Source organism: Bacteroides sp. ET225 (assembly GCF_024733745.1).
Taxonomy (GTDB): domain Bacteria; phylum Bacteroidota; class Bacteroidia; order Bacteroidales; family Bacteroidaceae; genus Phocaeicola; species Phocaeicola excrementipullorum.
On sequence record NZ_JANRHN010000007.1, the window covers coordinates 1 to 115,343 of the forward strand.

Sequence of the window (115,343 nt, forward strand, 5' to 3'; positions counted from 1 at the left end):
GACCGACGGCTGATTGGCATCTGAACAGCATCTAGCGCAGTTCTTTTACCGTTAAAAATTCGTGGAGCGTGCTGACATGTATTCCATAGACTTTGGCAACCTGTACTTTGCTCAGGCCGGCATCGAGCATTGCCTTGATATGTTTCTCTTTCCCGTCCAGAAGCCGCTTGCCCGGACCTTTGGGTCGGCCAAGCTTCACGCCTTCGGATTTCTTCCGGGCGAGGGCTTCTTTGGTGCGCTGGCTGATGAGCTTGCGTTCTATCTCGGCGCTGATGCCGAAGGCGAAAGCCAGGACTTTGCTGGTAATGTCGTCGCCCAGGCGGTAGTTATCTTTGATGGTCCAGACTTTGGCGCCGATTTCCATGCAATGATTCAGTACAGACATGATCATGAAAAGGGAACGGCCCAGGCGGCTGATTTCAGAACAGATGATGATGTCGTCTTTCTTCACTCCTTTCAAAAGTTTGCCCAGCCGGCGTTTGTCTACCTCCTTGGTGCCGCTGATGGTTTCGCTGATCCATTTGTCTACCTGAAGATTCTTTTCCGTACAGAATTTTGTAATTTCGAATCTTTGATTTTCTATTGTCTGTTTGTCTGTACTTATCCTTATATATCCGTATATCATAATATGTGCATTTATTATACAATAATATTCTTTTATTTTAGTAGTCTGAAATGTGGTTATGCTAGTGCCATTTGATTTTCCGGAAAAAATATCTGCTTGTATTATAATCAGATAGAGCCATATTCCTTTTTGAAATCATGCTGAATTATAGAATGGGAAGATATTTCATTTATATTTGTCTTGTTATGCCCTCGGATGGTACATGTTGTGTGCTGTTCGGGGGCTTTTGTTTGTATAATCATTTAAGCGTGTTGTTATGAAACGGTTTGTAAAAGCGGTTTTCGGATGGATGAAGGAAAGTAACCGTCCGAAACACATTGGCGCAGGTGCAGTTATTCTTTTTGCCTGGTTTGTGTTCTGTATCTTTTTGTTGAAGATGAGTGTACGGGACAGTTCTGTTACTGGCTTGCTTTCCGTAATAATCTGCATGTGTTCCTGCGAGTTCAAGGACAGGGAATACGGGGGCAGGTGGGACTGGCTTGACATCGCCGCAGGCTGCATCGTTCCTTTTGTTGTGGTTCTGATTGTTTTGCTGACCTGAAAGCATTCGTGGATTTATGAAAGATGTGGTATATACTTTTATTCAGGAACATATGATGATGCACATTGTCCTGATTGCGTTGTCCTCGGCCGCTACGCTGGGTGCTATGGCGATTGATTTTGTATTCGGTTTGATGAAGGCCAAACAGCGTGGTGAGGCTCGCACGTCCACCGGGTACAAGAAGACGGCCAGCAAAGCGCAGAAGTACTTTTCTCCGTTCATGGTGCTTGTTTTCATAGACCTTATCTGCTGCGTGGTGATTCCGTTCCCCGTGTTTAGTATGTTGTGGGCCGCATATTGTGTGTTCTGCGAGTTCAAGTCGGTGCGTGAGAAGAGCTGGCAGAAGGCCGAGCTGCGCAAGGCTGAAAAGACGATGTCTGTGATTATTGAGAACAAGGACGAGATAGCCAAGTTAGCGGCGGAAATATTGTTCAGTACGAAACAGAAGGAAGAAAATGAGAAGAGTTGAATATATCGCTGTGCATTGTACGGCAGGCCGTCAGACGCAGACCGTATCGGATTTGCAGGCGGAGTTCCGCCGCAAGGGTTGGAAGAGTCCGGGCTACCATTACGTCGTGGCTCCGGACGGAAAGATAACGCAGCTGCTCGACGAGGGCAGGGTGAGCAACGGGGTGAAGGGTTTCAACTCCGTAAGTGTGAACGTCGCCTACATCGGGGGCATCGACGCAGACGGGAAAGGCGTGGACAACCGGACGGACGAACAGAAGAAGTCGTTGCGCCAGCTTCTGGGAATGCTGAAAAGGAAATATCCGGGTGCGGTGATTCAGGGGCACCGTGACTTCTCGCCCGACACGAACGGCAACGGTGTCGTCGACCCGTGGGAGAGGATAAAGGAGTGCCCGTGCTTCGACGCGAAGGAGGAATACGGGAATTTGTAGACATTGCGGCCGGAAAACCGGAAAGCGTTCTTTGACTTGGTGGATGCACCGCTTATTTGTATTATATAACATAAAACGGCAAAAAATGTCGGGATTTTAGAAAAAATGTGATGAAATATCGCCATATTTGTACCGGATAATTTGAAGGATTGTTTTCTCATGGATAAACATTATAGCGGAAGCAGGTGTTTTTTATTCATGGGATTTTTGTATTATTGTATTATGCGTTGCAACGTAGACATACCAAATGTAGATAGAGATGACAGGATTGGAAGTGCATTTAATCATCTATTTCGTGTGGTTATACAAACAGAAAGCCATACAGGTGGTGAGTTGATATGGAATTTGGAAAATGCAACTTTTTTCCATCCGTTTTATCTTGCTCCGTTGTCCATCTACAAGCAAAGCACTGAGAATTGTGTGACATGCACTAATATACCTTCGCGAATTTCTAAATATTTGGAATTAGTCCATTTTGAAACTCCGCTTCTTATAACAGAAGAAATGAAGCTGGAAAACATATTGAACCCGTACATTGAAAAAAGTTATATCCCGATTTGTAGGTTTGAACTTTGCAAAAGTAATATAGATGGGCTGCAAAGTATATTACAAAAAGTGATATTGAAACAAAGTCATTCAGACAGCCGAATAATTTCTCCATTTTCTTATCTTTTAGGAGAAATCGTAGACAATATGAACGAGCATTCAAAAGGTAAATATGGATATATATTTTCTCAATATTTAAAAAAAGAAAAGTGTATTGACTTAGTACTTGCAGATGATGGAATAACCATATTTAGCAGTTATGTACGTTCGGGTAAATATATGGATGAAATCAACGGTGATGAAGCTATGGCTCTGAAATTAGCAACCGAAGGGAAGTCCACTAAAAACAGACCTGATGCAGAAAATAGAGGATATGGTATATCTTCTTCAAAAGAAATGTTGGTAAAGGGACTTTCTGGTTCATTTTTTATGCTTTCCGGAGGTGCTTTTCATAGACATGACTCAAATGGGAATATGTCTGTTAAGCTACCCGATACAATTAATTGGAATGGCACTATTGTACTGATGAGAATACCGGTCCAGGTGCCAAAGGAATTTGATTATTATAATTATGTTCGATAAAATAAACAGCAGTGTTATGGGTAAGATTTTTAATATTTCCGAATTAATAAGCACGGATATTCGTTCTCGTGCAAACGCGAACATAATCCGGTCTTTGGTAGATGGAATTGACGAAAAAGTAATTCTTGATTTTGATGGGGTTGATTTTATCTCCCGTTCATTTACGGACGAATTATATAATGTATTGGAAGAACATGGGAACATATCATTTGTAAACGCCTCAGAAACAGTAACGGCCATGCTTGACGCAGTTGGAAAAGGGCGAAAAAGTACAAGAAACTTCAGTAACGATTCCGAGATAAAGGAATTTGACGACTTTGCAAGTTTGTCATCGTTCCTTGCTACTATTTGAATTATTCAGTAGAATTTATTTCCAAAGGCGGTGCATCCCACGGGTCACCGCTTTTCTTTTTCCCGGCTGCGCAAAAGAATTGCAGCTTATGAAGATATTGCCATACATACTTATAGGAGCCGTCTGCTTCGCTCTGGGCTGGTTCGTCCGTCCGGCGGGCAGGCAACCGGCGGTGAAGACGGATACGGTTCAGTCGCCGCCTGTCGTGGTCACACGGATTAAGGTCGACACGCTGCTGATGCTTTCGCCCATGCCTTACATCGCATGGCTTCCGGGCGACACGATAGAGATAGACGGGTGCAGGCACGCGAAGGAGGCGAAGATGTACACCGACGATTCCACCTATACGGCATGGGTGAGCGGCGTGCGCCCTTCGCTCGACAGCATCCGGACGTACCGGAATACGCAGTATGTTGACAGGTATATCTACCGTGATGTCATCCGGCAGGAGAAGCCCAAGCGTTTCGGTGTCGGTTTGAGTGCCGGATATGGTGTGGGCAGGAATGGCTTGTCGCCAGTACTGGCGGTTACTGTGAACTGGAATTTGTGGAACTTCTGAGAAAAACGTTATCTTTGCTTTGTAGAAATTTCGCTTTATGAGTCAGAAGCCCTTGCCGGAGCATTCCGGCGGGGCTTCTGCGCTATATGCAGGACAGGCTCCCGACAATACGGAAGCCTGCGGGAGTCCGGCTTCATCCTCACCAATAATCAACTTCACCCTGCCGGCCTCATTCTTTATTACCGGAACGGGGCGGGATAGTTCGGTTTGGGCATAAAAAAAGTGAGGGGCATCCCCCTCACCGCTAAAAGTCAAACCGATAAATCGGGTTTCCCCTCATTATGGTTCTGCAAATATAAGCACAATATTCTGTAAATGCAAGAAAAAGGAGAATCCCCACACGGCCCATGCGGGGATTCAGTGTCAAAAACAACAGCCTATTAGCAACTAATAGACAGTGAGCCGATTCTGTTCCCGATTTCTTTCAGCGCCTTGTTGAATATTTCTATTTCCTCTTTGTTCAGGGTATATACCTTGCCCCTTACCTTGTTCCCGTTGATGCGCTGGTAAAGCCATGATGCGCTTTTCCCGAAATAATGTTTGGCTATGTATGAAAGCGGGAGGATGTCAAGCGAATCCCTGATCTGGTCGCGTATCCGGATTTCCTTTTCAATGGCGTCCATTGACGTGCTGATTTCTGCAAGCCCCTGTCTGAGAAGTTCCTCCAGTTCCTTCCGCTCCGTTTCGTTCAGTTCCGTATTCTGAAGTTCCGCAATTATGGCGTCAAATTTGTTCCTGCTTTCAGAATCTTCCTTTCCGATCGCAAGTTTCAGTTCGTTCAGCTTTTTATTGAAATTGTCCATATATGTATTTTTTAGTGCCCCTCATGAGAGGGGCATTGTTTCACTTTTTCATTTTCAGAAGATTGTTCAGCCGGTCAAGCAGGATGTTGATCTGTCTTTCGTAATCCTCTTTGGAAGGTCTTATCAGATTCTTGATCCTCTGGTAGTCCGCAATCATCTGTTTCACTTTCCTGATTTCCTTTTCAAGTTCTTCATCTGTCATCTTTTCTTTTTTAAGTTGTTAATATTCTGTTTGTTTTTGACATTGCAAATATACATAATAAATATGTTATGTGCAAGTGCCGGGCGATTTTTTTTACAGCAGGTTGTCAAGAATTTCCCGTATGGCCTTGTCCGCGTGCCTTTTCATGATTGACACGTAGTTGAATATGGGGCGGCTGTCCTTCATGGACTGCCCGATGCAGTATTCCAGCGTGGAGAGCGGGATTCCCAAGTCGAATCCGTGCTGTACGAAGGATTTGCGGGCGGAGTACAGGGTGAATCGGTGCTTTATTCCGCCGGCTTCGGCCAGACTTTTGATTTTCCTGGCGAGCACGTTGTAGCAGCTCGTGTAGTTCTTGTAGCGTCCGAACACAAGCTTTCCGGTCCTTTTGTCCATATACCGTGCGATGATGGGCTTCGCTTCGTCCGGGATGGTGAAGTTCACCGCATTGTCCCCTTCCTTCGTGTGCCTGGTCTTTTTCCGGACGTAATATATTTCGTCGGTGTTCCTGAAGTCGTATTCCAGCATGTCCACGAGGTTCATGCCCGCAAGGTAGTATGTCAGCATGAAGATGTCCCTCACTACGGAAAGGCTGTGCGTTCCGATTTCTGCATCACGGATTCTTTTCAGTTGCTCCACGGTGATGTACGTGTCGCGCTTCTTTGCAGAGGGTATCTTTGCGGTGACGAACGGATCGACTTCAAAGGATACATACTTCATCTTGACCGCGTAGTTGATGATTACCTTCAGCAGCGTCACGTAGATGTTGATGCTGGTTGGGGATAGACCCGACTTGTGCAGGTTCATGATGTATCCGTTTATCCGGAGGGGGTTCACGTGCTCCATGAGCGTGTCCTTTCCGGCGAAGTCGGTGTATCTGTTTGCTGCCAGCCTGTAGAGCCTGTATGTCTTTTCCCTGTCGTCCTTGTCTATTGTGGAGAGGTATTCGTCCGCGATGTCGGAGAACGTCCGCCGCTTTTCTCCCATCGTGGGGGCTTTCAGCAGCCTGACGAGCTGCGAGCAGGTGAGGGTTTCGGCATACTGTATGTGTTCCGCCTTTTCTTCGTATCTGTTGAGTATGCTTCTCAGCCTGACGTTGAGGGCGTCCTTGTCCGGCCGCTTTACGACCTTCCCGTTTTTGAACTCCTTTTCGGAAGAGATTGTTACGTCTGTCGGGATGTATCTTGTCTGTCCGGAGTGCGTGACGGCTATGCGTACCGTATGATTACCGTTTTTTAACCTTAGATTCGGGACTATTGTGATGAAAAAGTAAGCCATAATGTTCTTTATTGGTTTGACTGGAATAAAAGTGGAATGAAATAACGTCAAAAGTGACGTTTTTTCTGTCCGGTATAGGTTACTGACTTACTTCAAAAAGATTCGGTTCGTATCTTGAATACGCTGATAATCAGCGATAAAAAAGACACTCCCGACAATCTCTATTGCCGGGAGTATCACAACACAAAAACTAAACTAGACTTAACTAAACTATTCTAATCGGAAGTTTCACAACTTCCTTTTTATTATGTACGTCACAAATATAAATGTTAATTTCTACTTACCAAAACAATTTCGTGAAAAAAAGACGGATAATCGTTTTTTTTGTCGAATATACAAATTGTGAATCAAATAATATGTTCGTTAACATAATTTTGGAGCTCTTGCTTGTAGCTGTCAGAGATGGGAATGTAGTCTTTTCCGAAAATGATGCGTCCCTTTTCGATGATCTTGATTTTCGGCTTCTGTACGATGAACGACCGGTGGACCCGGATGAACCGGTCGGCCGGAAGTTTCTCCTCCATCGCCTTCAGGCTGGTGAGTGAAAGTATGGGCCGCGGCATATCTTCCAGATGTATTTTGATGTAGTCTTTAAGTCCTTCGATGTAGAGAATCTTTTCCAGTTCAATCTGCACCAGCTTATAGTCGCTTTTCACGTAAATGTATTTCATCTCTTTCCCCGGTGCGGTTTCGGCCGGTCCTGTTTCTGCCTTTTGCTTGAGCTCGAACCATTGGATAGCCTTGTTCACGGCTCCAGTAAAGTCGGTGTAGCTGATCGGCTTGAGCAGATAGTCAAGCGCATTGACCTTATACCCGTCGAGGGCGTATTGTCCGAAAGCGGTGGTAAGGATGATGCGGGTGCTTTCAGGAACCATTCTCGAAAATTCAAGGCCGTTCAGTTCAGGCATCTGTATGTCCAGAAACAAAAGGTCCGCAGGTTTGTCCGGCAGGCTTTTCATCGCTTCGATGGCGCTTGAATACAGTCCGCACAGTTCGAGTGAGGGCGTTTTCTTTACATAGCTTTCCAGCAGGCCTAGCGCCAGGGGCTCGTCGTCGATAATTGCACATGTAAGTGTCATGTTTTCAAGTTTTTAAGGGTGTGGTATATTGATGGTAAGCGAAGACGTATATACTTTTCCGTCGTCAGAAATCTGTTTTTTCCATGCGTAATGGTTGGGATAGAGCAGTTTCAGTCTTTTCTGCACCTGTTCCAGTCCGATTCCAGAACCGCTTTTGTCGGCGGAGCTTTTCGGGAAGTTGCTGTTCCGTATGACGCAGCTGATGGTATTTTCCTTTTCGGTAATTCGTATGTCAATGAAGCTTTGCTCCGTTGGCGATATTCCGTGCTTGAAAGCGTTTTCTATGAGAGAAATGAAGAGTAGGGGAGCTATAGAGCTTTGGCTGTTCGGCTTGATGTCGAAATGCGTTTCAATCTTTGTCTGCGCAGAGATCCGGATGCGCATCAGTTCGATGTAGTTGATGATAAAGTCGACTTCCTTTTCAAGAGGCACAAAAGTCTGCTGGTCTTCATACAGCACATAGCGGAGCAGTTTGCTCAGTTCCTGTATGGCCTGCTGCGCCTTTTCGGTGTCGAAAGCCGTAAGGGCATAGATATTGTTCAGCGTGTTGAGCAGAAAATGCGGGTTCAGCTGGTTGCGCAGGTTCTTCAGTTCGGCCTCTGTGCGGCTTTTCACGGCCTTTTGCCGTTCCAGTTCGGTTTCGCTCCATCGCAGGCTCATCCGGATGGCTACGCTCAGTCCGCAGACGAATATAAAGCTGACAATGTCGCGCAGGAAGAATATGTATTGAGGCGGCATGAACATGTGCGGACGCGGTTCGGGGGGCGGCAGGCTGATGTTATGCCAATAGCGCAGGAAGATGGTGACGATGCCTATTGCCGCCATGTTCAGCAGCAGAAACTTTCCGGTCTGTCCCTTGAATAATACGCGGGGAATCAGCAGCAGGTAGTTGATGTAAAAAATGACGAACATTGATGCCGGAACATCGGTGTGGCGAAGGAATGCCTTCCAGTCGATTGTTCCGTTGTCATGTTGGGTGAAGAAAAGCGGGAATCCGAAGAAAAGTCCCCAACAGATGATATGTATTACCAGCTCCAGCGGTCGGTGGCGGGTGTCTTTGATATTCATGGCAGCAATTGATTTGGATAACAAATATACGAATTATTTTCTGAAAAAAAAGTCCGGCAGCGAGGGGCATCGGTGCTGGAGAGTACACTGATACCCGCTTTTTTTTCGCGCCGGACAAGAAAACCAAAGTTATGAAGAACAAAGTAGTTCCGTTATTCGTACCGAAGTGCCTCTATCGGGTCAAGGTCTGCGGCTTTTTTTGCCGGATACCACCCGAAGAATACTCCGGTGAAAGTGCATACCGCAAATGAAAGCAGTACGCTCCAGGGTTGTATATACACGGGCCAGTGGGCAACCGTTTTGATGACGATGCTTGCACCGCATCCCAGAATCACCCCGATCAGTCCTCCCGTTATGCTTATGAGAATTGACTCGATGAGGAATTGCGAAAGGATGTCAATTCCGCGGGCCCCCACAGACATTCTCAGACCGATTTCACGCGTGCGTTCGGTTACGCTCACATACATGATGTTCATGATCCCGATTCCCCCTACCACAAGCGAGATTCCCGCGATGCAGGCCAGAAGCGTTGTCATCAGGTCGGTGGTGGTGTTCAGCATCGAGCTGAGTTCCTGCTGGGTGCGTATGGTAAAATCGTCGTCATCCGTATCTTTCAGTTTGTGTTCACGTCTTAGTATCGTCGTGATTTCATCCACGGCCTGGTCTGTCATGTCTTCGGTAAGCGCCGAAGCGAAAATGCCTCCCAGGTATGTCTGTGCAAGCAGACGCTTCATGACGGTTGTGTAGGGTGCCAGAACCACGTCGTCCTGGTCCATTCCCATCGAATTGTATCCTTTGGACTTCAGTACGCCCACCACGCGCAAAGGCACCTGGTTGCATCTGATAACCTTCCCCACCGGGTCTTGTCCGTTAGGGAAAAGGTTGTCGGCGATTGTCTTTCCGATCACACACACTTTTGCCGCTGTCCGGATATCTTCTTCGCTGAACATTTCTCCTTGCTCTACCACTAGCTGGCGGATGGTCAGATAACCGATGCTTACGCCGCTTACAGATGACGGATAGTTGTTTGCTCCCGAGATGAGCTGTCCTGAAGCCGAAACATTGGGACTGATAGCCGAGAGGTACATGCATTCGTCGCGCAAGGTTTCGTAGTTTTCCAGTTTTAGCGTCTGCATTTCGTCCGGATCTTGCCGCACGCCTCCACGCATTTCAGCTCCCGGGTGAATCATGATCATGTTCGATCCCATTTCAGAAATCTGCTTTTGGATGCTCCGTTTTGAGCCTTGTCCGATGGCCAGCATCGCAATGACCGAAGCCACACCGATGATGATGCCCAGCATGGTCAGGAATGCTCTCAGCTTATTGTTCGCCAATGCCCGCAAGGCTATTTTTAAAAGGTTCGTTCCGTTCATTTCTTTTCTGTTTAATCGTCGGTATTTTTCGGAAGTGCAGCAAGTGCTTCGGCTGCCGATAATATCTTGTCGTTCTTTTTGTCTTCTATTACATGTCCGTCGCGCAGGCGGATGTTCCGGCTGCTGTATTGGGCTATGTCAGGATTGTGGGTGACAAAAATGATTGTTCTTCCCTCGTTGTGCAGCTCCTGGAACAAAACCAGAATCTCGAAAGAGGTGCGTGTGTCAAGGTTTCCAGTCGCTTCGTCGGCAAGGATTACGGCAGGGTTGTTCACCAGTGCCCTGGCTATCGCCACCCGTTGCATCTGGCCTCCCGACATCTGGTTGGATTTATGCTCCAGGCGGTCACCCAAACCAACGGCAATCAGTGCGTCTATAGCGCGTCTTCTGCGTTCGGCTGCACTTACTGACGGGTTATACATCAGCGGAAGTTCTACATTTTCGATGGCTGTAGTTTTCGGCAGCAGGTTATAGTTTTGGAATACAAACCCGATTTTCCTGTTGCGAAGAATGGCTCTCTGAGGCTTTGTCATGGTCCTAACACTGACTCCGTCAAGAAAATACTCGCCGCTTGTAGGTGTATCGAGGCAGCCCAGCGTGTTCAGCAGAGTTGATTTGCCCGATCCGGATGTTCCCATGATGGTGACAAATTCGCCTTCTTCTATTTTAAAAGAGATGCCTCTCAGTGCGTGCACCGTTTCGTCACCTACCTGGAAGTTGCGTTTGATATTCTGTAGTTCGATGACTGTTTTGCCCATGGTTTTATTCCTCCGTCTTGTTCTTGTTTTTCTTGTTTCTGTCAGGAGGACCCGGCATGAACGGACTCCGTTCGCTTTCTCTCTGCGAAACTTCTGCTGACGGAAGGCTTCCTTTCAATACGGTCTCAGTGACCACTTGTGTTCCTTCTTCAAGTCCTGAGATGATTTCTGTATTTGTTCCGTCGTTTATTCCTGTTTCAACCGGATGTGCGGTAAATCCTGTTGCATCCATGGTCCATACTTTGTGCGGCGAGTCGCAGTCGGTTACCGTTTGTTTGCCTATGAGTGATTTTTCCGGCGTAAACCGCAGGGCTTTGCTTGGCACGGTGAGAACATTTTCGCGGACATTCGTGTAGATGGTCACATTGGCGGTAAGCCGCGGTTTCAGTTTGAGGTCCGGATTGTCTGCTGTTATGACCACTTCATAAGTGACAACCGATTCGCTTGTCGTTGAAGTGGAACTGCTGCTTGAACTGCTGTTGGTGCTTCCCAGACGGATCTGGTAAACCTTTCCTGTAAAGATATCGTCCGGATATGCGTCCACTGTAAACGTCACTTTTGCGCTGTCTTTCACTCCTGCTATATCGGCTTCGTCCACATCGGCCACAACTTGCATTTTTGTAAGGTCGGCAGCAATGTTGAACAAGGTCGGGGTTTCAAATCCTGAGGCCACGGTCTGTCCTTCCTCCACGTCCTTGCTTGTCACGATTCCGTCAATCGGTGAGGTGATGGTTGCGTATGAAAGGTTCCTTTCAGCCTTTGACAGCTCGGCTTTGCTCTGTTCATAGGTACTTTCAGCCCGACGGTAATTATAGAGGTTCTCTTCGTAGTCTGTATCGCTGATAAGCTGCTTTTCATGAAGTTTCCGGTTGCGCTCGTAAAGTTTCTTCTGGTAGTCGTATTCGGCTTTTGCACCGTCGTATGTAGCTTGCGCTGATTGCAGGTCGCTGAGCAGCGTTACCTTGTCCATTTCTGCAATCACTTCTCCTTTTTTTACAACCGAATTGTAGTCTACGTATATTTTGTCGATAATGCCTGATACCTGAGTACCTACCTGTACTTCTGTTACCGGCTCAATCGTACCTGTGGCAGTGATAGAATTGCTCACCGTAGCTGTTTTTGCCGGTTCTGTAACAAATTCCACTTTGTTCTGGGCTTTCGAGGTGCCGAAAATCCAGATGCCTCCTGCAATCACGACAACGGTGACGGCTGCAGTAATGATAATCGTTTTTCTGTTCATATCTGTTGTTCTTCTATATTTTTACAGTTTGATTTCCTGGTCTGCATAAAAGTTAAGCAGTGTCCGGTTCAGTATGGCCATGTATTTGGCCTGCAAGAGTTCTTGCTTTGCGCTGAGCAGGTTGTTTTTTTCTGTCAGAAGCTCAACCGTGTTCTTCATTCCCAGATTGAACTGTTCGCTCACCATGTCAAAGCTTGTCTGGCTGCTTTTCACTTTAGTTTCTGCCGCAGCGTATTGCTGCTGGGCATTCAGTGCGTCCAGGTAGAATCCTTCGATGGTTGAATACAGTTCTTTTTCCTGGTTCATCAGGTCGAGCTGCGAGGTGCTGTATTGAAGCTTGGCCTTGCGTACAGCACTTTTGTTCTGGCGTTGGTCGTAAAGCGGGATGCTAAGGCTGATCCCGATCATGTTGTTCCAGCCGTATTTCATCTGCTGTGCCCAGTTGTTCTGGCTGGAATTGTTGGTTGTACTTGATGTTGAGGCCGAAAGGCTGATTGTGGGCATGTAACCGCCTTTGGCATATGATATATTTAGTTTTGCGTTGTCTATGTTAAGTTTGCCGCTTTGGATTTCCGGTCTTGTTGCCAATGCTGTCTGGTAGACATCGATTTGTGAGGGCAGCATTTCCATTACGTGTTCGTTGCTCAGTTCGGGCAGTTCCAATTCCATTTCAGCCGTTCCGTCAAGTTCGAGCAGCTGTTTCAGCTGGAGTTTGTAGTTGCGGAGGGTGCTTTCGGATGTTACCAGTTGGTACTGGTCGCTGCTGACCTGCGACTCCAGCTGCGCCAGATCCGCTTTTGAGATGCTTCCTTCGTTGAACAGCTCTTTGCCTCGTTCGTATGTTGCCTTGCTGACCTCAAGCGTTCCCTTATTGATGGCTATCGACTCATCGGCATAAAGTATTTGGATGAAGAGCTGCGTAATTTGTTCCTTCAGCATATTCTCTGTTTCCTCTACGGTCAGTTGGGCTATTTCCCGGTTCTTTTTTTGCTGCTTCAGACTGTTCAGCCGTCTGTTTCCGTTCCATAGTGTCCATTGGGCGCTCAAGCTGTAGCTGCCGTTGTAGGTGGTCTTGCTGTCGCTGCTGATAATTTCAGTGCCGTTGACGGTTGCGCTGTTTGAGCGGTACGGGCGGTTCACGATGTTGTGGCCGGTGCTGAATGAAAGAGAAGGAAAGAGTGCGGCTTTCGCATCTTTTACATCTTCTTCAGACTCCAGCAGAGAAATCTTGTTTTGCTGCAGCTGGATATTTTTGTCCAACGCATAGTTTATGCAGTCGTTTAGTGTCCATTTCTTTCCGTTCTGTGCCGGAAGGGAAGCCGATGCCATAAGCAAGGCGATGAAAAATACGTTTTTTCTATTCATGGATCAATATGTCTTGGTTTCTTTTTTGGGGTTGCAGGCGTATTTCTGTATTCTCCTTTTCCCTTTCGGGATGTGGCTGTAAAGGTTGCGCCGGCATCCGTATTCTTGTTTTTATCTGTTGCAAAACTACTTCTCTGAACGAAAAATTGCAAAAGAGATAGATTCATGTGCAGATTCTCTAGATAAAATCTTGTTTTTTGCCGATAAAGCATTTACTTTGTAATCATTATAAAACTAGATTATGATTAAAAGGTGTATCGTTTCTGTTTTCGAATTCTATCGCGACGGTTTTAAGAGCATGACCTGGGGCCGTACGCTGTGGATTATTATCCTGGTAAAACTTTTTGTCATGTTTGTCATACTGCGGATCTTCTTTTTCACTCCTTATCTGAAAGGCAAGTCAGAAACAGAAAAGCAGCATTATGTAGGCTCCGAGCTGATTGAACGTGGAATCAAATAATTGTTTAATAACCGATAAATAGAAAAATTATGTTAGAAAGTATCGACACTTCAATGATCGACTGGTCGAGAGCTCAGTTTGCTCTGACCGCTATCTACCATTGGCTGTTTGTGCCGCTTACATTGGGTCTTGCCGTAGTTATGGGCCTTATGGAAACGCTTTATGTAGCTACAGGCAATGAGTTCTGGAAACGGACTGCGAAATTTTGGATGAAACTGTTTGGAATCAATTTTGCCATCGGTGTGGCCACCGGTCTGATTCTCGAATTCCAGTTCGGAACGAACTGGAGCAATTATTCATGGTTTGTGGGTGACATCTTTGGCGCTCCGCTGGCCATTGAAGGTATTCTTGCCTTTTTTATGGAAGCCACTTTTGTTGCTGTCATGTTCTTCGGGTGGAATAAGGTCGGGAAACGTTTTCATCTGGCGTCTACTTGGCTTACAGGCTTGGGAGCAACGATATCGGCCTGGTGGATTCTGGTTGCCAATTCATGGATGCAGTATCCGGTAGGGATGGAGTTTAATCCTGAAACGATGCGCAACGAAATGGTTGATTTCATGGCCGTTGCATTTTCTCCGGTAGCTGTAATGAAGTTCTTCCATACGGTGTTGAGCAGTTGGATCATAGGAGCGGCTTTCGTTGTAGGCGTAAGTGCTTGGTACCTGATCCGCAAGCGCGAAAAACAGTTCGCTATGGCCAGCATGAAGGTTGCTGCGGGGGTCGGTCTGTTTGCCGCATTGGTTACGGCCGGAACAGGCGACCAGTCAGCTTATCAGGTTGCTCAGGTGCAGCCCATGAAGCTTGCTGCCATGGAAGCGCTGTATGACGGTGGCACGCACGAACCGCTTACGGTGGTGGGTCCTGTCAAGATTCCTGAGATGCTTTCGTTTCTGGCTACCCGTGAGTTTTCGGGATATGTTCCCGGGATCAATGATCTCTTGAATGGCGGATTCAAGCAGGCTGACGGCTCTCTTGCGCTTTCAGCTGAGCAGAAAATGGAAAATGGGAAAAAGGCAATAGCTGCACTGGCTGATTTCCGGAAGGCAAAGGAGGAAAATGATGCGAGTGCCATGCAGATAGCCCGCAGCAACCTGGAGAAGAATATGCCTTATTTCGGTTACGGATACATTAATGAGCCTTCGGAACTTGTTCCCCATGTGGGGGTAATGTTCTGGGCATTCCGGGTAATGGTTGGACTGGGTATGTATTTTATCTTGTTCTTCATGTTGGTACTGTTCTTTGCATGGAAGCATAAGCTGGCTCAAATCAACTGGTTGCACTGGGTAGCTTTGTGGACAGTTCCGCTGGCTTATATCGCCAGTCATGCCGGATGGATCGTTGCTGAAGTGGGACGTCAGCCGTGGACGATTCAAGACATGCTTCCTGTGGGTGCTGCCGTGTCAAAGCTTGAAACAGGAGCGGTTCAGACCACATTCTTTATATTCCTCGTGATGTTTACAGTGCTTTTGGTTGCTGAAATCGGAATCATGGTGAAAGCCATCAGAAAGGGTCCCGAAGCTGATGTGGCCCCGACGGAGAAACGCAATGGTTGAGCAGAGAAAGCGTGGCAAATGATTTAATCACTTTTCAATTCAAATAAATTATGGATTCAACTTATATATTCTTGCAGCATTATTGGTGGTTCCTGGTATCATTGTTGGGAGCTTTGCTGGTTTTCTTGTTGTTTGTGCAGGGCGGCAATTCCTTGTTGTTCTGTCTGGGCCGTACCGAAGAGGAGCGGACGATGCTGGTAAATTCTACCGGGCGCAAATGGGAATTTACGTTCACAACACTTGTGACTTTCGGCGGTGCGTTTTTCGCTTCGTTCCCTTTGTTCTACAGTACAAGCTTTGGCGGTGCCTACTGGCTTTGGATGATTATTCTGTTCAGTTTCGTGCTTCAGGCTGTTTCTTATGAGTTTCAGTCAAAGCTGGGCAATTGGCTGGGCAAGCGTACTTACCAGTATTTTCTGATATTGAACGGAGTGGTAGGGCCGTTGCTTCTCGGAGCAGCGGTGGCTACGTTCTTTACAGGTTCAAACTTTGTGGTAAGCAAGGCAAACCTGACTGACGAGATGATGCCGGTTATCAGCCATTGGGCCAACGGATGGCATGGACTCGACGCATTTGCTAACCCTTGGAATCTGGTGCTGGGACTTGCCGTATTTTTCCTGGCACGCTTGCTGGGCAATCTTTATTTCATCAATAACATCCGTCACGATGAACTGGTTTCCCGCTGCCGCCGCCAGTTGATTACAGATGCTGTTCCTTTTCTGATTTTCTTCTTGGCCTTTGTGGTGTATGTGCTGGTGAAAGACGGATTTGCCGTAGATGCAGAAACAGGACAGATTGTTATGGAGCCTTATAAGTATCTTAATAACCTGCTGGCCATGCCATATTTGCTTGTATTGTTTCTGGTTGGTGTGCTTGGAGTGCTGTTTGGCTTGATAAAGAGCATTTTCTGCAAGACTTATACCGCAGGAATCTGGTTCGCTGGAATCGGAACTGTACTGACCGTACTGGCTTTGCTTCTGACTGTAGGATACAATAATACTGCTTACTATCCTTCGGCGGCTGATTTGCAGAGTTCGCTGACTATTTCCAACAGCTGTTCCAGTCTGTTCACGCTGAAGACAATGGCTTATGTTTCTATTCTGGTGCCTTTTGTTTTGGCCTATATCATATACGCATGGCGTGCGATTGACCGCAAGCCGATCAGTATGGAGGAGCTGAAGGAAGAAGAGCATCTTTATTGATAAACGCTATGTCAAACAGAGTGTGACCGGTCGTGGGCGATTGGGTCATAAAATATAAGCTGGACACAAGAACGCATGTGCATAAAGAAAATCAAGAAGTCTTTAGCCTGTGTGTGCTTGTGTCCAGCTCCTTTTTGAATTTTTTGTTGCAAAAAATAGCGAAAAGACTCATTTTTTTCAGGTAATTTTTTTTCTCCGTTCGTATTCTCAATAAAAAAGCCGTGAAACTGTCGTGCAGTTCCGGCAGAAAGGGTAAGAAAAACATTAAACGTAAATTATGCTATTGAGTTATGATTCGGAAAATTCTGTATGTTATGGCCATGCTTGTATGTGCAGGCGTGGTTTGGGGAAAAGCTGAAACAGGCAGGCTTCATGTTTGGAAGGCTCCGGAAGGAGTTGCCATGAATGATAATTTTACAGTGAAAGTTCGTCAGGAAGGGACGAAGTGGCTGAACGTTCCTTCTTATCTGATAAAAGTAGATTGTGTGGAAGGCATCAGGCACCAGCCTTTACCATCGTCCATGGCCACATTTGGCTTCGACGGTAAGGTGGAGGTGTGTGTGACTTACAATAAAGGAGAGATTCATGAAGCGCGTGTAAGGCCTTTGTCAAGGGGAGTGGTTCCTGAAATTGACGGGAATACCTTGACCTTTACACTCGACAAGCCGGGAAACTTTTCAGTAGAAGTCAACGGAGATCTGTTTGACAACTTGCATTTGTTTGCCAATCCGATTGAAACCGAGGTGCCCGACAGAAATTCGGATGATGTGATTTGGTTCGGTCCGGGAGTCCATACATTTGACACCGGATCATTCCGCATACCTTCGGGGAAGACTGTTTATGTGGCAGGAGGAGCTGTCATGATGGGTCAGCTCGTTATCGATCATGCTGAAAATGTCCGTCTGATGGGGCGCGGAATCGTTGATCATACGGTCAAGGCAGGCATACAGATATCCAATTCGAAGAATGTATATGTAGAGGGATTGTTTGCAACTCAGTGCATTACGGGAGGGTCTGAAAATGTGACGATCCGCAATGTCAAGTCTGTCAGTTATTATGGATGGGGCGACGGCATGAATATATTTGCCAGCCGCCATGTCTTGTTCGACGGTGTGTTCTGTCGCAATTCGGATGATTGTACCACAGTCTACGGTACCCGGAAAGGCTTTAACGGAGCGAGCCACGACATAACCATGCAGCATTCGGTGCTTTGGGCTGATGTGGCGCATCCCATCTTTATTGGGATTCATGGCAATACAGAGAAGCCGGAGGTGCTTGAGAATCTGAACTATGTGGATATAGATATCCTTGACCATAAAGAGATGCAGTTGAACTATCAGGGATGTATGGCGATTAATGCAGGCGACAACAACCTGGTCCGCAATGTCCGTTTTGAAAATATCCGCATCGAGAATTTCCGTCAGGGACAGTTGCTGAATCTCAGGATATTTTATAATGAGAAGTATTGTACGGCTCCGGGAAGGGGCATTGAAAACGTGTTGTTTAAGGACATCGACTATACAGGCGACCGCGCTGAGATTTCTGTCATAGAAGGGTATAACGAAGAAAGGAGAATCAGGAATATCCGGTTCAAGAACCTGAGGGTAAACGGTGTGGTGATATCCGATGATATGCAGGGCAAGCCGGCATGGTATCATACGGGAGATATGGCACGCATTTATGTCGGTCCGCATGTTGAGGGCGTTACGTTTGAGAAATGATGGATCTGTATTTTCTGCCTGTCCGGTGGTGTCTGTCTTGAAGACCGTTTGAAAAAGTTTTCGTATTTTTGTGTTTGATGGCAACCTTCATGAAAAGCGACGATGAAAAGATTTTTTTTATTGTGTTATTGTATCCTTGCGGCTGTAGCTGTTTCTGCGGAACATACAGTCCCTGTCAAGTTCCGTCATATCGGTATTTCTGAAGGGCTTCCGGACAATTATGTGAAAAACGTGTTCGGATTGCCCGACGGACGTCTGGGAGTCCGAACGACCGAACTCTTGAGTCTTTATGACGGGAAAAATTTTGTATCCTTCCCGCTTTGGAAGTCAGAGCCGTATCCGGTTGCTCAGCGGGCCTCCATTCCTGTGCAGTATATTGATGCAAAGAAACGGCTGTGGTTGAAGGAAAGAGGAGGACTCCGGATTTTCAATCTGGATACGGAATGTTTCATGAGGGCCGACACCATTTTCAGACGTTGGGGGCTGGACGATGTTTCAAACCTGTTTGTTGATTCCGAGAAGCTGGTTTGGGTGACAGATGCAGCCGGTCGCATCTATTTGCTGGATTCGGCAGATGAACGTGTGCGGGTTGTTTGCGACGTTTCTGATTTTCTGAAAAAGAACGGTCCTTTGCTGACCGTGGCGTCAAAAGGCGCATACAGTTGGATGGTTCATGAAAGTGGCGTGATGCGCTGTTATGACCATCGGACGGGGAAGTTTGTGCGTCAGGAAAATTTTTTGCAGGGGCGTCTGGCAAAAGGTGCTCAAGTGCTTGTCTGTATGCTTGACAACGGCGATTTCTGGCTGGTATGGAATTACGGCGGAGGCTTTTATTCGAATGCCGTCAATACATGGACGGAATTGCCTTTGTCTGCTGAGCATTTTGAAGAAATCGCGGCTCTGGATGTGGACCGTTCGGGAAGTGCGTGGATAGGTACGTCAGGACAGGGAATCTATATCGTTGACCGGCATACGCTTATGATTTGCCGGGTGAATTCTTTCAATGCGGATTTGCGTGAATTGAATGTGCGCGGAGGCGTGCACAGCATTTATTGTGACAATTACAGTGGCACGGTGTGGATAGGCATGTTCAACCAGGGACTGGCCTTTCACCATCCCAGCATGGATAATTTTACCTTGTATAATAACTGGAACCTTTCGGGAAACTTTGCCGACGAAAGCATTCATTGCATGGTGGAGGAGCGTGAGGGAGCTATCCTGATGGGTACGTCGAGAGGGCTTTACCGGTATTCGTGTTCCGACCGTACGATTGACATGCCTTATCCGGAACTGTCGGGCCAACTGTTTCGTGTGGCATATAAGGACAACAGAGATCGTATCTGGCTGGGAACATTCCGCAACGGACTCTATTGCATCGAGAACGGCAGGGTGAAGCATTATCTTGGAAAAAGCAATATAAGGGCAATGGTGGCTGACTTTCGCGGGCGGTTATGGGTGAGCCGGCTGGGAACTGTCGGTATGTTTGTTCCCGAGTCAGACAGCATTGTTCCTCTTGCGGTGAAGTTTCCTAAAATATCCAAGTACAGGGTGGCCAATTCTTTGGCTATTGACAGCAAGGAACGTATTGTGGTTGGTGCCGACAATGGCTTCTACATTTATGATACGGAAAAGGATTCGGTATTTGCTCCCGAGACGGATGCTCCCGGTTCGCCTTTACAGACGTTGGGAAGCAATAAGTTCAACTGTATTTTTCTTGACAGCCGGGGATTGCTCTGGATGGGGACCCAATATGGGATAAAGATCGTGTCGGATGATTTTCACGTGGATTATCTGGGTGAGGAGGCTGGCTTCACGAATCTTACGGTGCAGAGTATCCAGGAAGATAACAACGGTGATGTCTGGGTGTCTACGATAAACGGGCTTTATAAAATAACCGTGGAGAATGAGGGACAAGGATATACGTATTGCGTCGTTTGTCTTGACCGCAACCGGAGCCATAGCTGGAACGACTTGTTTGAATTCTGCTCATTGAAGACAGCCGACGGGCAGCTTTGTTTTGGACGCATGGACGGGTTTTATCTGTTTTCGCCGGAAAATGTGGTTCTGGCTCCAAGCTCTGTGCCTCCCATGTTTACGGGATTTCGTCTGTTTAACGAGCCGGTCGTATGCGGAGAGCAGTATAATGGGCGCGTGTTGTTTGAAAAGACTGTAGACAGGGTGCGGTATGCGGAACTGAGGCATGATGAGAATTTCATCACGTTCGAGTTTTCCAGCTTGAATTTTGTAAATCCGTCGCAGACTTATTTCCGTTACAAGATGGAGGGCGTGGATAAGGAGTGGATTGAACTGCTTCCTGAAAAAGGGCAGGCGAGTGTGGCGTACAATCATTTGCCTCCGGGAAAGTATATATTTCATGTGATGTCGGCAGGCAACGACCATCATTGGAGTGACCGTTCTTCGTTTGTTGTTGTTATCCGCCCTCCTTTCTGGGCTACGGTATGGGCCGGGGTGTTTTATCTCGTGTGTCTGCTCGCATTGGGCTATTTTATTGTGCGCTATCTGCATATTCGGAGTCTGAGGAAGCTGAAGCGGATGCAGGAGGTGGAGGCAGAGCGTCAGCGGGAAGAACTGAATCAGATGAAGTTCCGTTTTTTTATTAATGTCAGCCATGAACTGCGCACGCCGCTTACACTGATCCTTACTCCGCTTGAAGTGATTCTGAAGAAGGTGACTGATGAACGTTTGAAGGACCAGCTCCGGGTGGTTTATAAGAATACGCAGGAACTTTACAGACTGATCAATCAGCTGCTTGATTTCAGGAAAGTGGAGATGAAACGTGAAAAGCTGAATCTCTTGCCCGGTGATCTGGAAGAATTTCTGCGCACGGTTTATGAGGGATTCAGGCCGTTTGCCGTTGATAAGGGCATAGACTTTGATCTGAATGTCGCTCCTGCGCACTGGTACATGAATTTTGATCATGACAAGCTGCATAAGATAGTGAACAACCTGCTTTCAAATGCATTCAAGTTTACGCCGGAAAGCGGACGTGTGACTTTGTCGCTCGCAGAAAATGAATATGGCGGACGAAAGTATGCCTGCATTTCTGTTTCTGATACAGGGATCGGCATTGCTTCAGATCAGGTGAAGCATATTTTTGAACGTTTTTATCAGGTGCAGCATAATGAGCAGAACAAGGTGGGAAGCGGCATCGGACTGCATTTGGTGAAAGAATATGTTGACATGCACCAGGGAAGTGTACACGTTTCGAGCGAACTGGGAAAAGGTAGCTGCTTCACCGTATTTATTCCGACGGATCTGGCGGTAGCGGAAGAAACTGGCATGCAGGATGTGTCGGCCGATGCGAAGAAAAGCGGCGGAGAGCGTTCCGTTCAGGAGGCTGGAAAAAAGAAATTGCTTGTGGCAGACGACAATAATGATTTCAGAAACTTCCTGAAAGAGCAGCTTTCCGAAGAGTATCAGGTGTTTGACGCTCCCGATGGAGAGGCGGCGGAAAAGCTGGCGGCCGAGCAGAATCCCGACTTGATTATCAGTGATGTCATGATGCCTAACGTAGACGGTATAGAGCTTTGCAGGCGCATCAAGACAAATATGGAAACGTCGCATATTCCGATTATTCTGTTGACGGCGCGCACTTCGGACGACTTGAAGATCAACGGTTATTCGGTCGGGGCGGATTCATATATGGCAAAGCCTTTCAATATGGATATGCTGCGGGTGCGCATCCGGAAACTGATCGAAAAGCAGGAAATGCGGAAGAAAGATTTTCAGAGGAGCGTGGAGGTAAACCCTGCGAGCATTACGATCACATCCCTCGATGAGCAGATAATCAAGCGGGCATTGGGATGCATTGAAAACAATATGGACAACACTTCATATAATGTGGAGGCATTGAGCAGCGATATGGGAATGAGCCGCATGAATCTTTACCGGAAGCTTCAGTCGATAACCGGACAGACCCCGACGGAATTCATTCGTGCCATCCGCCTGAAAAGGGCTGCCCAGTTGCTCGAAAGCAGCCAGCTTACCATATCGGAGGTGGCAGACCGCGTCGGATTCAGCTCGTCGAGCTATTTCAGCAAGTGTTTCAAGGAACAGTTCGGAATGCTGCCCACCCAATATCAGGAGGAAAAGAACAAATGACGTGCGGGGAGCGCGAAAGGTATCTGTATCTGTGCCTGCAGATTCTATGTTCCAGCCCTTGGACTGTAGAATTTGTCGGGATAGGCGGACAAAGTATCCGTTGAGTATTGTCCTTTGCGGAATGATATTTTTAACTTTAACATTTCTATCGATGAAATCGTGTTTTAAGAAGAAAGCGTCAATTGCTTTATGTGCTTTGGGCTTCGTTGCTGGGCTTCAGGCCCAGTCGTATGTATGGGTGAGCAGTACGGAAGGAAACTGCTGGAAAGAAAACAGGGTGAAACTCCAGACTGACGCTCTTTCGGAGCCTTTGCTGGAGATGGACGGAACAGAAAGAGGGGTTCCGTTCAGAGCCTGGGGAACAACATTCAATGAACTTGACTGGGATGCGCTGCTGATGCTGGCCCGTGACGAGCAGGACGAAATCATGTATAACCTTTTTTCTCCCGAAGGAGAACTGAAGTTTACGCGCGGGCGCATTTCCATGAATGCGAACGACTATGCGCGTTCGTGGTATAGCTGTGATGAGGTGCCGGGAGATTTTGAACTGCGGTATTTCAATATCGGGCGCGACAGGCAGGGAATTATTCCCTTGATACGGGCAGCGCAAAAGTTTAATCCAAAGCTGACCTTCTGGACTTCCCCCTGGAGCCCTCCGAGTTGGATGAAGATAAACGGGGATTATCCGGTTTTGAGCAGCCGTTTCAACAAGATGGACAGCCGTCTGGACTATCTTCTTTATGGTTCTTCAGATGAAGTGGACGAGGATGAAATGAAGTTTCTGGGCGAGCGGAAAGGGCAGTTTCCCCGCAGGCTTGCCACGCAGGATTATTTCATTCAGGATCCCCGTTACCTTCAGTCGTACGCCAATTTTTTCTGCAAGTTCATCGAGGCTTACAAGAGTGAAGGAATAAACATTGACATGGTGATTTATCAGAATGAGGCATACAGCTATACGCCTTATCCGGGCTGTGCATGGACGGCGGAAGGGACGGTGCGCTTCAATCGCGATTATCTTGCTCCGGCATTGAAGAAGCATCATCCGGACGTGAAGCTTTATTTGGGAACCTTCAATACCAACCGCCAGGATCATGTGGAGCGAATCCTGAGTGACGAGAAACTGCGCGGGTGCATCAGCGGACTGGCTTTTCAATGGGAGGGACGTGAAATCCTGCCGGCTATCCGCAAGCAATATCCGGAATATCATTACATCTGTTCGGAAAGCGAGTGCGGAAACGGATCGATGGACTGGAAGGCGGGAGAGCATACGTTTTTCCTGATTTGCGACAATGTGGGGAACGGTTGCGACGAGTGGTTCAACTGGAATTTCCTGCTTCCCAAGCGGGGAACAAGCCCGTGGGGATGGAATCAGAACGCGCTGATTGAAGTGGATCCCGAAACGCGCAAGTTCCGGTATACGGCCGAATACTATGCAGTGAAACATTTTTCGCATTATGTGGTTCCCGGAAGCGAAATGGTGGGATACAGTCCGAAGAACAAGGACGGCGTGCTGGCGGTCGCTTATCTGACACCGGAAAAGAAATATGTCGTTGTGGCGGGAAACTTTGGCGGCAAGCCAGGCTGCGCGACATTCCGCTTAGGGAAGAAGTTTCTGAACGTTACGTTAGCTTCCCATTCCCTGAACACGTTTGTGATGAGGTGATGCCGGAGTGTATTATGCAGGCGAGGGCGGCTTTCCTCACGGAAAACCACCCTCTGTTTTTTTTATCAAACAACCAATAAGAAATAAGGGATAATGTAATTGAATTATCTGATAAACAGCAGTTCCCTGTATTTAGGCAGCGTCCACATCTGGTCGTCTACTATCAGTTCAAGCTTGTCGATGTGGTAGCGGATTTGTTCGAGCATCGGAGCGATGTTGTCGTGATAGGCTATGGCTTTTTCGCGTTCGTCTGTAATCTTGTTGGCGACTTTGCGCGCTTCCACCATCGAGTCGACATGTTCCTTGATATAGGTGGCGTGTTCTGAGATTTTGCGTATAATGGCAAGGTTCTCAGATGAGAGCCGGGATGCTTCTTCGGCCGGGAACAGGTCTTTCATTTTATACACGTTGTCTATCAGCTTGCTCTGGTATTCGGTTGCTACCGGTACGATGTGGTTCATGACAAGATCGCCCAATACTCTTGCCTCAATCTGGATTTTCTTGGTGTAAGTTTCCCATTTAACTTCGTTCCGTGCTTCCAGTTCTTTTTTGGTCATGACTCCCTCCGATTCAAACATGCGGATGCTTTCCGGTTTCAGGTATTGGTCGAAGATGATCGGACAGCTCGTTTCGCAGTCAAGTCCCCGGCGTGCAGCCTCTTCTTTCCATTCTTCGCTATATCCGTTGCCGTCGAAGCGGATAGGCTTGCTGAGTTTGATGTATTCGCGGATCACCTGAATCAAAGCCGAAACTTTCGGTTCCCCCTGTTCGATGAGGGCATCTACTTTCTGCTTGAACTCGGTGAGCTGTTCGGCCACGGCTGTGTTCAGTGCAATCATGGCGCTTGCGCAGTTCGCTTCTGAACCTACGGCACGGAATTCAAAGCGGTTTCCTGTGAATGCGAAAGGCGAAGTGCGGTTGCGGTCGGTGTTGTCTATCAACAGTTCCGGTATCTGCGGGATGTCAAGTTTCATGCCGTGCTTTCCTCCAAGGGCAATCAGTTCATCGGTTGTGCTGACTTCCATGTGGTCGAGCACCTTGCTCAGTTGTGTGCCCAAAAACGAGGATATGATTGCGGGAGGAGCTTCGTTGGCTCCCAGGCGGTGTGCGTTTGTTGCGCTCATGATGGAAGCTTTCAGCAGTCCGTTGTGCCGGTACACGGCCATAAGCGTATTCACGATAAACGTGATGAAGCGCAGGTTTTCTTCCGGCGTTTTTCCTGGAGCCATCAGCAGGACGCCTGTGTCTGTTCCAAGCGACCAGTTGTTGTGTTTTCCCGAACCGTTTACGCCCTTGAACGGCTTTTCATGGAGCAGTACGCGGAATCCGTGGTTGCGTGCTACTTTCCGCATGAGCGACATGATAAGCATGTTGTGGTCGACGGCCAGGTTGCATTCCTCGAAAATCGGTGCAAGCTCGAACTGGTTCGGTGCCACTTCGTTGTGTCTTGTCTTTACCGGAATGCCCAGTTCGAGTGCCTGGATTTCCAGATCTTTCATGAAGGAGGCCACACGTGTAGGAATTGCTCCGAAATAATGGTCTTCCAACTGCTGGTTTTTCGATGCTTCGTGTCCCATCAGGGTGCGTCCCGTGAGCAGCAGGTCGGGGCGGGCTGCATACAAGCCTTCGTCAACCAGAAAGTATTCTTGTTCCCAGCCGAGATAGGACACCACTTTCTTTACTTTCGGGTCGAAATAGTGACATACATCCACGGCTGCCTTGTTTACGGCTCTCAGTGCTTTCAGGAGGGGAGCCTTGTAGTCCAGCGACTCTCCTGTATAGGCGATGAAAACCGTTGGAATGCAAAGTGTATCGTCAACAACGAATACGGGAGATGAAGGATCCCATGCGCTGTACCCTCTGGCTTCGAATGTATTGCGTATTCCTCCATTGGGGAATGAAGAAGCGTCAGGTTCCTGCTGGACAAGCAGTTTGCCTGAAAATTCCTCCATCATGCCGCCTTTTCCGTCGTGTTCCACAAACGCGTCATGTTTTTCGGCTGTTCCTTCTGTCAGCGGCTGGAACCAGTGGGTGTAGTGTGTCGCGCCCAGTTCGCTTGCCCAGCGTTTCATCCCTGCGGCCACCTCATCTGCTATGCTGCGGTCGAGTGTGGCTCCGTTGTCCATTGCGTCCACAAGCTTGGCGTAAACATTTGACGGTAAATACTTGAACATCTTTTCCCGGTTGAATACGTACTTTCCGAAGTATTCGCTCGGACGTTCTTTGGGGACGTTTACTTCTACAGGTTTTGTCTGAAAAGCTTTTTCTACGACTCTGAATCTTAATGTTGACATAAACTTATGGTTTTAGTTGGTTGTATTGTGTATTTGTTATTTATTCTTCTGTTTCTCTTTGTTTCTTGTCTTTTTGTTGCTATTAAACTTTTAATAGTTTCTTATTGTTTTATAACAGTACAAAGTTACGTCTTTTTGATTTTATTTCTTTTTTAAAGAGTGCTTTTATTTCGTGTTTTTCTGCTCTTGTTTTATTCTGATTTATTTTTATCTTGTTTGGTTTCTGTTTTACACTTATATTCTCGTATTTTGTTTATATTGTAAGTTTATGCTCGCCTGTTTCTGAATTTTTATTTGTTTGGCTTCCTTGCCGGAGAGGATGCTGCATTGGCTTTTTTAAAAAAACAGCCGATTTGTTGCAGCGGTTCAATGTTTTTGGTTTGTCGGATATGTAGATCTGCATATTTTCTTTATATTTACGGCATTGAGTGAATGACGGACATTATGGAGAAAAAGATTTACTGTTTTAATCCTGCGCATGATATGGCATTGGCTAACAATACGCCTTTCTATAAGGCTCCTGCGGAGATTCAGAAAATGGCGTATGATTTGGCTGTACTGCCTGCATGGTATGCTGAAGGCGGGGAGTCGGTGAGGATTGATGACATGAAGCAGGCAGAACTGCTGCATTCGCAATTGGGGAGTGATTTTCTTTTTCCGCGCGTTCAGTGGATTCTGGAGTGGGAACAGGGAAGTTATGTTCCATGGGGGTGGGATCCGGCGTTCCTGCATCAGCTCCGGTCTGCCGGTATCGGGGAAGAGTTTCTGCTGACGGATTCTCAAGTGCAGCGTATCCGTTTTTTGTCCAGCCGGCAGCGCAGTTCAGAGATGCTTGTCGGAATGCGTAAAATTGAAGGTACCTGCGGTGAATCTGTCGTATGTCATTCCGTGGATGATGTAAACTTCTATATGTCTGAAGTGGGGGAGATTGTGCTGAAAGCTCCCTGGTCCGGAAGCGGGCGAGGACTGGTAAAAGTATCTTCCGAAACTTGGAGCTCTTCTGTCCGGGGATGGGTGGAGCGTGTGCTTCGTACGCAGGGAAGTGTTATGGCTGAACCTTTGTATGAGAAAGTGGCAGATTTTGCGATGGAGTTTTATGCAGACGGGAGCGGCGGCATTTATTTCATCGGATATTCTCTTTTTGAAACAGACTTGCACGGGAATTATAAGGAAAACAGACTGTGTACGGACGAGCAGATTGAAGCCTTTTTGTCTTCGTTTATTCCGGTGGACACACTGCGGCAGATAAAGTCGTCTTTGACTGTTCGGCTCTCCGCTTTGCTGCAGAATGACTATAGCGGGTGTTTGGGTGTAGATATGATGATTTGTCGGATGAACGATGCCTTTCATGTGCATCCTTGCGTTGAAATTAATTTGCGCATGAATATGGGCATTGTTTCTCATCAGGTGCGTGCAAGGCTTTTGCATCCCCGGTCGGAAGGATGGTTCAGAATCGAATACTTTTCGGCAGACGGAGAAGCCGTAAACGCGCATCGGGACCATAAGGACAGGTATCCGCTTGTGGTGGCGGACGGAAAAATACTAAGCGGTTATTTGTCGTTGACCGGAGTGGATGAAACGACGCATTATCAGGCTTACATTTTTGCAGGGCATTGACCTGATATATGAAAATAAAAAACGGGAACTTCATTTGCGAGGTTCCCGTTTTTTATATCGGCTGTCAGTTTAGAAGAACAGATACCGTTGGTCTGTTACATTAGCTTTCTGATACAAATCGCCGAATATCTGATTTGCAACAGGGCGAGATAACATGCTGGCCAAAGAAGATTCTTCTTGCTTGGCATCGAATTTTTCTGTGCCCTTGTCTTTCGCATAAACTTGAATCATGTAAACTCCGGCATTTCCCTTTATCGGTGTGCTTACCTTTCCTACTTCTGTTTTTGAAGCGGCTGCGCCGATAACCGGTTCACTGGCGTGTGCTACAGAGATGTAGGCCGATGCGGAGAATGTGACATGTTTTATAGAGTCGCTGACAGCACCTTCCATGGCTTTCACCTTATCCAGTGAATTGACTCCCTGCATGTTTGCGAGAATCTTTTCAGCTTTCTTGTCACGAATGATCTCATTCTTCAGCGTAGCGGCAACTGAATTGATGTCGCGGTATCCTGTCTTATGTACTTTGTCGAGAGCTACCACCATCATGTGGTCGTTTTCGCCACATTCATACAGCGGAGAAACTTCATTCGGTTTTGCCGAGAAAATCCATCTCATTACATCGCCTGTCGATTTTACGCCGCCCACGTAATGCTCTGCGCTCGACAGATCTTTGCGCGGAAGAAGCGTGTATCCGTTTTCTTCTGCATTTTTCTGCAAGTCTTCAAGCGTTGTGTTTTGAGCTACAAACTGGCTGAATTTGTTGTATGCAGAATTGTAGGTTTCTTTGCTGAACTCAACCGGGCATTTGATGACAGCCACTTTATATTTGGTCTGCATGCTTTTCTTGTCCATAACCTGAAGTATCAGATGAGTTTGTCCGACGGTCAGATTAGCCAGTTCGTTTTTCGGTTGGTTGATCAGCGTGTTGATAAATTTGGTATTGTCAGCATCCATTTCCGCGCCTTCCCAGCTTCTTGCATTTACCCAGGTTGCTTCGCCGGTCTGTCCGTAGATTTTGGCTACTTTTTCGAAGTCAGCTCCGCCTTTGAGTGCATTGTAGATACTGTCGGCAAGCGTTTTTGTCTTGTCTTCGGTGTCGGCGTACACTTGAATCTGACGGAATTGGATTGAGTCGGGTACTGATACTTTTGCCAGAACCTTGAATGCGTTGTATGAGTCGTCCGACTGATAGTAGTAGGGGCCGTATACCTCATTCAATCCTGTCGAATCCAGGCGTGCGGCAATGTCAGAAGGAAGTACAGACTTGTTGACAGGCACATCTGAATAAGCTACAGAAGAACCTGTAGAGCGGATGAATGTAGCATAATCCGAGTTGGTCTTGTCGAGCTGGTTGCTGTATTCTGTCACTTCTTGTTTAACAGCCGCACGGTCAGCGTCAGAAGGCACAACTTTCACGTCTATATAATGTATGTCGCGTGTTTCAGCCAGCTGTTTGAACTGTTCCTTCTTTTCATTGTACAGCTTTTTGATTTCATCGTCGCTGACTTCAACCGTTGAATCGTTGATTGAAGAATAAGGTATGCCGGCAAGCAGCAGGTCGCTTTGTTCGGTGCGTGCTTTAAACGCATCTTCGGCTGCTACAGGATTTGAAATCAGCGATTTGGTGATCAGGTTCTGGTATTTTTCTGCCAGCGTGCTCTGTCTGAGTGTTTTTTCTATGAACATCCAGAAAGCACCCATTTTCTGATAGTATTCAGTATATTGAGCAGGCATTTGACTGGTTCCCAAATTCGCATAGTCTACCAGAAATTTCTGAAGCATGTCCTTGTCGAACATTCCTGTCTGCGGATTGCGGAACGGAGTCTGCATCAGCAGAGGGTGAGTGCCTTGGTCGATGATGGCCTGGATTTCAGCGTCGGTGACTGTCAGTCCCAACTTTTCTGCCTGTTCTGCAATCAGCTGATTGTTGACGTAATTCTGCCATACCTGGTCTTTTACGTTGTTCAGCTGCTCTTCGGACAGTGAATTCAGTCCATTGGTCAGTTTGATGACTTCACTGAGTTCGTCCACCATTTTCTGGTAGTCCAGAGTGCTCAGTTTTTCTCCGTTTACTTCACCTACATCTTGTTTGCCTTGATGCGGCTGCAGGACTTTCCATGCGTCACCAGCGATGAACGCAAACAGGGCAAGTCCGATTACAATGACCACCAAAGGTCCCTTGCTTCTGATAGTTTGTAAAGTTGCCATTTAAGTTTGTTATTTTTTTGTTTATTGTTATTTCAGCAATTTGCGCACGAAGATACAAAAAATGCTGTTCAGTAGCTATTTTCTTTAAAAAAAAATGCTTATTTCTCCACTTTCAGCTTCACCAGTTCGATTTTTGTGGAAGTAACTTTTATGATTTTGAACTGAAATTTGTCAATCCGGATAATTTCGTTGACTTTGGGAATGCTCTGGTATTCGTGCAGAATCAGTCCTCCGATTGTCTGGTATTCGTCGTTTTCAGGCAAGTCCAGTCCGAACTCTTTGTTGGCTTTTTCAATGTCCAGTCTTCCGGAAAATATGTATTCGTTTTCTCCTATGTTTTTTGCTACCGTTGAATTTGTGTCATGTTCGTCTTCTATGTCGCCCAGTATCTCTTCCACCAGATCTTCCATTGCCACGATGCCCGAAGTTCCTCCGAACTCGTCGACTACTATAGCCAGCGAACGTTTCTGCTGCTTGAAAAGGATCATCAGCTTGTTGGCTCCCATTGTTTCCGGTACGATGGGAATGGAGCGGATGTTCTTCTGCCAGTCTTCCGTGTTGCGGAACATTTCAGAAGAGTGGATGTATCCTACGATGTTGTCGATATTGTCTTTGTAAACGATGATTTTGCTTATTCCGTTTTCGATAAATGTATTTTTCAGTTCTTCAAGTTGGGTATTGAACTCAGCCGCGATGATTTCGGTTCGCGGAATCATGCAGTCGCGGATTTTGATGTTTGAAAAATCGAGCGCGTTGCGGAAAATTTTTATTTCGTCGTCAATGTTTTCTTCATTTCCTCCTGCCTCTTCGATGCTGGTTTGTATGAAGTAGTTCAGGTCGCCTTTCGTGAATGCGCGTTCCTGATCTTTCCTGTTGATTTTGGTTCCTGAGAGTCTTAGCAGGCTTACGGAAAGAAAAGTGACCATTTTGCTGAAAGGATAGAGTATGATATAGCAGATGTACGCCGGGATACAGAAAGCTTTGAGCATGAAGCGTGAATTGGCTTTGGCCAGTGTCTTGGGCATAAATTCTCCAAGTGCCAGAAGCACTGCGGATGCTGCGATAATTTCCAGTATCAGTGTAAAGGCCGGAGATACGTTGACTTTTGTGTCCAGCAGACCGTGCATGAAGTTTGCGGTCAGTATGCTGAAGACTGCCAGCGAAGCGATGTATCCGGTCATCATCGTTGATATGAAATCTTTGGGATGGTTGTAAAAGACGGTCAGTATGCGTGTGGTGAGGTTGTCTTTTTTACCCATTTCAAAGCGCAGCTTGTCGGTCGAGGCGAAAGCTATTTCCATGCTGGAAAAGAATGCCGCGAGCATCACGGAAATGATCAGTTGAGCGATTGTTGCCATGTCGTTTTTTTATTGTTGTTTTCCTCCAGAGCGGGCCGTTGAGTCTGCCGAAGCCGTATCTTCCACTGTAAAGATACCTGTATTGTTATATATCTGATATTCTGTCATCTGCTGGTTCGATTCAAATCCGTATCCGGTAAGCACCTTGTCCACTTGCTCGATGCGGATGAATCTGTCGGAATAGATTTTTTCCTTGTTCTGATCCCAGAACATCAGTTCCGTGTCGAATTTGTCCCCCCGCTGGCTCTGTATGTGTACATTGCTTCTGAGTTCCCACAGTTTTTTCTGTTCATAATAATAGGCGGTGTCGGCTTTGATGCTTGCGTCGACATGGAAGAGCGTGTCGAATTTTTCCAGATACACTCCTTTTTCAAAGGCCCAGAAAGGCGGATTCCTGTGGCTGTATACCAGCCATTCGTCGGTGATGATTTTATAGCGTATCATTCCGGAGTCTGATACCAGCGTCGTTACCCCGAGCGTGCGCATGTCGGGAAGCGAATCGCTTTCTTTTACGGCGGCAGCAGTTGCCTGTTCCTTTTTTCCGCACGACGGGAGAAAAACAAACATAACAGTTGTCCACACGGCAACTGTTATGAATATCCTGGATATGTATTTTTTGTCGGTCTGTTTGGTATCGGCCATACACGATCTATTTAATGGTTGTTTTTTCTTTGATCCATCCGCCTATGGTGACAGCGTTTCCTTTTTTCAGTCCCAGAAAGAACAGATCTTCTTCTTTCGGAACCTTTGTGGCATAAGTGACAATCAGCCTCTGCACTTCGTCCGTCAGCCTGGGGTCGGCGGCCTTTGCCTGCTGCAGCTTGTCGATGGCCGCGTAGTAGGTGCATTTGTTCAGCGTGGCTTCATCGCTCCAGTTTGGGCTTGAAGCATACATCTGCGCTATCAGCATATATGCTTTTCCGCATTTGGGGTCGAATGAAAGTGCTTTTTGTGCATATTCCCTTGCTTTGCTGAAGTGTTTCTTGCTGTAGAGCATGACTGCGGCTTCATAACTGTTTTTTGCCTTTGTCAGCGTGTCTTTTTCGAGTTCGATAGCCTGGTCGAAGAAATGCTGGCTTTTTCCGATACTGTCCTGTTTGTAGAACATGTAGGCGCATCCCAGTGCCGTTTCGGCGGTAGGCTCAATTGAGTATGCAGCTTCCGAAGCAGCGAAGTAAGCTTCGTCATCCGTACATTTGAGCCTTTCCATTATCGAAATGATTTGTTTGAGGTATACCAGATTGTGTCTGTTTGCTTCAATTTCCGGCTTGAATGCTTTCTGCATATTTTCGCATCCGGCCATGCCGCTGTTGATGAAGCATGAATTCACGTCATTCTCTACGATTTTTAAAAATTGTCTGCCTTTCTCGTCCTGAGTCTTGTCCTTTATTTGTGCCAGCCGTCCGGAAACCGTCAGAAAGTCCAGTACGAATTGTTTTTTATGCGTATTGTCCGCTTGCAGTTTCTTTAGAGATATGTTTATCAGATCTTGCAGCATGTAGCATTCCGATGCTTCATCTGTTACGGGAACGGCATCTTGCAGCATTTGATATACAGTGTCAGTGTCCATCTGGTCGCCGGCAAACACAACATATTCATGTGCTTTTCTTCCTCTGATTTCCTGTAAGGTCACTGGCTTTTTGCTGATAACGTTCAATGAATCGAGCAGTTCTGCCTGCCGGTCGTAGATGGCTGTCAGTTGTTCGAACAGCTTTTGGTGTTCGGCCGAGTCTTGTTCCGCAGCTATCAGGGCATGCAGGATTTTTGTGCCGTCTGTGCATACGTCCGGTGTGGCCAATGGACTGTGAGTGAATACATAAAGCCATGGTTCGTATGCGTTTTCAAACTCACCGGCCTTAATCAGCCTGGAGTAAAGTTCGATGTTGTGTTTGATTTCCGGACCGTCTTGTTCTTGTAGCTCCGCAATTTTCCCTTTAGCCGGAGATACGGTGAAAAGCAGGATGGAACAGATAAAAATGTGCCAATAATTCATTCTCATGTCAATTAACCTTCCATTTCATGAACCACCGTTCGTTGAAAGTCAGTCCGATTTTCAGTTCGAACCGGTTCTCCGAAAGCAATCCGCTGACTGAAGGAGCTACGCGGACATATTGTCCGGTGATGCTCAATACGTTGTTGGCCATGTTCAGGTTTAGAGGGAAACCAAATCCAGCGCTGATCCCGTATTCCTTCGGTCCGTTCACCCATGCGGCGTTCGGATTGTATGACGGGGTTTTCAGATAAGGAGTTGAGTAGTATGCCCCGATCCGGTATCTGATTCTTGAGAAGTAGTTCCTTCCGTACTCTTTGGGCAGCAGTTCGGCTCCTACAGCGATTTTCGAACGGTTCTGATACATGTCCGTGCGGTTGTTGTATTTCACGTCTTCCCATTTCTGCAGCGTATAGTCTGCTTCCACGGTCAGGTTCTTCCGGTACTTCCATGCAAGGCCCACTCCGAAGGAATGCGGTATGCCGTAAGAATCTTCGGTGCTCTGGGTTTGCAGAGCTGAATAGCTTGAACCGTCGGTTACTTGTTCGCCGTGCGTGTAGTGCATATTCAACACGTGTCCCAATGTATACGCAAGTCCCAGTGTAAGCGAATTGTTTTTGTTGAGCGGCTGTGTGTATTGCAGTCCGAAGCTGGCGTTGTAGCTGCTCACCGACATTTGGTTATAGATAATTGTCTGGTCTCCTCCATTGTTCGGTGTGAATGTTGTCTGGTAGTTCAGTTTTCCGTAGAGGTAGGCAATGTTAGCTCCTACTGAAAGATTGTCCAGAATTTTGAATCCCAATCCTGCGAAGATTTGCTGCATTCCTCCGTCACCGTAAAAGTTATTGGTGTAGGTGACTTCGCTGTTTTCTATGTTTTTGCTTCTGTCGAAGTTGTATCCGACAGTAGAAAAGGGAGTGTAGCCGATGGCCATGCCCAGACGCGGGTGCAGGCGGAACTGCATGGCAATATAGTCAAAACTTGCGTTCTTTGCGTTCGATTTGTAGTTTCCTTCTTGAAAGTTTGAACTTTTTAAAGTCATGCCTGTGTCGAACATGAATGAAAGAGAATCCACGGCCGTATAGGAAGCCGGATTCATTGGATTGATGTGCAGGTCGGAACGCAAGGCATAGCCTACACCTCCCATTGCAGCATTGTTGGCAAAAACTTGGTCGAATGTTTCTCCGAGCCCGTAGCGGGTATAAGGGGAATTGACGCTCGACTGTGCCGAAACAGCTGCTGAAACGGCAATGAACAGTGCGCCAATGAGTGCTTTCTTACTTGACATTATAATTCAAAATTCTGTTTAAACCTTTCAATACTAAAAATCTGTCTGCAAAGATGATACTTTTTAAGTTTGTATCAAAAGAAAATTTATCTCCGCCAGTTAAAAAAACCAAAAGGTCGGGATATTTCTCTTGCATCAGGCGGATATATCCGGCTATCTCAAATTCCATGCCTTTGATGACTCCTGCCCGGATTGCCGTTTCTGTGTTGTATCCGAATTCCGGCAAATCTCCCCTGCGGTCGATGAGGGGCAGTTTGTCGCAACAGGCGTTTAATGTTTTGAACCGGACATATATGCCCGGAGATATGTTTCCTCCCCAATATCTTCCTTCGGCATCAATAAACTCGTAGGTGATTGCTGTGCCGGCATCGATGACCAGCAGGTTCTTCCCGGGAAGCAGATAGTTGGCTCCCACCACCGCAGCCAGCCGGTCCATCCCCAATGTTTGCGGGCTTTTATAATGGTTTGCAATCGGAACAGGAGTCTTGTAGTTTAATTCGAGTATTTCGAAGTCTACTTCTGCCAGCTGCCGGCGGATTGTGTTGCTCAACGTGATGACAGAAGCGATGATTCCCCGTTTTATTGGATATTTGTGGCGCAGGATGGTGAGGCAGTCAAGCGAATGGTTCGAACCGCGCAGCACTTCTACCATCTTGTCACCATCGAATACTGCCAGTTTCGCAACAGTATTGCCGATGTCAATAATTAAGTTCACTTTTATGTTGTTTAAATTTGGTGCAAAGTAACTGAAAAAATAAATACATCGTAAAGAAATCGTGATTTATTAGGTATTTTTATTCTTGCGAAATGCTTTCTTCCGGTGCTTTCATTGCATATATAAAAAAGAGGTCGGACTGACTTTCTGACTTTTTTTGAGGTTATTCCAGAGATTCTCCGTAATTTTGTGGCGGAATAGTTGCCGTATTCAGGAAATGCTCTGTCATTTTGTCCTGGACGGGGAATTCCTTGCGGACAAGCCTGGGGAGTTGTCCGGGTTGGTTTTTTTAATAGTGCTTATATAATTAATGTATATGAATTGTAAATTGCGGTTGTTTGCGCTTCTATTTCTTGTGTGTTCGGTCGTTCCTTTTCATGCCCGGCAGTCACGCGACAGTATTCAGCTCAGTCTGGTTACATGCGCGCCGGGCAATGAGATCTATGCTCTGTTCGGGCATACGGCTATCCGTTACCAGAATTTCACGCAAGGTGTCGATCTGGTGTTCAATTACGGCATGTTCAGTTTCAGCGCGCCCCATTTTGTCTACCGTTTTGTGAAAGGTGAAACCGATTATCAGTTGGGGATTTCTCCTTACAGCTATTTTGAAGCGGAATATGCAATGCGCGGATCATCCGTATGGCAGCAGACGTTGAACCTTACTTATGATGAGAAGGTGCGCTTGCTTGGCCTGCTTGAAGAGAACTACCGCCCTGAGAACCGCACATACCGCTATAATTATTTTTACGACAACTGTACCACAAGAGCGCGTGACCAGATAGAAAAGTGCATTCGGGGGAAAGTTGTTTATTCCGCCGGTTCTCCCCGCAAAACATTCCGCAGCATCGTGCATGAATTCACTGCCGGTTCTCCCTGGGATGAGATGGGGATTGACTTTTGCCTGGGGGCAGAGGCTGACCGTCCGATAGACAACCGCTGTCAGATGTTTGCGCCCTTTTATATGAAGGCTTTTGCCTCCAGCGCATATATCCTTGGAGAGGATGGTACGCAGCGTCCGCTGGTGCTTCGTGAAGAGAAGATTGTGGATGTGGAGCCCGAGACCGAACTGCCTTTCCCTCTTTCTCCTATGATGGCAGCCTCTTTGTTCCTTGCGCTGAACGTGCTGGTAGGGTGGTGGCAGTGGAAACGCCGCCGCATTTTCTGGGGATGGGATATTCTGCTTTATTTGTCGCAAGGGGTGGCAGGCTGCGTCGTTGCTTTCCTTTTTTTTGTATCAGTCCATCCTACGGTGGGGTCAAACTGGCTGCTTTGGCTGTTCAATCCGCTTCCCTTGCTTTATCTTCCGGTGATGGTGTATAGGGACATGAAACGTAAAAAAGACCTGTATCATTGGATTAATGCAGTGTATTTAACAATTTTTATAGCGTTATTCCTGCTTTTACCGCAAAAATTCAATTTAACAGTATTACCTTTGGCACTCGGTTTGCTGGTTAATGCTGTAAGCCATGTTTTAGTTTATAAAAATAGATAATGAAAGAACGCATACTGACATCTTTATTGACGGTATTTGTCATTACCGGTCTGCAGGCTCAGACAGGTCCTGCCGTGCCGCGGCTGGTGGTCGGGCTTACCATTGATCAGTTACGCGCCGATTATATCGAAGCTTTTTCTGCTTTATATGGCGAGCGAGGCTTCAAGCGTCTGCTGAAAGAAGGGCGCATTTATACGGATGCGGAATATGACTTTATCAATGTGGACCGTTCGTCGGCTACAGCCGCTGTCTACACGGGGACTTCTCCTTATTATAACGGCATTCCGGGAAACCGATGGATGGACCGTAGCACTTTGCGTCTGGTGAAGTCGGTCGACGACCAGGCTTTCATCGGAGTGTATACTTCTGAAAATTCTTCTCCGAAATACTTGCAGGTTTCTACGTTGTCGGACGAACTGATGGTTGCGACTCAGGGAATGGCGGAGGTTTATTCCATCGCACCTACACGTGAGATGGCCATTCTGGCCGCCGGACATGCGGCCAAAGGGGCTTTTTGGCTGAACGACGCAAACGGAAAATGGAGCGGAACCACTTATTACGGCGTTTTCCCCGAATGGGTGAGCACTTATAACGATCGTGAAGGGCTGGACTTCCGGATTGGAGAACTGGTGTGGCAGCCTTATCATCCGGTTACGGCTTACAAGTATATCACTTCTTCCAACAAGCAGCTTACCTTCAAGCATGACTTTGATGATGAGCGGTATGAAAAGTATAAAAGATTCAAGACTTCGCCTTATGTGAATGATGAGGTGAACCGTTTGGCTGCGGCTTGCTTCAATGCGACCAGAATGGGGCAGGATGACATTCCTGATTTGCTCACGCTGTCGTATTATGCCGGGAATTATGCGCACAGGCCGAATGCGGAATATTCGATGGAAATACAGGACGTTTATGTGCGTCTGGATAATTCCATTGGCGATCTTCTGGACCTGATTGACCGCAAGGTAGGTTTGAAGAACACGCTCTTCTTTATCACATCGACGGGCTACAGTGATCCTGATCCGGTTGATCCGGTCCAATACCGGATTCCTGGAGGCGAGTTCCATATCAAGCGTTGTGCGGCTTTGCTCAATATGTATCTGATGGCCATTTATGGTCCGGGACAGTACGTTGAAACTTATTACGACCGTCAGATTTATCTTAATCATAAGCTGATTGAAGAAAAAAAACTGAACCTGGTGGAGATGATGAGCCGCTCGGCTGAATTTGTGGTGCAGATGAGCGGGGTGCAGAACGCTTATTCGGCGCAGCGTCTGCTTTTGGGTTCATGGACTCCGAAAATCGAAAAGATACGCAACACGTACAATCCCTACCGCTCGGGTGACATTTATATTGAAGTGATGCCGGGATGGTCTGTGGTGAATGAATATTCACATCAGGTGAATGTCGTGCGTGAGGCATACAGCTCTTCTCCGCTGGTATTTGTCGGCTTCGGCGTAAAGCCTAAGAAACTTTATAATCCGGTAAAAATTGCTGCCATCGTTCCTACTTTGGCCCACTTCATGCGCATCAGGGCACCTAATGCCTGCACAGTTCCTCCTATGACCGACATTCGTGAATAAACCGAGCGGAAGTCGGGAGCTGGCTGTTTTTATGAAAAACGCCTATCGGTTTCAATTTAATTTTTGATAATAATAAAAACTATAACATAAGATGGGATTCAATGAATTTATAAGCAAGCTGTTCGGTAACAAGGCTACGCGCGACATGAAAGAGATTCAGCCGTGGGTTGAAAAAGTGAAAGCCGTATATCCTGAGATATCGAAGCTGTCCAACGACGAACTACGTGCCAAAACGGTAGAACTGAAGAAATACATCAAGGATTCTGCTGCCGAATTGAACAAGAAGATTGATGATCTGAAGGCTTCTATTGAGAATACTGAAATAGAAAAGCGTGAAGTTATCTTTAACCAGATAGACAAGCTGGAAAAGGAAGTGCTTGACAAATATGAGGAGGCTCTTAATGAAGTGCTCCCCACTGCTTTTGCTATTGTCAAGGATACCGCCCGCCGCTTCACTGAAAACGAAGAGCTGGTTGTGACCGCTACGGATTTCGACCGTGAACTGGCGGCAAAGGGACATGACTTTGTCCGTTTGGAGGACGACAAGGCCATTTGGAAGAATCATTGGCAGGCAGGAGGAAATGAAACTGTCTGGAACATGATTCACTACGATGTGCAGTTGTTTGGCGGTGTGGTTCTGCATCAAGGCAAGATCGCTGAGATGGCTACAGGTGAAGGTAAGACGCTTGTGGCCACACTTCCGGTATTCTTGAATGCACTGACAGGAAACGGCGTGCATGTAGTGACTGTCAACGATTACCTGGCAAAACGTGACTCGGAGTGGATGGGACCGCTCTATATGTTCCATGGCTTGAGTGTAGACTGTATTGACAAGCACCAGCCGAACTCTGAGGCTCGCCGCCGTGCATATATGGCCGACATTACTTTCGGTACGAACAATGAATTTGGCTTCGACTATCTGCGTGACAACATGGCCATTTCTCCGAAAGATCTGGTGCAGCGCAAGCATAACTATGCAATTGTCGACGAGGTGGACTCGGTGCTGATTGATGACGCGCGTACTCCGCTGATCATTTCCGGTCCGGTGCCGAAAGGCGACCAGCAGTTGTTTGAAACCCTCCGTCCGTTGGTTGAACGTCTGGTTGAGGCGCAGCGCAAGCTCGCCACTCAGTTCCTTGCCGATGCGAAACGCCTGATTGCTTCTGACAAGAAAGAAGATCAGGAGGCCGGATTCCTGGCACTGTTCCGCAGCCACAAGGCTCTTCCTAAAAACAAGCCGCTCATCAAGTTCCTCAGCGAACCGGGTATCAAGGCCGGCATGCTGAAGACTGAAGAGATTTATATGGAGCAGAACAACAAGCGTATGCCGGAGGCCGTTGAACCGTTGTATTTCGTAATCGATGAGAAGCTGAAGAGTGCAGACCTTACGGATAAGGGTATTGACCTGATTACAGGCAACTCGCAGGATCCTACATTGTTTGTGCTTCCCGATATCGCCGCGCAGCTTTCTGAACTTGAAAACCGGAAAGAACTGACCGATGAAGAGAAACTGGCGCAGAAAGACGAGCTGCTCACCAACTATGCCATCAAGTCGGAGCGCGTGCATACCATCAACCAGTTGCTGAAGGCTTACACGATGTTTGAACGCGACACGGACTATGTAGTGATGGACGGACAGGTGAAAATCGTTGACGAGCAGACCGGACGTATCATGGAAGGACGTCGCTGGAGCGACGGGCTGCATCAGGCTGTTGAAGCGAAAGAGGGTGTGAAGGTAGAAGCTGCCACGCAGACTTTCGCAACGATTACCTTGCAGAACTATTTCCGTATGTACCATAAGCTGGCCGGTATGACCGGTACTGCCGAAACGGAAGCGGGAGAGTTCTGGGACATTTACAAGCTCGATGTTGTGGTCATTCCTACCAACCGTCCGATTGCACGTGTCGACATGAACGACCGTGTCTATAAGACGAAGCGTGAAAAATACAAGGCTGTGATTGAGGAAATCGAGAAGATGGTGGCTGCAGGACGTCCGGTGCTGGTGGGCACTACTTCTGTCGAAATCTCTGAAATGTTGAGCAAGATGCTTGACATGCGGAAGATTCCGCACAACGTGCTGAATGCGAAACTGCATCAGAAGGAAGCCGAAATCGTTGCCAAGGCCGGCCAGAGTTCGACGGTGACTATCGCTACCAACATGGCGGGCCGTGGTACGGACATCAAGCTGAGTCCGGAAGTGAAGGCTGCCGGAGGTTTGGCGATTATCGGTACGGAACGCCACGAGTCGCGCCGTGTAGACCGTCAGTTGCGCGGTCGTGCCGGACGTCAGGGTGACCCGGGTTCTTCCGTATTCTTTGTTTCATTGGAAGATGACCTGATGCGTCTTTTCTCTTCCGACCGCATTGCCCATGTGATGGACAAGCTCGGCTTCAAGGAAGGGGAGATGATTGAACATAAGATGATTTCGAATTCGATCGAGCGTGCGCAGAAGAAGGTGGAAGAAAACAACTTCGGTATCCGCAAGCGCTTGCTTGAATATGATGATGTGATGAACAAGCAGCGTACTGTGGTTTACACCAAGCGCCGCCACGCGTTGATGGGCGAACGTATCGGCATGGATATCGCCAATATGATTTGGGACCGCTGCTGCTATGCCGTTGAACAGCCTGCGTTTGATGATGCGCGCATGGAAATGTTCCAGACACTTGCCATGGAAACTCCGTTCACGGAAGAAGACTTCCGCAACAAGAAGAAAGAGGAACTGGCAAACAAAACATTTGATTCCGCAATGGAGATCTTCAAGCGTAAGATGGACCGTATGGCGCAGATTGCCAACCCGGTCATCAAGCAGGTTTATGAAAACCAGGGACAGATTTATGAGAACATCATGATTCCCATTACCGACGGAAAGCGTATGTATAACATTTCCGTAAATCTGAAGGAGGCATACGAAACGGAATCGAAGGCTATTGTAAAGGCGTTTGAAAAGGCCATCCTGCTTCATACGATTGATGATGCCTGGAAAGAAAACCTGCGCGAACTGGACGACTTGAAGCATTCGGTTCAGAACGCAAGCTACGAACAGAAAGATCCGCTGCTGATATTTAAGCTTGAATCGGTCAACCTGTTCGACAATATGGTGAACAAGATCAACAACAATACGGTTTCTGTCCTGATGCGTGCCCAGATTCCGGTGCAGGAACCTCAGCAGGTTCGTGAAGCGGCTCCGGAACCCCAGCGTCCGCAGCAACAGTACAGGGAAGAGAAACAGGATCTTGCCGATCCGAACCAGCAGGCGGCTGCTTCACGCGACACACGCGAACAGCCAAAGCAGCAGCCGTATCATGCGGAAAAGAAGATCGGACGCAATGATCCGTGTCCGTGCGGAAGCGGTTTGAAATACAAGAACTGCCACGGAAAGAATATGTAATCTTATCGGATGAAACGATGTGAACGCCGTTCCGGAATTTTCCGGGCGGCGTTTTTTGTGGCTTGCAAGCGCTTCCCCAGCAGCAGCTTGTAGGAAAATTTAAACACACGCTTATTTGCCGTCTGCATTATTTTTGTACATTTGTGGATGTAAACCAATCTTGTATGTGTATGATGAACGTACGTGTCTTATGTTTCCTGATATGTGTCTGCGGGCTGTTCTCGTGCAGCTCCATACAGACGTTCTCTTTCGAGCAGCTGTGTCCGGCGAAAGTCACCCTGCCTGTACAGGTGCAGACGGTTGCCGTGGTAAACAATATGCCTGTAATTCCCAAAGCGAAAAACAATCTGGCAACTTTGGGCACATTTGACGGCAGCGGAAAACTTTCTACCGAAGCCCTGGCCGATGTGCTTGCCGATGCCAAATATTTTGACCAGGTGATTATATGCGATTCGGCCTTGAATGACTTGCGGGCGGAGGGAAACGGCTACCGTCCCCTTACGCACGACGAAGTGAAGAAGCTGGCCGCTGATTTGGGCGTTGACGTAATCTTTTCGCTCGACAGGGTCTTTATTTCCAATGAAAAGAAGCTGGTTGAATATCCCGGGATGTTTGAATCCTGGCCCGTTGTCCGTACAAGGGTGACTTCTGTGTTGCATGTCTATTCTCCTGTCAGGGAGAAGCCTTTGTATGCGGTGGTTTCGGCAGACAGTGTCGAATGGAATCTGAATGATGTTCCGTCGGACATAAGGATGATCACTGAGATGGCCCGTTTTTCGGCTGCAGCGATGGGGCGGGAACTGGTGCCGTACTGGACTCCGGCCGAACGCATCTATTATGCGGGGGGATGCGTAGAGATGCGGGACGCTGCCATATCTGTGAACGAAGGCGACTGGCGGGGAGCGTACAGCTTGTGGAAGCAGCTGTACGACGGACGCAAGTCGGGAAATATGAAGGCACATGCTGCATTGAACCTGTCTTTGGCTGCAGAAATGGAGGGGAGGCTGGATGAGGCGAAAGATTGGCTTGACAAGGCAAAACCTTATATCAAAGACGGTTCGGAAGAAGATATGGTATGGAAGTTCAATTCCTTGCAATTGTCGAAGCGGGCAACGGATTTTCTGCATCTGCACTCCCAGATGAGCCGTTTTGAAAACAATTAATGCGAATAATTCTTGTGTAAGTCATTTTTTTTGTACATTTGAGGTATGAAAAAATTAAGGACTTATGGAACTGAGCGAACAATCATATTCTGCATTGGCTGCAGCTTTTCGTGAGGCAGTGTCCGGATATGCCGGGGGAGATGAAAACTCGGCCGTTACGGATATCCACGTGCAGCCTAATTCAGACAGCGGCGAACTGCTTGTTTTCAATGACGATGAGGAAGAACTGGCGCGGGCCATCATCGAGGAATGGGTGAATTATGAATCGGATGATTTTTACGACGTGGTGGAGCCGGTGCTGAAAAAAGTTCTGACAGCTTTGAAAGACGAAGGAGTGTTTGAGCATTTGTCGTTGTTGAAGCCCTATTCGTTTGTGCTTGTCGACGACGAGAAAGAAACGGTGTGCGAACTCCTGCTGCTTGATGATGACACTTTGCTGCTTGATGGGGAGTTGTTGAAAGGGCTTGACGAAGAGCTTGACGCATTTTTGAAAGATTTGCTTGAAAAATAACTTTTTATTGGCTTTGTCTTTATGGGGGAGCGCATCATATTCCGTCGGAATGAGAAACTTCAGTGCGTCAATCCGCACTGGAGGGGGAATCCGAATGTGAACGGGAAATTCTTCAACCGTCAGCACAGGTGGAGGCCGGGGGTAGGAAGTGTTCTGAAATGGCGGCTCTCTCCCAATCCCCAGCGCAAGGAGAAACGGACAGTCAAATGGAATCCGAAGGTGCATTACCTGCGCTCGTTGGACGCTGTTGTCGGAAATTCCCTGATCTGGCTGGGGCACAATTCGTTTTTTCTCCAGTTGGGAGGCAAACGCTTCATGATTGATCCGGTTTATGGAAGCATACCGTTCGTCAAGCGGCGGAGCCAGTTTCCTGCCAATCCTTCAATTTTCCGGAACATTGACTATCTTCTTATCAGCCACGACCATTTTGATCATCTCGACAAGCCGAGCGTGGAGCGTCTGGTCAAAGATAATCCGCAGATGAAGCTGTTTTGCGGTTTGAATACGGGCACGCTTATACAAGGCTGGTTCCCTGAGCTGCAGACCATTGAGGCCGGATGGTACGAGCAGTATGCCGACGGCGATTTGCGCCTGACTTTCCTTCCTGCCCAGCACTGGAGCAAGCGGGGTGTGAACGACGGCGGTATCCGTCTGTGGGGATCATTTATGATTCAGGCCGATGGCATTACCATATATAACAGCGGCGATACGGGATATGCGGCTCATTTCAGCGAACTTCCCGGGCTTTTCCCTCATATTGACTATTGCATGATAGGCATAGGCGCCTATAAGCCGCGCTGGTTTATGAAGCCCAACCACATTTCTCCTTACGATGCGCTGACAGCTTCGGAAGAAATGCATGCGCGCGTTACCATTCCGATGCACTATGGCACGTTCGATCTGTCTGATGAACCGCTGTTCGATCCTCCGCATGTGTTTGCGGATGAGGCGAAAAAGCGTGGTATAAACGTAATTATTCCGGAGTTGGGCGAAATAGTCAAGCTGCAGCGTCTGCGCTGAATGCTTATTGGCCCGAAAAACATCCTTGAAAACAATTCTCAAGCCGAGGCAGAGCAAAATTGAAACAGGCTCTGAATGATATTATCAGAAACACAGATTAACGCAGATTCAAAGCAGATAATTAGCGCAATCATCTGCGAAAATCCGCGTTAATCTGCGTTTCAGAACAGACAGATTTTGCATAAACTAATTCTTGACATCTACTTGTTGTCATTGGCCTGTTTGCAAGAATATCCGTGCTTTGCTTTCCTTTTTTCAGACTTCCGTTTGAGAGTCTGAGTAGGCTGGAAGAGCGGAACAGCCGGAACCTCTGTTAATATTCCTTATGATAAGATTTGAAATGTTTTTTTATCATTGACGAATTATTGAAAGCTAAATTCGCCTCCAGGCATATCTGAAAGCATGTTATGAACAATTTTTATATGTTTCTTGCATGATTTTTATTAAATTATGCGATGTTAGTTTAATATATTTGCAAGCGTTGGTATGAATATTTGTTGCCGTTTGCAAATGAATGTTCGGCCATGTGAGAGAATTATTATCCTTAATTTAAAACTGAGAAAAACAATGAAATCAGATTCATTAAGACAAAACCCTAAATGGGTGGCGTGGATGGCATGCACGGGTTTCATGGCTCTTTCTCCTTTTGCGGTTTCGGCGGCCGGCTCTGTTGCGGAGGTTCAGGCTGTCCAGCAGCAGCAGACTATTAAAGGTATAGTTGTTGATACGAATGGAGAGGGCATTATCGGTGCAAGTGTGGTTGTGGAAGGTACCACAATCGGAGTTATTACAGATTTCGACGGCAGGTTCTCCCTGCAGGTTCCCAAGGGCGGGAAAATCAAAATCTCTTTTATCGGTTATAAGGACCAGGTCATCACCCAATACAGTCCGGGAAAGGAACTGCATGTGGTGCTTGAAGACGATTCCCAGATGCTGGGCGAAGTAGAGGTTGTGGCTTACGGCGCGCAGAAAAAGGTGACGATTACGGGTGCCATTTCTTCCATGAAGGGTGACGATTTGCTGAAGACTCCTGCCGGTTCACTTTCGAATGTGCTTTCAGGTCAGGTGACAGGTATTTCTTCGGTCCAGTATTCCGGTGAGCCGGGTGCCGATGATGCGGACTTGTATGTGCGCGGTATCGCTACATGGAACAATGCGGCTCCGTTGATCCAGGTGGACGGTGTGGAACGTGAGTTCTCGCAGATCGACCCGAACGAAGTGGAGAGCATCACCGTGCTGAAGGATGCTTCGGCTACCGCCGTGTTTGGTGTGCGCGGTGCGAACGGTGTTATCCTTATCACCACCAAACGCGGTAAGGAAGGAAAGGCGAAGATTTCGTTCTCCACTTCTGCCGGAGTCAACTTGCGGACCCGCCAGTTGGATTTCGCGAACTCTTACCAGTATGCTTCCTATTACAATGACATGATGGTGAATGACGGCGGTGTGCCTACGTTTACAGAGGAACAGCTCATCAAGTTCCGCGACCATACCGACCCCATCCTGTATCCGGACATCAACTGGATAGACTACTGTATGAACAAGGCGTCTTTCCAGTCGCAGCACAACGTGAACATCTCCGGAGGTACCGACCGTATGCGTTACTTCGTTTCTGCCGGTATGTTTACCCAGGACGGTATGTTCAAGCAGCTTGCCGCAACGGATGACTTCAACTTCAACTACAAGCGTTACAACTACCGTGCGAACCTCGACTTTGACGTTTCGAAGTCCACGCTGGTTTCAGTCAACATCGGCGGACGTATCGAGTCGAAGCGTACGCCGGAATCGGTGGGAAGCCAGGACGAATTGTTCCGCCAGCTGTATTGGGCCGTTCCGTTTGCCGGAGCCGGCATCGTGGACGGAAAGCATGTCCTTTCCAATCCGGACTATCTGCCTTTCACCGGTGCGGACGGTCTGAACGTTTACTACGGCAAGGGTGCGCGAATGCTGACAACGAACGTGCTGAATGTCGACCTGATGCTGGACCAGAAACTCGACTTCATCACCAAGGGGCTTTCGCTTAAGATTAAAGGTTCGTATAACTCGAGCTACTGGACAGAGAAGAAGTCAAGCTCTTCAAAGGCATACTATTATCCTGTACTCAATGAAGACGGTTCGATCGGTTACCGTAAGGAAGGTACCGATTCTCAGCTTTCATATGGCATGAACAGCACCGGAAAAGCCCGCGACTGGTATATGGAAGCTTCATTGAACTACAACCGTCAGTTCGGCGATCATAGCGTAGGAGCTTTGCTGCTCTACAACCAGTCGAAGCGTTACTATCCGGGCGGAACTTACGATGATATTCCTTCGGCGTATGTAGGTTTTGTGGGCCGTGTCACATACGACTACAAGACCCGCTACATGGCAGAGTTCAATGCCGGCTACAACGGTTCCGAAAACTTCGCCCCGGGCAAGCGTTACGGATTCTTCCCTGCCGGTTCTATCGGATGGGTGCTCAGTGAAGAGAATTTTTTCAAGCCGATCAAGAAATATGTGAACTACGTGAAGCTGCGTGCATCAGTCGGTATGGTAGGTAATGACAACAACGGAAACAACCGTTTCCTCTATCTGCCGGACGCATACGTGCTGGGCGGCGACGGATATAATTTCGGTATGGCGGGAAGCAACCAGCCGGGCGCGTATGAATCGACAAAATCGAATCCGGACGTGACGTGGGAAAAAGCTGTGAAGCAGAATTATGGTGTAGACTTGTTTGTTTTCAATGAAAAATTAGGTATTAGTTTTGATTATTTTAAGGAGAAACGTCGCGATATTCTCAGCCAGCCGACTTACATGCCGGGCATTTTGGGTATGACCCTGCCTATCATGAACGTCGGAAAGACAGAAAACCACGGTTATGAAATCCAGTTGAAATGGAACGACAAGATAGGTGACGAGTTCCGTTACTGGGCGAACTTCAATCTCTCGTTCGCGCGCAACAAAATCGTTTACATGAACGAGGTGAAGCAGAACGAGGAATGGATGTATGAAACCGGGCGTACCATCGGCTCGCGTTCCATCTATAAGTTCTGGGGCTTCTATGACGAAACGGCTGATGCGAGATACCGGTCTGAATTCGGTATTCCTATCGCCGACCATGGTCTGACGCTGAAACCGGGTGATGCCGTGTTTGTCGACCTGAATAAAGACGGTGTGATCGACGGTGACGATGCCAGCCGCGACCTCAGCTTTACCGATACGCCGGAATATACCGCCGGTCTGAATATCGGCTTCAGCTGGAAGGGATGGGACGTGACCGCGCAGTTTACCGGCGCATGGAACGTAGACCGTCTGCTTTCGGAATTCAGACAGCCTTTGGGCGATACGCAGAACAAGGGACTTCTGCTCTATCAGTACGAGAACACTTGGCGTTCTTCTGAAGATACTTATACGGCGAAATTCCCGCGTATATCTGCAACTGCTCAGGCAAATAACTACCGTCAGTGCGACCTGTATCTGTGCAATGCCAGCTACCTCCGTCTGAAGAGTCTTGAAGTGGGCTACAATTTCGACATGCCTTTCATGAAGAAAATCGGAATGAACCAGTTCCGCCTTTATGCAAGCGCATACAATCTGTTTACAATCAGCAGTTTCATGTGGGGTGACCCGGAATCGCGTCAGAGCGACCGTCCGAACTATCCGCTGACTCGCGTGATTAATATTGGTTTAAAAGTTGGATTCTAAAATCTTAATCTATGAAACATATAGGAAAATGGTTGATGATGGCATCCCTCGGCTCCGTAGTGGCTACGTCGTGTGTGGATGAAATCAAGTTCGGCGACAGCTTTTTGGAAAAGGCGCCGAGTGTGGCCGTTACGCAGGATTCTATCTTCGGCAAGGCGGAATATGCCCGCCGCTTCCTGTGGGACACTTATTCGAAACTGTATTACGGAATACCGACATACTGGAACGATGTGGACGGAAAGATGAACCAGGGCATGTTTGAAGCCTTGTCCGACTGTTTCCACAGCCATAACTCGTGGGACGGGCTGAACCGTCACTACTATTCCGGAACCTATACGGCTGTAACGGAAGACAATACGTCGGAAACCCGTTTCGGATTTACGAAAGAGGAAACCTGGCAGGCAATCCGTTCAGCGTGGATATTCATTGAGAATGTAGACCGTGTGCCCGATATGGAGGCTGACGAGAAGGAACGGCTGAAAGCGGAAGCCAAAGTGATTATAGCCGCACGCTATTTCGACATGTTCCGTCATTTTGGCGGACTGCCTATTGTGGAAGGTTCGTTTGAAGCCGAAAACGATTATCAGGTGCCGCGCGGTACGGTGGACGAAACCGTGAAGTTCATGACCCGGCTCTGCGATGAGGCGGCTGGGGTGCTTCCGTGGGATTTGACCGCCGACGGCGAATCGAACTGGCAGGGGCGTATGACTCAGGCGAGTGCAATGGGCTTGAAATGCAAGATCCTGCTCTTTGCGGCAAGTCCGCTGTTCAATGATTCGCAGCCGTATTGTACGGCAGAACCGCAGGAAGCTGTCACCAATCACATGGTTTGGTATGGCGGCTACAAGCCGGAACTGTGGACGGAATGTCTGGATGCCTGTGAGGATTTCTTTGAAACATTGGCTTCAAAAGGACATTACGAACTGATGAAGTCTGCAAAGACTGACTGCCAGAGCTACCGTGAAGCTTTCCGCCATGCATACCTGACTTCACAGGACAATATGGAGTTGCTGATCACCACACGCTACATCGGCAAGTTCAATAGCTGGGATGCCTGGAAATATTATTGGGTTGACGGCAACGGACCTGTCATCAACGGATGTAATACGCCGACGCTGGAGTATATGGAAATGTTCCCGATGAGTGACGGTACTCCGTTCGATTTCTACAAGGCGGTGAATGAAAACACAATGTTCTTCAAGGATAACGACAACAACCAGCCCACGCGCGACCCGCGTCTGTATGAAACCATTCTGGTGAACGGCGCTACGTACAGCGGCCGTCAGGTAGAGCTTTGGGACGGCGGACGCGAGAATGCCAACAGCACACATACCGAAACAGGCATGTACGCTACGGGATTCGGGCTTTACAAATTCTATCTGGAAGGAGCGAACAGTCTTGCCAACACTTATCCGCAATGGCCTTACCTGCGTCTGGCTGAAATGTATCTGATTTATGCCGAAGCGTTGCTGAAAGCCGACAGGACAGACGATGCCATCGCTCAGGTGAATATAATCCGCGACCGTGTCGGCCTGAAAGGATTGAGAGAGAGCGGTGTAGACGTAAGTTCTTCTGACAAGGTGCTCGAAGCTATTCTGAACGAGCGTGCCTGCGAACTCGGACTGGAAGACGTGCGTTTCTTTGATATGATCCGCTACAAGCGTGCCGATTTGTTCCAGCGTCCGCTGCACGGTCTGCTGATACAGCGTGCCGATGGCGGAACAGGCTCATGGTCGGACAAGCCGGAAGCTTCAAGAGGTCCGAAACCTACCCAGTTTACTTACACATCTTTCCAGCTCTCCAACTCAGGACGTTCTTGGTGGAACGGATTCGATCCGAAATGGTATCTTGCCGCTTTCCCGGTAAGCGAAGTGAACAAGGGTTATGGTCTGGTTCAGAATCCGGGCTGGTAATGCTTATTCTTTAAATTTTAAAACAGAAAACGATGAAGAAAAAAATATTGACTTTGACTATGCTTGCGTGTATGGGTATGCACGCGATGGCTCAGGAAAAGGTTGACGTGACCGGGGTGGTGTTCGACCGGTCGGGAAATCCTGTGTCGGGAGCTGCCGTGACTGTAGTCGGAGAGCCTGAATCGATGGTTTCTACAGATGCTACCGGCAAGTTCGTCATTCCTGCAATAAAGGATGCGAAACTTCAGATTCTTACTCCGTACGATGCGGTGAAGACCGTGGATGTGGAGGTCGGAAAGAGCATGACGATTGTCATGGATCTGGCTTCGGAGAAGGTGAACTACGGCTTCGGACTGAACCAGACATACGGTGAGTCCACCGGTTCTGCTTCGGTGGTTTACAGCGACAAGATTGACAACCGCTCTTCCTATACATTGGGCAATTCGATGTACGGCAATGTGGCAGGTCTGACGAACATGCAGACTACCGGAGTGATGTGGGAGCAGATTCCCTCGATGTTCATCCGCGGACAGAAGTCGCTGAACGGAAACAACGGAATCCTTGTAGTGGTTGACGGACTGGAGCGTGACAACGCCTACAATGTGCTGCGCTACCTGTCGCCCGAAGAAGTTGAATCGGTTACGGTGCTGCGTGATGCCGCTGCCATCGCCCTCTATGGCTACAAGGGTATCAACGGTGTGCTCAACATTGTGACCAAGCGAGGCAAATACAAATCCCGCGACATCACTTTCTCTTATGATCATGGATTCACTTATCAGAACCGTATCCCGGAAATGGCCGATGCCTATACCTATGCGATGGCCATGAACGAGGCACGGGCAAACGACGGGCTTTCTGCACGCTATACGCAGAACGAACTGGATGCCTTCAAGAGCGGACAATATCCTTACTACTATCCGAATGTCAACTGGTGGGACGAGGTTTACCGTGACAGGGGCAAGTCGGACATCGCTACGCTGACTTTCCGCGGCGGTTCTTCCAAGCTGCGCTACTTCACGATGCTTAACCTGCAGAACGGACGCGGTTTCTATGCCAACACCAATTCTCCTGAAGGATTTTCTACACAGGAAAAGTATTCGAAAGCCAACTTGAGAAGCAACCTGGACATTGACGTTACTTCGACTACCAAACTGCAGGTGAACATCATGGGAACCTTGAACGAGTTCAGCCGTCCGGGATTGGGCAGCGACGACTTGATAGGCAAACTGTATACCACTCCTTCCGCCGCTTTCCCTATCCGCACGGAAGACGGACTGTGGGGAGGTAACGCCACCTGGAGCGGTACTTCCAACCCGGTAGCGCTGGTGCAGGGACGGGGCTATTCGAAAGGCCATACACTCGGCTTGTGGGCAGACATGACCTTGCGTCAGGATTTGTCGGCCATTACCGAAGGGCTGGGCGCGTCTTTCCGCATGGGCTATGACAAGGTGGCTTCTTATTGGGAAGACCATACGATGTCATACCGTTATGGAAGCACGTCGGTGACGGGATGGACTGACGGCAAACCGAGTTCGTTCAATGAGTTTACGGGCGGTGAAGATACGGAAATGGCAGGCGGAAGCAAGCTGGACTGGCAGTACCGTTCGTTCAACTTCATGGCGAATGTGGACTGGCAGCGTCAGTTCGGCGACCACAAGGTCTATACGACATTGATGTATACCTATAAGTATGACAACAACGTAAACATCAATTCTACACTGTATCACTGCAACTGGTCGTGGTATACCCATTACGGATTCAAGAACCGCTATTTCCTTGATTTCGCTTTGGTAGCTTCGGCTTCCAACCTGCTTGAAACCGGCAACCAGTGGCATGTGTCGCCTACCGTAGGTCTGGCATGGAACATCACGAATGAAAGTTTCATGAAAGACGTTTCGTGGATCAACTTCCTGAAACTGCGCGGTTCGTTCGGCATCATCAATACGGACAACATTCCGTACAACGGCTACTGGTATACACAGATGGTGGGCGGCAGCGGCTATCCCATTCAGGATAACTTCAGCAACAGCGGAAGCCCTTATACGGAAGGGCAGCTTCCTTCGTTGGGCGGAACCACTGAAAAGGGATATAAGTATAATATCGGTGTGGACGCCACGCTGTTCGGCGGTCTGACGCTGATGGTGGACGGGTTCTATGAAAGACGGCAGGACATCTGGGTTACTACGGGCGGCAAATATTCGTCGGTGCTGGGAGCTACTCCCGCTTACGAGAATGCCGGAATCGTGGATACGAAAGGCGTTGAAATCGGCCTTGACTATATGAAGAAGTTCGGCGACTTCCGACTGAATCTCGGCGGTACGTTCAGCTTCACGAAGAACATCATCAAGGAACAGCTGGAAGAAACCAAGGCATACGATTACCTGTACAGCACAGGCAAGCCGGTGGGACAGATCTTCGGCTATCAGGCTATCGGTTATTTCGTTGACCAGGCTGATATCGACTACAGTCCCGAACAGCGTTTCGGTGAAGTGAAGCCTGGTGACATCAAATACAAGGACCAGAACAACGACGGTTTCATTGACGAGTTCGACCAGGTGGCTTTGGGCTACAATTCGAGCGTGCCCGAAATCTATTACGGCTTCAATGTCGGACTGGAATGGAAGGGCATCGGTGTCAATGCGTTCTTCCAGGGACTGGGACACTATACTTCGTGGACAACGTTGAGCGGACTTTACCGTCCGCTGACTGACGGAAACGCCATTTCGAACTATTACTATGCCAACCGCTGGACTCCGGAGAATCCGACAGCACGCTACCCGCGTCTGACTACACAGACTGTGCAGAACAACACGCAGAGCAGTTCTGTATGGCTTGAAAACGGTTCGTTCCTGAAATTGCGCAATATGGAAATCTATTACAAGCTTCCGTATTCGCTCATCAGCAAATGGCATCTGAACACGGCGAAGGTGTATGTGAGAGGTGTCGACCTGTTCTGCTGGGACCATATCAATGAAATCGATCCCGCGTCATTGGGCAACGGAATACCTACCACGCGCTCCATCAATGTGGGTCTGTCTGTAGGATTCTGATTATTAAAAGGTAAAAGAAAAGACTATGAAACAGAAAAGAATATTATTCGGGTTGGCTTGTATGTCGCTGATGGTTTCGTGTGCCGACTTGGACTATCACGAATATACGACATACGACAAGAACTATGTGTTTACCGACTTCGACCGTACGGCAGGTGTTGTGACCGACATCTACAGCTTTCTGGATTCGGATATTCCCACCGACGGTTCTCTCTGTTCCGCCTGCGATGAGTCGGAATATGCGTGGAGCTGGTCGTCCGTGTTCGGATATACCGACGGACGCTGGAGTCCGTCGAACCCTTACAGCCGCTGGGACTTTGCAGGCATCCGCAGGGCAAACTTCTTTTTGACGGAATATGTGAACGCGGACTTCTCGGAACTGAAGTATGACAAGGATTACGAGGCAGAGATGAAACGCTTCAACCGCTATCCGTATGAAGTGCGTTTCCTGCGCGCCTATTTCTATTTCAATCTGGCGCGTGCCTACGGTGATGTGCCTTTGATTACCAAAGTGCTTACGGAAGACGAGGCGAATCAGGTGACCCGCACTCCGGTGGCCGAAGTGTTTGATTTCATTGTGAAAGAATGCGATGCGATACTTGAGGCAGACCAGCTTCCTGTGAGATATTCGGATCTGGTGGGAGATGCTGCCAACGGTTCGAGCACCGACGGAGGCCGTGTAACCAAGCAGGCTGTTATGGCTCTGAAAGCGCGCACGCTGCTTTATTGGGCAAGCCCGCTCTTTAACAAGGAAAACAATTCGGACTTGTGGAGGCAGGCGGCTCAGGCCAACAAGGATGTCATCGATTTCTGCACAGCCAACGGAATCTCTTTGGGCAAGTATTCAGAAATCTGGGGAACCAACAATTGGCAGGCTGGCGAGATGATTTTTGTTCGCCGCGTGGGGGATATGAACTGGCCGGAAACAACCAATTTCCCTGTGGGTATGGAGAACGGAAATTCCGGAAACTGTCCGACGCAGACGCTGATTGACGCATACGAGATGCAGGCTACGGGACTTGCGTGGGATGAGCCGGGAAGCGGCTATGACCAGACAGACCCGTATGCGGGCCGTGATCCCCGTCTGGCAATGACAATTGCCGTGAACGGTGACAAATGGCCGGATACGAATCCGAATCCGCTGGAAACTTATCAGGGCGGACGCAACGGGCTTCCTCTGGCTGGAGCTACTCCCACGGGATATTATCTGAAGAAGTATCTGGACAAAACCATTGACATCAGTACATCCACGGGAAGCGGTTCTACGCGCCACAACTGGGTGACATACCGTTTGGGCGAGTTCTACTTGAACTATGCGGAAGCTGTGTTTAATTACCTGGGTTCTGCCGATGCGACAGATGGGACATTTACCATGTCGGCAGTAGATGCTGTCAATGTAGTGCGCAGCCGTTCGGATGTAAATATGCCGGGCTTCCCGACAGGCTTGAGCAACGACGAGTTTACCGAAAAGTACCGTCGCGAGCGTATGGTTGAACTGGCATTCGAGGGACACCGTTTCTGGGATGTACGCCGCTGGAAGGATGGAGCATCGCAGAGAAGCATCATTGAAATGCAGATTACGAAGAATGGCGACAGATATACATATAACCGTGTGCCGAAACCGCGCTACTGGGACGACAAGATGTATCTGTTCCCGATTCCGGACAGCGAAATCCGCAAAAACCCGAATCTGACCCAGAATCCGGGATGGTGATTTGAATTTGGTTTAAACATTATTTAAACGTATTGTAATATGAAACTGAAATATATGATTGCGGCTTTTGCATTGGCTTGTTTCGGAACAGGCTGTGACGATAAGCTGGAAACATTTGAAGTGCAGGGGTACACGGGTGCTCCTGCGCCCATCGAGACTTCGGCCATTACTTCGGAGGCTTTGCCGGGACAGATAAAGCTGAAGTGGACGAAACCGTCTGAAGACGCGTATGCGTATCTGAAAATATGGTACACAGACCCTTTGCTTGATGAAACGGTTTACAAGATTTCTTCATTGGAAACGGACAGTATGCTGATTGACGACACACGTGCCCGTTTCGGTGAATATGAATTCTTCTTCCAGACATTCAACGCGAACAATGAGGGAAGCGAAGTGACTTCGTTCAAGGCTGTGTCGGGTAAAGCTCCGATAGTGATTACAGAAAAAGCTCGTACGGAAGTGAAGCTGGACGCAAGCCAGTTGTATACAGATGCACCGGAACTGACAGAGGGACCGATTGAAAACTTAGTGAATGGAAATACGAACGATTTTTTTCATGGAAACTGGCATAATCCGGATCCGCTTCCTCACTATATTCAGGTAAACTTTAATGAAGAGCATCAGGTGTTTGCCGTTGAGTGGTGGAATCGTGCTTCTGGAGGTAGTGGAGAAGGATTTCCTACAGTCGTTGAACTGCAAATCAGCAATGATGGTAGTGAATGGGAAACGGTGACTACATTAAGCGGGTTCGAATCGACATGGGGCTCACATATAGTTAGCGATTATGTGGATGCTGGAAAACCGTTCACCCATCTTCGCTATTATGTAACTGCCGTTACGAATAATGCGGGTTATTTCCACATGGCTGAATTCAAGTTCTACGATGTTGAATTAGAAGTTTATGATCCTGAAACAGTTGAATTAGATTAAAAGCATATGAAAAAAATGACTACTATAGCTAAATGGATGTTTCCCTTTGTAGCCGGGGCGTGCATTGCTACCGGGTGCAGCGATGAGGATAACAGATACAATACAGATTATCAGTGGCTGGCTATAAAAGAGGCGAGGGATGCCTGGGATGGCTCTTCCTGCAATAAGAAGATTGTGCTTGAAGAAGAGCAGACCAGTGATACCGTAATTTATATCTCTGCTTCGCTTTATCAGAATCAGCCGGCTCCGGCTGACTGTACGGTTGATATTGTTGTAGCGGCCGATTCTTTGCAAAAGGCAATCGAACTGTCTGCTACGGAAAATACTGCTTATCAGGTATATAAAGATGCCCTTCTGATGGATGAGTCGTATTATGATTTGTCTGCAAACCAGATTACGATGAAAGCCGGTGCTACGGTTTCAGATTCCGTGGCAATCACAATTCATCGTGGCGCTTTGTTGAGAGATCCGATCAGGGCGGAGAATGAAAATGCCATCTTTGTACTTCCGCTCCAGATTGTCAACTCTTCTTCTCTGGTAATCAATGATGTGGTCAATACGTTGATGCTGATGTTCCAGCTTCCGCAGCTCGACCCGACACAGCCTGACATGACAGACCCGAAGCAGGAAATCGACGGCATGTCGCTGGTATGGAATGACGAGTTCAATGGTACGGGTGCTCCTGACCCGGCTAAATGGGGACTGGAGGAAGGTTTCAAGCGGAATCAGGAACTGCAGTGGTACAAGAAGGAAGGCAACGCCGAAATGGACGGAAACGGCAACATGGTGTTCATTGCCAAGAGAGAGCGTGTGGCAAATCCGGACTATGAAGCCGGCAGCAGTGACTGGAAGAAAAACCGTCAGTATGCTGAGTATACTTCTGCCAGCATGAACTCAAGCGGTAAGTTTGAGTTTAAATACGGACGTCTGCTTGTCCGTGCCAAAATCCCGACCGATTTGGGTGCATGGCCGGCTATCTGGACTTGCGGCAACTGGTGGGAATGGCCGTTGAACGGTGAAATCGATCTTCTGGAATATTATCTTGTGGATGGAAAACCAAGTCTTCATGCCAATTTCTGCTGGGGCTCTGACACACGTTGGAGCGGGAAGTGGCAGTCTTACAACCGTCCGTTGGAAGAATTTACAGCTAAAGATCCTCAATGGGCTGAAAAGTATCATATCTGGCGGATGGACTGGGACGAAGAGTATCTGCGCCTGTATATCGATGATGAGCTGATGAATGAGATTGCACTCAGTCAGACTGTGAATGGAAGTGGAGGTGACGGCAGTCTGGAAGGAGCTAATCAGAATCCGTTCTCAAACGATTACGAAGGTTTCGGTGCCTATGTTTGGCTGAATCTTGCTGTAGGTTCTAACGGCGGCGATCCTTCAGATTCAGAGTTCCCGATGAAGTATTATGTGGATTATGTCCGCGTTTATCAATAATAGGGGATAGATTTGCAGAAGCCCGTTCAGGTTTGTTCTGTGACATCCATTGTTTCTTCAATTGTTTGTTGTTGAAAAAGGGGCAGATGAATCTGGACGGGCTTTTTGTTTTCAGTCGGTTTTCTACTATAAAATAGCGTTTTGAATATGGGTTATTGGAAAGTTTTTTTATTCTTGTTACTTTTTCCATTAGCGGCGTGTAACGATGACGACAGAATAGCTCTGCCGATAGCAGAAGAATACAACTGTTCTTTGAACAGCAGTCTGAATGTCGGCGATTTTCATACTATCCGTTCCCAGGAAGAGCTGCTGGAGTTTGTGTCTGAGTCTGATGCATCGGTAAACGGGCTTCTTGACATCGATTTCTCTGCCTACACGCTTTTGTTGGGAAAAGAGAGTTCTCGTAATGTTCCGGAATGCAGCTATGCATTCTATCAGGAAGGAGGAACGTATCATCTGGATGTGGAGATTCGTCCAACCCTGGCTCCGGCCGCTACGGTCTTCGAGTACGGAGTACTGGTTGAAAAACTTCCGCAAAATGCGCAGGTGATTTGTTCCGTTACGAAGAAATGATTTACTTTGTCAGATATAGAAAAAAGAATATTTGCATGAAAAAATTAATGGGGCTGTTATTGTCTTTCTGTGCCGTTGCATCTTTTGCGCAGAAAGACTACAAACTGGTTTGGAGTGACGAGTTCAATGCCGACGGCAGGCTCGACACTTGTGTGTGGAACTATGAAAACGGCTTTGCCCGGAATCACGAACTGCAGTGGTACCAGCCGGACAACGCTTATTGCAGGGACGGGCTGCTGGTGATTGAAGCACGGAAGGAGAAGCGTCCCAATCCGTGGTACAGGAAGGGGAGTACGGACTGGCGTACGTCGCGCGACTCGATTGAATGCACTTCTTCTTCGGTCAACACCTCGGGGAAGAAAGAGTTTATGTACGGACGTTTTGTCGTGCGTGCCCGTATTCCTGTCGGAAAAGGCGCATGGCCGGCCATCTGGACATTGGGCAATGCGATGGAATGGCCGTCAAACGGTGAGATTGACATCATGGAGTTTTACCGCAAGCAGGGCGTTCCGCACATTCTGGCAAACGCTGCATGGGGAACGGATCAGCGTTATGTTGCTAAATGGAACAGCAAGGCGGTTCCTTTCGCCCATTTTCTGGAGAAGGATCCCGATTGGGCTTCAGAGTTCCATATCTGGAGAATGGACTGGGATGAGGAGGCCATCCGCCTTTATCTTGACGACGAGCTGCTCAATGAAATCTTGCTGAAGGATACGTTCAACGGGAAACTGGGCGAAGGTAAGAATCCGTTTATGCAGCCTCATTATGTGCTGCTGAACCTGGCGGTAGGCGGCGACAACGGCGGAGAAGTTTCGGATGAGGCTTATCCGATGCGTTATGAAATTGATTATGTGAGGGTGTATCAATAGAAATTATTAAGTAAGCGTGCAAAATCAAATGATATTATCAGAAACACGGATTTTCGCAGATTAACGCAGATAATCAGTGCAATCATCTGCGAAAATCCGCGTTGATCTGCGTTTCAGAACAGACAGATCTTGTATAAACAAATTCTCAACATCTACTTATTAACCATGAAAAAGACAACTTTATTGGCGTGGGCAATGTGTCTTGTTGCCCTGGCGTTTTCTTCGTGTTCGGGACAGAAGGAAGCGGGAGAGATTCGTCCCGGAGAGATATGGCCGGATGATAAGGGCGTGCATGTAAACGCGCATGGAGGAGGAATCCTTTATCATGACGGCACTTTTTATTGGTATGGCGAAAACAAGTCGGACACGACAAGCGCGGCGATGGTAGGCATCATGTGTTATTCGTCGAAGAACCTGACCGACTGGAAAAATGAGGGAGCCGTGCTGCCTGTGGTCACCGGCGATGAAACCAGCGATATCGCCCAAGGGTGCGTGATGGAACGTCCGAAGGTGATTTATAACGAAAAGACCGGGAAATTTGTCATGTGGTTCCATCTGGAGCTGAAAGGGAAGGGGTATGCGGCCGCCCGTTCGGCTGTAGCTGTTGCCGACAGCCCGACAGGACCTTTCAAGTATCTCCGTTCGGGACGTATCAATCCGGGAAAACTTCCCTTCGACATGACGGAAGAGCAGCGCGCGGTATTCGATACGCTGGATGTGGAGAAATATAAGGCATGGTGGACTCCCACGTGGTACGATGCCATAGCCAAGGGACTTTTCGTGAAGCGTGACCTGGAGGGGGGACAGATGGCGCGCGACATGCAGTTGTTCGTCGACGACGACGGAAAGGCCTACCACATCTATTCTTCGGAAGACAACCTGACCCTGCACATCGCCGAGCTGAGCGACGACTATTTGAGCCATACGGGAAAATATATACGCATCGCTCCCGCGGGGCATAATGAAGCTCCGGCAATATTTAAAAAAGACGGGACATATTGGATGATCACTTCCGGCTGTACGGGATGGGAGCCTAATGAAGCGCGCATGTTTTCCGCTCCGAGCATCTGGGGGCCTTGGACGCAGCATCCTAATCCATGTATGGGCGATGATGCGGACCTCACATTCCACGGACAGAGCACATACGTGCTTCCGATTCCCGGAAAGAAAGATGCTTTCATGTTTATGGCCGACAACTGGCGTCCGGAACATCCGAGCGATGCACGGTATATCTGGCTTCCGATTCTTTTCCGCGACGGAACGCCGGTAATCAAGTGGTTTGACAGCTGGACCTTGGATGATTTTTCTAATGGAAAGCTGGAGGAAAAGAATCTGATTCCGACGGATTCCATCCTGCTGAGCGACCCGTGCATTCTGCCCGACCGCAAGACGGCAACTTATTACATGACCGGTACGGGAGGCAAAATGTGGAAGAGCAAGGAACTGAAGCTGTGGGAAGGGCCGTTTGATGTGGTTCGGATTGACACTGCTTCGTGGATGGGGGCGGATCCGATGATCTGGGCTGCCGAACTTCATGCGTATAAAGGCAAGTATTATTATTTCGCCACTTTCACCAATCCTGCCATAAAGATTGATACGGTTGGAGGAACGCCGGTTGAACGCCGTGCAAGCCATGTGCTTGTGAGCGACCGTCCTTACGGGCCTTACGGGCCGATGGAGGATCCGGTTTATCTGCCTGCCGGAAAGTCTACGCTCGACGGAACATTCTGGGTGGACAAGGACGGAAAGCCTTATATGGTTTACTGCCACGAATGGTTGCAGAACAACAACGGAACCATTGAGAAAATCGAACTGAAGCCGGATCTGAGCGGATCGGTTGGCGAAGGCAAGCTTCTGTTCCGGGCAAGCGATTCGCCCTGGAGCCGTGAGGCGACCGCCGACGGCAGTGTCAGACCGAACCGGGTGACAGACGGGCCTTATCTGTTCCGCACCGATACCGGACGTCTGGGAATGATCTGGACAAGCTGGATACGTGACGTGTACACACAGGGAGTGGCCTATTCAAAGAGCGGTACGCTCGACGGGCCGTGGGTGCAGGAAAAGGATCCGATAACTCCGCCGGATTTCGGCCATGGAATGCTGTTCAAGACATTTGGCGGCAAATGGCTGATGGCTGTGCACAGTCATTATAACGACAACGGAAACTACATCCGTGTGCCTCATCTGTTTGAAGTCGATCTTACCGGCGACAAACTGGTTGTGGGCAAGGAGTATAAGCCTTGATCCGCGACTTCCTTAAACGGAACGGAAAAAAGGTCCGGAAAGCCGATTCTTTATCGAATCATTGCTTTCCGGACCTTTTATATGTCAAGACCTTGACGGTCGTCGGATTCTTTTTTCAACGATGCTTTATCGGAAAGTTCCGCCTCGGCATCGGGTTACTTCGTGCGAGTGTTTTCACTCAGCATTACGTAACCCCAGATCATAGGATCTGCTTTTGAAATCTGCTTGAAAATACTTTTTACCTTTTTCATAATTGTTACCCTTTCATTTGCTTTAGTTAGTTACTTTGTGTATTCTATCTAATACCTAGTTTAGTATTTCTGGCGCTCCTCGCGGAGGACCTTTTCTTTTCTGTTATCCTGTTTCTTGAACTTCTGTTCGTCTAATACGATGCAAAGATAATGCCTTTTTTGTACGTAAATATGTTTTATAGCATAAAAATGAGTTGAAACAGCAAATTATTGATGTAAATCAACTTTTCGGTCTGTAGGTATGGAAGGGGGAGGACGGGATAATGTCTGTTTGTCAGTTTTCGTGAAAATGTGTCAGATTGCATGACAGACTGTCAAAAAAAGAAGCGTGGGTCCGGTTGCTTGTCTGGACACACGCTTCTACCCGAGAGGGAGCTTATTAAGAAACTGTTTTGAATTTCTCCAAAAAGTTTTTCTTGGCTTGATGTGTTCGTTTTCGTGTGTGCTTTGGGCTATTTTTTGGTCTTTTCCGCTTCTGTTCTTCGTCAGATAGCCCGCTATCTTCCTCATCACACAAACGGAAATGCCTCAAAAACTCATCCCAAATCAGCACACGATAAATTCAAAACAGTTTCTAAGTCTGCTTCCCTGAAGCCTCCCTTTCGGGGGAGGTTTGGAGGGGCTTTTCTTTCTATTTTTTCAATGCAGCGATGCTTTCCTTCAGTGCGGCGATCTTTGTTTCTGCGTCAGCCTGTTTCTTGCGTTCCATTTCGATGACGTTTGCGGGAGCCTTGCTCACGAACTTCTCGTTGGCGAGCTTTTTCAGCACGCTCTGCAAGAATCCTTCCTGGTATTTCAGGTCGGCTTCCAGCTTTTTCAGCTCTTCTTCCACGTTGATCAGGTTGCCCAGCGGAACGGCATATTCGGTTGTTCCTACCATGAATGCTGCGGCTCCTTCTGATTTTGTTTCGACGGCCTTTATGCCAGACAGGTTGCAGAGTTTGGCGAGAGCCTCGCCCCATCCTTCTCCGTCAAGTCCTTTTGAAGATACGATCTGCAGTTCCAGCGGTTCTTTCTGTGCGAGGTTTTTCTGCTGGCGGATGGTGCGGATTCCGCTGACAATCTCCTTGAACTCTTCAAACCGTTTCAGCAATGCATCCTGAGCGTCTGAAGCTTCGGCCTGTAATGCGTTGAGAGGGCTGCACATGATGCTTTCGCCCGGCTTGCGGTCGTAGATGTGCTGCCACAGCTCTTCGGTGATGAACGGCATGAACGGGTGGAGCAGCTTCAGCAGCGTTTCGAAAAAGGCCAGTGTCTTTCCGTAAGTGATGCTGTCGATGGGCTGTCCGTAGGCCGGTTTCACCAGTTCCAGGTACCAGCTTGAGAACTCGTCCCAGAAGAGTTTGTAAACCAGCATCAGCGCTTCGCTCAGACGGTATTTGCCGAACAGGTCGTTCAGCTCTTCTGCTGTCCGGGCAAGCATCGCCTCAAACCAGTCGGTTGCCAGGCGTGCATATTCCGGCTGTTCCGTTTCAGCCACCTGCCATCCCTTGACGAGGCGGAAGGCGTTCCATATCTTGTTGTTGAAGTTGCGTCCCTGTTCGCAGAGAGCCTCGTCGAAGAGAATGTCGTTTCCGGCAGGAGCGGCAAGCATCATTCCCATGCGCACGCCGTCGGCTCCGTACTTGTCGATCAGTTCCAGCGGGTCGGGCGAGTTTCCGAGCGATTTCGACATCTTGCGTCCGATCTTGTCACGCACGATGCCGGTGAAGTACACGTTCTTGAACGGCATGTCGCCCATGTACTCGTATCCCGCCATAATCATGCGCGCCACCCAGAAGAAGATGATGTCCGGTCCCGTCACCAGGTCGCTGGTAGGATAGTAGTAGTCTATTTCCTTGTTGTGCGGGTCAAGTATTCCGTTGAACAGCGAAATCGGCCACAGCCATGAAGAGAACCATGTGTCGAGGCAGTCTTCATCCTGGCGCAGGTCTTCCGCTTTCAGATCCTGATTGCCCGACTTTGCTTTCGCCAGTTCAAGAGCCTGTTCCGGTGTTTCGGCAACAACGAATCCTCCTTGCGGCAAATACCAGGCCGGGATGCGGTGTCCCCACCAAAGCTGGCGGCTGATGCACCAGTCCTTGATGTTCTCCAGCCAGTTGCGGTAAGTGTTCTTGTATTTCGGCGGGTAGAATTTCAGTTCGTCGTTCATCACCGGAGGCAGAGCCATGTCGGCAAAATGCTTCATGCTCAGGAACCACTGCATGGAAAGCTTCGGCTCGATGGGCACGTTGGTACGTTCGGAGAAGCCCACCTTGTTTGTATAGGCTTCCACCTTTTCGAGCAGTCCGGCTGCTTCGAGGTCTTTTTCAATCTGTTCGCGCACGGCAAAGCGGTCCATGCCTACGTACAGTCCCGCGGCTTCGCTGATGGTTCCGTTGTCGTTGAAGATGTCGATGCTCTGCAGGTTGTGCTTTTCGCCCAGCATGTAGTCGTTCACATCGTGGGCCGGAGTCACCTTCAGACATCCTGTTCCGAACTCTGTATCCACGTATTCGTCTTCAATCACCGGGATTACGCGGTTTACCAGCGGAACGATCACTTTCTTGCCTTTCAGCCACTGGTTCTTCGGGTCGTTCGGATTGATGCACATGGCCGTATCTCCCATGATTGTTTCGGGACGGGTGGTGGCGACTACGGCGTAGGAAGCCCCCTCGGAGGGAGTTGAGGAGGCAACATAATATTTAAGGTAATACAGCTTGCTGTGCTCTTCCTTATATATAACCTCCTCGTCGCTCAGGGCGGTCAGTGCTTTCGGATCCCAGTTCACCATGCGCACGCCGCGGTAAATCAGTCCCTTGTTATACAGGTCTACGAAGACTTTGATTACGCTCTTGCTTCGGGTTTCGTCCATGGTGAATGCCGTGCGGTCCCAGTCGCACGAAGCTCCGAGCTTGCGGAGCTGTTTCAGGATGATGCCCCCGTGTTCTTCTGTCCACGCCCATGCGTGTTTCAGAAACTCCTCGCGTGTAAGGTCAGTCTTCTTGATGCCCTGCTGCGCCAGCTTGTTCACCACCTTGGCCTCGGTAGCGATCGAAGCATGGTCGGTTCCCGGCACCCAGCATGCGTTTTTCCCCATCATGCGGGCGCGGCGTACCAGAATGTCTTGAATGGTATTATTCAGCATGTGTCCCATATGGAGGACTCCCGTCACGTTAGGAGGCGGAATGACAATGGTGTAAGGTTCACGTCCGTCAGGTTTCGAACTGAAAAGTTTGTTGTCCAGCCAATACTGGTACCACTTTCCCTCCACATCGGCGGGATTGTACTTGCTTGCTAATTCCATTTGTATATGTATCTAATGATTATTTTCCGTTTGGGTTTCATGTAATCAGCCGCAAAATTAATAATTTAAATGGAAAGGAAGAACAGTAGGGGCGGAATTTTCCGGCTCCCGGATTTCCTTTGGAGAGAGGCTTCAAAAGATGAGCCGTTATTTTTATAAAATGAGCCGTCATCTTGACCAATCTTTCCCATCACGTTGAGCAACTTGTCCCGTCATGTTTTTGAGGGGCTCCGGTGGGCGGCGGAAACCTTTCCTGATGGCTTATACTCCCTTTTTGAGTGCGGATGTATTCATTTGTTACAAATGTTGCATCAATTGTTACTATAATACGGGGCGTTTTTGCTTGTTTGGCATACTTTTGCGTCAGTAACAAGAACAAAGATATTATGAAAAGCTCATCTGACGCATCCTATTTGCTGGTTGACCGCACTTATCGCGAGTGTCGGGACAGCGTTTACCGGTACATCCTGAGAAAGGTGGAATGTGAGGAAGATTCGAGAGATCTGACACACGATGCTTTCCTCCGCCTGCTGGAATATCGCAGAATGCTGAATGAAGAAACGGTGCGTCATTTCCTTTTTACCATAGCAAGAAACTTGGCGACCGACTGGCTGCGCCGTCATTGCAGACATCAGGAAATCTCAGCTTATTTGATGGAAGGACTTTCCGCTTCCGTACAGGATGCGGAAAGCGAAGTGATTGCCGGCGATCTGTTGCAGGTGGAGCTGAGAAAAGTGAAGTGTCTTCCCCGCAAGTGCCGTACCATTTACCGGATGTCCCGTTTCGGCGAAATGACGGCGGATGAGATTGCTGAAAGCCTGAACTTGTCGAAACGTACAGTCGAGGGCCATCTGCTGGCCGGCCGGCGGCAGGTGCGCGAGTTTCTCAGAAAATGTATATGATATGATGTATATAATGTGTTATTAAATTTAATTGTATGAAAAATGATTTGTTAGTCTTTTCGTCTAAGAAACTGCTTTTTTCTGCATTCATGGCTTCTGCCATTCTGGCGGGAGGAGTTTTGCCGGCTGATGCCGGAACTTTCCATGCACAGACGGCCATGCAGAAAATAACGGTGAAAGGCCAGGTGTTTGACCCTTCGGGGCAAACTGTGATTGGAGCCAATGTGGTTGAGAAGGGAACCACGAATGCCGTGATAACAGATATTGACGGCAATTTTGTGCTGAACGTTTCATCGCGGAATGCGGTTATTGAAATTTCGTATATCGGTTATCAGACGGCCTCTTTTCCGGCTTCCAGCAAAGAGTTGAACCGGATTGTCCTGAAAGAAGACAATAAGGTGCTTGATGAAGTGGTTGTGGTTGGTTATGGTGTGCAGAAGAAGACCACACTGACCGGCGCTATTGACCAGGTGGATGAAAAAGTGTTTGAGAGCCGTGCCGTTACCAATGTCGGTCTGGCCTTGCAGGGACAGACTCCGGGTTTGACCGTTACGCGTGCCTCGTCCCGTCCGGGTAACGAAGGCATTGCTTTCCAGATCCGTGGCGCAACGTCCGTAAATGGAGGTTCTCCGCTGATCGTGATTGACGGTGTTCCGGCCTTGAACGGCGTTTCTTTCCAGAACATGAACCCCGATGATATAGAAACGATAAGCGTGCTGAAAGACGGTTCGGCTTCTATCTATGGAGCGAAGGCTGCAAACGGTGTCATACTTGTCACCACCAAAAAAGGTAAAGGAAAAGTCAATGTCAACTATGACTTCAACATGCGTTTCACCACAGACGGCATCACTGCGTTCTCTCCGACGATGCAGGAATATGCCACCGTATGGCTGGAGGCGAACAAGGAAGAAACCATCAAGAACTGGTGGGGATGGCTGAACGAAGAGAATCTGCTTCTGATGCAGTCGGGGTATGAAGGAATCTATACCATAAACCATACCGATTGGGGGGAAAAGATCTTTCTTGCCAACTCGCGCCGCCAGGACGAAATGTTCCGCACGCGTTATTCTTACCAGCATAACTTGAGCATCTCGGGATCAACCGACAAGAGCGACTATCGTATTTCGGCCTTGTATGCCGACAACCAGGGTAATCTTGCCACGGCATACGACGGACAGAAACAGATCAACCTCCGTTTGAACTATGGCATCAAGCTGACCGACTGGTTCAAGCTGGAAACGGCGGCCAGTATGGTCCGGACGAACACTTCTTCTCCGTCTGCGGGTCTTGACAATACGCTTTACGGTTACGAACCGCCGCTTTTCCCGGCCAAGAATCCTTACGGCCAGTGGTATGCCAATTACGGAAAAGTGGGCGACCGTCAGCCTGCTGCGGCAACATCTGACGGCGGACGAGATGAAAACACCAACCTGACCACCCGTGTTGACTTGAAAGCGATAGTGGATATATGGAAGGGCATCAGCTTTGAGGGTATGATGTCGTTTCAGAACGAAGAATACCGGCGGGAGCGTTACGTGATTCCTGTGCAGACTTATGACTGGTGGGGAAATCCGGCAACGGAAATCGTGAACAACACGCAGCAGTCGCTCACTTATCCTACGGATGTGCTGAACATCAAGGATTCTCATAACCCCGGATATCTGACGCAGGCCAACAATATGCTGTACCAGTATTATTCTGCTTTGCTGAAGTATAAGAATACGTTTGCCGGCTCACACAACATATCGGCCATGATTGGCATCAACGCCGAAAAGTATGTGACAAAGAAGCTGGTGGCTGCCCGTGAGAACTTTGAAGACTCGGGCGTCTATGATTTGAATCTGGCATCCGGCACACAGGGAAACGGCGGGGGAAAAACGCAGAACGGCACTTATTCGTATATCGCGCGCGTGAATTATGACTATCAGGAGAAATACCTGCTCGAGCTTCTGGGACGTAGGGACGGTAACTCGAAGTTCGCTCCGGGGCATAAGTTCCAGAACTTCGGCTCTGTATCTGTGGGATGGGCTTTTACCAAAGAAAAATTCATGGAATTTGTCACTCCCGTGGTAAGCTTCGGCAAGATCCGCTTCAATTACGGCAGTTCGGGCAACGATGCCGGATTGGGTGATTTCGACTATGTGGGCACCATCGGACTGGGGCAGACTTATCTGGGCAGTCCCGTCATTTCACACGTGTCAAGCGGATATAGCGGCCTGGTCAGCTACGACCGTACATGGGAACGGGTTATTCAGAAGAACTTCGGTATTGACATCAATTTCTTTGATAACCGCCTTACCGCTACGTTCGACTACTTCATCAAGGACAATAAGGGAATGCTGTCGCAAGTCACTTATCCTTCTTTGCTGGGAGGAACTCCTCCGAAAACAAACAGCGGCCATCTGAACGTGAAAGGATGGGAGCTGAGCGTAGGATGGCGTGACAACTGGAAGGATCTGTCTTACTTTGTGAATTTCAACGTGGGCGATACGAAAAGCATGCTGAAAGAGCTGGAAGGGGCTGACACATATGGAGCCGGAAAGAACAATGTGAACGGTTATCCGCTCAATGCGTTCTTCCTCTATCGTACAGACGGTTATTTCAAAGACCAGGCTGAGGTGGACCGTTATTATGCACTTTACGGCAATGGCGGTGCGGCCTTGTCGAATGTGATGCAAGGTTCGTCCGACGCGCTCCGTCCGGGTGATACCAAACGTCTGGACTTGAACGGTGACGGGAAGATTACGGCAGACGGAAGCAAGGACAGCGACCTTCAGTATGTGGGCGATGCCAATCCGCATTATGTGTTCGGCATCAATGCCGGGCTGAACTGGAAGGGGTTTGATGTAAGCGCAATGTTCCAGGGTGTGGGCAAGCAGTATATTATGCGTACCGGCTGGATGGCTTATCCGTTCTATGCGCAATATACCAACCAGAATCCTACCTTCCTCGGACAGACGTGGACGGAAGACAATCCCGATGCCAAATATCCTCGTCTGACATCCCATCAGAATCGTGCCCACTGGAACTATGAAAACAACGACTTCATGTTGCAGAACAGCCGTTACATTCGCCTGAAGACACTGATTGTGGGCTATACGCTGCCGCAGGTGTGGACCCGGAAGGCCAAACTGGAAAAGGTGCGCATCTATTTCTCTGGAAATGACCTTTGGGAGGCTACCAGCATTGCCGACGGGTTTGACCCGGAAATGGGAGAAACATCCAACAACAACGGTTATCCGTTCAGCCGCACCTGGTCGTTCGGCGTGAATATCACTTTGTAACTAATAAACTTTAATTGAGTATGAAAAAATTGATATATATAGCAGCTTGTGCCGGTGCTGTCGCATTTTCTTCCTGCGCAGACAATTTCCTTGATCTGGAGCCGCTGGACGCAAAGACGGATCTGGTTTATTTCCAGACGGCAGAGCAGTTCAACGAGTACGCTCTCGGCCTTTATAACCAGCTTATCGGATGGCAGTGCCGTTATGACGGGATTTTTGACCACATGGACTGTGCGTCAGACCTTTCCACTTATTTCAGCAACAACAATGATGTGGGGACGGGAACCATCCAGGTTGCGGCCAACAGCGGATGGTGGGACAACTGTTACGGAAATATCCGTGCCACAAACATGCTGTTTCAGAAGGCCGCCGCTTATCCGGGCAGCCAGCAAGACATTGAACAGCCGCTGGGCGAAGGGTATTTCTTCCGCGCTTACACTTATTTTTATCTGCTGCAGCATTTCGGCGGGGTGCCTATCGTAACCGCGGTGCTGGATGTAGATTCTCCGGAGCTGTACGGATCGCGCAGCAGCCGTTATGACGTTGTCGAATTCATCCTTTCCGATCTGGACAAGGCGATTGAATATCTTCCAAACGAAGCGAGCATTCCTTCTTCCGATAAAGGGCGTATCAGCAAAGGAGGTGCAAAAGCCTTTAAGGCGCGTGTGCTGCTCTATGAAGCTACGTGGCGGAAATACAACGGCACGTCAACCGATTTTCAGGGGTCGGGCGGACCTGCTTCCGACCAGGTGAACGATTTCCTTGATGAGGCCGTTTCCTTGTGCGAGGATGTGATGGGCGACTCGTCATACAGCCTTTGGAACTTCAATGCCAGCGGCGAGCCGGCTGATGAGGCTGATGCCGCTGAGATGGAAAACTACATGAGCAGCCGCTACCTGTTCAACATCGAAGACGAAAGCAGCAATCCGTTCGGAAAAGGAAAAGACACGAACCATGAGTTTGTCATCTATTCAACTTATGATACGCAGCGTATCGCCGGACAGGAAATCACGCAGACTATCTGGAAGCTGACGGCAAGCCGCAAGCTGGTTGACATGTTCTTGTGCCGTGACGGTCTGCCCGTCGAAAAAAGTCCGCTTTTCAAGGGGTATGAACACCGCGGGGAGGAGTTTGACAACCGTGACTATCGTCTGGCGTCGTATATCGGGCGCACAGACAACGTTGCGCTGACCGGAGGAAATTCCGGATACACTTCTTATAAGTTTGCCATTACAAGCCGCACCGTAGCCAACAAGGATGAGCATCATAATTATCCGGTGCTTCGTCTGGCGGAAGTGTATCTGATCTATGCAGAGGCTCTGTTCGAACGTAACGGACGCATCGAAGACGGGCAGCTCGACCGTTCGATCAATCTGCTGCGTGACCGTGGAGGGGTGGCTCATCTGAGCAATGCTTTCGTTCAAAGCAACGGCCTGGACATGCTGACCGAAATCCGTCGTGAACGCACGATCGAACTTTATATGGAGGGCTTCCGGTATGATGACTTGAAGCGCTGGGGACAGATGGAAGCGGAACTGAATGAATCGCGTTGCGGAATGGTAGTGGGTGATGCAGACTTTAAGACTGATTTCGTGGATTATGACGGGAATGCCATTGCCAATCTCTATTCGCCCAACAACTATGTGTGGGGAACTGAAAAAGTGCAGGCAGGTGAGGATGTTCCGGTAACTTGTGTCGTATGTTTGGGAAGCTCGGAAATTTCGGTTGACAAAACTGACTATCTGTGGCCGTTGCCGTCACGTCAGATCGAAATGAATCCGAATCTGGTGCAGAATCCGGGCTATTGAAAAAACTGATTAATCCGTTTATAGAATTACAGATATGAAAAATATATTTAACCTTTTGTCAAGTTTGTCTTTGTGGGCAGTCTTTGCCGCGCTGATGGCAGGTTGCGAGAAAGATGCCAACTTCAAGATGTACGAGTATCCTATGCCGAAACCGACCGGAATCTCGCCGAGCGAGGGATATATCCGGTCGCGTGTCCTCATAACGGGAACCGATTTCGGCGATCAGGTGGAGGCTGTGAAAGTATTCTTCGGCGGAGTGGAGGCCGACAGTGTGCTGATGTGCAAGAATAACCGCATCGTGGTGAAGGTGCCGGATGCAGCCGTCACCGGAGCTGTGTCGCTCGAAGTATGGGGCAAGTCGGTTGATAGTGTCGCTACTTTTACTGTTCTGCCGACACCGACAATCGTTTCTGTCCGTTCCGACAACGGACTGGGAGAAGGAGTGGCTGCTGCCGGTGATCTGGTGACCATCACGGGAACGAACTTCGGTACGGATGCAAGCGTAATTTCCGTAAGCTTCAACGGCACTTCTGCTGACTTTGAACTGGTTGACGAGGAGCACATCGTTGCCACTGCACCTGCGGGTTACGCTTCGGGAAGCGTATACGTCACTATTAACGGGATGAGGCTGACGGGAGATGCGATGATGAATCCTGAGTCGAAAGGAGATGTTACCATCTTCTATCTGGAGAATTATGCAAGACCGTTCCAGCAGATTCCTTACATAAGCGGACAGGAAGGGGACCGGAGTATGGCGGTTCCGCAAGGGTGGACTGTCAATGATGCGGCCAAGTCGTTCGTAAACAAGAATGCTGACCAGAGTGCAGGGAAAGTGGGCGGCATGTTTACGGGCAACGGAACTTCGCTCGGCATGCAGGCCGGATGGGGCGGAAGCGGTTCGGCTTCTTCCGTAACAAACGGAAAGATGTATCAGAGCACGGTCATTCCTGCCGGAACCTATTCGATGGAAATCAGTTATGTGGAATGTAATGTGGCGAACAAGGCCTGCATTGTGCTGATGAAAGGTAATGCTGAACTGCCCGACCTGGAAGGCATCGCTTCTGCGTCCGGCATAATCGCTTCGGCATATTTCACGAGCAACAGCGTGTCCAACGATAATCCGGGAGTTGAAACGCTTCATTTTACGCTGGATGAAGATACGGAGGTGACTTTTGGCTTCGTTGCGACATTCGGCAACAACAGCTATTTCAAGGTGAGCGACATCAAGCTGATTCTGGAATAGGCTAAGAATAAATTCATAAACTTAAACAAAACATCATGAAAAGAATATACTATTATTTATTGCCGCTGTTGTTTGCTGCTCCGGTGATGGTTGCTTGTGATGACGAAGGGCAGACGGTGGTGATGTTGCAGAATCAGGATCCCGTGGTGACTGTAACGGGCATTTCGCCTGCTTCCGGATATACGGGATCGGAGTTCACCATCAATGGCACGGAGTTCGGAATCATGGCGGATGCCGTTAAGGTGACGATGGGCGGAACAGAACTAGAAGTGGTTTCTGTAAGTGAGAATGCGATTGTGGTGAAGGTTCCGGAAGGGGCAACTGCAGGAAAAATTACGGTGGATGTGTATGGACAGACTGTGGCTACGGAATACATGTTTGATGTGTTGGGAGAGCCGGGCGTGACGAATGTGAATCCGGTTTACGGATTTGTGGGTGATGAGATTGTGTTCTCCGGACATGATTTGGGCGTATCCGAAGCGTTCTATACGGTGCTGTTTAGCGGTACATCAGAAGCTGCTGCGCTGACAAGCGCTCCTTCGGCCGAATCGTTCGCGGTGAAGGTTCCTGAAGGAGCCGTGAGCGGTCCGATAGCCCTGACCATTTCTGACCGTAATGTGAATGTGCCTCTGACGAACGGATTTACGGTATTGCAACATGCAGCCGTCACCGGACTGTCTGTAACATCAGGCTATGCCGGAAGTGAAGTCACTGTCAACGGAACGGATCTGAATCCGGATTTGCTGGAAGAGAATGTGGAACTTCAGCCGATCAGAGTGACACTGGCTCAAGGGACAAATGTTGCGGAGGCAGTTGTAGATATTGAAAGAACTACTAACGAGGCCATCGTGGCTGTCTTGCCTGCTGACCTTGCTGTAGGCGAATATACGGTGTCTGTAGCTACCTCGTTTGAAACGGTTGCAACGGAAAATCCGCTTGTTTATACGGTGATGGCTACTCCAGTCGTTGACAAGGTTTCTGTTTCTCAGGCTCATGCCGGAAGTGATGTGACGTTTGTCTGTTCGAATCTGGCGGGGGTTACGACCGATGATGTGAAGGTCATGTTCGGAGAAACTGAGGCGGAGGTGACTTCGGTGGATGCCGAATCCGGAAATATCACAGTCAAAGTCCCGGTAACGCTGGATGCCGGATCTGTGGCATTGTCTTTGACAGTCAAAGGGAAATCGATTGATTTGGGCGAGAATGCTTTGTTTACGGTATTGGCCACTCCGAAGATTACGGCGATTAATGCGGACAGCTTCCTGCATGATGAAACCACGGCTTTGGTCAAGGAAGGTGACGAAATCGTAATTTCCGGCGAAGGCTTCGGAACAGATTCAGACAATGTAGTGCTGAGGTTCGGTGAAACTGAGGTTCGCATCGTTGCTATTTCTGATACGGAAATCAGGGCATTTGTTCCTTCCGGATCTGTTGATGGCGCCATTTCTCTGACATTTGCAGGAATAGAAACTCCGGTTATGGGGATGAACTTGAAACCGCTGGTTGATGGCATGGATGTAACGGCGTATGTATTGAAGAATTACAGCCATCCGTTTATCTCGTTGGCGCAGGGCAACGGAGATTTTGAAAGACAAGGCGAATGGTCAAGGCCCGCAGATTGGATTGTAGTGAACAATTCAGGATCAAATATGGAAGGCTTTGGACTGCAGCATAATCCTAAATATGATTTGAATGCAGGAAATTCTCTTGGATTGCAGACAGACTGGGGATTCCCGAATTCTTTGACAAATGGACGGATTTACCAGTGCACTGCTGTTCCGGCTGGAAATTACAGACTGACGGGTACTGTTGCAGAATATGCTCCAAAAGGTCAGGGAAACAGAGGAACGGGGTCGGCCTGTCTGGTTGTTGATGACGCATCGTTTGAGGTAACTGCGGAGGGTAGCAATGATTGTATAGCTAAGACGGCAGTGGATGGTGTAAAGGACATTGTCGTGGACTTCGCTTTGCCCGGCAGACAGGAAATAGCTATCGGTTTTGTCGGATCATTTACCAACCGGCAGTCTTATGTGAAGTTTAATTCGTTTAGAGTTGAATATATGGGAAATAGTCAAAATTAAAAACTGAAAAAATGAGAAGGATGTATTATATAGCAGCAATGTTCGCTCTCAGCCTGGCAATGCCGGGCTGCGGCGACGGAGTAAATTTGCCGGATCTTCCGGCAGGCGTGGAAACGGATCTGTACAAGATTCCGCTGGCAAGCGACTCGCTGGTCATTCCGCTGAAGGCGGAAACCGAGCCTATGATCCATAACGGGGGCTTGCACACGCCGGAAGATTTCCAGCGCATCAAGGACAATCTCACACGTTCGCCATGGGCGGAAGGTTATGAAAAGCTGGTCAACAATTCGCATGCGCAGACAAGCTATGTGCCGAATCCGCAGACAAGCATCACACGTGGCAGCGGGACTGCCGAAAACTACAGGTATGCATACAACGATGTGGCGGCAGCCTATCAGCTGGCTCTCCGCTGGAAAATTTCGGGCGATAATGCCTTTGCCGACAAGGCCGTGGAAATCCTGAACGGCTGGGCTTCTACCTGTACGGTTATCAATGGAACGACCGATATGTCGTTGGCGGCAGGAATCTATGGCTATCAGTTTGCTGTGGCAGGAGAATTGATGCGTGGCTATGAAGGATGGGCGGATGCAGACTTCAAGGCTTATCAGGACTGGATGGTCAATGTGTTCTATCCGATGAATAAGGATTTTCTCGACAGGCATCATGATACTCCGGCCGGACATTATTGGGCTAACTGGGGATTGTGCAACATCGCTTCAATGGTGGGGATCGGCATTCTGGCCGACCGCCGCGACATCTATAATGAAGCCGTCGAGCATTTCCAAGTGGGAGAAACCAACGGTTGCATCACAAAGGCCATTTATCATGTGTTTGACGGCGAAAACTCTAACCTTGCGCAGTGGCAGGAAAGCAACCGTGATGCCGGACATACTTACATGTGCCAGGGGCTGATGGGAGTAATCTGCCAGTTGTGCTGGAATCAAGGGGATGACTTCTTCAGTTATGGAGGGCAGAATCTGTTTTTGAAAGGATGCGAATATACGGCAAAGTATGACTATGCCGGGCTTGATGTGCCCAATGTTCCTTACACGCGCGAATATAAGGGCCCGTGGGGAACGGCTACGGAGGAATATCCTTCGATTCATGCGCGTGCGATAATCAGCCGTCCGATCTGGGCTTTGCCGTATTATCACTATGCCAAGATAAAGAATGTCGACGAAAGTGCCATCCAATACACGAAATTTGCGATGGAGTATGAAGCTCCGGAAGGCGGTGGAGGTGATTACGGCACGAACAGCGGTGAATTCGACAATTTGGGGTTCGGTACGTTGATGTATGCTCGTGACTAAACTGGACTGACTGTTGCTTTTTTTCGTCGGGAATGTGTCATGGTGCAGAAACGGGTTTTCTGTCTTGGCACATTCCCTTTTTGCCATTTGCGGGAGAGGCTCTCCGGCGGACCGTCGGGAAAATTCATCGCCTTTTCTTGTGTCTTTCCGTTTGCTTTTCGTCGCTTTGAGATTCCGGATTTTGCGGTTGTCTATTTGTAAAAATCGTTTGACGGTTGTAAAAAAGGGATGTTAATTTTTGTTCTTCATTTTCTTTTGCCTATTTTTGCCGACGAAGAAATATGTCAGAGTTTAATGGAGAAATTGAATGTTTTCCTTTTTTTATGTATTTCTTTCTTCATGCTTTCTTTGCTGCCGGGATGTTTGGTCCGCGGCACGGAAGGCAGGCATGAACCGTATGCGAATTTAATGGCGGGGTTGGAAAGTAATACGTCTGAAAGGCCGGGCGAGGTATGTGCTGCTGTCGACAGTCTGCTTCCTTCGGTTAAAGACAGTGTGTCGTATTATAGTCTGTTGGTTCTGAAGGCAAAGTCAAAGCTTTTTCTCGCCGAGTTCGATTCGTCGAAGGTTTTGCTTCGGATGGCCGGATCATTTTGCTCCCGCGATTCGTCGGATGCGCGTGTAAGGGATCTGTATGCGAATGTCTATAATATGCAGGGAAATCTTTACGGGCGTTTTGCCGTTTACGATTCGGCTGTGTGGGCTTTTGAAAAAGCTTATCAGTGCGCTTCCCACGCAGGCGCGTCGGAGCCGTTGCTGAATATCTCCTTGAATCTTGCAGACGCTTATATCCGTACGGGGCGTTTGGATCTCGGCTCTTACTGGTATAATTACGCGCTCTCGATGGCGGATTCCATACGGATGGAAGAAAAAAAGCGTTTCCCTATCTATTATGGTCTGGCTCAGGTGAATATGGAGCTGCGCGATTTCGGGACATGCGACTACTATTATGATCTGGCGGCCGCTTATTTTGATGAAATGCAGCCTTACGAGAAGCACGTGTACCTGAACAACAGGGGAAACTCGTATTATTACCGTCAGGACTATCCGAAGGCGCTCGAGTATTTCCGGCGTTCGCTGGCTCTGACCAATTCGCATCCTGAGATGGAGTTTGAGCGGAATCTTACAATGGTCAATCTGGGCGAGGTGTTCATGCTGATGAACCAGACGGATTCGGCTTCCTGCTACCTCGACAGATGCCGGCGTTTTTTCATGGAGAACAAAAACCTCAGTGCTCTTTACTATATTGATACGCAGATGATTGAACTGGCCCTCAAGCAGGGAAACACATCGCGGGCGAGGCATCTGTTGAGCTTGACAAAGGATACGGAGGGGGTGGAGCTGAACATGATCCGCATCCGCAACCGTTATTTGCAGCATTATTTTGAGGCTGTGGGAAACTGGCGCAACGCATACGAGTATCAGAAACTCAATTGGGAAATAGATGATTCTGTCAGAAACGAGCGGATCAAGATGCGTTCGGCTGAGATTGCGTTGAAATACAAGCGCGACAGCACGCTGATGAAACAGGAGCTCTTTATCGAGCAGAAAGAGAATCAGGTGCTGAGCCTCTACCAGTGGCTTTGGGGAATTATTGTAGGGGTGCTTCTGTTGGGATGCGGGGCCTTGGCTCTCGTTTTCCATCGCAAAAGGCAGCGGGAAATGGAGCAGACGAGGCTTCATACGGCCATAACCTCGTTGAGGCTTGAGAACATACGCAACCGCATATCTCCGCACTTTATCTTTAACCTGCTTAACAGGGAGATGAACCTTCGCGGCGATGAGTCGAAAAACAGGAACCTGATGAACCTGACCAAGCTGCTCCGCAGGAATCTGGAACTGACCGATAAACTGGCTGTAACGTTGGCCGACGAACTGGATTTCGTGAATACGTACGTGGCTTTGGAACGTTCTGCCTTGGGAAGCGATTTTGAGTTCGTTCAGGAGGTTGACAGTAAAATCTTGCCGGATAAAGTGCTTTTGCCGGCAATGATGCTCCAGATTCCTGTTGAAAATGCCATCAAACACGGGTTGCGGATGAAAGAGGGGAAGAAATGGCTGAAGATTTCGCTGAAACGGCGGGATGACGTCATTGTCATGAAAGTGTGCGATAACGGAGGGGGATACCGGAACAGAAGCGCAAACCGCGGAACAGGTACAGGCATGAAGGTAATAACACAGACTATCCAACTGCTGAATTTTTATAACCGCCGTCCGATTGTGATGGGAATTACTAATTTGCAGGTGGATGACGACGGCACAATGGGGTGTGAAGTAAAATATGAAGTGCCGTTGGATTATTCATATACGTTGAAAAAAATGGAATGACATGAACGACAACATTTTGAAAATCGTGATTGTGGATGACGAAGAGGCGGCTATCGACAATCTGTGTTTTGAATTGAGACGTTTCAGCAGGCTGAATGTCGTGGGGATAGCTCATAATGGGAGCGCAGGCATCCGTCTGGTGGAAAAGGAGCGTCCGGATCTGCTGTTTCTGGATGTGGAGCTTCCGGATATGCTGGGGATGGATGCGGCGGTCAGGCTGCGCCGTGTGACGGACTGGAATATGCACATCGTGTTTTATACGGCTTATGACAAGTATTTGATTGATGCGTTGAGGAATTTCGCTTTCGATTTTCTGCTGAAGCCGGTGGATTCGGCCGAGCTGGATATCGTTGTCGACCGCATACTTTCCGCTTCTCAAAGCGAGGATGCCGAACGCCAGTTGCCGGTCAAGGGGAATGAATGCAGATTGCCGGCAAGCGAAAAGTCGTTTATGGTGGTGACGCCCACCGGAGATCTCCGTATTCTCCGTGTTTCCGACATCGGCTATTTCCGTTATCTGTCCGGACGCAAGATCTGGGAGGCTGCTCTTGCCAGCGGTGTGTTTATTCCGCTGAAAAGAAACACAACGGCCGAAAGTCTGTGCGGGTATGACGACTCGTTTGTGCAGGTGCATCAGTCGTATATCATTAACATGAATTATCTGCTTATGGTGCAGGGAAACCGCTGCATCATGTATCCTCCCTTCAACTCGGTTGAGGAATTGCAGGTTTCTAAAAAATACCGGAAAATAATGATGGAACGCTTCTACCAGCTTTAAAACTGGTCGCTGATTTGATACGGATAGTCGCTTTTTTCGACCGCTTATTCTCAAATGGTGGCTTTTGGCTTTTGTTTTGGCTTTGTTCTATTTGGCATTTGGAAACTAATGTTTAATTTTGCAAAAAAGTTAATCAATACAAAGCGGTATGAAAAAATGTAAGAGAGTTTTATTGGCGGCAGGGCTTGTGTGCGCTGCGTCTGCTGCACAGGCACAGTATCTTCGTACTTCTTATTTCATGGAGGGTACAAGTACCCGTATTCAGATGAATCCGGGATTGCAGCCGACACGAGGCTATTTCAATTTTCCGATTATCGGTTCGTTGAATGTTAGTGCATCTTCTAATGTATTGGGGACAGGTGATATCATTGACGTGCTTGACGGAGGGGAAGATCTGTTTTCGAACAACAAACTGTTTGACAGGCTGAAAGGGGAAAACAACTTGAACGTGAACTTCAATACGGATATTCTTTCGTTCGGCTGGTATCGCGGCAAAGGTTTCTGGAGCGTAAACGTAGGCCTGCGCATGGATGTCGGCGCATCATTGTCGGGTGATATGTTTAGCATGATGCGTAACATGAACGGTTTTGCCATTGAAGATCTCGCCGGTACGCGACAGCAGTATAATATTGCAAACCAGAAGCTGAACGTCAGCGCTTATGCTGAAGTAGGCTTGGGATATTCTCGTCAGGTAACGGATAAGCTGACTGTCGGCGGACGTGTGAAGGTGCTTTTGGGATTGGCCAGAGCGGAGATGAATATCAAGCGGTTCGATGTAGACTTGGAGATTCCGAACCTTCCGGCAGGAGTTGATCCGGGAGAGATTTCCGGAAACTACAGTGACTATGTTTCAAGAGCCGGAGAATTCAGTCCTGAAGACTGGTACGGAAGCCATTACAGTTATGAGGCTGACGGAAGCATCACGACTACCCTGAAAGGTGGCGGCATGACATTCGATCAGAATGGAATGATTGATGACTTCGACATTGAGGCCGGCGATTTGGGCATTTCTGGAACCGGTTTCGGTATCGACCTGGGTGCAAGCTATAAGGTGTGGGATAACCTGACGGTTTCTGCTGCTGTGCTTGATTTGGGATTCTTGAAGTGGAAAGAAAGCGCGACTACAATTGCCACTGTCAGCGGAAATGAAGATGTAACCATTAACAGCGACAACTATGACAAGTATATCGGAGGTGATTTCCTTTCTTTGGAACGTTTTGACTTTGCGGAAGGAGATCCTAAGGAAGCCGATTTGAAGACTCGTCTTGCTTCTACCATCCTGCTTGCCGGTGAATACGGTCTGTTCAACAACAAGCTGAGTGTAGGCGCCATGTACACTTGCCGTTTTGTTCAGCCGAAAGCGCTGAACGAGCTGACTTTCTCGGCTACGTTCCGTCCGAAGAACTGGCTTAATGCGGCTGTGAGCTATTCACCGATTCAGGCTGCCGGCAAGTCGATAGGTCTTGCTCTGAAGTTCGGTCCTCTGTTTGTCGGTACAGACTATATGTATTTCGGAAACAACTCGAAGAGCGTGAACGGATTCTTTGGATTCTCTTTCCCGTTGGGAGCTTCAAGAGCCAGTAATAACTGATAATAGAACGACAAATCACGGCAGGTGTTGCCGTTGCAGATAGTTATTAAGGAGGTGTGCCGCATTGAACCGGCACACCTTTTCTTTATTTGCTTTTTGTCGGCAGTGCCAGTTCTTTCAGCTTTTCGCCGTCCAGCCGGTAAACGGTTGTGACATTGTTTTCGTATGTAGCGAAGGTAGGCGGGTTTCCTCCTTTTGGGAAAGTTACCGATCCCGTATTGCAGATTATCCTTCCGTCTGTTTCTTCCAGTTTCCACAGATGTGTATGTCCGTAGAAGAATGCTTCATGCTTTCCTCTCGGCATTTTTTCTTCGTTGTAGACGTGCCCGTGAGTGAGGAAGAGCCGTTGCCCGTTGTCCGCTATCAGCGTATAGTCGGACAGAATGGGAAAATCGAGCAGCATTTGGTCCACTTCCGAATCGCAGTTGCCGCGGACGGCGACAATTTCATTGTTCATGGCGTTGAGCCTTTCTGCAATGCCTTTCGGATCCAGTCCCTCCGGAAGTCCGTTCCGTGGACCATAGTTCAGGATATCGCCTAAAATGCAGAGCATGTCGCACTGCCTTTGCCGGTAAAACTCCAGCACCTTTTCCAGTGCCGGGAGCGATCCGTGTATGTCAGATACAATCAGGTATTTCATAATGCTTGTCTTCTTGTTTGGATTTCCGCAAAGTTACGCAATCTCGCTGGAATAACCGAACGGGACCGGCAGATTAATGCGGCGGAAATGGATTGTCTGATAATTGTTCAGGTTGTTTCTTTTCTTGCGGAATCAAGGTGCCGATACCATTTCGTACGGCTCTTCCTATCGGTTGGCTTATGAAAAAGGGGGACAATGGTATTGTACAGCCTCTTCCTTTTTGTGCAGATCAAGCCTGCCGGCACGGTTGCCGGCTCATGGTCCGGAAACAAAGTTATATCTGTTTGTGGGCAGGCTTGAAAAGTTTGTTTTTCAGCCATTCGCGGACAGGTATGTCATAGAGCCGGTATGCGGCATAGGCGATGAAGACTGCAAGCAGAAATGTAGCGGCAGCGACAAAGACGTGTGTGCCGAGAGGTGCATCCTTGTGGTTTTCCACCCATGCCATCTGCATGTAGACCAGCGGATAATGGGTGTGTAGAGCGGAAAGGATATGTCGCCGAGAAACTTGTTGATGCTTTCCGAGGTGCTTCCCTTTACACTGCTTCCGGCACCGATGGACACAATGAGCGGGAAAAAGATCAGGATGCAGACTGCTTCGTAAAGTCCGTTCGTCCATCGTGCGCCGCCTTCTGCTCCCATTCCCATCCAGGGCATGCCAAGCAGTACGACAATCATTGCCGAACACCACCAGAATCCTCCTTTTACTTTGATGAGCCTGCCGGTGCGCGACAGCAGCAGTCCGCAGAAGAAGGGGTAGAGCAGGCGGGTCAGCCCTATCTGAAGCTGGTCGGGCGTCAGCCTCCATCCGCCTACTACTGTGTAGGCAGCATAATCGCGTGCGGCAAGGAAGCCGAATACATCGATGTTCAGACAAAGCACAAGGGTCATGATGCCGAAAACTGCTACGCAGGCAGTCAGTGCCTTCCGTGAAAAGTGCCGGAACAGCACGGCATACAGAAAATTGGCGAGGTATTCCCATTGCAGCGACCAGGCCGGACCGTTCAGGGGATTGGTTTCTGACCATCCGCGGATATCCATCGATTTGGGTATGGGAATCATCGTGAATGCCCACAGCATGATCAGCGCTGTCTTATACCAGGGCGTGTTTCCGATGAGCGGGAAACTGGAGCAGTGGCCGAAATAGAACAGGGCGGCTCCGAAGAGCGAACCGAATATCACCATCGGGTGCAGGCGGATGAGCCGGCGTTTCACGAATCCCCACACACATCGACATTTGGTTCCAGCGGTCATCATAGGCATATCCGATGACAAATCCCGACAATACGAAAAAGAAGTCTACGGCAAGATAGCCGTGGTTGATGGGTTGGTCAGTCCCTCCGTGATAGTAAGTTTCAAGCAGGTGGTAGCACACGACCAGCATGGCAGCCACTCCGCGCAGGCCGTCCAATATTTCATAGCGGGGCTTGGAGGCAAGATAGATGTTGTGTTTCATATAGCAGTTGTTGCTTGCCGGTTGATAACGAGGCAATGTGCGGCTGGCAAAAAGACAGCCGGTCCGTTGGTACGAACCGGCTGTTCTGATTATGTTTCAGCCAGAAAAATTATTCAGCTTTTTCTTCGCTCCAGTCCATTGCGGCCATACGTTTGTATGAGTCGTAACGTTTCTTGGCCATCTTTTCGCAAGCGTCGAACAAGGCGGCAGCTTCTGTCGGATACTGTTTCATTACAGAAGCGAAGCGAACTTCACCTTTCAGGTAATCCTGGAAGTTAGCCCAGTTCGGTTCTTTCGAGTCGAGCGAGAACGGATTCTTGCCTTCGTCTTCCAGAGCCGGGTTGAAGCGCCACAGATGCCAGTAACCGCATTCAACGGCCTTAGCCTCTTCTGCCTGGCTCTTGCCCATGCCTGCTTTCAGACCGTGGTTGATACACGGAGCATAAGCGATGACCAGTGACGGTCCGGGATATGCTTCGGCTTCGCGGATTGCTTTCAGCGTCTGAGCCTGGTCGGCGCCCATTGCAATCTGAGCTACGTAAACGTAACCGTAAGTAGTGGCGATCAGACCGAGGTCTTTCTTGCGTACGCGCTTTCCGGAAGCGGCGAACTTGGCGATTGCGCCCAGCGGAGTAGCCTTGGATGACTGGCCTCCGGTGTTCGAGTAAACTTCGGTATCCAGAACGAGGATGTTCACGTCTTCGCCCGAAGCGATTACATGGTCAAGACCTCCGTAGCCGATATCGTAAGATGCACCGTCACCGCCGATAATCCACTGTGAACGTTTGATGAGGTAATCCTTGAATTCGTTGATTGTAGCGCAGTATTCGCACTTGTCCTTGGCAGCTTCTACCATCGGGATGATCTTTTCGGCAGCAGCTTTGCTCTTGTCGGCATCGTTGCGTCCGTCGATCCATTCCTGGAATGCTTCCTTGTATTCAGCCGGAGTGCCTTCTGCAGCGATGGCAGCCTTCATGGCGTCTTCGATGCGGTTGCGCAGCTTCTTGTTGGCAAGTTCCATACCCAGACCGAATTCGCAGAAGTCTTCGAACAGGGAGTTAGCCCAAGCCGGACCCTGGCCTTTTTCGTTGGTAGTGTACGGAGTAGAAGGAACTGATCCGGAGTAGATAGAAGAACATCCGGTAGCGTTTGAAACCATTTCACGGTCGCCGAACAGCTGAGAAATCAGTTTTACATACGGAGTTTCTCCACAGCCGGAGCAAGCGCCCGAGAACTCGAAGAGCGGAGTAGCGAACTGAGAGTTCTTCACGTTCGACTTGATGTCTACCAGGTGTTGCTTGCTCTTCACGTTTTCTGCGCAGTAAGTCCAGTTGTCTGCTTCTGCCAGCTGGCTTTCCAGATGCTTCATGGTCAGCGCCTTGCCGCCCTTCTTCGGGTTGCCCGGACAAACGTCGGCACAGTTGCCGCAGCCCAAGCAGTCGAGAACGTCTACCTGTATGCGGAATGTCATGCCGTCGAACTGTTTGCCGACTGCTTTCAGCATCGGGAAGCTTGCACCCTTCTGTTCTTCAGCGTCGAGTACGAACGGACGGATGGAAGCGTGAGGACAAACGTAAGCACACTTGTTGCACTGGATACAGTTGTCGGGGTTCCATTCCGGTACGAATGCAGCTACGCCGCGTTTTTCGTATTTGGCTGTTCCCTGATGCCATGTACCGTCTTCGATGCCCTTGAATGCAGATACCGGAAGCAGGTCGCCGTCTTGAGCGTTGATCGGACGAACCACTTCGTTGATGAATGCCGGATCGTTGTTGGCAGCAGCCGGTTCAACTTCCAGGCTTGCCCAAGCCGGGTCAACGGTCAGTTGTTTGTATTCGCCTCCGCGGTCAACGGCTGCATAGTTCTTGTTCACCACGTCTTCACCCTTCTTGCCGTAAGACTTCACGATGAACTTCTTCATCTGTTCTACTGCAAGGTCAACAGGGATAACGCCCGTGATGCGGAAGAATGCTGACTGCAGGATGGTGTTGGTGCGGTTGCCCAAACCGATTTCCTGAGCAATCTGCGTAGCGTTGATATAGTATACGCTGATGTTGTTTTCTGCAAAGTATTTCTTCACCTTGTTCGGCAGGTTCTTGGCAAGTTCTTCGCCTTCCCAGATTGTGTTCAGCAGGAAGGTGCCGTTCTTGCGCAGACCGCGGGTCACGTCGTACATGTGCAGGTAAGCCTGAACGTGGCAAGCCACGAAGTTCGGAGTGGTTACCAGGTAAGTAGAGTGGATCGGATGATCGCCGAAGCGCAGGTGAGAGCAGGTGAAACCTCCCGACTTCTTGGAGTCGTACGAGAAGTAAGCCTGGCAGTATTTGTCGGTGTTGTCACCGATGATCTTCACGGAGTTCTTGTTGGCACCTACCGTACCGTCGGCTCCCAGACCGTAGAATTTGGCTTCGAACACGCCTTCTGCGCCGAGAGCGATTTCTTCTTTCTGAGGCAGTGAAGTGAATGTAACGTCATCCACGATACCGATGGTGAAGTGGTCTTTCGGCATCGGGAGTTCCAGGTTTTCGTATACCGACAGAATCTGGGCCGGAGTGGTGTCCTTAGATCCCAGACCGTAGCGTCCGCCAACGATCAGCGGGGCATTTTCCTGTCCGTAGAATACGTCTTTCACATCCAGATACAGCGGTTCGCCGTTTGATCCCGGTTCTTTTGTGCGGTCGAGCACAGCGATGCGTTTCACAGTCTTGGGCACTTTGGCGAGGAAGTGCTTGGCCGAGAACGGACGGTACAGATGAACAGCCACCAGGCCGACCTTCTTGCCCTGAGCAGTCAGGTAGTCGATAGCCTCGCGGGTAGCTTCTGTTACAGAACCCATGGCAATGATGATGTTTTCAGCGTCTTCGGCTCCGTAGTAGTCGAACAGACCGTAGTTGCGTCCGGTGATCTTGTTGATTTCGTTCATGTATTCTTCTACGATAGCCGGAACAGCGTCATAGAACGGATTGCATGATTCTCTGTGCTGGAAGAAGTGGTCGGGGTTTTCAGCCATACCGCGTGCCACCGGCTTGTTCGGAGTGAGCGCACGGTTGCGGAAGTCGGCCAGCGCTTCGCGGTCGATCAGCGGAGCGAGGTCTTCGTTGTCCAGCTTCTCGATCTTCTGGATTTCGTGAGATGTACGGAAACCGTCGAAGAAGTTCACGAACGGAACACGTGACTTGATGGTTGCCAGGTGAGCTACGCCTGCCAGATCCATTACTTCCTGTACGGATCCTTCGCACAGCATGGCGAATCCGGTCTGGCGTGCAGACATAACGTCCTGATGGTCGCCGAAGATACACAGCGCATGAGAAGCCAGTGTACGTGCCGATACGTGGAATACGCACGGCAGAAGTTCGCCTGCGATTTTGTACATATTCGGGATCATCAGCAGCAGACCCTGAGAAGCGGTATAAGTAGTAGTCAATGCACCAGCCTGAAGAGAGCCGTGAACTGCACCGGCAGCACCTCCTTCAGATTGCATTTCCTGTACCAGAACAGTTTCGCCGAAGATGTTCTTGCGACCTGCGGCAGCCCATTCGTCTACGTGCTCAGCCATGGTAGACGACGGAGTGATGGGGTAGATGGCTGCTACTTCCGTAAACATGTACGAGATGTGAGCGGCAGCTTCGTTGCCATCACAAGTGATGAATTTTTTTTGTTTAGTCATACAATTACTAAATTAGGTATTAAGTAATAATAAAAATTTCCTGTCAATACAAAAAGCCGAAAAGCCAGAGCGGAATCTGGTTGCCGTGCCCCATCTCCATCTTGTGCATGGCATAATAGGTGTTCGGGTTGCTTTTCTGCCTGTAGTGTTCCGTGCACACGCGGAACCGCAGCTCTCCGTCCACGAGGAACGAGATGCCCTTGTCGCCCTTGTTCACTTTATGGTCTTTCCACATCGTGTTCACGAAGAAAGTTTCCAGCACGTCCTGCTCTTCCACCTTGATCGGATAGATGCTGTACATCAGGTTCGTGTTGTGCATCATGATCTTTGCCGGCTTTTTCGGAAACATCTCTCCTTTGGGATAAATCATGTTGATGAGTCTGGAGTCGGCCAGATACTTGATGTAGTTCATCACGGTTGCGCGCGATGTCTGGATGTCGGCGGCCAGTTGGCTGACGTTGGGGGCGACCGGCCCGTCTACAGCCAACAAATATAGTAATTTTTTTATTTTCGACAGATATTTCAGCTCAATTTGTTGGATTAAAAGTATGTCGACTTCGATCATCATGTTCATGGTTTTCAGCAGATTTTCCGAAAAGTTGCGCTTCTCCAGAAAAAAAGGGTAAAAGCCGTGATGGATGTAGTCCTGAAAATAATTGAGCGGGTTGATGTAGGGCAATATGGTCTTTGCGATATGTTCGTGGTTGTGCAGGATCTCGTCGAGCGTATAGGGCGAGAAGTGGTTTCCGGTCTGCAGGTTCAGAAACTCGCGGAAGGAGAATCCTCTCAGGTTGTATGATTTTACGATGCCGTTCAGCTCGGGGTTCTCTTCTTTCAGGCGCATGACGGACGAACCGGTAAACACGATCTTCAGCTGGGGGTACCGTTCGTAGCACGTGCGCAGGTCGTGGCTCCAGTTGGGGAGCTTGAACACCTGGTCTACAAGCAGCACCTTTCCCCCGCGTTTCACGAACTCTCCTGCAAAGTCAACCAGACTGTATTGAGAGAAGTAGAAGTTGTTCATGTTCACATACAGGCAGGAGCGGTCGTAGCCGAACTTCTCTTTTGCGTATTGCAGCAAAAAAGTGGTCTTTCCGACTCCCCGGGTTCCTTTTACTCCGATGAGGCGGTCGCTCCAGTCGATTTCATCCATGAGGTCGCGTCGTACAGGAGCATTTGTATGTTCAACCAGATAGCTGTGCGTTCTGTAAAATGCTTCCATTCCTTTCTCAATTCTGCGTTGCAAATATACGAATACTTCATTAGATTGCAAACTGGAGTTGTCAAATTTTGAAAAAATGGGAAGAATTTTTTTGAGTGAGGGAGGGCGGGAGGGACAAGTCCGGAGGGCGGCGTTTTTGCGGGAAACCGATCCGCGCTTCAGTGTCTGTGCGCGCTTGAAAAGATGACGGGACATTTTTTTAATCTTTCCCGTCATCTTGATTAAAATGAGCCGTTAAGTGACTTGGGCTGACGGCTTGTCTTTTGCAGCATTCTTGTAAGCTTATTTAATTAAATTAGTGTGTCATTTAACTTAAAAACATATAGGGAACCACGAAAGTCACAGTTAAAGTATTGATGTTCAACGTTTTGTAGAGGCAAGGGAACCACGAACGAGTACGCGAAACCCATTTTACACCTTATATATAAAGAAAAGATAAAGAAAGAAACCCCTACCCCTTGATTTTTTGATTTGGCAGTAAACTTGGAGCGGCGGATATGTTAATCGGGATGTACCGGTCGGGATGTTTGTCGGGTATGGGATGAAGCGCATATGGAAAAGCAACGAAGGCTTTGGGATTCTTTGTTATGCGCCAGGAAAAAGGCCGTCCGTTATGACGGGGAAAGTCCGCAGCATCTTGTTGCGAAAGCTGCGGACTTTGTGAATTATACTTTTCCTCCGAGCCACGCGTCGATCATCCGGCGGGCGATGCTGAGTTTCTGAGGAAGTTCCGGCAAGTGGTTCCGGTCGTAAAACGCTCCGGTATTGAGCTCTTCATCCTGCAGCCTGATGGTTCCGCTTTCGTATTCGGCGACATAGCCTATCATGATTCCGCTTGGATATGGCCAAGGCTGGCTTCCGAAATACTTCAGATTCTTTATCCGCAATCGGGTTTCTTCCATCACTTCGCGGCATACGCATTCTTCCAGCGTTTCGCCCGGTTCGAGGAAGCCGGCTACCAGTCCTTTGAATGTTCCGCGGAAATTGCGTGCATGAACCAGCAGCACGCTGTCGCTTCCTTTCTTGATGAGCACAATGATGGCGGGAGAAATGCGCGGATAGATTTCCTGATGGCATTGCGGGCATTGTTTTGCGATGGGGCCTGTTTGAACCGTCCGCACGCCACATGCCGGACAAAACTGGCTGTTTCTGTCCCATGTCAGGATTTGTGATGCCTTGCCTGCCATCTTGTACTCTTCCAGAGGGAGTACATTGAATGACGCCCGCAGGTCTTTCATCATTTGCGGAGAGTTCTCGTCACCGTCAACCGGCGATGTGATGGCGAAAGCCTTTGCCGTCATTCCTTCAACGGTACCGATGACATGCACCGTTTTTCCTTCGGGAACTTCTGCAGGCGGTTCTGCCGAATAGGGGATATGATAGCCTCCGTTTTCTTTTTTTATCAGCAGCTGGTTGCCGCAGAATACGAACCAGCCGCACATTCCGTTTTCTTTTTGCTTCATCGTATTTTGTAGATTAGTGTTTTCTGATTGATGTTTCGGCAGCCTTCTTCAGGGTCAGCTTGTTTTCATTGTCAGCTGGATGCGCTTGCGTTCGCGGTCGATGCCCAGCACCTTGACATGCACATGCTGATGAATGCTTACTACTGTCGTCGGGTCGCTCACAAAGTGGTCGGCGAGCTGGGAAATATGCACCAGACCGTTTTCTTTGATGCCGATGTCTACAAAACATCCGAAGTTAGTAATGTTTGTCACAATGCCCGGCAGCTCCATCCCTTCTGTCAGGTCATCGATCGTGCGTACATTCCTGTCGAATTCGAAGGCTTGGATTTTTTGCCGCGGGTCACGCCCTGGCTTGTCGAGTTCCTGCATGATGTCGTTTAACGTAGGGAGTCCTACAGTGTCGGAAATGTAGTTTTCCACTTTTATCCGGCTGCGCAGCGTCTTGTCTTTTATGAGGTCGGTTACAGAACAGTTCATATCCTTGGCCATCTGCTCTACAATCGGATAGCTCTCGGGATGAACGGCAGAATTGTCCAGCGGGTTCTTTGCGTGCGGAATCCGCAGGAATCCAGCGCATTGTTCAAAGGCTTTTGCTCCCATGCGGGGCACTTTCAGCAGTTCCTTGCGCGACTGGAACGGTCCGTTCTCCGTGCGGTAGTCCACGATGTTTTTGGCGAGTGCCGGTCCCAGTCCCGAAACGTATGTCAGCAGGTGCTTGCTTGCGGTGTTCACGTTTACTCCTACCAGATTGACGCAGCTTTCCACAGTCTGGTCGAGCGATGCTTTCAGTTTGGTCTGGTCGACATCGTGCTGGTATTGCCCTACGCCGATGGATTTCGGGTCGATCTTCACCAGCTCCGCCAGCGGATCCATCAGTCTGCGTCCGATAGACACCGCTCCGCGCACGGTAACGTCGTAGTCGGGAAATTCTTCGCGGGCAAGCTTGGATGCGGAATAGATGGAAGCCCCGTCTTCGCTGACCACAAACACCTGGATTTCCCGGTCGAAACGCAGGGATGTAACGAACTGTTCCGTTTCCCGGCTTGCCGTTCCGTTTCCGATGGCGATGGCTTCGATTTTGTATTGTTCTACAAGCTTTGTCAGTTTGCGTGCCGCCTGCTGGTATTCTGATTTGGGCGGATGGGGATAAATGGCCTCGTTGTGAAGAAGTGTGCCCTGCGCGTCAAGGCAAACCACTTTGCATCCAGTTCTGTATCCCGGGTCGATTCCCAGCACCCGTTTCTGCCCCAGCGGAGGAGCCAGAAGCAGCTGGCGAAGGTTTCCGGCAAAAACACGGATGGCTTCTTCGTCGGCTTTCTCTTTGCTTGCGACGGCGAATTCGGTTTCGATGCCCGGCTTTATCAGGCGTTTGTATGCGTCTGCCACAGCTTCCGCTACCTGACGGGCGCATTCATTGTTTCCCTTTACATATTTCCGTTCCAGCTTTTCGGTGCAGCCGGTGTCGTCCGGAGAAATGGATACTTTCAGAATACCTTCCGACTCTCCCCGCCGGATGGCCAGCAGGCGGTGTGAAGTGCACTTTTTCAGTGGCTCGCTGAAGTCAAAGTAATCTCTGTATTTGGCTGCGTTTTCTTCGGTTTCCTTGCCTTTCACCACCTTTGCCGTGATGACGGCTTCGCGCGCGAAGGCATTTCTTACCGTGTTGCGCGCCCCCTCGTTTTCGCTTACCTGCTCGGCGATGATATCGCGCGCCCCTTTCAGCGCTTCTTCTTCATTTTCCACTTCGCCTTTGACAAAACTGCGCACTTTGGCCGTCAGATTGTTTTCGCGCTGGAGCATGATCAGTATGGCCAGCGGCTCCAGTCCTTTTTGCCGGGCAGCCTCTGCGCGTGTTTTGCGTTTCGGCTTATAGGGAAGATAGATATCCTCCAGTTCGGTCGGGTTCCAGCATCCCGAGATCCGGGAGCGCAGCTCATCGGTCAGTTTGCCCTGTTCTCCGATGGTTGAAAGAATGGTTTCTTTCCGTTTCGCCAGTTCGGTCAGTTTGTCATAATTGGCTTGTATCTCACCTATCTGCACTTCGTCCAGTCCGCCGGTGGCTTCTTTCCGGTATCGGCTGATAAAAGGAATGGTTGCACCTCCCAGCAGCAGTTTCAAGGTATTGCTGACACGGTGTTCCGGCAGCTTGAGGGCTGCCGCGATCATTCGGCTGAATTCTTCCATATAAATCGTTTTCGTTTTTACACAGAATCACGCGGACTCTTGCAGAAAGTTGCATCTGAAAAGTCCGCGCGATTCTGTTTCTTATGTCGTTTTTTTTAATGCTTTTTTGAATGCGGTCTGAAAGCTTCTCAAATCATGTGATTGTCTTTGAGCCATTTTTTCCCTTTGGGAGTAAGGCACCATAACAGAAATATGACGCATGGTAATCCTATTGCTGATAAAACAAAAATTGATTCCATTATTTATCCTCCTTTTTCTTATTTGACAGAATCAGACCCGCTATTAATGTTGCCATTGCGACTAATAATCCAAGTGTATAGATTAAAAATCTTTTGTCTTCTACATCCTTAAACAAGGATGCGATGACAATTCCCGTCAAGACATATTTGGAAATGTCTATCAGATAATTTCCTAATTTTTCTTTCCACATAGTGCAAATATACACTTTTCTTTTGGATTGGCAACACCAGGATTTAAAATTATGAACCTCGGAAAAACGCTGCCTTCAGGCTGGAGATATGCATCTCTGGGCTGGATATAAGCGGATGTTGAGAATTCGTTTATACAAAATCTGTCTGTTCGGAAACGCAGATTAACGCGGATTTCCGCAGATGATAGTGCTGATTGTCTGCTTTTAATCTGCGAAAATCTGTGTTTCTGATGATCTCATTTTTACTTAAAGATTCTGCCCTGCTGTACGGGACTCGAAGTTCGGGCCCTGTGCTTCTGTGTCCTCGTTGTTCCGCGCCAGCCGAGCGTCATTTGTAGAAGCGCAATTCGTTCTGCAGCCGGCGGATTTCATTCTGCATCTCTTCCATGCGGTTGAGCAAGTGGCGGATGGCATCGATGCCGGCTATGTTGATCGAAAGGTCGTAATACAGGTGGGTGTATCTTTCAAGTTCAGCCAGCTGGTCGGCGGGAAAGTAGCTTATGTTGTCTTTTACCTCCACGTCAATCAGTCCGTCTTCTCCCAGCATCATCACAAAGTCTGGCTCGATGTGGCAGTGGCTGCAATAGTCGTCTATAATGATCAAATTGTTTTGCATAATCTGTCGTTTTTAAAGGTTATCCTTGCTGAAGCTGCCGGAACAGGTCTTTCTGCTTATCCGTCAGGTTGGTCGGTATAGAAACATGGTAAGTCACTATCAGGTCGCCGAAAGCGCCTTCTTCCTTATAGACAGGAAATCCCTTGCCCTTGAGCCGGACTTTCGCGCCGTTCTGGGTTCCGGGGCGTACTTTCAGCTTTACCTGCCCGTCGAGCGTGTGAATTGTCACTTCGCCGCCCAGGACCGCCGTATACAGGTCAATGTTTATGTCTGTATACAGGTCGTTGCCTTTCCGTTTGAAGTCCGGGTCGTCGGCAACGATGAATGTGATGTACAGATCTCCGTCAGGTCCTCCGTTCATACCTTTTCCGCCATGCCCTTTCAGCTTGATGACCTGTCCGTCTGCGACGCCCGCCGGAACGGTGATGCGCAATGTTTCGCCGTTGATTGTGAATGTCTGCTTGTGAGTGGTTGCAGCCTCGCGCAGCGTAAGCGGAAGTTCTCCTTCGATGTCTTGTCCCCGGTATCCGCCTCGGCCTCTTCCTCCGTTTGCAGCTCCTCGGTGTCCGAAAAGTTCTTCGAAGAAATCGGAGAAACCGCTTGCGTTTCCTCCGAATCCATGCATTCCTCCGCTTCCGAATCCTCCGGTAAAGTGTTGTCCGTCGGCAGAATACCAGTATTCTGCGTGTCCTCCCGGCCCTCCGCCTTGTGCTTCGTATGCTTTCCGCTGCGCTTCAAACTCATCCGCATGTTTCCACTGCTCTCCATATTCATCATACTTCTTGCGCTTTTCCGGATCACTCAAAACCTCATTGGCCTCATTGATGGCCTGGAATTTGTCTTTGGCCGTCGGGTCATTGGGATTCAAGTCCGGATGATATTTTCGCGCCAGCTTGCGGAAAGCCTTCTTAATGTCATCCTGAGTTGCATTTTTGTCAACCCCAAGTACTTTGTAATAGTCTATAAAAGCCATATTGTCTGTTTGTTTTGTTAACCGGAGTGCTGCAAAATTTATGCCAGCAGGCGGCCATGAGAGCCGTATTGTCATTCCTCTTCAATAATTTATGCGTGATGGATTTTTATGGTGTGACAAGTTTTGTATCTTTGCAGAAGTTCTGACATATTGTCGTTCGTTTTTTTTACTTAATTTTTACATATGAAATATTTGATTTGTTTGATGACTTTGTTGGGTATGATGCGTGTGCAACTGTTGGCGTCGGATGTCCATACGGTAACGTTGAAACTGGTAGAAACAAGTGACGTTCATGGCTGTTATTTTCCGTATGACTTCATCAATCGCAAGCCGATGAAGGGAAGTCTGGCGCGTGTGTCTGATTATGTGAAGAGGCTCCGTAAGGAATACGGGGAGAATGTGATTCTGATGGATAACGGTGATATCCTTCAGGGACAGCCTACAGCCTATTATTATAACTACATTGATACGGCTTCGCTGCATTTGAATGCGGAAATGCTGAACTATATGCGCTATGATGTCGGCAATATGGGAAACCATGATATAGAAACCGGACATGCCGTGTACGACCGGTGGATCCGTGACTGCGGCTTTCCGGTGCTTGGAGCCAATGTCACCGACGTGAAAACCGGCAAGCCTTACCTTCCTCCTTACCGGGTGTTTGAAAAGGAGGGAGTGCGGATTGCCGTGTTAGGCATGATTACTCCGTCGATACCTTCGTGGCTGCCCGAAAGATTGTGGAGCGGACTCCGCTTTGAAGATATGGAGCAGGCTGCACGGAAATGGGTGGACATTATCCGCGAGAAAGAGCGTCCGGACGTGCTGGTCGGACTGTTCCATTCCGGGCCGGAAGGTAACAAACTCGACAATGTGGTGGAGAACGCTTCGGCTCTGGTTGCAAGGAATGTTCCGGGTTTCGATGTGGTGTTTATGGGACATGACCATGTGCGGGCGTGCGAAAAGACAGTCAATGCGGCGGGCGATTCTGTCTTGCTGGTCAATCCGGCAAACATGGCGCGGACAGTGGCGGAGGTGACTCTGGAGATTCGGAAGGATAAGATGGGAAAGGTAGCAGGGAAGTCTGTTTCCGGCAAGCTGGTCAGCATGGATGATTATGAGGCGGACGAGGATTTCATGAAGACCTTTCACTCCCAGTATGATGCGGTGAGCCGTTTTGTCGCGCGCAAGATCGGGAGCATAGACAGAACCATTTCTTCGAAAGACGCCTTTTTCGGCCCTTCTGCCTTTGTCGACCTGATTCACCGCCTCCAGCTGAAGATTACCGGTGCCGACATTTCGTTCTGCGCGCCGCTTTCCGCCACAGCTGAAATCAGGAAAGGCGACATTTATATGAGCGACATGTTCAATCTGTATAAGTATGAAAACCTGCTGTATGTGATGGAACTGAGCGGCCGTGAGATCAAGGACTTTCTGGAGATGTCGTATGCGCTGTGGACCGGCAGAATGCAGCAGGCCGATGATCACCTGATTCTGCTTAATGAAAAGGACAATGGCTTCGGACGTTTCAAGAATCCGAGTTTCAACTTTGATTCGGCTGCGGGAATCATTTATACGGTGGATGTGACAAAGCCTGAAGGAAAAAAGATAACTGTCAGGAGTATGGCCGACGGAACGCCTTTTGATATGAACAAGATTTACAAGGTGGCCGTAAATTCGTATCGTGGCAATGGGGGAGGAGATTTGCTGACCAAAGGCGGGGGAATACCAAAGGCTGAGCTGGCGGAACGCATCATCTTCTCGACCGACAAGGACCTGCGCTTTTATTTGATGCAGGAAATCGAGAAGGCTGGCGTGTTGAGTCCGGAGCCGTTGAACCAGTGGCGTTTTGTTCCGGAAGAGTGGACTGTTCCTGCGGCAAAGCGTGACTGTCAGTTGTTGTTTGGAAAATGAACATTTATTTTTTTTAGCTTATGGGAAAAATTTTACAAGAATTCAAGACGTTTGCCATGCGCGGTAATGTTATCGACATGGCTGTGGGTGTGATTATCGGCGGTGCTTTCGGAAAGATTGTTTCATCGCTGGTAGCTGATGTGATAATGCCGCTTGTCGGTCTGTTGGTTGGAGGAATTAATTTTTCCCAATTGAAGTGGACCATCAAGCCGGCTGTAATGGACGGTGATGCGGTGGTTTCTCCGGAAGTCTCGCTGAATTACGGAAACTTTATTCAGGTGACTTTTGACTTTCTGATCATAGCTGTTTCCGTTTTCCTGATGGTAAAGGCCATTAACACGCTGAGCAAGAAAAAGAAGGAAGAAGCGGCAAAGCCGGTTCCGCCTCCGCCGTCGGATGAAGTGAAGCTGCTGGCGGAAATTCGTGATCTGCTGAAAAAGGAGAAAGACGGCGCACGCTGAATGTGGGCTGAAGCATAGAAACTGAAGGAGGCAAAGCGATATCGGCCTGAAGCACAAGGCTGCCAACGATACGCTTTGCCTCCCTCGTTTTTCTATGTGTCTATTCTTTCCATCCTCCGCCGAGTGCCTTGTACAGATGAACCATCGTAATCTGTTTGTCACGGATGGCGTTGCTGAGGCTGATCTGGGCTTCAAGGTATCCACGCTGGGCATCCAGCAAGTCCATGTATGCGATGACACCGTTCATGTATTGCAGCTGCGCCAGGTCGAGCGCACTCTTTGATGATTGTTCCAGCCGCAGGCGCGTTTCATAGATTTCCTTGATCTTGTTGAATTCTGCGATGGCATTGTATGCTTCCTTGAAAGCGTTCAAGACAACCTTCTCATACTGGTGGGTTGCTCCTTCAAGTGCCGCTTTCTGTGCTTTCAGCCGTGCGCGGTTCTTGCCCCATGTAAAGACCGGCTGCAGCAGATTGGCGCTCAGCAGATGCCAGGGAGATTTCAGCAGTTCGCTCAGCAGTTCGCTTTCGCCTCCGTAGCTGGCGTTCAGCGTAAGCGAGGGGAACAGGCTGGTGAAAGCGATTCCTACGTCTGCATTGGCAGCGATAAGTGCCTGCTCTGCCTGACGCACATCCGGGCGGCGTTCCAGCAGGCTGGAGGGCAGTCCGACTGGCAGGCTGACCGGGAACATCACGTCTTCCGGAAGTACGGAGCGATTGATATGGTGGGGATATTCTCCGGTAAGGAATGCGATTTCGTTTTCTTTCAGTGTGATCTGCCGTTCCAGATCAGGCACAAGGGTAGCGGTGCGTGCCAATTCCACCTGAGCCTGTCTGAAAGCTGTTTCTGACGTCAGTCCTCCTTCATAACGGATGCGGGCCAAGTGGAGGCTTTCACGCCGTGCGTCCACCGTTTGCTTTACGATAGACAGTTCGTTGTCGAGTGCTACCAGTTCAAAATAAGATTGGGCTACTTCAGCGATCAGGCTCATTTTCAAGGCCCGCTGGTTTTCGATGGATCCGAGAAATTCGGCCACGCTCTTGTCTTTCGCCCAGCGGAGCCTTCCCCAGAGGTCTATTTCCCAGCTTACGGTTCCTTTCAGATCAAACTCGTCGTCCATCGAATAATGGTTGCCCCCATAGTTTTCTCTTTCACGTTCAGCATAGACTCTCAGACCTACCTGAGGCAGCATGTTGGCCACCTGAATCCGCTTGCTCGCCGCGAGTTCCTTTACTCTTGCCGCGGCAATCAGCATGTCCTTGTTGTAGGTCAGTGTCTTTCTGATAAGTGCTTGCAGCGTGGTGTCTGTATACAATTCTTCCCATGCGTAGTCGCCGATTGAAGCGGTGTCAACGCTGAGGCTGTCGAGCGTTTCAGGCAGTTTCAGATCCGGACGTGTATAATGCTTTCCCAATTGGCAGCTTCCCAGCAGGAAGGTTGCCAATGCTACGGTCAGGAGCCGGTATGTTGTTTTCGAATATTTCATATTGAATGATTATTTTGCATGTTTCGGTTTAATCTTGTTTTTCGCTTTGTAGATCATGACAAAGAAGAAAGGAACCAGGAAGATGCCGACTGTTACAGCCACAATCATGCCAAAGAATACGCCTGTGCCGATGGCCTGGCGGCTGGCCGCTCCCGGACCCGATGCGATGACCAGCGGAACCATGCCGAGAATGAATGCCAATGAAGTCATCAGAATCGGACGGAACCGCAGGTGGGATGCGTGCAGGGCCGCATCAATCACATTCTTTCCCGCATCTACTTCGTCTTTGGCAAATTCGACGATCAGAATGGCATTCTTCGCAGCCAGTCCGACCAGCATGACAAGGCCAATCTGGAAATACGTGTCGTTTTCCAGCCCGCACAGTGCGACGCCGGCGTATGCGCCCAGTGCGGCGACAGGAAGCGAAAGCAGGACGGCTATCGGGACGCTCCAGCTTTCATACAGTGCAGCAAGGAACAGGAACACGAACAGGAATACCAGCGTAAGAATCATGCCTGTCTGTCCTCCTGCCTGTTTCTCCTGATAGGAAAGTCCGCTCCATTCTACGCCTATATTGTCGGGCAAGTGTTCTTCGGCCAGTTGCTCTATCAGTTCCATAGCCTGTCCGGAACTGTAGCCGTGTGCGGCCGTTCCGCGGATGATTGCCGTGTTGAACATGTTGAACCGTTTGATGCTTCCCGGACCGGTTGTGTATTCAGTGTTTCCGAGTGCGGTGAGCGGAATCATGTTGCCCGAGCTGCCGCGCACGAAAAACAGGTTGATGTTGTCGCGGTGTTCGCGATAGGGCGCTTCCGCCTGTATGTATACGCGGTAGATACGGTTGAACATGTTGAAGTCGTTTACATAGAGCGAACCGGTGTATGCTTTCATCGTGGTGAATACGTCTGCCATGGGAACGCCCGAAAGCTTTACCTTGTCGCGGTCTACATCGAAGTAGAGCTGCGGTATTTCGGCCTGCAATGAGGATGAAAGTCCGCTCAGCTCCTTTCGTTGCGAGGCGTAATACATCAATGTGTCGGCCGCTTGCACGAGGTTTTCATAAGTAGCGTCGCCGCGTGCCTCCAGCTGCATTTCGAAACCTCCGGAAGTACCCAGTCCCGGAATTACGGGCGGTGTGGAGAGATAGACTTTGCATTCCGGATATTTTTCAAACTCGTTCTGGACATCTGCCATCACCTCTTCGATTGTTGTATCGTCGCGTTCTTTCCATTCTTTCAGAATGACGGTCAGTGTGCTTCTGGCCTGGCTTGTGCCGACACGAGGACTGGTTCCGGTTACGTTCTGCACATATTCTACGGCGGGATTCTTCATCAGGTAGCTGACGGCCCGGTTGGTTATGATGCGTGTGCGTTCGAGTGTCGTGCCTTCAGGCATTTCCAGCTCGACGGTGAAATAGCCCTGGTCTTCCGTGGGAAGGAAGCTGGTTGGAATCAGCCGGTAGAGCACGAAGATGAACACGAGCACCATGCCGAATCCTGCCGTGATCCGTTTGGGGTGCTTGATGATTCTGCTGATTCCGGAAACATATTTGCGGTTGCCGAGGTCCAGCCATCGGTTGATGGCCCGGAATACGCGGTTTTTAGGCTTGTTCGGATCTTGCGGCTTGAGAATCAACGAACACATGACAGGACTTAGGGTGAGCGCCACTACGGTTGACAGCAGCACCGAAACCGCAATGGTGATACTGAACTGGCGATATAGCTGTCCGGTGATTCCCGACAAGAAACTTACCGGAACGAATACGGCGGCCAGCACCATCGAAGTGGCGATCAGTGCGCCTGTCAGTCCGTCCATCGCTTTTTTCGTTGCCTCATACGGGCTCAGATGCTCTTCTTCCATGATGCGTTCCACGTTTTCAACAACCACAATGGCGTCGTCCACAACCAGACCGATGGCAAGAACCAGTCCGAGCAATGTCAGAATGTTCAGCGAGAAGCCGAAGATAAGCATGAAACCGAATGTTCCGATCAATGAAATCGGCACGGCTATGGTAGGAATCAGGGTGGCGCGCCAGCTCTGGAGAGAGAGGAATACCACAACGATCACCAGAAACAACGCTTCGAATAGTGTCTTGTATACTTCATGGATTGACTCGGAAATGTAAGTCGTCATGTCGAACGGCACTTCATATTTCATTCCTTCCGGGAAGTTCTGGCTGATTTCGTCCATGGTGGCCTTTACCCGTTCGGCCACGTCCATCGCGTTGGCTCCGGGCAGCATGTAAACTCCCAGAACGGCAGCGTTTCCTCCGTTGATACCGCTTTCTGTATTGTATGACTGCGCTTCGAGCGATACGCGTGCCACGTCGCGCATACGGATCAGCGAGCCGTCGGAATTGGCGCGCAGCACGATCTCTTCGAATTGGGCCACCGATGACAGACGTCCCTGGGCCGTGATTGGAATGGTGATGTCGAGTCCGTTTACGGGCTGCTGTCCGAGCACTCCGGCAGCCGATTCACGGTTCTGGTCCTTCAGCGCGTTCTGCACGTCTTGTACGGTCAGGCCGAAATTAGCCAGGCGAGCCGGGTCAAGCCAGATTTGCATGGCGTAATAGCGGCTGCCTATGTTTGATACGCGGCCTACGCCCGGAATACGGCGGAGAAGGTCGAGCACGTTCAGCGTGGCGAAATTGCTCAGATAGATTTCATCGAACTTCGGATCGTTCGAAGTCAGACAGATGGTCATAAGCTGGCTTGCCGCCTGCTTTTCGATTTCGATACCGTTTTGCACCACTTCGGCGGGCAAGCGCGATTCGGCCAGCTTGATGCGGTTCTGGATTTCGACGGCCGCCAAATCCGGGTTGGCGGATATGTCGAACGTTACCGTTGCCGAAAATCCTCCGGAGTTGGAACTGTTCGATTCCATATAGAGCATGCCCGGCGTACCGTTCAGTTCCTGCTCGATGGGGGTGGCTACGGCCTGCGACACGGTCAAAGCACTTGCACCCGGATAAGACGCGCTGATTTTCACCACCGGAGGAGTGATCTGAGGGTATTGGTCGATAGGCAGCATGGTAAGTCCGATGATACCGATGATGACTATCAATATGGAGATGACGATCGAGAATACGGGCCGATCGATAAAGAAACTCACTTTCATGGATTGCTACGTTTAGAATTATGTGGTTTATTCGTCCTTGTTTTCTTCTTCTTTGGGGGCTTCTCCCAAACGCATTTTGACTCCCGGGGTCAGCTTGTGGTAGCCTTCGTCCACAATCATTTCTCCTGGTATCAGTCCCCGTTCGATTACGATGTTGTTTCCGAATTCGGGGCCCAGTTCGACAAAACGCTTTTCAGCAGTGGAGTCTTTGCGCATCACATAAATGTAGGAGCCTCCTTTTTCGATGATGATAGCCTTTTGGGGGACAACCGTCGCATTCTCACGCACATCGAGAAGCAGCCTGACTTTTGTGAACTGTCCCGGAAGAAGCACGTGCTCGGGGTTGTTCATTTCTGCGCGCACAGAGAATGTTCCAGTTTTGGGATCAACCTGCGGTTCGGCAAAGTCCACCAGTCCTTTATACGGATAAATGCTGTTGTCCGGCAATGTGATGGTTACGGTCGGTTGCCAGGAGCGGGTAGAATCCTTCTGGCCTATGATGATGTTGCGTTCTTTGCTTTTGAGGTAATCAAGCGCCGTCATGCTGAAGTCGATCAGCACGGTGTCGCTCTTTACGATGGTTGCGAGCAGCGACTTGCCCGATGTGCCTACCAGCGTACCGAGGTCGACATGGCGTTCGCTGATCTGTCCGGAAATCGGGGAGCGCACCACGGTGTATCCAAGTTCCTGCTCTGCCTGGTCCAAATCGGCCTGGCTCATGCCGACGCTGGCCACAGCCGTTTCATAGGCGGCTGTCGCATTGTCCAGGTCGAGCTGGCTGGCCGCATTCTGTTCGTAAAGCGGGCGGATACGGTTCAGGTCGCGTTCGGCCTTCCGCGCCGTAGCCTCGTCTTTTTTCAGCTGGGCGCGCGCCTTGTCTACTTTTGCCTGATACTGGTCCTGGTTGATAATGAACAGAACCTGGTTCCGTTTCACCTGTGTGCCTTCTTCAAACAGCATCTGTTCGAGAAAGCCTTCCACACGGGCGCGCACTTCGACGAACTGCTGCGCTCTTACTCTTCCTACATAATCGCCGTATATTTCCACATCCTGTTTGAGGGCAGGCGTGGCATGTACGATCGGAAGCTCGGGAGCCGGCTTGGGCTTGTGGGTCAGAATCAGGTAAGCCGCGATGATTACTGCTATGCATATTGCCGCATAGATGGTTTGTTTCCTTCTAATCTTTAAATCCTTTACAGACAAAAAACGTTTCATATCTATTATTCTATTTGTTGTTTATAGAAACCTTGTAGCAAAAGCAATATATATGCCAAAGATAAGAAATTATTCTATTGGTTGATATTCAAATCCATAAATAGATCCGGGCTAAATGCTTGTGTGGAAGAACTGTGGATTTATTCTACACAAACTGTTCTCTCCACATGTGCTTGAGGGCTGAAACGGGGTGATGCAGCAGCATTCTCGGCCCTGCATATTTCATGACCTCCCCAATTCTCCGCTTCATATCGGGCTTGTAGCAGTGAACCGGACATTTCCGGCAGGTTTTCTTCTTTTCCCCGAACGGACAGCGGGAGAGCCTTGCGTGCGCATATTCCAGAAGCTGCCTGCACGAACCGCACAGCTCTTCGTTGCCTTCCCTGTGCCGGCAATAAAGCCGGATCATCTGTTCTACCGTCCTTTTTTCTTCTTCTATTCTTGAATGTCTGCGCATGTTTTCTGATGACTTCGTGTGTGCAAAGGTAAGACAAAAATCGGACGTCCGCAATCATCTTCCCGAAACTCCGGGTCATCACCGATAAAATCTATGGTTCGAAGGCAGGACTGTATAGTTCGAGCGTGGAACGTAAAGTCTGGTCCGTTGTATGCCGGGAATTTCCGGTATGTCCGCCCGTCTGTTCTTTGTTCCCTTCGTGTCCGGCCACGGAAAGATTTGAGTCAGTTTTCAGGCGGAGATATGATTTCCGTTCATATATTTTCGTAATTTTGCACCCGGAAAAAATCTTTAAACAACATGGAATTAGAGGAACATTTAGAAACGACTGTAAAGGCCCACGACCAGCTGCTGCATCGTAGGGTCGATCTTTTGCTGCGCACGGGGAAAGTATTGGTGGAAAGTCTGGCAGACACAAACCGTATTGTACGTAACATGAAGCGTACGGCTGCTTATCTGGGTATTCCGGAAGAGAAACTCCACATCAACGTCAGCTTCACGATGCTGATGGTGAATGTGAGCGACGGTGACTATTCTTTCACCAAGTTCCAGCGGATTGAGGGGCATGGCGTGAATATGACGGCCATTTCGGAAATCAGCAAGCTTTCCTGGCGGGCCATCGAGAATGACTATTCGCTTGACAAGTATGAGGAAGAGCTGGAAAAGATTCGTACCAAGAAGCGCAATTACACTCCTTGGCAGGTGGCCGTCGGAGCGGGTTTTGCATGCGGCGGATTTTGCGTTCAGTTCGGCTGCGACTGGATGGCCTTTCTGTATGCTTCAATCGCTGCCATTCTGGGAATGCGTCTTCGTCAGATCTGCAACGAGTCCGGTCTGAACCATTATATGGGCATTGCCATTTCTGCCTTTGTTGCCACCGTTGTTGCATGGGCTACAACCTTGCTTCCTGGCGATTGGACTTCTACACCGTGGCATCCGCTGCTGGCCTGTGCCCTGTTTATTGTTCCGGGTGTTCCTTTGATAAACTTTGTGGATGACATGCTTGACAATTACATTCAGGTCGGCATCGTGCGTGCCGTCAATACGCTGCTGATGGTTTCGGCCATGGCGTTCGGCATCGCTTTTGCCGTGAAGCTCTGTCAGGTAGACAACTTTTTCCCGACCATCAGCATGGTTCCGCACCACAATTATCTGGAGTATGCGATTGCCGCTGCCATTTCGGCCATGGGATTCTCCATGATTTTCAATATCCAGCGCCGCCTGCTTTGGGTGGTTGCCATCGGCGGCATCATTGCCGTTTGCACGCGCAATTTTGTCAATCTGGGTCCCAGCACCGACAATATCGGTCTGGATATGGGATTGGTTATCGGTTCGTTTACCGGCGCTGTTGTGGTCAGCCTGATTGCCATCAAGGCGGTCCACTGGTTTCATGTGCCGAATCACGTGCTGACCATTCCTTCGGTGATTCCGATGATTCCGGGAGTACTTATGTATCGTATGCTGTTCGGACTGATCAACATGAATGTCCAGACAGCCGAGCAGGTGACTCCGTTGATAAAAGCAATCGAGAGCGGCGTAAATTCCGGCCTCATAATCATGTGCATTTCATTGGGAGTAGCCATCCCTAATATTTTCGGCCGCCGGTTTATCGCTCACTCGAAGAATGCCCGTCTGCACGAGCTGCTGAAAGAGCGCAAGGAACGCGGCAAGTTTATCGAATGGTAATTTTCATTTTTAATTTCAAGAAATATGATTAGACTTAATGTTTTTATTCAGGCGGACGAGAAGAATCACGCCGCTGTGGTTGAAGCTGCAAAAGAACTTGTTGCCGCTTCGTTGAAAGACAACGGTTGCATAGCTTATGATCTGTTTCAGAGCGCAACCCGTCCGGATGTGCTGATGATTTGTGAAACGTGGAAAGACGCTGAAAGCCTGAGTGCACACGAACAGTCGGCTCATTTCACAGCATTGGTTCCGAAAATCCAGAGTCTGGCTGAAATGAAGCTGGAGAAATTTCAGTTCTGATTTTTCGGGAGAAATATAAAGAAAAAGAAGGTGTGTCGAAATATAATTAGCTTTCATTTTGTCATCCTGAACGAAGCGAAGGATCTCGGAAATATAAGCATGATACATGCTAGATGTTTACTTCATTCAATATGATATTACTTTTTGATAGCCCAATTTGTTTTGGCACGCCTTCTTTCTTTTAGTCAGTTGCTCTTTGTTCAGAGCTTTTTCAAGCCTTTTAATTCAGATGTATCTTTTGCCTCTATGATGCTGATGGCATATCCTCCGGCAGCGACAGCTCTTAAATTCAGTTTGGTTTTGTTCGTAACGATTCCTTTTTTGATTGTATACGATTGAGGGTTGGTCTTGTAGTCGGCATCCTTTCCATCTGCATAGACTGTTGCGATATATTTCTTGTCGGCATCCAGAAAATCCAATGTAATTTTTGACGTGTGTTCGGCATCGCCCGCTACACACCCCACAAACCAGTTACCAGTGTCTTTTGCTTTGCGTGCAACGGTGATAAATTTGCCCGGTTCTGCTTCCAGGTATTTGCTGTCATCCCAATCCACAGCTACATCTTTGATAAACTGAAATGCGTCCATAAATCTTTCATAGTTTTCGGGGATATCTGCTGCCATCTGCAGTGGACTGTACATTGTTACGTACAGAGCCAGTTGGTTGGCTATGGTTGCGTTTACATGCGAATGGTTGTTCGGATTGATCTTTTCAATGTCCATTTCGAATATTCCCGGCGTATAGTCCATCGGTCCCCCCTGTAAACGGGTAAACGGGAGTATTGTTGTATGAAAAGGTTTGCTTCCGCCGAAAGCTTGGTATTCGGTTCCTCTTGCAGATTCATTGCCTATCAGATTCGGATATGTGCGGCACAAACCTGTTGGGCGTACAGCTTCGTGCGCATTTACCATAATCTTATGTTTGGCAGCTTCTTTTACACAATGCAGGTAATGGTCGTTCATCCACTGGCCGTAGTGATGTTCCCCATAAGGAAGCATGTTGCCTACATATCCGCTTTTTACGGAATTGTATCCGTATTTGTTCATCAGTTGGTAGGCTGCTTCGAGGTGCCGTTCGTAGTTGACGGAAGAGCCTGAAGTTTCATGATGCATCATCAGCCGGACACCTTTAGAGTGCGCATATTCGTTCAGTGCTTTGATGTCAAAGTCAGGGTAGGGAGTTACGAAGTCGAATACATAATTTTTTTGATTGCCAAACCAGTCTTCCCATCCAATGTTCCATCCTTCCACCAATACTTGGTCGAATCCGTGTTCTGCCGCAAAATCGATGTAGCGTTTCACATTATCGTTGTTGGCGGAATGTGTTCCATTCTTTGGGAGTTTGCTGTAGTCGCAGTTTTCTAACTTGACAGACGGCAAGGCATTTGTGTATGACCATGTTCCTTTTCCGGTAATCATTTCCCACCATACACCTACATATTTTACGGGTTTTATCCAAGAAGTGTCTTCCAGTTTGCAAGGTTCGTTCAGATTCAGAATGAGATGTGATGCGAGAATGTCGCATGCATTGTCTGAAACGATAATCGTACGCCAAGGTGAATGGCAAGGCGTTTGAAGCCGGCCCTTGTAACCTTCTGCATCTGGAGTCAGCCAGGATTCGAAGATCATGTTTTTGTCGTCCAGATTGAGATGCATGCATGAATAGTCTGTCAGTGCAGCTTCATGCAGGTTGATGTACAGTCCTTCTGCCGTTTTCATTTGCAGAGAAGTTTGTACTCCTGTTTCTGAGAAAACAGTCTGCGAGGCATTCGACGTGACTGCGTTCCGGAGAAGTCCGCGTATCTCAGACAGTTTGGATTGTGTATAATCATATTCTTGCGTGTCATAATCGCCGGGAATCCACCAGGCTGTATGGTCACCTGTCAGCGCAAATTGGGTATGTTCTTCCTTTATGGTAAAATAGACCAGATTCTTCTGTTGCGGGAACTCATAGCGGAATCCTACTCCGTCGTCGTAAACACGGAAGCGAATGTTCATGTAGCGGTTGGTTGCAGGCTGTTTCAGCTCGGCCACCATTTCGTTGTAATGGTTTCGGATTTCTTTCACTTCTCCCCATACAGGTTGCCAGGTTTCGTCGAAAGAAGATGTCGAGATGTTGACTTGTTCAAACCCGTCCATGAGGTTGTTCCCTTCACGCAGTTCCACTCCCAGTTTGCTTTCTTTGATGACCGGTATCTCTTTGTAATTAACCTTATAAGTCGGTATTCCGTTTTTCAGCCGGAAATCTATTGATATTTGTCCGTTAGGTGATTGGATAACTTTTGCATGAGATGTGATGGCTCCCAGCAAGAGAACGGCAAGTGTAAGTTTGATTTTCATGGTGTCAATAATATTATGAGGTTATTTATATTCAATAATCAGCATGTCCCAGTATTTTAATGAGGGGAGTTTCATTTCCAGTCGGTCGCCGTTTGTTTTGAATCCGATAGGGCACAACGCTCCTCCCGCAAAGTCCGGCGAAGCCATCCAAATTCCTTTGACTGGGCGTGAAGGACGGAAACTGAACTTGGGGTTTTCCGTAAGAATAGGTTCCGGCATGGTTCCGTCGTCGTCACGCCATTCGTCGCTGTTTGCCTGCGAGAAGTTCAGTAGATGGATGATATCTTTGTCTTTCAGATTGCGGGCGATGACGCATAGCGTTTCTGTTTGTGGAGGCCATTGGCTGACGGTAAACTTTCCGTCGGCCGATTCAAGGTCAACTGATGTGTTTAGGGTGCCTTCATCACGCAGGACATTCTGATAAGCGGTGAGAAAGTCGTAGTAGTGTACAATAGCTTGCTTTAATTCTTCGCTCATGGTCAGGTTGTTGTTCGGGAAGTATTCTTTGCACAGCATGTGCGGTCCGAGTTCTAAATGCGACCCTCCCAAAGCGAACATTACAGCATCAGTGAGCAGTACGCCCGGAGTGTTGAACTGTCCTTTGTTGTCGGCAAGCCTATAGTTCATGTAGGCTGCGAATACCGTATTCAGTCGGTTGCCACTGTAGTTTGCATTTTCGTCGATGATTTGTTTGAGGTGGCTGAATTTCGCTTCAGTGCGGTCGGCATCTTTTCCCCAGACTTCATTGTACAGAAAGTCTACAGCTCCGCTTTGCGCGATATTTTTACTTCCATATCTGCTTACGGCATTCATGACCAGACGTTTGTCAGGATGTGCTTCTTTCATTGCTTTGATGAATGACGCGTATCCTTCCGGAAGATCCACTTCTTTTCCGTATACGTTGAATACCGTTCCGCGATCGCCTAACTGATCAATCTGATACCCGTCGAAATCAAACTGATTATATACGTCTGCATTCCGTTCTGCCAGATACTTTTGCCAGGCAAGGTTTCCCGGGTCTGTCAGGTAAATGTCGCTTTTCCATCCGTCAGGCAGATCATGGGAGTCGCGAGTCTTGGCTGCATAGTCTTTATAGAGTCCCCATGAATCGCTGACCCCATCTTCGCGTGCATCTGCGAGGGCTCCGAAGCAGAGGTTGTAGAAAATTGATTTCATGCCATATGTATGTTGTATGTTGATGTATTTTTCGATGGTTTCAGCATATACGTCCCGATTGGCAATATCTTTGTATATGTTGAGAACCTGTCCGTCGTGCGTGCTTCCAAGCGGCCAGTGGTGTTTGTTGTGCCAATCCTGAAACTGCACGCCGTTGATATGGCAACGTCTCAGAAAGTTCATTTCGTCTTGAATGGTTTCATCGGTCTTTTTTCCAAAATCCGCTACAAAGCCGTATCTGGGGAAACGTTTCCAGTCGCTCGAAGCATCTATGGCAATGGTTCCGTAGATGGTTTCTATACCGTTTGATGACGAATAGATTTCGGCCATATAGCCGGTAAAGTCTTGTTCCGGAAGAGCCCAGTTCCATGAGTTTCCGGTATAGTCCTGTTCTGCAATCACTTCCTCTAATTGACGGTAACGGATTTTTGTTCCGGCAGGGATTTGTCCTTCTGCAGTGAACTGGACGTTTTCTCCCGGGGCGTAGCAGGCTTTGTCTGTGGTGAGCCGGATTTTTGGACCGGCTGTAATGCTGACAGACACATCTCCTCCCGAATGGTCTGACGGATTGATTCCCGTTGTTGCGTTTTCATCTTTGCATGAGGCAAAAAGCATGAAGCATGATACTAAATAAAATATCTTTTTCATGGTGTACGTATGTTTTAGTTTTTAATGATGGTAAGCGTTTCTGTTGCTTGATTTAAAGTGATGGTGTAGCTTCCGGATTCTGTGACCTTCCATTTGTTGTCAAGTGCACCATATCCATAATCGGGGTTTGTCTTGTCTATTAGATACATGACATGTTCTCCCGGTGTGAGCTCTTCTCCGGCTTCTTCTGCCATGAACCATGCGCCCATCCAGTCTTCTTGGTTGTCGCAGCTGAATTTGATTTCTCCAGCATTGAGGTTTCCTGTCCACTGCAAGGTGTGGCTGTCGTCTTGCAAGGTCATTGATGTGCTTGACGGCATATCCCATCCGTTTGGTGTGGCATCTCCTACCAAATAGATTGTTGTATAAGGGGTAAACGGGTTCATAATCATTTTTTCCTTTCCGTCAGTAATGTCAAGGCGTATTTTATAGATTTTTCCACATTCATTTTCGTTTAAAACCCATTTTTGGTCGCTTCCTCCCAGTTTTACATTTTGGTCGGTATAAGGAGCTTTGTCTTGTGTGGACATGTACATATTGTCCCAGCTTCCCGCCATTGTCCCGAATTTGAATTCTCCCTCTGCTTTCCATTCGAAGTAGCGGCTGTAAAGGAAGACGAACGGATTGACAGGATCCTTTTTGAGTGGATCAAAGCTCCAGTCGTTGAAGCTTCCTACAAAATAGATCATATCATATGCTGGAGCAAGAGGTTCCGATTTTTGCAGGCTTAGCGTATTGTCCAGCAGGTTAACTGTCAGTTTGTAGAGGTTGGTTTCGCTGACGGTGAATTTCAGATCCTCCACACTGTTGTCTGTTTTCTTGACAATCGGGCATACGGAGCCGTCAGTCAGTTCTGTTCCGTTGTCGGCAGTCCGGACATAAGCCGTAGACAGAAGATCTTTTTCTGTGAAAAACTTGAATTCCTTGTCGGCTGTCAGTTGGGCAACAACGCTGAATATGCCGGGTTGCTGGTTATTTTCGAGAGCCAAAGCTTGCATCTGGCTTGCATCCCATCCGCCATCGGTTGCGTCGCCGCACAGGTAGAGTGTTTCAGCTACAGGTTCATAAGTGGCTATTTTCAATGTGACAGAAGCCGTTTGAGTATATTCTTCATATCCGGAAACTTCTGCTGTAAGTTTGGCTTGTACGTCGAGTGTTTCTCCGTAGTTGAGGCTGATGTTTGCATTGTGCAGGTAGTCGTTCAGTTCTCGCACGGTGAATGTGTACGAAAGCTCCTGGTCGTTGAAAGATTTATCAAACAGAGGTGCTGTTTCCGTATCGTTGGCGGTGTTATTCAGTTCCAGTTTGTAATTCATTCGGGCACTGGTGCCATAATTTGTACCGCTGGTCCACTTCAGAGTGACCGCAGTCTGCGTGGCATCTGATTCTTTCAGGTTGATTTCCTGTTTGTCGGCAGTCAGGACTAATGTATTGTTTCCTTTGTTAAGTTCGGCCAGCTCTTCAGCGCATGACGTGAGCAGGCAAATTACGCTTAACAGTATTCCCGTTTGTGCGAATATATGTTTAAGTTTCATAATCTGTATGTTAAATGATTTATAAACGGTTTGTTCTGTTTCGGGCAACAAGTTGTCTTTTTAATATCCCGGGTTTTGTTCCATCAGTTTGTTTGCGTCCATTTCCACTTGCGGAATGGGAAGCAGCAGGCGGTCTTTGGTTGCGTTTGTCTTTCCGATTGACTGGAAGAACTTCAGCGCATAGTCACCTCCGTCAATGCGAATAAGGTCGAACCAGCGGTGGCCTTCGAAAGCCAGTTCCATGCGGCGTTCATGGATGATCTTTTCTTTCATTTCCTCTTTATCCGTACCTGTATAGTTGTTCAGTCCCGCGCGTTTCCGGACGATATTCAACGGCTCTTGGGCCTTTGCGGTTTCTCCCAACTCGTTCAATGCTTCTGCTTTCATCAGCAATACATCCGCATACCGGTATACGATGAAGTTTTGTGGGCTGGTTTCTGCATCTTGATACAGGTTCAACGACATTGGGATAAGAAATTTGCGTACATTCCTTCCTGTCATGAAAGCATAGCTGGCTTTATATTCTTTTCCGTCAAAGTTGGGGCAGCCTTCATAAAGAACGGTAATGTCCTTGCGGATGTCGCCTGGTTCGTAGGCATTGAAAAATTCATCGGTGGGCTGGTTCCATCCGTATGATCCGTATGTGAATCCGGAATTTCGGGGTCCCATGTAGGTAGAACACCATGACGCTTGTCCGTCGTTAGCCCAGAATCCTCCTGTTCCTGCGTTTTCGCCTGAATATTGAACCTCGAAGATTGATTCGGCACTGTTCTTGTTGTTGATAAGATTTTCGTTCCAAAGGTCAGCGTAAGCGTAATGGCTCAAGTCGTATCCCATATCCTTTATCTGATCGCAGAGATTAACGACAGCTTGGAAGAATCCTTCTTCGGGGGCAAGCAGCTGATAAGTATCTCCGTATGATGCCAGTGTCAGATACACTTTCGCCAGTTGGGTGTATGCCGCATCCTTTGTGGCGCGTCCTAAATCAGCCGGAGCCAGTTCGTTTTTCTGGGGAAGTCGACTGATAGCTTCTTTGCAGTCTTTGATGATCAGGTCATAAACTTCTGTAATGCTGTTGCGGGCTATATCCTTGGGATCGTCCACTTCGGCAGGAACAGTACGTATGGGAACACCTCCGAAACAGCGTACAAGAATGAAATAATAGTGTGCCCGCAAGAAGTAGGCTTCTCCCAGACAGCGTTCCAATATGTCGGGAGCGATGTTTCCCGTATTTTCTGAAAGCGTTTGGAGCGTTGTGTTGCAATTGCCGATGCCTGTATACCCCCCTCTCCATACGCCTATGGCAAGATTGTTGGTTGGAGTGGCATAGAAGTTTGCGATTTCTTTGGTTTCTACGCCGTCGGTTCCGGTAGAAGGGTCGCCGCCTACCTCACTGTTTCCGGCGCAGATGTCGAGTGTCCAGATACGTTGGTTGTAGAGGTTCATTGATTGGAGCGACTGATAGCATCCGTTGGTCATGGCAATGGCAAGTTCGTCGCTGACAGGCATATTTACGTTAGGCGAATCTTGCGGATATTTTTCTAGAAAATCGCTGCAAGATGAGCATGTCAGCAGTGTGGCTGAAATAAAGATATAAAATAGACGTTTCATAATCGGCATTACATTTGGAGGTTAGAAATTGAAGTTAAGGCCAAGGTTGAATGTCCTTGAAATAGGGTAGCGGTTGTTGTCGATGCCGTTGACATCCACTTCCGGATCGAATCCGGAATAACTGGTGATGGTGGCCACATTTTCGCAGGAAATGAATATGCGGGCATTTTCCAAAGTCAGTTTGCTGGTCCATTTTTTCGGGAAGTTATAGCCCAGTGTGATGTTTTTTATACGGAGATAGGAACCGTTTTCTACCCATCTGTCGGAGTTTCTGTTGTTCTTGGCCGGGTCATTTAAGATGGCTCTCGGCATAGAATAGCTTGTGCCTTCTCCTGTCCATCGGTCGAGTACGGCAGTTGTCTGGTTGGCAGCTCCTGCCATGCCTTCATTGCTGATATTGTTGGCATTGAAGATGTCATTTCCGCTCACCCCTTGCAGGTAGATAGACAGGTCGAATCCTTTGTAACTTAGATTATTCATCATAGAGAATATCCATTTCGGATTCGGGTCGCCGATAGTGGTGCGGTCTTCCTCGTTGATCTTTCCGTCGTTGTTTAAGTCTTTGAAGCGGATATCTCCCGGACGGGTTTCAGTGCTTTGAAAGGCATGGGCATCTATTTCTTCCTGATTTTGGAAAATTCCGTCAGTCACATATCCGTAAAACGTATTGATGGGGAATCCGTTGGCGAGCCGGGTGACGTGTTCGCCTCCCAGCTCGTTCCGCATCATCGGAATATCGCTGTTCAGGTCGATAATTTCATTCTTGTTGTAGGTGACGTTCAGGCTTGTATCCCAGTTGAATTCTCCTCCGGTAAAGTTGTAGGTGTGCAATGCCAGTTCAAACCCTTTGTTTCTTACTTTCCCAGCATTGGTCTTGCAGCTTGAAACGGTTTCATCGAATCCGGCTGTGATGGGTACGGATGCTTCTACAAGCATATCTTTCGTGCTTTTTATGTAGCCGTCTACCGACAAGTTGATGCGTGAATTGAACAGGCTCAGATCGATGCCGATATTTGCCTGATGAATAGCCTCCCAGCGTATGTCGGGATTATACAAGCTGGTTGTTGTCAGTGCATCCACCACTTTTCCTCCGAAAGCATATTTGCGTATGTCGAACAGTGCGGCAAAGTCGTAGTTTCCGATGGAAGCCTGGTTACCAGTCACGCCATATCCGGCGCGCAGCTTGAGGTCTGAAACGATGTTGTTTTTCGGAAACCATGATTCTTTTGATATGCGCCATGCCAGTGATGCGGAAGGGAATGTTCCCCATCGGTTGTTTTTTCCGAAGCGCGAAGAACCGTCGCGGCGGACTGTGGCTGTGACGAAATATTTGTCGTCGAAATTATAGTTGGCACGTGCCATGTATGAAAGCAATGCCCATTCGTTCATGCTTCCCGTGAGGCTTGTTATATTTTTGGCGTTGGAGAGTTGGTTGAACTCATCGAAGAGAAATTCGGCAACGTTTCCGTTCATGTAGTCGTACTTGTTCCACTGTGCGGAGCTTCCCAGCATGGCATCTACATGATGTTTCCCGAAATCCTTGTTGAATGTGAAATAGTTGTCCCACAAATAGGTGAATGATTTGTCGCTGCTTTGATACTTGCTGCTTTCTCCTGTTTCGCCGGAAGCTGTCCAGTCGTATTTGGGGAAGAAGTTATTGCTGTACCAGAATTTAGCATCGTATCCGAAGGTGCTTTTGAATTGCAGCCATTCGCAGAATTTGATTTCGGCAGAGATGTTTGCCAGAAAATTGTATCCGTCTGTTTCGCTGCTGTCGTTGTACATTGGTCCTATGGGGTTGCGCATTGTTCCGTACCAGTTGGCTTGCGAGCGGTTGTCGTAGTCTGGATATCCCGGATAGCTCCAGCCGCCGTCTTCTGTTTTTACCGGCTGTGTGGGCAGTGCCTTCATGGCATCGGCAATGCTGTAAGTTCCCTGTTTCTTTCGGTCGGTCGAGAAAGTGAGGTTGTTTGAGAATTTCAGCCAGCTCAACACTTGTGAGTCGGTGTTGGCCTGAAAAGTGAAGCGACGGTAGCTGACCGTTTCTACGGTACCGGTCTGGTTGATGAAACCTCCTGAGATATAATAGTGCGACTTTTCGTTTCCGCCCGAATAACTGAGCGTATAGTTTTGCGTGACACCGCTATGGAACATTTCGTCTAGCCAGTCCGTGCTTTGTGTCAGGCTGTTCGGATCAGTCCATAACGGGTTGGTAGCTTGTCCCGCAGCAGAGAGCATATCGTTGCTGTATGCTGCATATTGTTGTGCGTTCAGCATTTCGGGTTGGTTGGTGATTTGCTGTATCGCCCAATTGCCGCTGAATGAAAGTTTTCCTTTTCCGCTTTCTCCTCTGCGAGTGGTAATCATGACTACTCCGTTTGCTCCTCGTGAACCGTAAATGGCGGTTGCTGATGCGTCTTTCAAGACATCTACACGATCTACGTCTGCCATGTTGATGGCGTTTAAACCCAAATCAGTCGGTACCCCGTCAATTACGACCAGTGGGTTGCTGTCGTTGATCGAACCTACGCCACGTACCCGGATGGTTACATTGTCGCCAGGTTTTCCGCTGTCTACGATTTGGAGTCCGGCTACTTTTCCCTGCAGGGCTTGTCCGATATTGCTTGCCGGTGAGTTACGGATGTCTTTTGATCCGACAGATCCGACAGCTCCGGTCAAGTCGCTTTTTTTCATGGTTCCGTAACCGATCACCACAACTTCGTCAAGCAACTCTGTGTTGTCTTTCAATGTAATGATGATGGGTTGGTTTCCGCTGACTGTTACGTTTTGGTCGGTGTACCCGATGTAGGAAACTAAAAGTATACTCCCTTTGGGAACATTCAGAGAGAATTTTCCGTTGAGATCGGTAACGGCTCCGTTGGTTGTGCCTTGCTGTACAACGTTTGCTCCAATGACCGGTTCGCCGGCGGAATCAAGTACGGTGCCCGAAATTGTTAGTTCTTGGCTGAATGCGCTGGCGGTTACCAGCAGACATCCAAGCAGGGCAGGCATTCGTTTCTTCAGAGAAATAAAAGCATTGTTTTGCATAAAATTAGACTTTAAAATGATGATAAAAAGGATTTTACCTGATGTTTGAATCAGGTGTCACAAAGGTATCTTATAAAAGATGACACATCAGGCTTGTGTATAAAAAAAGTAGTGTTTATGACTATGGCGTAATTGATAAAATATTGGTTTATAGCCTATTGCTGTTTGTGCGTAAAAATAAAAAAGTAGTTCCTTTGTAGCATTTTCTCAAACATTTCTGAGAAATCTTTTCTCAGTCTGATTCTGTGGGCTAGAAAAAAGAGAAAGTTTAAGCATTGGAAATTTTGCGGAATGCTTTTTTGATGAATGTTGTGGGTTTAGGCGGTAAAAGGGAGAGATTGCTTGCGAAAATAGCAGAAAGACATCTGAAAAGAATGACAGTTTGTGAGAGCTCTGTATATCTAACCTGAATATATAAATATTCAGGCCAGATATATATAACATGGAGATATATGTCTTTAGGCTGAAGATATGCTTTCATACAGGTTCTTGTTTGTAGCCTATCTTTATGACGTTTTTTTCAAATTCTTCGCGATTGCCTTTCGCCTTGTTTCGTGCCTTGGTTCGGTAGTTATATATAGTCGTTACCGAATAGCGAAGGAATTGTGCGATTTTTATGCTGTCCGTTATGCCGAGTCTGATAAGTGCAAAAATGCGTAATTCGGTATTGAGCCGGTGCGGGTTTTTTAAATGAATTTGTTCATCCTCGACAAGCAGTTTGTTGAACTCTTCCACGAAATGAGGGAAAAGTTGCAGGAAGGTGTCGTCAAAGTTCTCGTAAAAATCTTTTAGCTGGTCATCTATATACTGTGACGACTTCAGTTTCTGAAACAGTTCTTCTAATTTGCCGGACGCTGCTATTTTCCCCAGACTTTTTCTGTATTCATCCATCTTGTCTATATAAGCGGAGCACTGGTCCATGTATCTGCCTATATATACTTCTTTAAGGGTTATGTTTTCTGCAAGCGAATGGTTTGCATCCTGAAGTTTGGAGTTTGACTTATGCAGGTTATCGTTTGCCTGTGTCAGTTTGTTGTTGGCTTCGATAACTTGGCGGCGTGCCAGAGCCAGCCTTTCCATTTGTTTGTATAGATAATAAATGCCTCCCGAAAGGCATAAGGCCAGCGCAAAGATTACGTATAGCATGATTTTCAGTTTCTCCTGTTGTGCTTCTTTTTCTTTTTGATATGTATCGTTGATAACCGGAAAAAGTTCCAGAACCTCTACGATCCGCAGGCGTGCATTGCATATAGAGGCATCCTCCATGCAAAGTTTTATGCATGTATATGCTCTGTCGATATCCCCTTCTTTGTAGAGTATGACCGCCAGTTCACGTAATGCCGAATATTCGCGAACGGCCGACTTCAAGTCGGCAATGGATGATTCCAGCAGGCAGCGTTTGCGATTTTCATTGTCCTTCTTCAGTTTGTATGCTTCAGAAAGCGTGAACATGAGCATAGCTTTTTCGTGAATTTGCAATGGGTGCGTTCTTGAATATTCTTCCAGCAAGTTTATGGCTTCATCCCATTTGCCGTGTACATTGTATTGGTCCGCTTTTACAATCTGAAAGGTTATTGATTCCGGGTCGTTTACAGTAAGTATTGAGTCGCGGTACAAGTCGGTCTGTTCGTTGTATAATTTTTTCTGGGAAGGGGTGACGGCATAATCATCCATGTATCCGTAAATTGTTCTGCAAATATGGTAATAATACGGAAGCAGATGTTTGGGGAGATTGGGGACTTGAATATCTTTGAGTATGTCTAGGGCTTCTGTGAACATGCCGGCGACTCCCA

At 48.5% G+C, this 115,343-nt stretch carries 77 protein-coding genes and 3 pseudogenes (1 of these 80 running past the window's edge); 43 read left to right on the plus strand and 37 right to left on the minus strand.

Annotated elements, in window-relative coordinates; translation table 11 throughout:
• Positions 1-31: 31 nt before the first annotated feature.
• Positions 32-625 carry a master DNA invertase Mpi family serine-type recombinase gene (locus tag NW212_RS04875; RefSeq protein ID WP_258337523.1) on the minus strand — a complete coding sequence of 198 codons (594 nt, stop codon included), beginning with the start codon at positions 623-625 and terminating at the stop codon, positions 32-34.
• A 256-nt stretch (positions 626-881) separates the two neighbouring features.
• On the opposite strand from NW212_RS04875, the gene NW212_RS04880 reads away from it, so the two are divergent.
• From NW212_RS04880 to NW212_RS04910, 7 genes are all read left to right on the plus strand, one after another.
• A complete protein-coding gene (locus tag NW212_RS04880) occupies positions 882-1,166 on the plus strand; it encodes a hypothetical protein (protein ID WP_258337524.1) in 285 nt (94 codons plus the stop codon).
• A gap of 16 nt (positions 1,167-1,182) precedes the next feature.
• Positions 1,183-1,635 (plus strand): hypothetical protein, encoded by a 453-nt coding sequence (locus tag NW212_RS04885; RefSeq protein WP_258337525.1) that lies wholly within the window; start codon positions 1,183-1,185, stop codon positions 1,633-1,635.
• Entirely contained in the window at positions 1,622-2,065 is a 444-nt protein-coding gene (locus tag NW212_RS04890; RefSeq protein ID WP_258337526.1) for an N-acetylmuramoyl-L-alanine amidase, read from the plus strand. Before NW212_RS04885 ends, NW212_RS04890 begins: the two co-directional genes overlap by 14 nt.
• A 159-nt stretch (positions 2,066-2,224) precedes the next feature.
• Complete coding sequence (locus tag NW212_RS04895) at positions 2,225-3,193, plus strand: hypothetical protein (RefSeq protein ID WP_258337527.1); 969 nt, start codon at positions 2,225-2,227, stop codon at positions 3,191-3,193.
• Positions 3,194-3,209: 16 nt separating this feature from the next.
• Positions 3,210-3,545, plus strand: a complete 336-nt coding sequence (locus NW212_RS04900; RefSeq protein WP_258337528.1) for an STAS-like domain-containing protein — start codon at positions 3,210-3,212, stop codon at positions 3,543-3,545.
• A gap of 88 nt (positions 3,546-3,633) precedes the next feature.
• Positions 3,634-4,104, plus strand: a complete 471-nt coding sequence (locus NW212_RS04905; protein WP_258337529.1) for a DUF6808 domain-containing protein — start codon at positions 3,634-3,636, stop codon at positions 4,102-4,104.
• A 37-nt stretch (positions 4,105-4,141) separates the two neighbouring features.
• Positions 4,142-4,321 (plus strand): hypothetical protein, encoded by a 180-nt coding sequence (locus NW212_RS04910; protein ID WP_258337530.1) that lies wholly within the window; start codon positions 4,142-4,144, stop codon positions 4,319-4,321.
• A gap of 163 nt (positions 4,322-4,484) precedes the next feature.
• On the opposite strand, the gene NW212_RS04915 is transcribed toward NW212_RS04910, so the two are convergent.
• From NW212_RS04915 to NW212_RS04955, 9 genes are all read right to left on the minus strand, one after another.
• Positions 4,485-4,907 (minus strand): DUF5053 domain-containing protein, encoded by a 423-nt coding sequence (locus NW212_RS04915; RefSeq protein WP_258337531.1) that lies wholly within the window; start codon positions 4,905-4,907, stop codon positions 4,485-4,487.
• A 40-nt stretch (positions 4,908-4,947) separates the two neighbouring features.
• The gene (locus NW212_RS04920) at positions 4,948-5,109 is read right to left on the minus strand and encodes a hypothetical protein (protein ID WP_258337532.1); all 162 of its coding nucleotides are present in this window, start codon (positions 5,107-5,109) and stop codon (positions 4,948-4,950) included.
• A 93-nt stretch (positions 5,110-5,202) separates the two neighbouring features.
• Positions 5,203-6,387, minus strand: coding sequence for a site-specific integrase (locus NW212_RS04925; protein ID WP_258337533.1), 1,185 nt, complete (start codon positions 6,385-6,387; stop codon positions 5,203-5,205).
• A 347-nt stretch (positions 6,388-6,734) separates the two neighbouring features.
• Positions 6,735-7,466 (minus strand): LytTR family DNA-binding domain-containing protein, encoded by a 732-nt coding sequence (locus NW212_RS04930; protein ID WP_258337534.1) that lies wholly within the window; start codon positions 7,464-7,466, stop codon positions 6,735-6,737.
• A gap of 12 nt (positions 7,467-7,478) precedes the next feature.
• Entirely contained in the window at positions 7,479-8,534 is a 1,056-nt protein-coding gene (locus NW212_RS04935; protein WP_258337535.1) for a sensor histidine kinase, read from the minus strand.
• Between the two features lie 152 nt (positions 8,535-8,686).
• Positions 8,687-9,907, minus strand: a complete 1,221-nt coding sequence (locus NW212_RS04940; RefSeq protein WP_258337536.1) for an ABC transporter permease — start codon at positions 9,905-9,907, stop codon at positions 8,687-8,689.
• Positions 9,908-9,918: 11 nt separating this feature from the next.
• Positions 9,919-10,665: an ABC transporter ATP-binding protein gene (locus NW212_RS04945; RefSeq protein WP_258337537.1), complete on the minus strand. Its 747-nt coding sequence runs from the start codon at positions 10,663-10,665 to the stop codon at positions 9,919-9,921.
• 4 nt (positions 10,666-10,669) lie between these two features.
• The gene (locus NW212_RS04950; RefSeq protein ID WP_258337538.1) at positions 10,670-11,905 is read right to left on the minus strand and encodes an efflux RND transporter periplasmic adaptor subunit; all 1,236 of its coding nucleotides are present in this window, start codon (positions 11,903-11,905) and stop codon (positions 10,670-10,672) included.
• Between the two features lie 21 nt (positions 11,906-11,926).
• Positions 11,927-13,270 carry a TolC family protein gene (locus NW212_RS04955; RefSeq protein ID WP_258337539.1) on the minus strand — a complete coding sequence of 448 codons (1,344 nt, stop codon included), beginning with the start codon at positions 13,268-13,270 and terminating at the stop codon, positions 11,927-11,929.
• Positions 13,271-13,511: 241 nt separating this feature from the next.
• On the opposite strand from NW212_RS04955, the gene NW212_RS04960 reads away from it, so the two are divergent.
• The 6 genes from NW212_RS04960 (at position 13,512) to NW212_RS04985 (ending at position 23,991) form a co-directional block, all read left to right on the plus strand.
• Positions 13,512-13,730, plus strand: coding sequence for a DUF4492 domain-containing protein (locus NW212_RS04960; protein WP_258337540.1), 219 nt, complete (start codon positions 13,512-13,514; stop codon positions 13,728-13,730).
• A 29-nt stretch (positions 13,731-13,759) separates the two neighbouring features.
• Entirely contained in the window at positions 13,760-15,283 is a 1,524-nt protein-coding gene (locus NW212_RS04965) for a cytochrome ubiquinol oxidase subunit I (protein ID WP_258337541.1), read from the plus strand.
• 50 nt (positions 15,284-15,333) lie between these two features.
• The gene (locus NW212_RS04970) at positions 15,334-16,485 is read left to right on the plus strand and encodes a cytochrome d ubiquinol oxidase subunit II (RefSeq protein WP_258337542.1); all 1,152 of its coding nucleotides are present in this window, start codon (positions 15,334-15,336) and stop codon (positions 16,483-16,485) included.
• A gap of 314 nt (positions 16,486-16,799) precedes the next feature.
• Complete coding sequence (locus tag NW212_RS04975; protein WP_375337949.1) at positions 16,800-18,206, plus strand: glycosyl hydrolase family 28 protein; 1,407 nt, start codon at positions 16,800-16,802, stop codon at positions 18,204-18,206.
• A 102-nt stretch (positions 18,207-18,308) separates the two neighbouring features.
• A complete protein-coding gene (locus NW212_RS04980) occupies positions 18,309-22,328 on the plus strand; it encodes a hybrid sensor histidine kinase/response regulator transcription factor (RefSeq protein WP_258337543.1) in 4,020 nt (1,339 codons plus the stop codon).
• A 151-nt stretch (positions 22,329-22,479) separates the two neighbouring features.
• Positions 22,480-23,991 carry a beta-glycosidase gene (locus tag NW212_RS04985; RefSeq protein ID WP_258337544.1) on the plus strand — a complete coding sequence of 504 codons (1,512 nt, stop codon included), beginning with the start codon at positions 22,480-22,482 and terminating at the stop codon, positions 23,989-23,991.
• A 104-nt stretch (positions 23,992-24,095) separates the two neighbouring features.
• On the opposite strand, the gene NW212_RS04990 is transcribed toward NW212_RS04985, so the two are convergent.
• Complete coding sequence (locus NW212_RS04990) at positions 24,096-26,285, minus strand: glutamine synthetase III (RefSeq protein ID WP_258337545.1); 2,190 nt, start codon at positions 26,283-26,285, stop codon at positions 24,096-24,098.
• A gap of 444 nt (positions 26,286-26,729) precedes the next feature.
• On the opposite strand from NW212_RS04990, the gene NW212_RS04995 reads away from it, so the two are divergent.
• A complete protein-coding gene (locus NW212_RS04995) occupies positions 26,730-27,902 on the plus strand; it encodes a hypothetical protein (RefSeq protein WP_258337546.1) in 1,173 nt (390 codons plus the stop codon).
• Positions 27,903-27,971: 69 nt separating this feature from the next.
• Here the strand turns inward: NW212_RS04995 and NW212_RS05000 are convergent, their stop codons facing one another.
• From NW212_RS05000 to NW212_RS05025, 6 genes are all read right to left on the minus strand, one after another.
• Complete coding sequence (locus NW212_RS05000) at positions 27,972-30,110, minus strand: peptidylprolyl isomerase (protein WP_258337547.1); 2,139 nt, start codon at positions 30,108-30,110, stop codon at positions 27,972-27,974.
• 98 nt (positions 30,111-30,208) lie between these two features.
• Positions 30,209-31,468, minus strand: a complete 1,260-nt coding sequence (locus NW212_RS05005; RefSeq protein ID WP_258337548.1) for a hemolysin family protein — start codon at positions 31,466-31,468, stop codon at positions 30,209-30,211.
• A 9-nt stretch (positions 31,469-31,477) separates the two neighbouring features.
• Positions 31,478-32,110 carry an LPS export ABC transporter periplasmic protein LptC gene (gene lptC / locus NW212_RS05010; RefSeq protein ID WP_258337549.1) on the minus strand — a complete coding sequence of 211 codons (633 nt, stop codon included), beginning with the start codon at positions 32,108-32,110 and terminating at the stop codon, positions 31,478-31,480.
• Positions 32,111-32,117: 7 nt separating this feature from the next.
• Positions 32,118-33,467, minus strand: coding sequence for a hypothetical protein (locus NW212_RS05015; protein WP_258337550.1), 1,350 nt, complete (start codon positions 33,465-33,467; stop codon positions 32,118-32,120).
• 1 nt (position 33,468) lies between these two features.
• Positions 33,469-34,746, minus strand: coding sequence for a hypothetical protein (locus NW212_RS05020; protein WP_258337551.1), 1,278 nt, complete (start codon positions 34,744-34,746; stop codon positions 33,469-33,471).
• Positions 34,736-35,461, minus strand: a complete 726-nt coding sequence (locus NW212_RS05025) for a type III pantothenate kinase (protein WP_258337552.1) — start codon at positions 35,459-35,461, stop codon at positions 34,736-34,738. Before NW212_RS05025 ends, NW212_RS05020 begins: the two co-directional genes overlap by 11 nt.
• A gap of 316 nt (positions 35,462-35,777) precedes the next feature.
• Between NW212_RS05025 and NW212_RS05030 the strand changes: the two genes are divergently transcribed.
• From NW212_RS05030 to NW212_RS05105, 16 genes and pseudogenes are all read left to right on the plus strand, one after another.
• Positions 35,778-36,953: a DUF4105 domain-containing protein gene (locus tag NW212_RS05030; protein ID WP_258337553.1), complete on the plus strand. Its 1,176-nt coding sequence runs from the start codon at positions 35,778-35,780 to the stop codon at positions 36,951-36,953.
• Complete coding sequence (locus NW212_RS05035) at positions 36,953-38,536, plus strand: alkaline phosphatase family protein (protein WP_258337554.1); 1,584 nt, start codon at positions 36,953-36,955, stop codon at positions 38,534-38,536. Before NW212_RS05030 ends, NW212_RS05035 begins: the two co-directional genes overlap by 1 nt.
• A 91-nt stretch (positions 38,537-38,627) precedes the next feature.
• Positions 38,628-41,927, plus strand: a complete 3,300-nt coding sequence (secA, locus tag NW212_RS05040) for a preprotein translocase subunit SecA (protein WP_258337555.1) — start codon at positions 38,628-38,630, stop codon at positions 41,925-41,927.
• A gap of 170 nt (positions 41,928-42,097) precedes the next feature.
• Positions 42,098-43,090: a DUF6340 family protein gene (locus NW212_RS05045; protein ID WP_258337556.1), complete on the plus strand. Its 993-nt coding sequence runs from the start codon at positions 42,098-42,100 to the stop codon at positions 43,088-43,090.
• Between the two features lie 64 nt (positions 43,091-43,154).
• Positions 43,155-43,601, plus strand: coding sequence for a hypothetical protein (locus tag NW212_RS05050; protein WP_258337557.1), 447 nt, complete (start codon positions 43,155-43,157; stop codon positions 43,599-43,601).
• Between the two features lie 21 nt (positions 43,602-43,622).
• The gene (locus NW212_RS05055; protein ID WP_258337558.1) at positions 43,623-44,621 is read left to right on the plus strand and encodes an MBL fold metallo-hydrolase; all 999 of its coding nucleotides are present in this window, start codon (positions 43,623-43,625) and stop codon (positions 44,619-44,621) included.
• 567 nt (positions 44,622-45,188) lie between these two features.
• Positions 45,189-48,305, plus strand: a complete 3,117-nt coding sequence (locus tag NW212_RS05060) for a TonB-dependent receptor (protein WP_258337559.1) — start codon at positions 45,189-45,191, stop codon at positions 48,303-48,305.
• An 11-nt stretch (positions 48,306-48,316) separates the two neighbouring features.
• Positions 48,317-50,218: a RagB/SusD family nutrient uptake outer membrane protein gene (locus NW212_RS05065; RefSeq protein WP_258337560.1), complete on the plus strand. Its 1,902-nt coding sequence runs from the start codon at positions 48,317-48,319 to the stop codon at positions 50,216-50,218.
• A 32-nt stretch (positions 50,219-50,250) separates the two neighbouring features.
• A complete protein-coding gene (locus tag NW212_RS05070; RefSeq protein ID WP_258337561.1) occupies positions 50,251-53,268 on the plus strand; it encodes a SusC/RagA family TonB-linked outer membrane protein in 3,018 nt (1,005 codons plus the stop codon).
• A 25-nt stretch (positions 53,269-53,293) separates the two neighbouring features.
• Complete coding sequence (locus tag NW212_RS05075) at positions 53,294-54,982, plus strand: RagB/SusD family nutrient uptake outer membrane protein (RefSeq protein ID WP_258337562.1); 1,689 nt, start codon at positions 53,294-53,296, stop codon at positions 54,980-54,982.
• Positions 54,983-55,021: 39 nt separating this feature from the next.
• Entirely contained in the window at positions 55,022-55,912 is an 891-nt protein-coding gene (locus NW212_RS05080; protein WP_258337563.1) for a discoidin domain-containing protein, read from the plus strand.
• 6 nt (positions 55,913-55,918) lie between these two features.
• Positions 55,919-57,358, plus strand: a complete 1,440-nt coding sequence (locus NW212_RS05085) for a BT_3987 domain-containing protein (protein WP_258337564.1) — start codon at positions 55,919-55,921, stop codon at positions 57,356-57,358.
• A 252-nt stretch (positions 57,359-57,610) separates the two neighbouring features.
• The gene (locus NW212_RS05090; RefSeq protein ID WP_258337565.1) at positions 57,611-57,931 is read left to right on the plus strand and encodes a hypothetical protein; all 321 of its coding nucleotides are present in this window, start codon (positions 57,611-57,613) and stop codon (positions 57,929-57,931) included.
• A gap of 35 nt (positions 57,932-57,966) precedes the next feature.
• On the plus strand, positions 57,967-58,800 hold the full coding sequence (locus NW212_RS05095) for a family 16 glycosylhydrolase (protein ID WP_375337950.1): 834 nt from the start codon (positions 57,967-57,969) through the stop codon (positions 58,798-58,800).
• 195 nt (positions 58,801-58,995) lie between these two features.
• Positions 58,996-60,105: pseudogene (locus NW212_RS05100) on the plus strand (glycoside hydrolase family 43 protein); the annotation flags it as partial.
• Between the two features lie 33 nt (positions 60,106-60,138).
• Positions 60,139-61,044: pseudogene (locus NW212_RS05105) on the plus strand (glycoside hydrolase family 43 protein); the annotation flags it as partial.
• Between the two features lie 882 nt (positions 61,045-61,926).
• Here the strand turns inward: NW212_RS05105 and NW212_RS05110 are convergent.
• On the minus strand, positions 61,927-64,581 hold the full coding sequence (locus NW212_RS05110) for a valine--tRNA ligase (RefSeq protein ID WP_258337566.1): 2,655 nt from the start codon (positions 64,579-64,581) through the stop codon (positions 61,927-61,929).
• Between the two features lie 386 nt (positions 64,582-64,967).
• Here NW212_RS05110 and NW212_RS05115 point away from each other — a divergent pair, with 386 nt between their 5' ends.
• The 9 genes from NW212_RS05115 to NW212_RS05155 all read left to right on the plus strand — a co-directional run bounded on the left by NW212_RS05115 (position 64,968) and on the right by NW212_RS05155 (position 79,906).
• Positions 64,968-65,483 carry an RNA polymerase sigma factor gene (locus NW212_RS05115; protein ID WP_258337567.1) on the plus strand — a complete coding sequence of 172 codons (516 nt, stop codon included), beginning with the start codon at positions 64,968-64,970 and terminating at the stop codon, positions 65,481-65,483.
• A 35-nt stretch (positions 65,484-65,518) separates the two neighbouring features.
• Positions 65,519-68,767 (plus strand): TonB-dependent receptor, encoded by a 3,249-nt coding sequence (locus NW212_RS05120; RefSeq protein ID WP_258337568.1) that lies wholly within the window; start codon positions 65,519-65,521, stop codon positions 68,765-68,767.
• A gap of 20 nt (positions 68,768-68,787) precedes the next feature.
• Positions 68,788-70,575 (plus strand): RagB/SusD family nutrient uptake outer membrane protein, encoded by a 1,788-nt coding sequence (locus tag NW212_RS05125; protein WP_258337569.1) that lies wholly within the window; start codon positions 68,788-68,790, stop codon positions 70,573-70,575.
• Positions 70,576-70,609: 34 nt separating this feature from the next.
• Entirely contained in the window at positions 70,610-71,818 is a 1,209-nt protein-coding gene (locus tag NW212_RS05130) for a DUF5013 domain-containing protein (RefSeq protein ID WP_258337570.1), read from the plus strand.
• Between the two features lie 35 nt (positions 71,819-71,853).
• Positions 71,854-73,899: an IPT/TIG domain-containing protein gene (locus NW212_RS05135; protein ID WP_258337571.1), complete on the plus strand. Its 2,046-nt coding sequence runs from the start codon at positions 71,854-71,856 to the stop codon at positions 73,897-73,899.
• An 11-nt stretch (positions 73,900-73,910) separates the two neighbouring features.
• Positions 73,911-75,209: an alginate lyase family protein gene (locus NW212_RS05140; protein ID WP_258337572.1), complete on the plus strand. Its 1,299-nt coding sequence runs from the start codon at positions 73,911-73,913 to the stop codon at positions 75,207-75,209.
• A gap of 294 nt (positions 75,210-75,503) precedes the next feature.
• On the plus strand, positions 75,504-77,537 hold the full coding sequence (locus NW212_RS05145) for a histidine kinase (RefSeq protein WP_258337573.1): 2,034 nt from the start codon (positions 75,504-75,506) through the stop codon (positions 77,535-77,537).
• Position 77,538: 1 nt separating this feature from the next.
• Positions 77,539-78,315 carry a LytTR family DNA-binding domain-containing protein gene (locus tag NW212_RS05150; RefSeq protein ID WP_258337574.1) on the plus strand — a complete coding sequence of 259 codons (777 nt, stop codon included), beginning with the start codon at positions 77,539-77,541 and terminating at the stop codon, positions 78,313-78,315.
• Between the two features lie 148 nt (positions 78,316-78,463).
• The gene (locus NW212_RS05155; protein ID WP_258337575.1) at positions 78,464-79,906 is read left to right on the plus strand and encodes a DUF5723 family protein; all 1,443 of its coding nucleotides are present in this window, start codon (positions 78,464-78,466) and stop codon (positions 79,904-79,906) included.
• An 85-nt stretch (positions 79,907-79,991) separates the two neighbouring features.
• Here NW212_RS05155 and yfcE read toward each other — a convergent pair whose 3' ends face one another.
• The 9 genes and pseudogenes from yfcE to NW212_RS05200 all read right to left on the minus strand — a co-directional run bounded on the left by yfcE (position 79,992) and on the right by NW212_RS05200 (position 92,557).
• Entirely contained in the window at positions 79,992-80,546 is a 555-nt protein-coding gene (yfcE, locus tag NW212_RS05160) for a phosphodiesterase (protein WP_258337576.1), read from the minus strand.
• Positions 80,547-80,820: 274 nt separating this feature from the next.
• Positions 80,821-82,002, minus strand: a pseudogene (locus tag NW212_RS05165) (acyltransferase family protein).
• Between the two features lie 109 nt (positions 82,003-82,111).
• Positions 82,112-85,669, minus strand: a complete 3,558-nt coding sequence (gene nifJ / locus NW212_RS05170; RefSeq protein ID WP_258337577.1) for a pyruvate:ferredoxin (flavodoxin) oxidoreductase — start codon at positions 85,667-85,669, stop codon at positions 82,112-82,114.
• A gap of 43 nt (positions 85,670-85,712) precedes the next feature.
• Positions 85,713-86,891 (minus strand): ATP-binding protein, encoded by a 1,179-nt coding sequence (locus NW212_RS05175; RefSeq protein ID WP_258337578.1) that lies wholly within the window; start codon positions 86,889-86,891, stop codon positions 85,713-85,715.
• 665 nt (positions 86,892-87,556) lie between these two features.
• Positions 87,557-88,396 carry an NAD(+) diphosphatase gene (gene nudC / locus NW212_RS05180; protein WP_258337623.1) on the minus strand — a complete coding sequence of 280 codons (840 nt, stop codon included), beginning with the start codon at positions 88,394-88,396 and terminating at the stop codon, positions 87,557-87,559.
• Positions 88,397-88,408: 12 nt separating this feature from the next.
• Complete coding sequence (locus NW212_RS05185) at positions 88,409-90,538, minus strand: Tex family protein (protein WP_258337579.1); 2,130 nt, start codon at positions 90,536-90,538, stop codon at positions 88,409-88,411.
• Positions 90,539-90,776: 238 nt separating this feature from the next.
• Complete coding sequence (locus NW212_RS05190; protein ID WP_258337580.1) at positions 90,777-90,968, minus strand: DUF6722 family protein; 192 nt, start codon at positions 90,966-90,968, stop codon at positions 90,777-90,779.
• 328 nt (positions 90,969-91,296) lie between these two features.
• Positions 91,297-91,584 carry a chaperone modulator CbpM gene (locus NW212_RS05195; protein ID WP_258337581.1) on the minus strand — a complete coding sequence of 96 codons (288 nt, stop codon included), beginning with the start codon at positions 91,582-91,584 and terminating at the stop codon, positions 91,297-91,299.
• 19 nt (positions 91,585-91,603) lie between these two features.
• Entirely contained in the window at positions 91,604-92,557 is a 954-nt protein-coding gene (locus NW212_RS05200; RefSeq protein WP_258337582.1) for a J domain-containing protein, read from the minus strand.
• A gap of 183 nt (positions 92,558-92,740) precedes the next feature.
• On the opposite strand from NW212_RS05200, the gene NW212_RS05205 reads away from it, so the two are divergent.
• Together NW212_RS05205 and mscL are read left to right on the plus strand one after the other, a co-directional pair.
• Positions 92,741-94,468 (plus strand): bifunctional UDP-sugar hydrolase/5'-nucleotidase, encoded by a 1,728-nt coding sequence (locus tag NW212_RS05205; protein ID WP_258337583.1) that lies wholly within the window; start codon positions 92,741-92,743, stop codon positions 94,466-94,468.
• 20 nt (positions 94,469-94,488) lie between these two features.
• Positions 94,489-94,929 carry a large-conductance mechanosensitive channel protein MscL gene (mscL, locus tag NW212_RS05210; protein WP_258337584.1) on the plus strand — a complete coding sequence of 147 codons (441 nt, stop codon included), beginning with the start codon at positions 94,489-94,491 and terminating at the stop codon, positions 94,927-94,929.
• A 100-nt stretch (positions 94,930-95,029) separates the two neighbouring features.
• Here the strand turns inward: mscL and NW212_RS05215 are convergent, their stop codons facing one another.
• The 4 genes from NW212_RS05215 to NW212_RS05230 all read right to left on the minus strand — a co-directional run bounded on the left by NW212_RS05215 (position 95,030) and on the right by NW212_RS05230 (position 101,207).
• Positions 95,030-96,415, minus strand: a complete 1,386-nt coding sequence (locus NW212_RS05215) for an efflux transporter outer membrane subunit (RefSeq protein ID WP_258337585.1) — start codon at positions 96,413-96,415, stop codon at positions 95,030-95,032.
• Positions 96,416-96,424: 9 nt separating this feature from the next.
• Entirely contained in the window at positions 96,425-99,535 is a 3,111-nt protein-coding gene (locus tag NW212_RS05220; RefSeq protein WP_258337586.1) for an efflux RND transporter permease subunit, read from the minus strand.
• Between the two features lie 27 nt (positions 99,536-99,562).
• A complete protein-coding gene (locus NW212_RS05225) occupies positions 99,563-100,750 on the minus strand; it encodes an efflux RND transporter periplasmic adaptor subunit (RefSeq protein WP_258337587.1) in 1,188 nt (395 codons plus the stop codon).
• Between the two features lie 145 nt (positions 100,751-100,895).
• Positions 100,896-101,207 (minus strand): nitrous oxide-stimulated promoter family protein, encoded by a 312-nt coding sequence (locus tag NW212_RS05230; protein WP_258337588.1) that lies wholly within the window; start codon positions 101,205-101,207, stop codon positions 100,896-100,898.
• A 300-nt stretch (positions 101,208-101,507) separates the two neighbouring features.
• Here NW212_RS05230 and NW212_RS05235 point away from each other — a divergent pair, with 300 nt between their 5' ends.
• Positions 101,508-102,893: a threonine/serine exporter ThrE family protein gene (locus tag NW212_RS05235; protein ID WP_258337589.1), complete on the plus strand. Its 1,386-nt coding sequence runs from the start codon at positions 101,508-101,510 to the stop codon at positions 102,891-102,893.
• 24 nt (positions 102,894-102,917) lie between these two features.
• Entirely contained in the window at positions 102,918-103,193 is a 276-nt protein-coding gene (locus tag NW212_RS05240) for a putative quinol monooxygenase (RefSeq protein ID WP_258337590.1), read from the plus strand.
• Positions 103,194-103,393: 200 nt separating this feature from the next.
• On the opposite strand, the gene NW212_RS05245 is transcribed toward NW212_RS05240, so the two are convergent.
• From NW212_RS05245 to NW212_RS05270, 6 genes are all read right to left on the minus strand, one after another.
• The gene (locus NW212_RS05245) at positions 103,394-105,532 is read right to left on the minus strand and encodes a glycoside hydrolase family 97 protein (protein WP_258337591.1); all 2,139 of its coding nucleotides are present in this window, start codon (positions 105,530-105,532) and stop codon (positions 103,394-103,396) included.
• Positions 105,533-105,553: 21 nt separating this feature from the next.
• Complete coding sequence (locus NW212_RS05250) at positions 105,554-107,356, minus strand: glycoside hydrolase family 66 protein (RefSeq protein WP_258337592.1); 1,803 nt, start codon at positions 107,354-107,356, stop codon at positions 105,554-105,556.
• A gap of 14 nt (positions 107,357-107,370) precedes the next feature.
• A complete protein-coding gene (locus NW212_RS05255; RefSeq protein WP_258337593.1) occupies positions 107,371-108,891 on the minus strand; it encodes a SusF/SusE family outer membrane protein in 1,521 nt (506 codons plus the stop codon).
• Positions 108,892-108,951: 60 nt separating this feature from the next.
• Positions 108,952-110,502 (minus strand): RagB/SusD family nutrient uptake outer membrane protein, encoded by a 1,551-nt coding sequence (locus NW212_RS05260; RefSeq protein WP_258337594.1) that lies wholly within the window; start codon positions 110,500-110,502, stop codon positions 108,952-108,954.
• 21 nt (positions 110,503-110,523) lie between these two features.
• The gene (locus NW212_RS05265) at positions 110,524-113,550 is read right to left on the minus strand and encodes a TonB-dependent receptor (protein ID WP_258337595.1); all 3,027 of its coding nucleotides are present in this window, start codon (positions 113,548-113,550) and stop codon (positions 110,524-110,526) included.
• A gap of 477 nt (positions 113,551-114,027) precedes the next feature.
• Positions 114,028-115,343 carry the 3' portion of a DUF6377 domain-containing protein gene (locus NW212_RS05270; RefSeq protein ID WP_258337596.1) on the minus strand. The gene runs 343 nt beyond the window's last position, so the window shows 1,316 of its 1,659 coding nt (coding positions 344-1,659); its start codon lies beyond the right edge, outside the window; the stop codon is at positions 114,028-114,030.

Excerpts from the sequence above, each read along its gene's own strand:
- NW212_RS04875 (WP_258337523.1), bottom strand. The coding sequence starts at position 625 with ATGATATACGGATATATAAGGATAAGTACAGACAAACAGACAATAGAA.
- NW212_RS04880 (WP_258337524.1), top strand. The coding sequence starts at position 882 with ATGAAACGGTTTGTAAAAGCGGTTTTCGGATGGATGAAGGAAAGTAAC.
- NW212_RS04885 (WP_258337525.1), top strand. The coding sequence starts at position 1,183 with ATGAAAGATGTGGTATATACTTTTATTCAGGAACATATGATGATGCAC.
- NW212_RS04890 (WP_258337526.1), top strand. The coding sequence starts at position 1,622 with ATGAGAAGAGTTGAATATATCGCTGTGCATTGTACGGCAGGCCGTCAG.
- NW212_RS04895 (WP_258337527.1), top strand. The coding sequence starts at position 2,225 with ATGGATAAACATTATAGCGGAAGCAGGTGTTTTTTATTCATGGGATTT.
- NW212_RS04900 (WP_258337528.1), top strand. The coding sequence starts at position 3,210 with ATGGGTAAGATTTTTAATATTTCCGAATTAATAAGCACGGATATTCGT.
- NW212_RS04905 (WP_258337529.1), top strand. The coding sequence starts at position 3,634 with ATGAAGATATTGCCATACATACTTATAGGAGCCGTCTGCTTCGCTCTG.
- NW212_RS04910 (WP_258337530.1), top strand. The coding sequence starts at position 4,142 with ATGAGTCAGAAGCCCTTGCCGGAGCATTCCGGCGGGGCTTCTGCGCTA.
- NW212_RS04915 (WP_258337531.1), bottom strand. The coding sequence starts at position 4,907 with ATGGACAATTTCAATAAAAAGCTGAACGAACTGAAACTTGCGATCGGA.
- NW212_RS04920 (WP_258337532.1), bottom strand. The coding sequence starts at position 5,109 with ATGACAGATGAAGAACTTGAAAAGGAAATCAGGAAAGTGAAACAGATG.
- NW212_RS04925 (WP_258337533.1), bottom strand. The coding sequence starts at position 6,387 with ATGGCTTACTTTTTCATCACAATAGTCCCGAATCTAAGGTTAAAAAAC.
- NW212_RS04930 (WP_258337534.1), bottom strand. The coding sequence starts at position 7,466 with ATGACACTTACATGTGCAATTATCGACGACGAGCCCCTGGCGCTAGGC.
- NW212_RS04935 (WP_258337535.1), bottom strand. The coding sequence starts at position 8,534 with ATGAATATCAAAGACACCCGCCACCGACCGCTGGAGCTGGTAATACAT.
- NW212_RS04940 (WP_258337536.1), bottom strand. The coding sequence starts at position 9,907 with ATGAACGGAACGAACCTTTTAAAAATAGCCTTGCGGGCATTGGCGAAC.
- NW212_RS04945 (WP_258337537.1), bottom strand. The coding sequence starts at position 10,665 with ATGGGCAAAACAGTCATCGAACTACAGAATATCAAACGCAACTTCCAG.
- NW212_RS04950 (WP_258337538.1), bottom strand. The coding sequence starts at position 11,905 with ATGAACAGAAAAACGATTATCATTACTGCAGCCGTCACCGTTGTCGTG.
- NW212_RS04955 (WP_258337539.1), bottom strand. The coding sequence starts at position 13,270 with ATGAATAGAAAAAACGTATTTTTCATCGCCTTGCTTATGGCATCGGCT.
- NW212_RS04960 (WP_258337540.1), top strand. The coding sequence starts at position 13,512 with ATGATTAAAAGGTGTATCGTTTCTGTTTTCGAATTCTATCGCGACGGT.
- NW212_RS04965 (WP_258337541.1), top strand. The coding sequence starts at position 13,760 with ATGTTAGAAAGTATCGACACTTCAATGATCGACTGGTCGAGAGCTCAG.
- NW212_RS04970 (WP_258337542.1), top strand. The coding sequence starts at position 15,334 with ATGGATTCAACTTATATATTCTTGCAGCATTATTGGTGGTTCCTGGTA.
- NW212_RS04975 (WP_375337949.1), top strand. The coding sequence starts at position 16,800 with ATGGCCATGCTTGTATGTGCAGGCGTGGTTTGGGGAAAAGCTGAAACA.
- NW212_RS04980 (WP_258337543.1), top strand. The coding sequence starts at position 18,309 with ATGAAAAGATTTTTTTTATTGTGTTATTGTATCCTTGCGGCTGTAGCT.
- NW212_RS04985 (WP_258337544.1), top strand. The coding sequence starts at position 22,480 with ATGAAATCGTGTTTTAAGAAGAAAGCGTCAATTGCTTTATGTGCTTTG.
- NW212_RS04990 (WP_258337545.1), bottom strand. The coding sequence starts at position 26,285 with ATGTCAACATTAAGATTCAGAGTCGTAGAAAAAGCTTTTCAGACAAAA.
- NW212_RS04995 (WP_258337546.1), top strand. The coding sequence starts at position 26,730 with ATGGAGAAAAAGATTTACTGTTTTAATCCTGCGCATGATATGGCATTG.
- NW212_RS05000 (WP_258337547.1), bottom strand. The coding sequence starts at position 30,110 with ATGGCAACTTTACAAACTATCAGAAGCAAGGGACCTTTGGTGGTCATT.
- NW212_RS05005 (WP_258337548.1), bottom strand. The coding sequence starts at position 31,468 with ATGGCAACAATCGCTCAACTGATCATTTCCGTGATGCTCGCGGCATTC.
- lptC (WP_258337549.1), bottom strand. The coding sequence starts at position 32,110 with ATGGCCGATACCAAACAGACCGACAAAAAATACATATCCAGGATATTC.
- NW212_RS05015 (WP_258337550.1), bottom strand. The coding sequence starts at position 33,467 with ATGAGAATGAATTATTGGCACATTTTTATCTGTTCCATCCTGCTTTTC.
- NW212_RS05020 (WP_258337551.1), bottom strand. The coding sequence starts at position 34,746 with ATGTCAAGTAAGAAAGCACTCATTGGCGCACTGTTCATTGCCGTTTCA.
- NW212_RS05030 (WP_258337553.1), top strand. The coding sequence starts at position 35,778 with ATGAATTGTAAATTGCGGTTGTTTGCGCTTCTATTTCTTGTGTGTTCG.
- NW212_RS05035 (WP_258337554.1), top strand. The coding sequence starts at position 36,953 with ATGAAAGAACGCATACTGACATCTTTATTGACGGTATTTGTCATTACC.
- secA (WP_258337555.1), top strand. The coding sequence starts at position 38,628 with ATGGGATTCAATGAATTTATAAGCAAGCTGTTCGGTAACAAGGCTACG.
- NW212_RS05045 (WP_258337556.1), top strand. The coding sequence starts at position 42,098 with ATGATGAACGTACGTGTCTTATGTTTCCTGATATGTGTCTGCGGGCTG.
- NW212_RS05050 (WP_258337557.1), top strand. The coding sequence starts at position 43,155 with ATGGAACTGAGCGAACAATCATATTCTGCATTGGCTGCAGCTTTTCGT.
- NW212_RS05055 (WP_258337558.1), top strand. The coding sequence starts at position 43,623 with ATGGGGGAGCGCATCATATTCCGTCGGAATGAGAAACTTCAGTGCGTC.
- NW212_RS05060 (WP_258337559.1), top strand. The coding sequence starts at position 45,189 with ATGAAATCAGATTCATTAAGACAAAACCCTAAATGGGTGGCGTGGATG.
- NW212_RS05065 (WP_258337560.1), top strand. The coding sequence starts at position 48,317 with ATGAAACATATAGGAAAATGGTTGATGATGGCATCCCTCGGCTCCGTA.
- NW212_RS05070 (WP_258337561.1), top strand. The coding sequence starts at position 50,251 with ATGAAGAAAAAAATATTGACTTTGACTATGCTTGCGTGTATGGGTATG.
- NW212_RS05075 (WP_258337562.1), top strand. The coding sequence starts at position 53,294 with ATGAAACAGAAAAGAATATTATTCGGGTTGGCTTGTATGTCGCTGATG.
- NW212_RS05080 (WP_258337563.1), top strand. The coding sequence starts at position 55,022 with ATGAAACTGAAATATATGATTGCGGCTTTTGCATTGGCTTGTTTCGGA.
- NW212_RS05085 (WP_258337564.1), top strand. The coding sequence starts at position 55,919 with ATGAAAAAAATGACTACTATAGCTAAATGGATGTTTCCCTTTGTAGCC.
- NW212_RS05095 (WP_375337950.1), top strand. The coding sequence starts at position 57,967 with ATGAAAAAATTAATGGGGCTGTTATTGTCTTTCTGTGCCGTTGCATCT.
- NW212_RS05110 (WP_258337566.1), bottom strand. The coding sequence starts at position 64,581 with ATGGAATTAGCAAGCAAGTACAATCCCGCCGATGTGGAGGGAAAGTGG.
- NW212_RS05115 (WP_258337567.1), top strand. The coding sequence starts at position 64,968 with ATGAAAAGCTCATCTGACGCATCCTATTTGCTGGTTGACCGCACTTAT.
- NW212_RS05120 (WP_258337568.1), top strand. The coding sequence starts at position 65,519 with ATGAAAAATGATTTGTTAGTCTTTTCGTCTAAGAAACTGCTTTTTTCT.
- NW212_RS05125 (WP_258337569.1), top strand. The coding sequence starts at position 68,788 with ATGAAAAAATTGATATATATAGCAGCTTGTGCCGGTGCTGTCGCATTT.
- NW212_RS05130 (WP_258337570.1), top strand. The coding sequence starts at position 70,610 with ATGAAAAATATATTTAACCTTTTGTCAAGTTTGTCTTTGTGGGCAGTC.
- NW212_RS05135 (WP_258337571.1), top strand. The coding sequence starts at position 71,854 with ATGAAAAGAATATACTATTATTTATTGCCGCTGTTGTTTGCTGCTCCG.
- NW212_RS05140 (WP_258337572.1), top strand. The coding sequence starts at position 73,911 with ATGAGAAGGATGTATTATATAGCAGCAATGTTCGCTCTCAGCCTGGCA.
- NW212_RS05145 (WP_258337573.1), top strand. The coding sequence starts at position 75,504 with ATGGAGAAATTGAATGTTTTCCTTTTTTTATGTATTTCTTTCTTCATG.
- NW212_RS05150 (WP_258337574.1), top strand. The coding sequence starts at position 77,539 with ATGAACGACAACATTTTGAAAATCGTGATTGTGGATGACGAAGAGGCG.
- NW212_RS05155 (WP_258337575.1), top strand. The coding sequence starts at position 78,464 with ATGAAAAAATGTAAGAGAGTTTTATTGGCGGCAGGGCTTGTGTGCGCT.
- yfcE (WP_258337576.1), bottom strand. The coding sequence starts at position 80,546 with ATGAAATACCTGATTGTATCTGACATACACGGATCGCTCCCGGCACTG.
- nifJ (WP_258337577.1), bottom strand. The coding sequence starts at position 85,669 with ATGACTAAACAAAAAAAATTCATCACTTGTGATGGCAACGAAGCTGCC.
- NW212_RS05175 (WP_258337578.1), bottom strand. The coding sequence starts at position 86,891 with ATGGAAGCATTTTACAGAACGCACAGCTATCTGGTTGAACATACAAAT.
- NW212_RS05185 (WP_258337579.1), bottom strand. The coding sequence starts at position 90,538 with ATGGAAGAATTCAGCCGAATGATCGCGGCAGCCCTCAAGCTGCCGGAA.
- NW212_RS05190 (WP_258337580.1), bottom strand. The coding sequence starts at position 90,968 with ATGTGGAAAGAAAAATTAGGAAATTATCTGATAGACATTTCCAAATAT.
- NW212_RS05195 (WP_258337581.1), bottom strand. The coding sequence starts at position 91,584 with ATGCAAAACAATTTGATCATTATAGACGACTATTGCAGCCACTGCCAC.
- NW212_RS05200 (WP_258337582.1), bottom strand. The coding sequence starts at position 92,557 with ATGGCTTTTATAGACTATTACAAAGTACTTGGGGTTGACAAAAATGCA.
- NW212_RS05205 (WP_258337583.1), top strand. The coding sequence starts at position 92,741 with ATGAAATATTTGATTTGTTTGATGACTTTGTTGGGTATGATGCGTGTG.
- mscL (WP_258337584.1), top strand. The coding sequence starts at position 94,489 with ATGGGAAAAATTTTACAAGAATTCAAGACGTTTGCCATGCGCGGTAAT.
- NW212_RS05215 (WP_258337585.1), bottom strand. The coding sequence starts at position 96,415 with ATGAAATATTCGAAAACAACATACCGGCTCCTGACCGTAGCATTGGCA.
- NW212_RS05220 (WP_258337586.1), bottom strand. The coding sequence starts at position 99,535 with ATGAAAGTGAGTTTCTTTATCGATCGGCCCGTATTCTCGATCGTCATC.
- NW212_RS05225 (WP_258337587.1), bottom strand. The coding sequence starts at position 100,750 with ATGAAACGTTTTTTGTCTGTAAAGGATTTAAAGATTAGAAGGAAACAA.
- NW212_RS05230 (WP_258337588.1), bottom strand. The coding sequence starts at position 101,207 with ATGCGCAGACATTCAAGAATAGAAGAAGAAAAAAGGACGGTAGAACAG.
- NW212_RS05235 (WP_258337589.1), top strand. The coding sequence starts at position 101,508 with ATGGAATTAGAGGAACATTTAGAAACGACTGTAAAGGCCCACGACCAG.
- NW212_RS05240 (WP_258337590.1), top strand. The coding sequence starts at position 102,918 with ATGATTAGACTTAATGTTTTTATTCAGGCGGACGAGAAGAATCACGCC.
- NW212_RS05245 (WP_258337591.1), bottom strand. The coding sequence starts at position 105,532 with ATGAAAATCAAACTTACACTTGCCGTTCTCTTGCTGGGAGCCATCACA.
- NW212_RS05250 (WP_258337592.1), bottom strand. The coding sequence starts at position 107,356 with ATGAAAAAGATATTTTATTTAGTATCATGCTTCATGCTTTTTGCCTCA.
- NW212_RS05255 (WP_258337593.1), bottom strand. The coding sequence starts at position 108,891 with ATGAAACTTAAACATATATTCGCACAAACGGGAATACTGTTAAGCGTA.
- NW212_RS05260 (WP_258337594.1), bottom strand. The coding sequence starts at position 110,502 with ATGAAACGTCTATTTTATATCTTTATTTCAGCCACACTGCTGACATGC.
- NW212_RS05265 (WP_258337595.1), bottom strand. The coding sequence starts at position 113,550 with ATGCAAAACAATGCTTTTATTTCTCTGAAGAAACGAATGCCTGCCCTG.